Below are 115,343 nucleotides of genomic sequence, written 5' to 3'. Positions count from 1 at the left end.
AGAAAGAAATTGAAAACTTTAAGTCAGAGCCTTTCTGGGAAGTGTTTGCAACCTTTAATATAGAAGGAAAGAAATATGACGGGAAATGGGAGAAGGATAATGAATCCCGCTTAAAAGACCCTGATATGGCGAATAAAATTGCGGCATTTTGCCAAGGGAAACCGGCTGTTGTGAAGGAAATGAAAACGGAGCGTAAAGAGTTTCAGCCGCCGCTTTTATTCAACTTATCATCACTGCAAGCAACGGCAAATAAAGCCTTTAAGTTTTCACCGAAAAAGACGCTTGATATAACGCAAGCACTCTATCAAAAAGGGATTGTTTCTTATCCACGTTCAGATTCTAACTATGTTACTCAAGGAGAAGCAGCGACTTTCCCTGATATTTTACAGAAGTTAAGTCAGTTTGATGAATATAAAGGTTTATTACCGGCTCCGGTTGAATCCATTATGAACAATAAGCGTTATGTAAATGAAAAGAAAGTAACAGATCACTACGCGATTATTCCGACAGAGCAAGTTACAAACCCAAGCAGACTATCAGGTGATGAAAAGAAAATATACGATATGATCGTAAGAAGGCTTATTGCAGCTCATTATGAAGTTGCAATCTTTGACTATACAACGATTGTAACGCTTGTAGATGAACGTGCTGAATTCATTTCAAAAGGAAAACAGCAAATTCAAGAAGGTTGGCGTAAAGTTATTTTCCAAGACGATAAAGATGACGAAACCATTCTTCCAATTGTAGCTGAAGGTGAAGAAGGAAAAGTTGTAAAGGTGAAAGTGAAAGAAGGAAAAACACAGCCACCGAAGCGTTATACAGAAGGACAACTTATTACGTTAATGAAAACAGCCGGTAAGTATTTAGAGAATGAAGAGCTAGAGAAGGTATTGAAGAAAACAGAAGGTTTAGGTACGGAAGCGACCCGCGCGGGTATTATTACGATGCTGAAAGACCGTAAATATATAGATGTAAAGAAAAACCAAGTGTATGCGACTGATAAAGGAAAAGTATTAATTACCGCAATTGGTGACAAAATACTAGCTTCACCGGAAATGACTGCGAAATGGGAACAACGTCTTGCGGAAATTGGTGAAGGTACAGCTTCACCAGCTACATTTATGGAACAGACGAAAAAGCTATCAGCTAAAATTATTGAAGACGCAGTGGAAATGTCTGAGAAGTGGGATTTCACGGGACTACATGTTGAATCGATTGAACGAAAAGGATCGAAATTTACAACGGGTAAAAAGGTTGGTAGCTGTAAAAAATGTGATGGCGATGTAATTGATAAGTCAACGTTTTACGGTTGTTCTAACTATAATACAACGCAATGTGATTTCACCATTTCAAAGAAGATATTAAGTAAAACAATTTCGCAAAAGAATATGACAAAGCTCTTAAAAGGTGAAAAGACTGATTTAATTAAAGGCTTTAAAAAGGGCGAGAAAACGTTTGATGCGAAATTAGAGTGGAAAGATAATAAGATTAATTTTGTATTTGAGAATTAATTTGTTAAAAGAGCATGACATAAAATTGTCATGCTCTTTTGTTTTTCTTTGAAATGAAATTTAACGATAAAAAAAATGCTTTAAATAATAATTTTTTATTGTAAAACGATAAATTTGTATTAAAATCAAAATCATAATAAATGAGTGAGGTGCTTTTGTTAAAAGGTAACAACCTTATTTTTAAAATTAGAGGAGGTATAACTATGAATATTAACAATTTGATTGTTAAACATATGGATAACCCCCATGAGTTGGAGAAGATGTATAGAAAAGATCCGAAAGCTTTTAAAAAAGCATTCTCACAAGCATGGGACCAAAACCCTGATTCTCAAATTCTAGGTGCTTGGTATGAAAGGTTGCATTTCAAGGAGAAAGTAAATAAAGAAAAAACATCTTTGTTTCAAAAAGGTTTCTTATTCATGGGCCTTTTAGCTATTTTGGCCGGCATAAGCACCAGGATTATTTTCCACTTTGTTGAGCAGGAAGCAATTGCTCCAATAAACTTGGCTTTTGGTGTAATTCCCTTTATTGCTGCTTATTTTGTTTACAATAATAAGCCGAAAAAAAGTATTATTTATTCCCTTATAGCGTTATTCCTAGTTTCCGGGGTGTATCTTAATACATTGCCAATAAATTATAAAGACAGTACCATACTTGCTTATTTACATCTTCCTATATTTTTATGGGTCTTAGTAGGGCTTGCATTTACAGGAAATGAATATTCAAAAGGCAGTACAAGATTAGCCTATATTAAATTTAATTTAGAATATTGTCTTCTCTACGGGAGCATGGCAGTGAGCGGAATGATACTAGCAATATTCACCATGCGTTTATTTAGCTTTGTTGACTTAGATATAGGAGAATTCTATTTTAGTAATGTTGTTTTATTTGGAGCAGCGGCTCTCGCTATTGTGGCTGCATACTTAGTATCAATGAATCTTAAGCTTGCTAAAAATATTACACCATACATATCTAAAATCTTTAGTCCGCTTGTCCTGGTCACATTGTTTATTTATCTTATAACGATAATTTTGGTCGGGAAAAACCCGTTCTTGGATCGTAATTTCCTAATGGCATTCAACGGAATACTGCTTGGTGTATTGGCTGTTACTATATTTTCTATCGTTGAGAGTGACTCGGACGAGAAAAAGAACATTTCAGATTATATAAATGTTTCCTTAATTGTTCTGGCGCTTATTATTGACACTGTCGCATTGTCAGCCATCGTATTTAGACTTTCATCTTACGGGACTACACCTAATAGACTAGCTGTTTTAGGTGTAAATATACTGATCTGGGCAAATCTAATTTGGATTATGTTTTCCTATATGCGTTTCTTGCAAAACAAATCAGGACCGACAGCTATTCAAGATGCCATTACGAAGTATTTGCCAATATACGGACTTTGGGCAGCTTTCGTTATATTTACGTTTCCTATCATTTTTAATTAGAAAGGATCTGTTAATGTAACGAAAAGTTAATTCTCTATAACATTTTTAGAGCCCATCGATTTATAATGGGTATTATTATGTTTGTAGTTTCGGTAATTTCATTTGTAATGATAAATAAGAAATAAGTGTTGTATGTAATTTTTCCATAATAAAAAACGTCCCAAAATGGGACGTTTTTTATTATGCGTATTGCCGTTTTTTCTTAATAAGCAACAAAACTTGTGACACACAAGCTAGTACCGGTAACTCAATCAATGGTCCAATAACGAGTGCAAGTGCGATAAGAGGTTCGTCTGGAAAAGCGGTTACAGCGATAGCGAGTGCAACAGGTGAGTTTCTTGCTAACGTTGTTAAGCTTAGACTTACTGTATCTTTGTAAGATAAATGCATCATGCGCCCGATAAATTGTCCTAGTAAAAAATTGATGATGAAGAACAATAGAACAGGAACGAGTAATAATAAAACAACATTCATATTTTGTAGTAAATATTTACCTTGTGATGCAAACATCGCTACTATTGCTAAACTTAAAAATACAATTTGAGCAGAGCTAAAAAACGGAATGAGTTTATTCTCGAGAGGTTCAGCTTTTTTCATTTTATTCATAATGAATTTTGTAGCGTGTGCAAGTATAAATGGTAAGACGATTACGATAACAATACTTTCTACTAAAACAGAAACCGCTACAGTTTTCATGACACCAGCAAATAAAAATAAATAAATGGGAAGGAGCAGTACTTGCAAAATTAAATTTACAGGTAAAATTGCAGTAGAAAGTGCTACATTACCTTTCGCTATTTCAGTAAAGATTAAGTACCAATCTGTACATGGAGTAACCATTAACATTATAAATCCAACCCAAAGTGCTGGATGATCGGAAAGAAATAGTGCCCCTAACCCCCAAGCGAGTAAAGGTGTCCATAAGAAGTTAATAGTAAGACTTGTTCCAGCAAATTTTAAATTGCGAAATCCTTTTTTTATTTCTTTTAATGGGATGCTGAGGAATAATCCATATAGCATGAAAAATAAGAAGGGGACAATAAATTTGTCTGAATACGTATGTATCATATTAAATTGTCCGAGTACGATGCCGCATGTAACAGCAAAAAGAATAATAAAAGTTTGAATCTTTTCTATAGTGCTCATGAATAAATCCTTTCTATATATGAATTTTCCTCTCTAAGTTTATTATACAAGTAATAAAGATGTATTTGGTGTTCAATTGTATCTCGCTTAATATTTTTAAGTCGAGATTTTATTTTTTATTAAAAGTTACTTGACTAAAGTAAGTGACTATATTACAATCACTTACATAAGGTAATTAAATAACAAAAAGTTGCAACGGCGTAACTTAAGGTATCTATTGGAACTTTTTCTTAGAATAAGAATTTTTATGATGATGAATAATGAATATGAAAAGAAAGATTAGGTGAAGAAAATGGGACTATTTAGCTCATTATTTGGTAAAAAAGAAGAAAATAAGAATGTAGAGGGGAATAAAAAAATGTCAAAAGTATTATTTGTAAAAGCAAACGATCGTCCAGCGGAGCAAGCAGTTAGTTCAAAAATGTATGAAACATTTGTAAGTACTTATAAAGAAGCAAATCCAAATACAGAAATTACGGAATTAGATTTATTTGCATTAGATCTTCCTTATTACGGAAATATCGCGATTTCAGGTGGATATAAACGTAGCCAAGGTATGGAGTTAACAGCTGAAGAGGAGAAGGCAGTTGCTACAGTAGATCAATATTTAAATCAGTTTTTAGAAGCTGATAAGGTTGTATTTGCATTCCCATTATGGAACTTTACAGTACCAGCACCATTAATCACATATATTTCATACTTATCTCAAGCTGGAAAAACGTTTAAATATACAGCAAATGGCCCAGAAGGTTTAGTTGGTGGTAAGAAAGTAGTTGTGTTAGGTGCTCGTGGTTCAGATTACTCTTCAGAACAAATGGCTCCTATGGAAATGGCAGTTAATTACGTAACAACTGTACTTGGATTCTGGGGAATTACAAATCCAGAGACAGTTGTAATTGAAGGACACAATCAATATCCAGATCGTTCACAACAAATTGTTGAAGAAGGTCTAGAAAACGTTAAAAAAGTAGCAGCAAAATTTTAATTCATGATAGTAAATGGAAAAACCAACATGGATGACCATGTTGGTTTTTTAGTCTATTTTTCATGTTAAAAAATGTATATTTATAAAATAAAAGAAAAGTTCGAAAATAGTATTGCAAAATATTATATAGCAAACTATAATGAATTCAAGAATAGTTGATACTTAAATTAAATATTCAGAAAATTCAATTAGTTAAAATTGGAAAATGAGATAAGGAAACTTGAATGGGGGTTATATTATGGCGAATAAAGTACCGTTTTCGTTCATAGTAGTTATTGGATTAATGTTATTTGCACTATTTTTTGGAGCGGGAAATTTAATTTTTCCAGCGATGCTTGGTCAATCAGCTGGAGAGAATGTATGGATTGCTAACGCTGGATTTTTAGTAACTGGTGTTGGATTACCATTACTAGGTGTACTAGCATTTGGTTTTTCAGGTAAAGATGATTTGCAGTCATTAGCTAGTCGTGCTCACCCAGTGTTTGGGATTGTGTTTACAACAGTTTTATACTTAGCGATTGGTCCGTTATTTGCAATACCAAGAACAGGAAATGTTTCTTATGAAATTGGTCTTAAGCCGTTTATGCCAGAAGGAGTAGGTTCTACACCTTTAATTCTTTTCACAATTATATTCTTTAGTATCACTTGTTTTTTTTCGCTAAATCCCGCGAAAATTGTCGATATTGTTGGAAAAATCTTAACGCCAATTAAGTTGACTTTCATCGGTATTTTAGTAATCGTTGCTTTTATACATCCGATTGGAGATATGCAAGCACCAGTGGAAGCTTATACATCACATGCATTCTTTAAAGGATTCCAAGAAGGATACTTAACGATGGATACGCTAGCATCATTTGTATTCGGGATTATCATTATCAATGCTATTAAAGAAAAAGGTGCGAAAACGAAAACACAAATTATGGTCGTTTGTGCAAAAGCGACAATTATTGCAGCATCTATTTTAGCAATTATCTATACAGCACTTTCTTATATGGGTGCTTCAAGTGTTGCAAAGCTTGGACATTTAGAGAACGGCGGAGAAGTATTAGCGAAAGTTTCTAACTACTATTTCGGATCATATGGCGGAGTATTATTAGGATTAATGATTACAGTAGCTTGTTTAACAACTAGTGTGGGACTTGTATCAGCATGTTCTTCATTCTTCCATAAGTTATTCCCAAATGTTCCTTACAAAGCAATTGCAATTACGCTATGTGTATTTAGTGCAATTGTTGCAAACGTAGGATTAACACAATTGATCGCAGTTTCTGTTCCAGTATTAACAGCAATTTATCCACTAGCAATCGTATTGATTTTCTTAACATTCTTCCATTCATTATTTAAAGGAAGAGCTGAAGTTTATCAAGTAAGCTTAATCGTAACATTTATCATCAGCTTATTTGATGGATTAAGTGCAGCTGGAGTTAACATTGAAGTAGTAAGCCAAGTGTTCACTAAATTCCTTCCGATGCAGGAAGTAGGATTAGGCTGGATCTTCCCAGCGATTATCGGTGGATTTATCGGATATGGTATTAGCATTTTAAAAGTGAAAAACCAAGTTCAACCAGCAACTAGAGCGGATAAGAAAATAGGTTAAATAAAAAAAGTTATAGACTTGTAATCTGTACCCTTTGTAAAGGACATTTTGAAAAAAGTTAGGCAACATCAAGAAGATGGTTTCTGTATCCAACAGGAGTCATCTTTTTTAAATTCCATTGATATCTATAATGATTATAATACGTCATATATTTCTTAATCTCTTGTTTCAATTCATTAAAGGACACGCAAGGTTTTATATGAGCTTCATCTTTCAGATGACCAAAAAATGATTCTTGTGGGGCGTTATCCCAACAGTTTCCTCTTCTTGACATGGATTGTCCTAGGTTTAGCTTTTTAACTAGCTTTTGATAGGTAGGGCTTGTGTAGTGGGATCCTTGATCTGAATGAATATAAGCACCTTCAGTCAATCGAATCCGCGGATTCCTTTTTAGTTTATGGAGAGTTGTCGTTACGAGCTCTAATGTCATCTGTTCTGAAACATGGTAAGCTAAAATTTCATTAGTTGAGCCGTCTAAAATTGTAGATAAATAGGCCCTTTGATTCTTACCGTAAACTAAATAGGTGATATCTGTAAGAAGTGTTTTCCCTGGGGTATTTTGTTTAAATTCCCGATTTAATTGATTTGGTACTATTCGATGTTCTTTTGTAGCTTTAAGCATTCTTTTATAAGGATTCGCTTTGCGAACCGGACAGATAATCTCGTATTTCTTCATAATTCTACGGATACGCTTTAAATTGTAGACAACTTGAAACTGACCCGCCAATGTCATCTTTATCTGACGAGCCCCTTTGTTTCTATTTCTAAATCGAAGTGCTTTTAATATGGTTTCCTTCAAGATTTCATCTCGATCACTCTTTTGTTTCCGTTGTTCTTGAGATGAAACTGAAAAGTAATTATAGTATCCCGAACGGGATACACCAGCTACTTTACACAAATGACTGACCATATTCCTTAAGTTGTATTTCATGATGACAGAACGAATCAAGATGAATTTCTGACTAGGTGGTAGTGTTATTTCCTTCTCATCCTCCCTTCCATAAGTTTGATTTTTTTTAGCAATTCGTTTTCCGCCTTTAGTAAGTTTCGTTCGGCTTCTAAACGGGCATACTTTTCTTCTAACGTAAGCTCTCTCTCAAGAGTTCTTCCAGCGTTTTCGATACGTGTATCCCTTAAACCCAATACACCATTTTTTCTATAAGCAGCACGCCATCTACTTCCCGATGACATAACTCGTTTCATTCCAATCATATCTATATCAAAACCACATTCTTCAAAAATATTTCGAGGTAGCTTTCCTTTTTCATTTTCCTCAATAAAAATATGCTTAAATTCCTCTGTATAAGTGATACCTTTCTGACTTACAGATTTTACGTATAGGTTATTTGATAGAATTTGAATTTCTCTTTCTGTAAATAGTTTTTTTGTCATTTTCAACATTCTCCGATCCCAATTTTCCTTTTATTATACAAGAAATACCCTATAGAATAGACTTTTTTCAAGTGTCTATTCTATAGGGTACATTTTATTGTTTCTATAGCTTTTTTTGTTACTATTAATAATGAGAAAAAATAAAGTAGTAGGGGAAATAAAATGAAAAAAACAATTGATCATATCGGAATCGCAGTTCGAGATATAGATAGTACGATACGTTTTTATGAAAATGTGTTACTAGGAACTTTAATAGATCGTTACGTAAGTGAAGCTCCTGGTGTGGAAAGTGAAGTAGCCATTCTTGAAGTGGCTGGAGATAGAATTGAATTACTTGCACCGACAAATAATACAACATCTCCAATTGCCCGTTTTATTAAACAAAAAGGTAAAGGTGTTCATCACGTTGCGTATCGTGTCGATGATTTAGATGTGGCTCTAGAAGAGTTAAAAGAACAAGGTATTCGGACATTAGAGCATACACTACGCATTAATAAGCACGGTAGAAGGTTAATTTATCTTAACCCAGCGGATACAGAAGGAACGATTATCGAGTATTGTGATTATCCGGAAGAGAAATAGAAGAGGGATATTTTTTTAAAGGTGTTACGTAATAACGTAATACCTTTTTATTTATGTATTTCACATTTTTTTCACAAATGATTCACGATAACTTTTCTTCTTTGATAACTTACATAAATATATTTTATGATATAATAACAATCGGCTTTAAAAATGTAAGTTGTATCTATAGTGATAGTTACTATTATATTAGAAGTTTAGAGGTGGAAGAGAAATAAGAGTTATACTTTATAGAAGTTTATATTTAATCAGGTTAATATTTCGCCCGAGAATCAAACTTCGGAAGTTAAAGTAATGAAAATAGAGCAATGAGGAAGAAAGAAGTGAAATGAGTGTGAAAGTAATGAGAAGATTAGGGACATGGCTATTACTTGTGTGTGTGCTTATCATATTGATACCGCAAAGTGCATCTGCTCATGCGTACGTTGTGAAATCAAACCCTACTGAAAATGAAACATTGAAGAAAGCACCATCTGTTGTAAAAATCGAATTCGATGAGGACATACAAGTTTCAAGTTTTAATACATTGTACGTGAGAGATACATCAGGTAAAAGGATCGATTTAAAAGATGCTCATATTGATAAAAAAAATAAAAAGCTATTAGAAGCTGGATTAAAAGACAATCTCAAAAATGGTCTTTACTCTATTCAGTGGAAAGTGATTTCAGCTGATGGACATCCAATTCAAGGAGTTATCCCGTTCCGGGTTGGATTAGCGGAAGCGGAAACAGACGATATACAAGTGGAAGAGATGGGCTACGTCCCACAAATCGATATGATTATGGAACGTGGAATTTTATATACAAGTTTCTCACTATTTATAGGAGTGCTATTCTTTAATCTTATTATGTATAAAGGCAATGCAACCTCGGTTCGATCAAGGAGTAAGAACATAATATGGATCTCTTTATTTGGGATATTGATTAGCTTGTTATTCAATCTACCACTGCAAGCGAAAATAAATGCTGATGTTTCATGGCTAGAAGCATTCAATCCTTTACTATTAAAAGAAACATTACAGCTTTCTGTTTTTGGTTATGTATGGATTACTCAAATGGTTCTCATTAGTACGCTTATAATTGTTACGTATTTTGCGGTGAAGCATGAGAAGTTTTCGTCGTTTAAAGTATGGAGTATTCCAATACTATTGTTTATAGGGCTACTTGTTATGAAGGCCTTTAATAGTCACGCATACGGTTTAAAGTTTAAAGACATTGCTGTCGTTATGGATTTTCTACATTTATTAGCAGCTTCATTATGGGTTGGTGGTTTATCATCTATTATTCTTCTTTTATGTAAAGAGGATAATAAGTGGCATATGTATTGGGATATGATTAAGCGTTTTTCACCGTGGGCAACAGGTGCTGTCATTGTGATTTTAATAACAGGCCTTTTTAATAGTACATTTTTTATTCCAACAATCCACTCGTTATTTGATACGAAGTATGGATTGGCTTTATTAGCAAAGATACTATTATTTATTTTCATGGGGATATTGGGAATTATTCATTATGTGAAAGGGAGAATAAGAGCGCAGCAAGGATTAGGAGCTACGGTGAAAGTAGAGTTTGTCATTGGAATTATCATTTTCGTAATCGTAGCTTTTATGACAAACGTACAAACACCACCGATGCCTCCTACTGGACCATTTACAGAGAGTAAGCAATTAGATAATGGATATGAACTTACGCTAAATGTAAGTCCGAATAAGGTAGGACAAAATAAATTCCATATTACACTAAAGGACGAAAAGGGACAGCCTGTTACTGATATGGAACAAATGATATTGACGACTCAATCATTAGATATGAACATGGGAAAAGGTTCATTTAAAGTTTCAGTAGTTTCACCAGGAGAATATGAAGCAGAAGGTATGTATATTAATATGACAGGAAACTGGAATATACATGTTCATGGATTAACAAAATCTCTTGATAGTTTCGATACAGATTTTAAATTTATTGTAGGTGGCAGATAAAATTTTACCAATCATGCTGCTAGCGAGTAGCAGGATAAACAGATGTTATAGATGAAAAGGAGTAAATAGAAAATGAAACGTATAAAAAAATTAGGAACAACAATGATCGCAACAATTATTGCAATGGGAATGTTTTCGTTACCTGTTAGTGCGCACGTCACTGTAAAACCAGCAACTTCTGACGTTGGTTCTTGGGAGACTTATACGATAAAAGTACCAGTTGAAAAAAATGTAGCAACGACAAAAGTTACACTGAAAATACCGTCTGGAGTAGAGTTCCAGCAGTATGAACCAGTGCCAGGATGGAAAGTTGAGGAGCAAAAAGATAATGCCGGAAAAGTTAAAACTGTAGTATGGGAAGCGACAGGAGAAGGAATTTTAACAGGTCAGTTCCAGCGATTTACTTTCGTCGCTAAAAATCCGGATAAAGAGCAAAAAATAGCTTGGGACGCATATCAACAATATAAAGATGGAGAAATTGTTGAATGGACAGGTGATGAAAAAGCTGAAAAACCGCATTCACTTACTACAATTGCAAAAGGTACGTCATTAACAGGAGAACATGGTGAAGTGTCTAGTGTAGAAAAAAATGAAGGTACTAGTAATATGCAATTGATAGCAATTGTCTTATCTATTTTTGCCATAGTATCGTCGGTAAGTGCGTGTGTTTTTGTAGTACGTCGTAAAAAGTAAGACGTAAGAAAGAGCCTACAACAGTAGGCTCTTTCTTCAGGCTGTGGAGAAAGTCTTCTCCACAGCCTGTTTTTGTGTCTGAACCTCTTTTTATGTGTCAACACTGATAAAAAAGAGGAAAAGGAGAGAGTTTTTATGATGGGTGCTTTAAAAAATCATCGTGATGAACGTGTATCTGTTTCTGTAGAAGAGTTGGTTCCACAAGATCATTTCCTTCGTGCGATTGAAGCGACAATTAGTTTTGATTTTATTGAAGAGAAATTACGCCCTTATTACTGTGAAAACAATGGACGTCCGTCAATCCATCCTATCGTTTTATTTAAAATGATGTTTATTGGATATTTTTACGGTATTCGTTCGGAGCGTCAATTGGAAAAAGAGATTAAAACGAATATCGCCTACCGTTGGTTTTTAGGATTTTCTCTATCAGATACTATTCCAGATCATTCTACAATCAGTTGGAATCGCCGTACCCGCTTTATTCATACAAATATTTTCGAAGAAATTTTTGATGAGATCGTGAGGCAAGCGACAGAGCACCGGATGGTGGGAGGACGTGCGCTAATGACAGATTCTACGCACATTAAGGCCAATGCCAATAAAAATAAATTTGTACATAAATATAAAAAAGAAAAAGCAAAGTTTTATATAGATGAGCTAGAAGCTGCGGTAATCGAAGATCGTAAGGTACATGGAAAAAAGAATTAAAACCTAGAGAGGAAAGTGATACCCCTACCAAAAAAACTCGTATAAGTACAACGGATCCAGATAGTGGATTTTTAATGAGAGATGGAAAACCGAACGGTTTTCATTTCTTAGACCATCGTACGACTGATGCGAAGTACAATATTATTACAGATACCTATGTAACGGCTGGAAATATGGCAGATTCCGAGCCATATTTAGCACGCCTCCAAGCTCAAATTGATAAATTCGGGTTCAAAGTAGAAGCTGTAGCTCTTGATGCAGGCTATTTTACGAGCTATATCTGTAAGAAATTATCGGAGAGAAATATATTTATGGTGATGGGGTATCGCCGATTTGGAAAAAGAAATAAAGAAGTACCAAAAAGCCAATTTAAATATGTAGAAGAAATGAATGCATTCGCTTGTCCGATGGGGTGTATTTTAGAGTATGCGACAACGGATCGTGAAGGATATCGTCAATATAAATCGAAGCCAGAAGACTGCGCTGTTTGTCCGCTACGTGAGGTATGTTTTTCAAAGAAACAAAAACAAAAAGTTATCACTCATCATATATGGGAGAAATATAAGGATATCGCTAGAAAAAACAAACTAACAGTTACAGGGAAAAAGTTGTACAAAGTACGCTGTTCAACTATAGAGCGAAGCTTTGCAGACGCCAAAGAACTACATGGCTATCGATATGCTCGATTTCGAGGGCTGAAGTCTGTCCAAATGCAGGCTTATCTCACCGCAGCTTGTCAAAACATGAAAAAAATAGCCCTCCATCTGACCAAAAAAGGTCTGGTGGAGGGCTATTTTTTTGAAACTCTATTATTTTATGTTGTTTTTATTCGCTAAAATCAAAATGATTACAGAGTGTTGGGAACCCCTAAAGGGTTTCCCAACACTCTGAAGAAAGAGCCTACAACAGTAGGCTCTTTCTTACGTTTATTTCAATTCAACTTGCTGCCTTACAGCAAGTGTTTTCGGTTTTATATTTACAAAACAAATACTCACAACAATAAATAATAGTCCGATGAATAAGCTAATGGTAATAGCCTCATGTAAGAAAATTGAACTTACAATAATAGCTATTAGTGGAATGAGGAATGTATAAGCCCCAACTTTACTTGCTTCACCAGCTCCAACAAGTGTGAAGTATGCAAGCCACCCCATTGCAATAACAAAGAATGAAATAAAGAGAAGTACGCTAACAAATGGCATACTCCAAGCGATACTAGACCAGCTTTCAAACTCTGAACCAAATCCAATTAAGCAAAGACCACCAATAATAAGCTGAAGTGTTACCATCCAAATGGCATTAACACGGTGACCAGTCTTCTTAATGAATACTGTGCCAAGTGCCCAGCCAATAGCGCATCCTAACGCGAGAAGGATTCCAATAACAGAAATATGTCCTGTTAAACTGCTTGAGCTAATAACGCCTACACCAATAAATCCGAGAACAAGCCCGAAAATTTTCAAGCCGTACATTGATTCTTCAAGCCATATCCACGAGAAAATACCGAGTAAAACTGGTTGTAGAAATACAATGGCGGAAAATAACCCAGCAGGCATATATTGAAGGCCGACAGTTTGTAATCCGTAAAATATAATGATGTTAAGTAAGGAAGAAATAACGTATAAATGCCACGTTTTTTTTAAATGTAACTCTTTGTATTTCGGTAATGCGAACAGAAGTAAAATGAATCCTCCAATTAAAGTTCGAACGCCTGCAAATAAAACAGGTGGTGTATAATGCAGGGCAAACTTTGATAAAGGCCAATTGATTCCCCACATGAAAACGAGAAAGGTAAGGATGATGGCCGTCTTAGTTCGAGAAAGCTGTGTCACTGAAAGACCTCCTTGTTGTTATTCATTTCACTATGATATGATATCGACTGTAATAAATAAAATGAATCTTTTTTATGAGGAGTATAAGTGATTAGTTATGACCATTACACAACTGCAAGTATTAATAAAAACTGTTGATTTAGGTAGTTTTACGAAGGCTGCCAGGGTGTTAAATATGACGCAGCCAGCTGTTAGTCATGCGATTTCAAGTATTGAGTCAGAGTTAGGAGTTACGATTCTTATACGTGATAAACGAAAAGGGCTACTCGTTACGGATGTAGGAAATAGGATTCTTGTACATATTAGAGAGATTTTGAACGGTGTAGCGAAGATTGAACAAGAAGTTGCGATGGAGAAAGGACACGAAGTTGGGACGATTCGAATTGGGAGTTTTCCGAGCGCTTCTGCACATTTCTTACCCAAAATGATAAACCTTTTTAAGGAAAAGTATCCGAACTTAGAAGTAGTTCTTTGTGAAGGGACGATTAAAGAAGTTGAAGATTGGTTAGTATCGAGGGTTATTGATATAGGGATTGTTATTTTGCCTAATAAAGATATGGAGATTGTTCCATTAACGAAGGGGAAAATGGTTGCTATCTTAAGAGAGGATCATCCTCTCTGTAAGAAGGACGCTCTTACAATTTGTGATTTAGAGAATGAACCGATCATATTATGTAAGGGTGGATACGAACCACCCATTATTGATATGTTTAAACAAGCAAACGTACCACTTCGGGCTGAATATGTAATTTCGACAGTTACTACAGCTTTAAATATGATTCAAGAAGGATTGGGCATTGCAATATTAGCTGAATTATCTTTAACGAATTTACCAAAAAATGTGCAAACGAGAGAATTGGAACCACAAGTATGGAGAGAAATTGCTTTAGCTGTTCCTTCATTAAAGGATTCTTCAATCGCTGTGCAGCTATTTATTGAAGAATTTCAATCGCTATTTGCAGAATAAAAAGAGGTGTCTCATATATCATAATGGGACACTTTTTAATTTACTTATAAAAAATCTATGAAAAGGATTGACTTATTTTTTAGTTGTAACTATAATGATTACATCGAGGTGGTGATTACGATGAAAATTAGTAGCCGCTTTTCCATAGCTGTTCATATTTTATCTATTTTGAAAAACAATCCATCTTCACTTTGTACTTCAGACTATATGGCTGAGAGTGTTAATACAAATCCAGTAGTCATTCGTAAAATCATGTCGTACTTGAAACAAGCTGGCTTTGTTTACGTAAATCGTGGACCCGGTGGCGCGGGATTACTAAAGGATTTATATGAAATCACATTGTTAGATGTGTATCATGCAGTGAACGTAGTCGAAGAAGACAAGCTATTTCATATTCACGAGAAACCGAATCCAGATTGTCCAATTGGTGCGAATATTCAAGCGGTGTTAGAAATTATTTTAATTCAAGCACAATCCGCGATGGAAGAAGTTTTGAGAAATATTACAATGGGGCAGTTGTTTGAAACTTTGCAAGAAAAAATGAATGCTTAAATCATATTTATATTTTTTTGTCATTAATGTAACCGATTTGATTACAGCAATAAAGGTAAGGTGTAAAAGTTATGACTGTAAAAATGAAAGTATACTCAGATTTTATATGTCCGTTTTGTTTTTTAGCAAAAGGTCCATTAGATGAGGTAGCGAAAGAGAAAGATGTAGAGATTGAATGGATGCCATTTGAATTACGTCCAAGTCCATATTCAAAAATAGATCCATGGAATGAACCAGAAAAATTAGGTTCATGGGATGCTTTCATTCTTCCGACAGCGAAGAAGTTAGGAATTGATATGCGCTTGCCACGTGTTTCACCGCATCCATATACACATTTAGCTTTCGAAGGATGTCAATTTGCGAAAGAACGTGGACTAGGTAATGAGTATCATCACCGCGTATTCACAGCATTTTTCCAAGAAGAGCAAAACATTGAAGATATTGATGTGTTAACAAAATTAGCGGTAGAAGTAGGACTTCCTGAGGCGGAATTTAAAGATGCTTTAGTAACTCGTAAATATAAAGAAAAGCATCAAGAAGCAATTCAACACGCATATGATGAAGCGAATATTATGGCTGTTCCAACTGTCATGATTGGAGATGAAGTCATTCAAGGGCTTGCTAGTAAAGAAACACTAGAAAGGGTCATTGATAAAGAAATTGAAAAGGATAAAACAAATTCATTTGAAGGTATGCAATGTAATACCGATGGATATTGCTAATTCGCTTGTTATGAAATAACAAAATAAATTATAAAACAAACATTTGGAGGAATTAAAATGTCAGCAACTACAACAAACTTAAAAGAAGCAATCGTGAACCGCCGTTCAATTCGTAAAGTAGCAAAAAACGATGCAATTACGAAAGAAAGAATTGAAGAAGTGTTAAAAACAGCTTTACACGCACCAACATCTTTCAATATGCAAAGTGGTCGTATGGTTGTATTAATGGATGGAGAGCATGAAAAGTTTTGGGATATCGTTAAAGAAACACTAAGAGCCCGCGTACCAGCAGAAAACTTTGAAGCGACTGTAGAAAGACTAAAAGGCTTCCATGCAGGTGTAGGAACAGTTCTATTCTTTGAAGATCAAGCAACTGTAGAAAAAATGCAAGAAAATGCCCCATTATATAAAGATCAGTTCCCATTCTGGTCTCATCAAGGAAATGCGATGTTACAACATACTGTGTGGATGCTATTATCTTCTGAAGGAATTGGAGCGTCATTACAACATTACAACCCAATCGTAGATGCTGAAGTGAAAGAAACTTGGAACATTCCGGCAGAGTGGAGCTTAGTAGGTCAAATGCCATTTGGTGAACCAAACGAACAACCAGCAGAAAGAACGTTCTTACCTACTGAAGATGTAGTGAAATTTTATTAAGAAATACAATATGTAACGAGAAGGAAGCTGTGCTTAAAAACAGCTTCCTTTTTTGTAGTGGTGTTAATTTATGCGTATTTAGGGAAGAAATATAAGAAATAATACGGTGAGAAGGGAATTAGAAAAATGAATGATGAGAAAAAATATACAGTGGTAGGTACTGATGTTGAGGAAGTAAAGCGTTTAAATAAAAATTCAGGGTTAACCTATAACCAAGTGAAGGAATTGTTAGCGAAGCGAATGGAAAAAAAGCAATGATTTGATTGGAATAATTAATTGTATCATTTAGCATTTTGTCTAGAGAGAGTTAAGAAGATAACTCTCTTTTTTCAATCTGAAAATTTACTAGTGAGCAACTTGTAGATTGGAGAGAACAACATGAAAAAATGGAATAGCATTAAATGCTGTTACAGAGATTAATCCTAATGCGATGGAAGTGGCGCGAAAGTTAGACAAAGAGAGAGCGTTAAATAAGAAATCGAACTTATATAGTATTCCTGTAATCGTAATGGTAGGTTATGACGAAAAAGATACTATGACAGAAAAAACGAAAGATAAAGATAGAATTGATAAAGTAGTTTTTAGAAAAGTATTAGATGAAAAAATCCGACAATAAAAAAGAAAAAAGGATTCTTCCCAATTAGTAAGAAAGATTGTCTATAGGAGTTCATAAAATGTAATATATTCAATTTCCATCCATTGAAGGGGGAGGTTAATTCTTAATGAATGAAGTAAAGAGTTTTTTTCGAAGTAGAGGGTTTCAACGGTTTCTCGTTTTAATAATAGTAGCGCTTGTATTATACGCATTAAAAAGTATGATTAATTTAATATTAATTACGTTTATACTGACGTTTTTAATGGATCGATTTCAACGTTTTATTTCAAGAAAATTGAAAGTAAACCGGAAAATTGTTATTGCATGTTTATATATAATATTGGTTTCCTTTATAGGCACAACGTTATATAAATATTTACCTGTGCTGACGATACAAATTTCACAATTAATTTATCAGTTTAAACTATTTTTTCAAAATCCACCTGATAATGAAATCGTTAAATATGCACTTTCGACAATTAATGGGATGGAAGTATCAAAATATATAGAACAAGGTGTAGATGTCATCTATCAATCAATAGCAAATATAGGGAAGGTAAGTTTACAAATATTATTATCTCTAATTTTAAGCTTATTTTTCTTATTAGAAAAAGAGCGTATTATTACATTTACATCTAAGTTTAAAGATAGTAAGTTAAAAATCTTTTATGAGGAAATTGCATATTTTGGTGAAAGATTTGCAAGATCGTTCGGAAAAGTAATTGAGGCTCAGTTTTTAATTGCCGTTGTAAATTGTATTCTTACTGTCATTGCATTAATCGTTTTAGGATTTCCACAGCTACTTGTATTAGCTGTTATGATTTTCTTACTAGGGTTGATTCCTGTTGCAGGTGTGATTATTTCTTTGTTTCCACTTTGTATCATTGCTTACAACGTAGGCGGAGTTATGTACGTAGTATACATACTCGTATTCATAACAGTAATCCATGCTCTTGAAAGTTATTTTTTAAATCCGAAGTTTATGTCTGCAAAAACAAATTTACCAATATTCTACACATTTATGATTCTTATCTTCTCAGAGCATTTCCTCGGAATATGGGGGCTTATTATCGGGATACCAATCTTTATCTTTTTATTAGATGTACTTGATATAAATAATGAGGATGCGACTAAAAAATAAGAAATGATAGAAAATCACTAAAAAGTCATAGGAGATAATGAAAATAAAAAGCAATCCAAAATAAATTGGATTGCTTTTTATCTTAATTAAAGAACCGGAGCCATTGTTTCTTTCAATACTTGAACAGAGTGGTCGAATTTTAATTCTTCATCTTCACTTAATTCAACCTCTAAAATTTCACGAACACCGCCGCGATTTAAAACAGCAGGTACCCCGATATAAACATCTTTTTGACCGTATTGACCTTCTAAGTAAGCTGATACAGTTAATACACTATTTTCGTCGTTTAAAATTGCTTTTGTAACACGTAGAAGTGACATACCGATACCATAATAAGTTGCGCCTTTACGCTCAATAATATGGTAAGCTGCATCACGGACGTTTATGAAAATTTTGTCTAAATCTTCTTGATTATACGTGTTGTCTTTTTCAAGCAGTGTTTGTAGTTTTTGGATACCAACGGAAACATGGCTCCAAACTGGAAGTTCAGTATCGCCGTGTTCTCCGATAATATAAGCGTGAATGTTGTGTGGACCAATATCGAAGTACTCACCTAACATATAGCGGAAACGAGCAGAATCAAGCGTTGTACCAGAACCGATTACACGTTCTTTCGGTAAACCAGATTCTTTCCAAGTTACATAAGTTAAAATATCTACAGGGTTTGTTGCGATTAAGAAGATGCCATCAAATCCGCTATCCATAATACTGCGAACGATTTGTTTAAAGATTTTGGCGTTTTTCTCAACTAAATCTAAACGTGTTTCGCCTGGCTTTTGTGGTAATCCAGCTGTAATAACTACAAGGTCAGCATCTTTACAATCTTCGTAGCTGCCTTTCCATACTCTAGTTGGAGCTGGGGCGAATGGAACAGCATGACTTAAATCCATTGCTTCCCCTTCAGCTTTTGCTTCATTTACATCGACTAAAACAAATTCTTCAGCTACGGCTTGGTTAATCATGCAGTAAGCATAACTACATCCAACTGCTCCTGTTCCTACTAATACAACACGGTTAATACCTTTTTTCATTTCAAAATTCCTCGCAATTTCATTGGTTTTGTTATGTAAGATAATACGTCTTACTTCTATAGAGTCATATCTAGTTTATTACATTTTATAAAAGATATTCAAGTATTTGAAAATGTATCCGTGCAAATCTGCGAACAAAACATAGGAATTCAGTGAACCGAATATAATTCAGTAAAATCCTTTGTAAAAGGGGAAATGGTATGGGGAACCCATTAACAATGGAAGAAATGCTTCATATTATTCATGCAGGGCTTGTTAAAAAGAATAACCCAAAACGGATTACGATTGCAGGTGCAGGGATTTCTGGATTAGTTGCAGGTTCTTTATTAAAAGAGGCTGGGCACGAAGTAACGATTATAGAAGCAAATAACAGAATAGGTGGCAGAGTGTATACGATTCGGGAACCATTTAGTGTGGGTTTATATTTTAATGCGGGACCGATGAGAATCCCTGACACCCATAAGTTAACCTTAGCGTATATTCATAAATTTAAACTACCTTTAAACCTTTTTATAAATAAAACTTTTGCAGATATCATTTATACGAATAACATTCAAACGAGATTGAATGTGTTTGAAAATGATCCAAGTGTACTTGAATATCCGGTTTTGGATAAAGAAAGAGGAAAAACGGCAGAAGAGCTAATGATTGAGGTATTAGAACCAATACTAAATTATATTAAGAAGGATCCTGATAAAAACTGGCTTATCGTTGAAAAAAAGTATAAAACGTATTCGCTTGGTTCATTTTTAATGGAGTATTATTCAGATGGTGCAATAGATATGATTGGGGTACTTCTTGATATGGAAGCTTATATGGGAATGTCCTTAATTGAAGTATTACGTGAAATGATTTTCTTTACTTCAACAACGAAATATTATGAAATAACTGGTGGAATGGATAAGTTATCGAATGCATTCTTACCACAATTAAGGGAACATATTTTAATGCAGTATAAGGTTGATAAAATTATACAAGAAGATAATAAAGTAATGTTACAAGGAAATCATGAACAAACGTTAGAGCAATTTACAATAACAAGTGATTTTGCTATTATTACAATTCCATTTTCAGCGTTAAGATTTGTAGAAGTTCAGCCATACTATTTATTCTCTTATTTTAAAAAAAGAGCAATTCGTGAATTAAATTATATTGCTGCAACTAAAATTGCAATAGAGTTTAAAAGTAGATTTTGGGAGAAAGCGGGACAGTGTGGAGGTAAATCTATTACTGATTTACCGATACGGTTTACATACTATCCGAGTTATGGCATTCATACTCCAGGACCAGCTATCGTTATAGCAAGTTATACGTGGGCAGATGAGGCGTTAACATGGGATAGTCTCCCGCAAAGAGATCGTATTCGTTACGCATTAAAAAATTTAGCGGAAATATACGGTGACATCGTCTATAGTGAGTTTGTCACTGGAACATCTTTTAGCTGGAGTAAAAATCCGTATTCTTGCGGTGCATTTACAGCTTTCGAACCAGGCCAAGAGCTCGAGTTATTTCCGTATATTACACCACCATCTGGAAAAGTACATTTTGCAGGAGAGCATACGACATTAACACATGGATGGATGCAAGGGGCAATTGAGTCTGGAGTTAGAGTTGCATATGAAGTAAATGAACAGTGAATCTCTTATATTTACAAATGTTCATTCTTTTAATAAAATGATAAATATAAATCGTAATTATTACGCTTTGAATACATTTGAAGTAAAGAAATGGATGGTCGGTTGAATGAATAAAGTGGAGATTCATATATTAGGTGGTTTTTTAGGTAGTGGAAAATCAACATTATTACAAAATTTATTGTTAGCAGAGAAAAAGAAGAATAGAAAAGTTGCAGTATTAATGAATGAAATTGGTGAATACTCGGTAGATACAGATATTATTGGAAAAGAGAATGTTTTAAGAGAACTTCTTAAAGGATGTATTTGTTGTACATTAAAAGAAGAGCTTGAAATACAATTACATTCGTTATACCAACAAGAAAGACCAGATGTAATTTATATAGAAACGACAGGTGTTGCGCATCCAATTGAAGTGTTAGACGCGTGTGTCTCGCCAATTTTAGCTCCTTTTCTGGAAGTGAAATCAATTGTAGTCGTTTTAGATGCAGTAAGGTGGTTAAACCGAAGTATATTAAGTGCAAATGTACAACAGCTATTGCATGAGCAACTTAAATTTGGTAGTCACATTCTTGTTAATAAAGCAGATTTACTAACAGATGAAGATAAGAACACAGTATTTGAAGAAGTAAAGGCAATAAATGATCATGCGAAAATGTATGAGACAAAGTATTGCAATATATCTTTAAAAGATATAGAGGAAGCAGAATTTCCAAATGATGAGGAACATGAGACACTACATGTCAAACAGCATTTACATATACAAACGATGACATATCAATTTACGAAACCGATTGATCAAGACAAATTATATGAATGGCTTTCGAATTTACCAGATAGTATTTATCGAGTGAAAGGTTTTGTGAAATTCCGTGGAGATAAATACCCTCACCTATTCCAATATTCGTTCGGAGTACCAACTTTATTAGAACAAGACTTCGGTTTCCCGACAAACTTAGTAGTAATAGGAGAAGGACTAGATAAGAAACAATTGGCTGAAGGGTTAGAGAAAGTAGAACTTAACTCTAATTAAGGTGAAAAGACTAACTTAAAAAATAAGTTAGTCTTTTTGTATGATCATTACTGAAATGAAACAGTATTTTCAATTGGATTACAGAATATATATTGATTGTATGTCCGTTTCCATTACATAGGAAGGTGATTATATATTTGTGCCGAATGTAGAGGGTACTACAAGAGTTTTCCATTATCTATCGAATTAGTTAGTCATGATTACGGACAGGGGATTTTGGCGTGTTTGATTCTATCAGAAAGTAAAGTATGGGGAGGATCACAATGTCGATGAAAAAACGTAAGTGGCTAAAGACAATGTTTACTGGTTGTGTTTTAGGTTCGTTATTAATAACGGCAGCTTGTTCAGGAAAGAAAACAAGTACAGAGGATGAAAAAACGATTAAGGTAGGAGTTCTTGCTTCTTTAACAGGACCGCTAGAATCGTATGGAAAACAAACAGTGAACGGATTTGAATTAGGGTTAGACTATGCAACTGGTGGAACTGGGAAAGTAGATGGGAAAAAGATTAAGTTTGTTGTAGAAGATACAGAAACGAAAGCTGATGTAGCAGTTAAAAAAGCTACGAAGTTATTAGAAGAAGAGAAAGTTGATTTTTTAGTTGGATCGTCTAGTTCAAGTGATACGTTAGCGGTTTTACCACTGGCCGGGGAATATGAAAAGATTATGGTTGTAGAACCGGCAGTTGCGGATAGTATTACCGGGAAGAACTGGAATAAATATATTTTTAGAACTGGAAGAAGTTCCTCACAAGATGCGATTGCAGGAGCAGCGGCAATTGCGAAAAAAGGTGTAAAGATTGCGACATTTGCCCCAGATAACGCTTTTGGTCGTGAAGGGATTGCTGCATTTAAAGCGGGTGCGAAAAAATTAGGTGCGAGCATTGTGAATGAGCAATACGCGGATACAAATTCAACAGATTTTACAGCGAATATTCAAAATATCATTAGTTCAAAACCAGATTATTTATTTATTGTTTGGGCAGGGGCAAATTCACCTTGGAAACAGTTGAAAGATATGAATGTGGAAGCGCAAGGTATTAAAATTTCTACAGGTGCGCCAGATATACCAGCATTAAAAACAATGGATGCATTAGTAGGTATGCAAGGTTTTTCTGTATATTATCACACACTTCCAAAAAATAAAGTGAATGATTGGCTAGTTGAAGAGCATAAAAAACGTTTTAATGGTGTAGTGCCAGATTTGTTTACAGCGGGAGGAATGTCAGCAGCAATTTCTATTGTAGAAGCCTTAAAGAAAACAAAAGGTGATACAGATGTAGATACCTTGATTAAGAAAATGGAAGGAATGGAATTTGATACACCGAAAGGAAAGATGAAGTTTAGAGAGAAGGACCACCAAGCGATGCAGACGCTGTATTCTATCACATTGAAAAAGCAAGATGGTGTTGATTATCCGGTGCCAGTGTTAGAGCGAGAATTAACGATGAAAGAAACAGAACCACCAGTTCAAAATAAATAGACTGAATTTTCTGTTGTTTTTGTATAAAGAGGGGGGACCCTCTTTATACATATTTCCTTCATACTCACGGCTTTAAAGGGAGGGATTTCGTGACACATTTGCTAGAGACGAAAAATCTTAGTGTATCTTTTGGTGAACATCAAGTTATTAAAGATGTAAATTTAACTGTCCAAAAAGGAAAGCTCATTTCTATTATCGGGCCAAATGGTGCGGGGAAGACAACATTATTTAATTTACTAAGTGGACAGATTTCACCTACAACAGGTGAAGTGTATTTTAAAGGGCAAGATATTACAAAACTATCGATTTCAGATCGAACACGCTTAGGAATCGGTCGCTCTTTTCAGCTTACAAACATATTCCCAGAATTAACGGTACTTGAAAATGTCCGTTTAAGTGTTCAATCATTCGTACAAGATTACTATAGTTTTTTCCCGAGTTCAGCAAAATTAAAGCAACAAGTTGGAGAGGCGAGACGTTTCTTAAAAACAGTATTACTTCACGAGAAAGAGAACGTATTAGCGAAAGATTTGGCACATGGAGAGAAAAGAAAGCTAGAACTTGCGATGTTATTGGCTTTAAAAACGGATGTGTTATTACTTGATGAGCCGACGGCAGGTATTTCGGTTGAGGAGGTCCCTGCTATATTACAAGTGATTGAAAATATTAAGAAACATCCAGAGAGCACAATTGTACTTATCGAACACAAAATGGATATGATACTAGGTTTGTCAGATCATCTTATCGTTTTATTTCATGGAGAGTTATTGGCTGAAGGATTGCCAGAAGAAATTATGAAAGATGAGCGTGTACAAAGTGCTTATTTAGGGGGATTATATAGTGGCACTATTACAAGTGAATAATATAGAAACGTATTTAGATCAGTTTCATATTTTGCAAGGAGTATCTCTTGCTGTTGAGAAAGGGACAATTACTGTACTGTTTGGTAGAAACGGGGCAGGGAAAACAACGACATTACGTTCAGTTATGGGGTTTCACCGCATTGCAGATGGTGAAATTTATTATGATAGTGCAAAAGTAAGTGGATTACCTACACATTTAATTTCAAGGAAAGGAATAGGGTATGTACCAGAAAATCAAGGTATTTTTCATGATTTGACAGTAGAAGAAACATTCGCTCTTGCTAGGGGAAAAGGTGTGGAAGTAGAAGGGAAAATAGAGTGGATGCTGGAACTATTTCCGGATTTAAAGCAGTTTTGGAATAAGAAAAGTGGGCTCTTGAGCGGAGGGCAAAAGCAAATGTTGGCTATTTCAAGAGCGTTTATTAATAGTGATGGATTATTACTTATTGATGAGCCGAGCAAAGGGCTATCCCCGATAATGGTGGAGAAATTAATGGTAGCTATTTTGAAGATGAAAGAGAAAACAACAGTTTTACTTGTTGAGCAAAATTTTATGATGGCTAGTCAAATTGGTGATTATTTTTACATTATGGATAACGGACGAATTGTTCATAACGGTTTTATGAATGAATTAAAAAAGGATAAGGAAATGTGTCATAAATATTTAGGAATCTCTTAACATGAATCCGAGGTGAAAAGGATGGATGTGTTAATCAATTTATTTGTAAATGGGATTTCAACAGGGATGCTCATTTTTTTGTTAGCATCAGGTCTTTCACTTATTTTCGGTCTAATGAGCGTTTTAAACTTTGCACACGGTGGTTTATTTGCATGGGGAGCATTTACAGGTGTTTGGTTATTTAATATGACAGGAAGTTATATATTAGCTTTAGTTGGAGCAGTAGCCATGGGAATGTTCCTAGGATTTATTTTAGAAAGGTTTCTTATTAGACCGGTATATGGAAATCATGTTCGACAGCTGCTCGTTACGCCTGGAGGAATGCTCGTTCTTAGTGAGTGTATTAAAATATTTTGGGGGCCAAACCCTATTAGTGCAAAATTACCGTTATGGTTACAAGGAAGTTTTACATTCGGAGGTATTATATTAATTAAATATCGTCTATTTGTTATTTTGATTGGGATAATTATTTACATCGCACTACTACTATTACTCAAAAAGACGAAGATAGGTCTTATGATCCGTGCAGGTGTAATGGATAAAGAAATGGTTCAAGCGCTTGGTATTAATGTAAAAGCGATATTTTCTTTCGTCTTTTTATTAGGAGCAGGGATGGCAGCTTTGGGAGGATTCTTATTAGCACCGTATTCAGGCGTTATTTTCGCCGAGATGGGCATGCAGTATGCAATTTTAGCTTTTATAGTAGTAATTATCGGTGGATTAGGAAGCGTACAAGGTTCAGCTATTGCTTCTTTAATTGTCGGATTAGCTGGTGCTTTTACAGCGTATTTTATACCAGATTTATCACTTGCAATTAATATGTTAATGTTACTATTTTTCTTAATAGTGAAGCCAACTGGACTTGTTGGTGAAAAGGGGTGAAATGGTGAACAACACATCGGACCGAATTAAAGTATACTTCGGAGTATGTATGCTCATTTGTTTAAGTGTATTTCCGTTCGTAAATGATTCACGGAGCCTGTTAATTTTGTTCACTCAAATCTTCATCTTTGCTATTTTTGCAATGAGTTTTGATGTATTGCTTGGGTATACAGGAATTGTATCGTTCGGTCATTGTATGTTCTTTGGGATAGGAGCATATGGGGTAGCGCTTTTATTTGATCGACAAGGCGTATCAATAACGAACTTTTTAATTGGAATAGTAGCTGCAATTATCGTTTCAGCAATCGTTAGTTATATAATTGGTTTGCTTTCTTTACGATTGAAAAGTCATTTTTATGCAATGTTAACACTTGCTATTTCACAGTTGTTTTTCGTCCTTGCTGAAAAATGGCGTGGGCTCACTCACGGAGGAGATGGTTTTACATTTGGGGTACCAGAAATATTCCGTGATCGTTTTACTTTTTATTATGTATCACTTGTATGTTTATGCTTCATTTTTATTCTATTACGTCTTTTTACAAAGTCTTCTATTGGGAAAGTATTAAAGGCAATTTCACAAAATGAACAACGTGTTGAAGCACTTGGATATAAAGTCCTCCATTATAAAATAATCGCAAGTGTAGTGGCAGGAATAGTAGCTGCAATTAGCGGTGGTTTATTTGTTATTACATTACGCTTTGTCAATACGACTGTATTTTCAATTGAAATGACACTAAATGCACTCTTGATGACAATGATTGGAGGAGTCGGAACATTAATTGGAGCTATTGCTGGATCTGGGATTATTGAATCCCTAAAATATTATTTATCAGAACTAGCGACGGAATATCCGATTTTTGAAAGATGGACGATTATTCTAGGTTTATTGTATATTATCGTGCTACTCGTTTTTCCGAAAGGATTGGTTGGGACGGTTAAGGGACTGAAGAATATGAAACGGAATAAGAAGGAGAAAAGTGCAGAAGTGGAGCAAAATGTGTGAAAAATCAATTGTATAGAATATGAAAATCCCTCTTTTAGATTCATAAAGGAGGGATTTTTTTATTAACCAAATAGTTCATCAGGGATTTGTTTGAAAGAGTTTTGATTTGCAAAAAAATGAACAGCTAATTTCTCAACTGGAACATCTTCAATTGGTACCAATTTATCATTTTTAATCGGCAAAAAGGCTATCCCTTTTCCGTCCTGAATAAACTCTTCCATAAGCGAATAAGAATCTAATTGTTGAAGTTGACGCTGAGATAAATTATTTTCTTTTAGAAATTGTATCGTCTTATTCCTAAAAGGGCACTTTTTGTCATTGCTAACGAAGAAAATTTCTTTTGAATAATCAATGGTACATTTTTCTTTCGCTTTTAATAAGCCTACAGAAATTGAGGTTGTGAACACTTTTTTAAACGATGCGTCAGGATAATCCTCATAAGTTATGACCATATCAACTTTTTGTTGCTGAAGTAATTTTTGCAAATGACTACTACTTTCTACATATATTTGATAATTTCTGAAGTTTTCTTCAATACGCTTACTTAAATAATTTGTCAAAATAGATTGTGACGTCGCTATTATATAAGAAGAACCACTCGTTTTAATTTCATCTTTTACTTCTTCTAATAGAGTTAATATTTTATTCGTGTAATCTAATAAAATGTCACCAGAAGGTAATAAGGAAACGCCTTTGTTATCTCTATGTAGTAAAGGCGTTTCTAATTCTTGTTCTAATTTTTTGATTCGCTCAGTTACGTTCGGTTGAACATAACCTAACTCTTTAGCAGCTTTACTAATAGAACCCTCACTGGCTACAGTTTTGAATATAATAAGATCATTTATTTCCATATATCTCAGCCCCTTATGCACTATCATTATAAATGATACCAAACATAATTTATACCTATTTTACGTTAGCTACTTATCGATTTATCATAATGTATATAAGATTGAAAGCGAGTGATAAACATGATTGGAATGCAATATAAGGTCATTTTGCCAAAGGATTATGACATGGAAATTATTAGGAAAAGGGTAAAGGATAATGGTTATAAAACTGATGGTTTCCAAGCACTAAATTTTAAAGCTTATTTAATTACGGAAACGGAGAAAGACGGGAATTTTTATAACTGCTATGCACCTTTATATATTTGGAATGGTCATGAAGGGATGAATAAATTTATCTTTGAAGGGTATTACGATAACATTTTACAATCTTTTGGATGGCAACAAATACATATAGGTGTTCCATTAGTGGTTAATCTAAGTGATGGATTTAAGAAAAGTAGATATGTTGTTGAATATGCAGGAAGTATTTCTCAAAGTAAAACACTGATTGGGACTCAATTAAGCACTATGAATGAAGATGTACAAAACAACGAAAAGTGTTTAGGGAATGTAATCGTTTATAATCCGGATAAATGGGGGTATAGTAGGTTTAATTTTTATGAGGAGAAGCCTGAAATTGCAGTGAATAAAGGTGTTACAGTATATGAGATTTTACACATTTCACGATGAAATTTTGTTGCATATTAAAAATAAGAAAAGGAATGAAAGTCTATGCCTTTTGTGAAGATTTATTATCCTGAAAACATATTAAATGAAGAAGAGTTGGAAAAAATGGGTGAATGTATCCATCTTTCATTAATTGAACATTTTAACATCCCTGAAAATGATTATTTTCAAATGTTCTTACCTTACCAAGAAAACAAATTTTTATATAATCCATATTATTTGTTGGAAAGAGGAGAAAAGAGAACAGAGAATATGATGTAGAGTAGGAAGCGAGCGCCTTGTCATATTGCTATGATAGGTTTCTCAAAACCCCTCACCGAACCGTACGTACTCCTCTCAGAGTATACGGCTCTCCATCAATTGCTTTGCCATTTGGCTTTGCCTTTCTCAACATCTTTCATTTTTCGGACATGGTGCATTACTAAGTTAGAATCGGTTTTACCACAATGTTCACATTTGTTGGCTGACAACCTATCCATAAGACTAGTTGTTGACATATGAACTCTTGAGGCTAACAAGTTGTCGATGTTATTTTCTTGTGTTTTCATCTTAGTTATATCAACCGTTCTAAATCCTTCCCTGTAGAAAGAATGAGAGTGTTGTTTGCCTTTTTTATCTTTGTAATTGACTATGAATACACCGTTTTTGCAATATTTCCCCTTAATTTTTCCGATTGAGCTTTTATATTTATTGGCGAATGTTTTATACATGCTGTATTCTAGAACGTAACTGAATTTTTGGAGTACCGTTGAATTAACTGCATATTTGTAGTAGTTGTACATCCCTCTGATCTGTAATACATAATTATGTAGTATTTCCAAATCATCTAGGTGTGCCATTTCCGGTCTATGCTTTGGTTTCCAAGTTTCTTTCCCATTCACATACTTCATTTCTAAAACATTCAGGGCAAGTAATTTATTTCGCCATGTTTCATGGGGGATTTCAAGTCTTACTTTTAGATTGTGATGTCTTCTTTTTGCACCTTTCACCGAGTATTTGGTAAATAACTCGTTTCTAGTGATATTGACGTTGTACCCAAGAAATGTTGCTTTCTTGCTAGAGTGGGTGATAAGTGTTTTTTCTTCTGATAAAGTTAATTTTAATTCTTCATTGAGAAATTGAGCTATATCAGATTTAATGGCTTTGGCATCATCTTTACTGCCGATTATCATTACAATAAAGTCATCAGCATATCTAACATATTTTAGTGACTTAAATTTATCCGACATTGGATTGTAGTAGGGACGTTGTCCCCTTTCCTTAACCCATTCGTTGACTTGCTCGATTAATTCCTGAGCTTCATTGTGTTTACCTTGTTCTCTTAGTAAGTCTGCTTTCTTACGCCCTCTTTTTATTTTGAGGTGTAAGTATTGATATCTTTTATCAACTTCTCTGTCTTTTGGTTGACCTTTTCCGAACTTTTCAGCGTATTTTTCCATGTATATATCTAGTTCGTTTAGATATATGTTGGCAAGAAGAGGACTGAGAATCCCTCCTTGTGGTGTTCCACTGAATGTTTTGTGGAATTGCCAATCCTCCATGTACCCAGCTCTTAGGAACTTCCATATTAATCCGATGAGTGTTTCGTCATTGATACGTTTTCTTAGTAGGTTAATTAGGATATGGTGGTCGATATTGTCAAAGAAACCTTGAATATCACCTTCAATAAACCATTTAGTTCCATTACCACTCTTTTTAATTTGTTTCAAAGCTGTATGACAACCCCTATTTTTCCTGAATCCATGTGAGTTCTCAGAGAAGTTTGGTTCATAAATTGCTTCTAAGATATACTTTATTACTAATTGGACAAGTTTATCGTCAAATGTCGGTACCCCAAGAGGACGTTTTTTCTTACTCCCTTTTTTATCAATATATACTCGCTTAACAGGAGTAGGTTTATAGTTACCATTTTTAATGTTGTTGATGATTTTAGATACTCTATTTTTTGAGAAGCCATCAACAGTTTTATTTATGGTTCCTCTGGTCATATTACCTGGATTGGCATATATTTCTTGATAACCTTTATAGTAGAATTCTGGATTATAAAGATTTCTATATAATCTTTTGAACTTATAGTTTTCTTTAATAGTATTCTTCGACAAGGTGTTCAATACATAAACTGGATTTCTCATCAGCATCTCGCTTCCTTCCTGTTTATTATCATCATGAACTAATTGACTACCTTCCTTCGCCATCCTGATTTCACAACCATGACCTAACGTAATTTGTCATACGTTAGTGTGATAGGCTTTCCCTATCTCTGACTACTACGAAGGCTCCGTTACCATATGGAATATTCAAGAGCCACATTTCTTGGTTTTTACCTTGAAATCATCCTCTATAGCCATAAATGGCGCTTCCACTTAGGTAATCCCCATTTAGTACCTTGTAAATAGTTTGTAGTAATGTCGGTTGGGACTTTCAATCTTTACTAATGTACTTTAGTTGGTTCTCTAGTGTGAAACACACCTCTCTCCACAAAAAATAGATGAGCTGAACTAGAGACATATCGTTTCAATGTCTATTTCGATATGGTCGTCGATAAGACCCCTTGATTTATCCTTCACGCAGTTTAGCATTCAACCTTGTTTACCACGGTACACCTAGAAATTCAGTCGCACTCATGACATTAGAGTGACTTATCCCGTTGCAGCCATGCTACACTCCCCGCTCACTTTCGATTACGGATAAGGCTACCGGTGTCGGGTTGTTATCTTGTTTCACTTCACCCGCTGATTTACTAAATCAGAGTTTACAAGGCCCTTATGGGCGCACTTATGTTTCTATTACATGTGGACCGGGAAGAACAGTGCAACAGAAAAAAGATTTGTATCAATCGGTATCCTTAAAAATTACGGAATATTCCGATGTTAAAACTTCGGATATTTTTATTACATTAAATGAGACAGCTGCTGAAAACTGGTCATTTGGTCAAGGAATAGCACAAATGGTGAAAATAAAGGGAGAAAAAAATGAACTTATTGAAGTACATATTAAAAAGAAAATGAGAGAAATGTCACCTGCATTTGCTCATTATAGTGAAAAGATATTATTTGAGGAAGTGTGGCGGGATGCCACTTTAACATTAAGAGAAAGAAGCTTGTGTACTGTGTCAGCACTAATCAGTCTCGGTAATACAGAACAATTACAATTTCATCTGAAGCTAGCTAAACAAAATGGGGTTATGGAGAATGAATTGGTTGCATTAATAACACATATGGCTTTTTACGTTGGTTGGCCAAAAGCTATGGCAGCTTTAAATATAGTAATGAATGAAAGGCAAAGTTAAGAATAATGATAAGTAAGAATTCATGTTTATATGAATTCTTACTTATCATTATTTATGCAATACTCTATCGATATATTTATTACATTTTTTCTTGCTTTTTTATCACTTGCGTAGTAAAGTGATAGTAAGATGAACGCTAGGAAGTGACAAAACATGCGTGATAATACGATAGGATCATTAATATGGTTACGTTTAATACGATTTACGAACCAAAGTAATCAAATGTCAAATGAGTTTTTAAAACGTTTTGATTTAACGACAGCTCAATTTGATGTGCTTTTGCAAATACGTACGTATCAGCCACTAACACAAATGGAGTTAGCTGAAAAGGTAACTGTTACACAAGGTGGTATTTCTCGAATGTTAACTCGTCTTGAGAAAGAAGGATATATTGTACGAAAACAAGATTGGAAAACGAAAACAATTAGTCTTACAGAGCAAGGGGAATCGGCCTTAGAGAAAGCATTGCCAGAGCAACTTGCATTTCAATCTTCGTTTTTTGATGATGTATTAAATGAAGAAGAGCAGAAAATATTATACGAGCTAATGACGAAAGTTCATAAGCATAGTGAAAAAAAAGAATTACCGCAAGAGTAATTTTTTTTACACTATCAATTGACTAATCAAGTGAAGGCGTAGGTAATACGGAGATATACCTGACTTACCAACGTTTTTAGAAAAAAACTAATACTACTTTATTAAAGGGGAGAGTAACTATGGAAAAATACCGTATAGATATAAGAAAAGGAATTGAGTTTGGATTATATTCAATTGGTGATCATGTTTTAAATCCACATAATGGGGAGAAAATTACGCCAGAGAAAAGAATTCACGAACTAATTGAAACAGCTAAGTTAGCAGATGAGGCAGGGCTTGATGTGTTTGCTGTCGGTGAAAGTCATCAAACGCATTTTACAACACAAGCTCATACAGTTATTTTAGGAGCTATTGCACAAGCTACGAAAAATATAAAAATTGCAAGTTCAGCAACGATATTAAGTACATCTGACCCAGTTCGAGTATATGAGGATTTCGCTACAATTGACTTGATTTCTAATGGACGTGCAGAAATTGTGGCTGGTCGTGGATCTCGTATTGGGGGATATAGTTTACTTGGTTATAACGTGAATGATTATGAAGAATTATTCGAAGAGAAGATGGATCTTTTATTAAAAATTAATAACGAGGAACATGTCACATGGAATGGACAGTTCAGAGCACCGCTCGCACATGCATCGGTTATTCCGAGAGCGAAAAATAATAACTTACCAATTTGGCGTGCGGTTGGAGGTCCACCAGCTAGTGCAATTAAAGCAGGACGCGCGGGTGTACCAATGATGATAACAACACTTGGTGGTCCAGCAATTAACTTTAAAGTGTCAGTAGATGCTTACCGCGAGGCGGCTGTACAAAGTGGATTTGATTCAGCTAGTTTACCAGTTGCGACAACGAGTTTATTTTATACGGCAAAAAATTCACAAGATGCACTTAGTGAATATTACCCTCACATTAATGCTGGTATGCTTACACTGCGCGGTGGTGGGTATCCGAAACAGCAATTTACAAATGCAATAGATTACCGTGATGCTTTAATGGTTGGTAGCCCACAACAAATCATTGAGAAAATGCTGTACCAATATGAATTATTTGGCCAACAACGCTTTATGGCACAAATTGATTTTGGCGGTGTACCATTTGATAAAATTGAGAAAAATATTGAATTAATTGCTACTGAAATTTTACCAGCCGTTAGAAAACATACAGCAAAATAAATAAAAAAACTGAGAGTCTAATCGACTTTCAGTTTTTTTTATTTGTTCTGGAAAAATGACAAAAAAATGAACTTTTAGTCGAGGAAGAGGGAAGTTATTTTCTATTTTTGAATAACATTATTTCGAGTTTGAATTTTAAAAATACATTTTTCTCTTGACAAAAAACAAGCGTTTATCGAGGGTAGTTCCGAGGACATTTTTTCGGGTGAAAGTCAAGTGTATGAAGAGAAAAACGATTGTTTTATAGATATAAAAGTAAGAAGTATATTGAAAAAACACATTTTGCTAATGAGAAAAATCTGATTCAAAAAAATGACAAAAGACATATTTCAGACAAAATGATGTCAATAATACGTCAAAAATAACCTGAATTTACTATGCAGGTATATTATACAATTCGATTAACGAATAAAACACTACAGAAATAGTGAAAAGGTAAAAAATAGCATTACAATAGTTTGAAAAACTGAAACTTCATATTTTTCGACAATACATACAAAATGTTTTTGTCTTTTCGTATTTCTTAATAATTGAGTTTGATAAGATTGCTCAATTAACTTTTATTATAAAAACTATGAAGGAAGTGATTTTAGTATGGAAACGCTCGAATTGGCACGAATACAGTTCGCATCAACAACGATTTTCCATTACTTTTTTGTTCCGCTGTCAATTGGTTTAGCTTTTATTATTGCGATCATGCAAACGTTGTATGTGGTAAAAGGGCAAGAAGTATATAAGAAGATGGCAAAGTTTTGGACGCAATTATTCCTTATTAACTTTGCAGTAGGTGTAGTAACAGGTATTTTACAAGAATTTCAGTTTGGTATGAACTGGTCAACGTATTCACGTTTTGTAGGTGATGTATTTGGTCCATCACTTGCGATTGAAGGATTACTGGCATTTTTCATTGAGTCTACATTCCTGGGTTTATGGGTATTCGGTGAGGATAAATTACCGAAGCGAATTCACTTAATGTGTATTTGGCTCCTTTCAATTGGAACGATGTTATCAGCATTCTGGATTTTAACTGCAAGTGCATTTATGCAGTCACCTGTCGGGTATGAAATGGCAGCTGATGGTCGTGCGCAAATGAATGATTTCTTAGCCATTATTCAAAACCCACAACTATGGGTACAATTCCCGCATACAATTACAGCGGCAATTGCAACAGGTGCATTCTTTATTGCTGGTGTAAGTGCATGGAAAATTACAAAAGGACAAGAAACTGTAGTATTTAAAAAATCTTTCCGAATTTCTATCATTGTTGGAACAATTACAACGGCGCTTGTATTATTCTTCGGTCATGCACAAGCGCAACAATTAATTAAGACACATCCAATGAAGATGGCGGCAGCTGAAGCGCTATGGAATACAAGTGAGGATCCAGCACCATTTACAGTATTTTCGAAAATTGATACAGAGAAGAAAGAAAATTCGTTTGAAATTCAAATCCCTTATATGCTAAGTCTATTATCGTATGATAAGTTTAGCGGTCAAGTTGAAGGGATGAATCAAATTCAAAAACAATATGAGGAAAAATATGGACCTGGAGATTATATTCCTCCAGTGCATACAATGTTTTGGAGTTTTAGAGCGATGGTAATGAGTGGAACATTCATGCTTCTTCTAGGAGCTTACGGATGGTTCTTATCAAGAAAAGATCGTTTAGCGGAAAAAACGTGGTATTTAAAATTAATGGTGTATGCAATTTCTCTTCCATTCATCGGTAATACAGTAGGGTGGATTATGACTGAAATGGGTCGTCAACCTTGGGTTGTATTTGGTGTAATGAAAACAGAAGATGCTGTATCACCAAATGTAACATTCGGTGAAGTATTATTCTCACTTATTTCATTCACATCAATGTATTTAATTATGGGTGGAATTTGTGTGTACTTATTTGTTCGTACCATTAAGGGCCACAAGAATAAGAAAACGAAAAAGGATTATCAAAGCCATGATCCATTTGATAAGGAGGAAGAGTATGTTATCTCTTAATGAGTTATGGTTTTTAGTTATTGCAATCTTGTTTGTTGGATTCTTCGTACTGGAAGGTTTCGACTTTGGGGTAGGAATGGTTTCGAGGTTTTTAGGAAAGAATGATTTTGAAAAACGAGTTTACTTAAATACAATAGGACCGTTCTGGCACGCGAATGAAGTATGGCTTGTTTGTGCTGGTGGAGCCATGTTTGCGGCATTTCCGCACTGGTATGCAACTTTATTTAGTGGTTTTTATATTCCATTTGTATTTATGCTTCTTGCTTTAATTTTAAGAGGTGTTTCCTTTAAATTTCGTGCGAAAATAGATAATCATAAATGGAAGAGTGCATGGGATTGGGGGATGTTTATTGGAAGTATGTTACCTCCTATCCTTTGGGGAGTTGCGATTGCAAACTTTATGGTAGGTGTACCTATTGATGAGAGTAAAAATGTTGTAGGTGGATTCTTGCAATTACTTCATCCATTTGCGTTACTTGGAGGAGTAATGTTTCTCCTACTATGTATTGTTCACGGATTACAATTTCTTACGATACGTACAACTGGTAAATTGAGAGAACGTGCACGAATTGCTGCAATAAAAATTGCACCAATTTCATTAATTACACTTCTTGTTTTTGCTGGTGTGGGGTTATGGAAAACCGACATTTTCACTGCTCATGGAACAGAATGGATTATGGTGCCAATCGGAGCTTTTGTAGCACTATTAGTGTCCACTTTATTAAATAAAAGAAGAAGAGATGGTTGGGCTTTCTTTATGACGAGTTTAACAATCATTTTACTAAGTGCGAGTGTATTTATCGGTATGTTCCCACGTGTTATGATTAGCTCTTTAGGAGCAATGAATGATTTGACAATTTACAACGCAGCATCAGGAGCTTATGCATTAAAACTTATGACTTACTTTGCGATTGCTATTTTGCCTTTCGTTATCGGAAGTCAAATATGGAGTTATTATGTATTTAGACAACCTGTTAAGTCAGACAACGATTTGGAGTACTAATGAAAAGAAAAAGAGGACTTCCGTCTTATCCCGGTAGCCGTATTTTATATGTAGCGTTAACGATTATTAGTATTTTAGAAGCTTTTAGTATTATTGCGCAAACAATCTTTTTAGCACGAGCTATTACGTTTTTATTTCATGGAGAGACAGTACAAACAATATTAAGTGAAATTGTTTATTTTGGTATCGCGTTTGCAGCGCGTCACATAGTAGTTCGAACATCACAAATATTAGTGGAACGTTTTGCTGAAAAAACAGGGTCGTTACTAAGAAAACAACTAATAGAGGCATATTTCACATTAGGTCCAAGGTATGTTCAAACTGTTGGAACTGGTCATCTGGTTACCTTATCAATTGAAGGGATTGAGAAATTTAAAACATATATTGAATTAACGATTCCTAAAATGATTAGAAGTAGCATCGTTCCAGGTCTAATTGTACTATACGTTTTTACGCTAGATATTGAGTCTGGAATCATTTTAGTTGTAACGATTCCTATCGTGATCATATTTATGATTCTTCTCGGATTGGCAGCGCAAAAAATGGCAGATAGTCAGTACGAGATATATCGTGTACTTTCGAACCATTTTGTAGATACGTTAAAAGGTTTAGAAACATTAAAGTATTTAGGGAAAAGTGAACAGCACGAAGGAAAGATTGAAAAAGTAAGTAAAAGGTATAGAAAAGCAACGATGCGTACTTTGCGAGTTGCTTTTCTTTCTTCTTTTGCATTAGATTTCTTTACGAGTTTATCAATTGCGTTTGTGGCAGTTGGATTAGGGATACGTTTAATAGATGGAACGATTATACTATTACCAGCCCTTACAATTTTGATTTTAGCTCCGGAATATTTTCTGCCGATTAAACAAGTGGGAGCAAATTATCATGCGACATTAGATGGACAAATTGCGATGGAGCAAATAGAAGAGATTTTGCAACAACAAAAAGGAATACAAAAGAAAGATTTAAATGAAGATATAGTATGGAATGCCTCTAGTAGCTTGAAATTACAAGACATCAAAGTTAATAATACTGAATCTGAAAAGGCTATATTAGAAGGAATTAATTTTACTTGGGAAGGTAACGGTGCTATTGGTGTTATTGGTGAAAGTGGTGCAGGCAAATCGACGTTAATCGACGTATTAGCAGGTTTTTTATCTCCTTCGAGTGGAAAGATGTTAGTAAATGGTGTAGAAGTTGATGGATCTACTCGTGAAGATTGGCAAAAAAATATCGCTTATATTCCGCAGCAACCTTATATTTTTCCGCTTTCATTAAAGGATAACATTCGTTTTTATGAAACAAATGCAACAGATGAAGAAGTTGAAAGAGTTATTAATGAAGTCGGCCTTCGTTCACTCGTTACATCACTTCCAAATGGGATGCACGAAAGAATTGGAGAAGGTGGACGTATGCTAAGTGGCGGACAAGAACAGCGTGTTGCTATGGCGCGTGCGCTTTTAAGTAAAAAACCAATCATTTTATTAGATGAGCCTACGGCACATCTTGATATTGAAACCGAATTTGAAATAAAGCAAGCGATGTTACGTCTATTTAATGGAAAGTTAGTATTTTTAGCAACCCACCGTCTACATTGGATGAAACAAATGGACCATATTCTTATTTTAAATAAAGGGGAAATGAAAGAAAGTGGGACGTATGAAGAACTTTTAGAGAATGAGACATTACATTTTCATAGGGAAGAGAGGGGAGAGAAATGAGTAACTGGGTTAAACCTTATATAAAACAAAATAAAGGTAGAATGACTTTAACTATTTTCCTTGGTCTTCTTGGAGTTAGTTCAGGAGCGATGTTACTTTTTATTTCAGGTTATTTAATCTCAAAATCTGCCCTTAGACCAGAAAATGTAATGGCTGTATATGTTCCTATTGTTGCAACAAGAGCGTTTAGTATAGGGCAAGCTGTATTTCATTATATAGAGCGCTTAGTCGGACATGATGTCGTACTACGTATATTAGAAAAAATGAGAACGAGGCTATATAGAATAGTAGAACCACAGGCGTTATTTTTCCGTTCTCGATTTCAAACGGGTGATATGTTAGGAGTGTTATCCGAAGATATAGAGCATTTGCAAAACCTATATTTACGTACAATATTTCCTAGCATATTAGCGCTAGTTGTTTATAGTATCTTCGTACTTGTTATCGGTGCATTTGATTTTGTTTTTGCACTTATTGTAGGTTGTATGTTAGCTATTATCGTTTTTCTTCTTCCGTTTGTATCATTACTTTTGATGAAGAAACATCATGTTACTTTAAAGCAAGGAAGAAACCGTTTGTATCAACAACTGACAGATGCTGTTTTTGGATTATCTGATTGGCAAGCAAGTGGTCGTAAAGATGAATTTATTAATGAGTATGTAAAACAAAATGATCAGTTGTTAAAAATCGAAAAGAGAGTGAAACGCTGGTATCATATTCGGGACAGTATCATTCAATTAGTAGTAGGTATTGTAGTTATTTCGATGATCATATGGACTGGGAATGAAGCGGCAAGTGAACAAATTGCTCCTACAGTTATCGCAGCTTTCGTATTAATGACTTTATCTGTAACGAACGCGCTTATTCCTATTGCAGATGCCATCGATCGAATACCGTCGTATGTAGAATCTACCCATCGTCTTAATGGCGTAGAAAGTGATAGTGTTTTACATGATGAAACGGATTTGCATGGAGAGAAAGATTATATTGAACCAAAACATGTAGATATTGAACTGAATCACGTATCGTATAGTTATCCAGATAGTAATGAGATTGTATTAAAAGATGTATCATTACAAATAAAAACAGGGAAGAAAATTGCTATTTTAGGGAGAAGTGGGACAGGGAAATCTACTTTACTAAAATTGTTAACAGGGGCGTTAAGCCCAGTAAATGGCCAAGTTGTACTAAATGGTGAACGAGCTCATACGAATCTTTTATCTAAATATATTTCTGTATTAAATCAAAAGCCGCATTTGTTTGATACGACAATTGGAAATAATGTACGAATTGGCAAACCAGAGGCGACGGATGAAGAGATATGGAAAGCTTTAGAGAAAGCACAATTAGCTTCACATGTTACTTCTCTTCCAGACGGATTACAAACAAAAATGCATGAAATGGGAAAGCGGTTTTCTGGTGGGGAAAGACAAAGGGTTGCTTTTGCTAGAACTCTTATGCAAGAAACACCAATTATTGTACTTGATGAACCGACTATCGGTTTAGATCCAAAAACAGAATTGTCTTTAATTGAAACAATGTTTTCTGCAACGGAAGAAAAGACGGTTATTTGGATTACGCACCATCTTGTAGGAATAGAACATGTAGACGAAGTTATATTCCTTGATCGTGGCCAAATTGTCATGCAAGGTAGTCATAAACAACTTCTGAAAGAAAATGAAAAGTATCGTAAACTTTATGAGTTAGATAAAGGAATATAATTTGAATAAGCAATAATTGTAAAAATAGCTACGCCTAATGGTGGAGCTATTTTTTTTGTTAGATTGCAGGTGTATATGATTGTTACGAATTAAAAATGAATTTCATATTATACATATAATGGAGGGGATGTACATGAAGGAACAATATAAAATCATTGTTTTAAGTGATGAATTATCAGGGGATAGGATTCGAAATACGTTAGACAAAAATAAATGTAAAACAATAGTTCATGTTGTGGACGTTTCAGATGTTGTTCGTATAGAAAGTTCTTTTCAATATATAGTCATTTGGAGAGGGGACGCAGAAAAACTTACAAATGACTTGATAAATAGGGGCGTGCAAAGTTCAAAAATTATTAATTTAACAAAATACATGTATGAATGGAAGGATAAATTAATTTCTATCTATCAAATAAATCCGGATCTTATGTCTTTATACATTTCTATGAAAAAAGCAAAGAGTGATCCGACGTATGAATTGTTTGCTACCGGTTTGTCTTATCCGCATTGTGGCATAAGTACGGAGCTTCTCTCAAAAAAGTCAATAAAATTAACACTTCCATCGCAAGATCTATACTATGATTATTTAATAGCGTCACAACTTTTATCAAACAATCATTCATTTCAATATTGTTTAATAGGAATAGCCTATTTCTCGTTTTACTTTGATATGTCGTTATCCTCCGAATCATATAGAATTCACAAAGTATATTATCCATTGTTTCAAGATGGTCATCATACTGTAGTTCACTCTCCTCTACCCACTGATGGATTCTCACATCTAAATACTCCGAAACCACTTCTTTCTATTTTAAATTTGCATTTTGAATATATTTTATTAGATGAACTAAAAGATGAATCATTGATACTGCCTTGGATAAATGCTGAGTGGAATACCACTCCTCTTCACATTCCTTTTGAAGAACACGGGAAAATAAGAGCAGCTTCACATGCTAAATTGTCGTACCCTCATACTTTAGTTGAAAATAAAATGATTTTTAAAAAATATTTAGATTTACTGTTAAAAAATGATATAAAGCCACTAATTGTTGTGTTCCCTGTTACTTCACATTATTTCAATTGTAGTAGTAAAAAATTAAAAGAAGATTTTTATAAAGTTATAAATGATTTTCAAACTCAATATTCTTTTCAAATCATAGATCTATTTGATTCGCCATTATTTTGTGACGATGATTTTTATGATAGTGATCATATGAATAAAAAAGGTGCAAATAAAATGTCCGCATTATTAAATATGTTTATTCAGGAACGAAAAGTATGATAATTTGTTTCATGTTTGCATAAAAGTATATAGGCTCCATACAGTTAAAGTAATGTGATTTTTGTGTCGCGTATATAAATAATATGCGAAGAGGTGAGAGAGTTAAAATGAGAACTCGTATTGAAAGAACTGAAGAGGTGGTAGAGCAACTTCCGTTGGTAAGTGTATTAATTCCTACGTATAATCGTCCTCGTTACTTTGAAAAGGCGCTATGTAGTGTGTTAGAACAAACGTACCCTAATATAGAAATTATAGTTGGAGATGACAGCACGAATGATGAAACAGAAAAAGTGTTACAAAAATACTTATGTGATCATTCAAATATTATTTATATAAAAAATAGATCAACTCTCGGACAATTTGAAAATGCGCTAATGTTATTTAATGAAGCGAACGGTGAATATATAAATTTTTTAATGGATGATGATGTATTTCATGTGAATAAAATTGAAAAAATGATGAAGTATTTTTTCGATGATTTAGATAATGAAATTAAGCTTGTAACATCTCATCGTCAAGTCATTGATGATAAAGGGAAAGAGCTACGACATATTTATTCGACTGTCCGTTTATTTGAAGAGGATACCATTATAGCGGGAACAGAATTAGGAAATAAGGTAATTGTGGATCAAAAAAATTATATTGGAGAACCGACAACAGTTTTATTTCGTAAAAATGATTTACAAGAACCGTTTGGGATTTTTGATAAGAGGCGGTATTTATGTAACGTAGATATAGCTTCATGGTTATCTTTATTAAGTAAAGGAAAAGCTGTATATATAGCAGAGACACTTAGTTACTTTCGATTACATCCAGATCAACAGTTAAATGAATCTAATAAAATGATGGATGGGTTAGAAGATTTTTCACACAGTATTATAGCAGGAGAACAATATGGTTTCTTATCCACTGAAAAAGAGTTAGATAAAGCGATAACTAATTTTCTAGATTATGCAAGAAGGATAGTTCCATCATCAATATTATATACATTAGACTATTACCAAAAAATTAGAGCGAAGAAAATAAACATAGAAAAGAAAAAACAACATATAAATAATAATTCTTCTTTACCGAAAGTAAGTATACTTATTCCTGCATACAATAGACCTTATTACTTGGAATTAGCACTCAACAGCGCTTTGAATCAAACATATGAAAATATTGAAATTATTATTTCTGACGACAGTACAAATAATGAAGTCAATGCTATGATTCAACCGTACTTACGTGAATATGAGTGTATTACATATGTAAAAAATGAAACGCCGTTAGTTGCCGAAAACTTTAATAAGTGTGTAGAACTTGCGAATGGGGACTATATAAACTTTTTATTAGATGATGATTTATTTCATCATGAAAAGATCGAGAGAATGATGAAATACTTTTTGGCGTTAGAAAATATTTCATTTGTGACGTCATATCGTGAACTGATTGATGAGAATGGAGAGATATTACTACCTTCAACATTAAATATGAAAATCGCGAAAGAAACTACACTTTTTGAAGGAAAAGAATTAGGGAATTATATGTTAAAAAACTTGAAAAATGTAGTTGGTGAGCCGACAACTGTTTTGTTTAATCGGAATTTGTTTGACGGGAAGTTTGGATATTTTAAAGGAAAGGCTTATTCTGCTATTAATGACATTGCAACTTGGCTAGATATGATGAGGAAAGGAAAAGTAGTTTATATACATGAACCTCTTAGTTATTTTAGACAGCATAGTGGACAAAATCAAAAACAAATGCATTTTATTTTAATGACAATTGAAGAGTGGATTGAATTAATTATAGATGCATATAATAGTGGGTTTTTAAGCTCCGAAAGTGAGTATAAAGAGAGTTTATCTTATTGTTTAGAAAATGCGGGATTTATAGTTAAGGATGCAGTAAGAAATGGCGAACTAGATCAAATTTATAATGAAAAGATAAAAAAAGGCTTAAACAAGTTAGTTGCTCATATGTTCGAGAAAGAATGTTGTTATTGTCAATATTGCAATCAACAATTTGAAAAATTTTCACCTTGGCCAGCACATTATGATTTTCCGAAATATAAATTTGAAATGTGGAATAAAGATACAGGGATATGTCCAGTTTGTAATTCGATGGATCGTGAAAGATTGTACCGTGCGTACATTGAAACGGAAACGGACTTGTTAAATAGAAACTATACAATGCTTCATATTGCACCTGAAGCAAAGTTAAGAGATTGGTTTAACGAGTATAAAAATATTACGTATGTATGTGGTGACTTAGAACCAAAGGATCCATTAATGAAGGAAATTGATGTTACAAGAATTACATATGATAGTAATACTTTTGATGTAATATTATGTAGCCATGTATTAGAACACGTTCCTGATGATGACAAAGCAATGCGAGAGTTATATAGAGTGTTAAAGCCAAATGGATGGGGAATTATTCAAGTACCAATCGTAATGAATGTAGATTTTATTATAGAGAATGAATTAATTGTAACACCACAATTGAGGAAATTAGCTTTTGGTCAAGAAGATCATGTGAGAATTTACAATCAATCGGGATTTATTCAACGATTAATGAATGCAGGATTTAAGGTAGAATTATATAACATAGCGGAAAAACAAGGAATGAAAAGTGCTAGGAAATTTGGATTATCTGAAACAGATATGCTCTATATTGTCCGAAAATGATAGGAAGGAATAGATATGGAGAATATTCCTTTTTTACGTGCTTCAACTGTACCTGTAAGTGAGTATTTGGACGAATTGAAGGAAATTGATACATCTCACATATATACGAATTATGGACCTATAAATCAACGTTTTGAGGAAACAATTATGTCGTCATTTTTTCAAAACAGGGGAGCTGTTACAACAGTAGCAAACGCAACGTTAGGGTTAATGGCGGCTATTCAACTAAAGAAAAGAAGAAAGGGAAAGTATGCTCTCATGCCTAGCTTTACATTCCCTGCGACTGCCTTAGCCGCTATTTGGTGTGGATTGGAACCTTACTTTATTGATATTTCAATAGATGATTGGTATATGGATAAAACCGTACTTTTGGATAAGATAGAAGAATTAAAAGAAGAGGTTGCGATTGTTGTCCCGTACGCCACTTTTGGATCATGGATGAACTTAGAAGAATATGAAGAATTAGAGAAGAAGGGGATTCCGGTTGTCGTAGATGCGGCGCCGGGATTTGGATTAATGAATGGAGGGATGCATTACGGTCAAGATTTTAGTGGAATGATCGTATATAGCTTTCATGCAACAAAGCCATTCGGAATTGGTGAAGGAGGGCTCATATATAGTAAAAACGAAGAAGATATACAACGTATTAAAAGAATGGGGAATTTCGGATTTGATAAAAATCGTGAATGTACGATGATGGGGTTTAATTGTAAAATGTCTGAATACGCAGCAGCTATTGGGATTGCGACTATAAAAAAGTGGGATCAAAAATTAAAAGAACGTACCCGTATTTCTGAATGGTATAAACAGTTGTTACAAAATACTGGGTTAATGAAAAAAGGGTGGAAAGTCCAAAAGACAGAAGCAGTTATTCACCAATTTATGCCTATCATTTGTCCAGAAGAAGTTCGCAACATACAAGTAATTGAAGAACTGAAAAAACAGAAAATAGAAGCTAGATTATACTTTTCACCATCTTGCCACCAACAAGTTCTTTTTAAAAACTATAAGTCGACAGATTTAACAAAAACGAATAAAATAGCAAAACGAATTGTAAGTTTACCTTTATGGGAAGGGATGACGAAAGAACTAGTAGAGCAAATTGTAATCTGTTTAGAGCAGAAGGTGGTGTCGGTAGATGAATAGTTTTTATAGTCAAGAAGAACTAAAGAAAATTGGATTTTTATCTGTTGGGAAAAATGTATTGGTTAGTAAAAAAGCAAGTATATATAATCCGAGTGCTATATCAGTTGGCAATCATGTAAGAATTGATGATTTTTGCATTTTAAGTGGTAAAATCACAATTGGAAGTTATTCGCACATATCAGCGTATACAGCGTTATATGGAGGGGAAGTTGGGATTGAAATGCATGATTTTGCAAACATCTCAGCTAAAACAATCGTATATGCAGTACTTGATGATTTCAGTGGAAATACATTAATGGGGCCAACCGTCCCGAATCAATATAGGAATGTGAAAGCAGAAAAAGTTATTTTAAAAAAACATGTGATTATTGGTGCTAATTCTATTATTTTTCCAAATGTAATTGTAGGAGAAGGTACGGCAGTCGGCGCGATGAGTATGGTAAAAGAGAGTTTAGATGATTGGTATATTTACGCTGGAGTTCCCGTAAGGAAAGTAAAACCTCGTCAAAAAAAGATGTTAGAGTTAGAAATTGATTTTTTAAAAAGCATTTATTCTTAACAAAAAAGAATGAATGCTTTTTATTTTTATCCCGCTATTTGCCGATAAAGAGTCGACTGGTGAGGGCTAATTAAAGTTTCACTTTATGATAGAGCAGAGTGTATCTTAACTTATTATGTTTTAAATTTTGCTGACCAAGGCAATACTGAGCCATAGTGAATGTAAAGTTGGAGGGCGAGCGTATATGTTTGATGAGGATGGGATTGTTTTAATTATGGAACCAGCTGATGAAAGAAATTTGAGGAGATTTATTTTTTCAGTGCCAAAGTCAGTGTATGAAAAGAAGGGGCTTACATTACACTATGGAACAGCTATAGGACAAGGGTATATGGATATAATTGAAGATATTATAAGCGTGCATATAGAAATAGATGTTGTAACGATAATAGGGCATGTAAGAGGGTAAATAGCTATTTGAAAAAGGCTATAAACAATTTAGCTAGAAGTTATGTATAGAGAAAATTACAGACAATTATAAGGACGAAGGGGGTCTAAAATGAAAATAAAATCAATTGTATTAGTATTCATAGTTTCAATTGGTTTAATGGGATGTTCAATAGTGGAAGAAGGAAAGAACTCCATAGATTATGCTCAAAAGGCGACAGACTATGTAAATGAAATAAGTGCATTTGCAAATGATGCACCAGCATTAGCAGAAAAGGCCGTTAATGATAGCGAGGCTCGAAAAGAATTAGAAACGAAGCTTAGTGAAATTAAACAAGATATACCCGCATTCAATGAATTAACGCCACCTGATGTAGCAAAGGATCTTCATCAACAAATCGTCGGATATAACGAAAAGTTAAATACGTTAATTGATACGGCGAAGACAAAGATAGAAGAAGGCAAAGTGGATGTAGAGCAATTTAAAAACTCTGAGCTTATGCAGACGGTAGATCAAGTTCGAGATTTGAAAGATAAAGTGCAAAATTTAGGTCAATAGTAAAAAGCTCCGTTTGTGATAAACGGAGCTTTTTACTATTGGATACAATAAACGATTACACCAACGATAATAATCATGTTGCCGATGAGTTTACGTTTCGTTATTTTTTCTCCTAGGAAATACCAACCAAAAATTAATATGATGATATAACTTAAGGATTCTAATGCTGATGCTTGTTTTAATGCCATGCCCTTCATGGCGATAACATTTAATCCGGCGTTAATTACAAATAAAGAGTAGCCGATAATAACATAAGGATTCACATATTCTTTTATTCTAGAATCGTATTGTTGCAAAGTAGCTTTTTTTAATAATATTTGTGAGTAATTAGCTAAAATTATCCCGAAAATAAATAATAACATATAACTATTCATCTTTTGTCACCACCACAATCCCGACGATAATAATAGCTGCACCAAGTAAATGATTCCACTGAATAGTATCTCCAAATAGAAATACTGACCAAAGCATTGACCACAGTATAATAATTCCGCGATGTGAATATGCTTTTGAAATTTCGAAATGTTTAATTACTTGTTGCCATAAAATTGCATATCCGAATAAAAGTATAACTAGTCCGAAATAAGCAACAAAAAATGAGATGGAAGCAATGGGGAATTTAGCTGCCCATTTCATGTAAACCATAATGATAGAATATATCAAAAAAGCTACATGTAAAAATACGTAATTTTTAATAGTTGGTTTCATTTATTCACTCTCTTTTGCATATAAATATATATTTATACCTAATTTTTCTAATGATATATATTGGAACGTATTTTGTTTAACCTTTCACATTCCAAATTATATAGTATCATGGCTTTTATTGTAAAACAATAGAAGCTATCTATGAATTCATTTTTTCCAAGGTTCTACAATATGTATCGTTTTATTTGTTGCATCCAACTCTACTTGAACACCGATAGGTATGGTAATCATGGGATGTGTATGACAACAATCGAAGTCAGCTAGAAAAGGAATTCTTTGATTTTGAAGTACTTCTAATAGTATTTCAAAAGGTTTTCGGTTGGTACCACAATCATCAAATTGCTCGTGTTTTCCAAGAATGATACCTGAAATTTTATCGAATACACCGTTAATTTTAAGTAATGAAAAGCTTCTTTCAATAGTAGCTGCATCTTTTGAACTGTCCTCAATAAAGAGAATGTCGCCTTCTTGAATATGTGGCATATAGGGGCTACCCAAAATTCCTTGTATCGTGTTTAAATTCCCGCCAATAATACGCCCAGTAGCTTTTCCATCAATTACTGAAATCCAATCGTTTGGTCGAAGTTCTTTCTCCTTCGTCTTTTCTTCCCAATTAATAAATTCATCTGACCAAAATAATGGTTGTTTTATATGATAAGGAAGAGAATGATCATGTAGTAAAGTTTCAGCAAAATATTTGTATGTGCAATCAACAAAAGGTTCAAATTCGCCAAAGGAAGGGACGAGAGCTGGTCCATAAAATGTAGGGATTCCTGTTTTGGCGTAAATTCCTAGTAATAAAGCAGTTGCATCTGAATACCCAATCATTATTTTAGGGTTCTTTAGAAAAGCATCATAATCAATATAAGGTAATATTGAATTTGAATTCATCCCACCAATTGTTGACATAATACAAGAAACATTAGGATTTCTTATCAAGACATTTAGTTCCTCAGCACGCTCTTGTATACTACCAGAACGATAAAAATCATATCGACCTGTTAATGAACCTTCTAATATATGAAACCCTTTCTGTTGTAAGTAAGATTTTGCTCGTTCAAATCTTTTTGGAGAAGTGTAGGTTACTGGTGAAGAAGGGGAGTAGATCCCAACTGTGTCTCCGTATTTTAATGATTTTGGAAGTAGCATTTGTATGAATCCCTTCTATTAAATAGTTTATCTCGCTATTTGACGGGTAGCCCAATTGGTGGGGCTGATTAAAGTTTCGCTTTATTTACGAGATTTTATTATTGAATATTCTTACGTTTCAATATTGTAAGTTTAACATAAATAAATTAAAATAATCATTGCTGTATATGAATAAATATACCTTTTACCTTGACTATATAAAGGAATTGTTGTTAAGGTTAAATGTAAGTGTATAAAAGGTTTGCTAAAGGAGTTTTGAAATGAATCGGTTAAAATGGGGAAGGATGACAGTCCTATTAGTTATTATTTTAGGGATATGTTGGTTCTTATTCCAAGGAAATCAAAAGAGCATAGCGAATGTAGAGGGACAACCTTTGCAAGTGGCAGAACTACCTAAAGCAGGATTTACTAAAAAAGTAGTCCCGCCAAAGTACATCCCACCAGAAATTAACGCAAAAGCAGCTATGATTATCGATGCGAGTGATGGAGATATTATTTATCAATATAATGAAAATGAAGCTTTTGCACCGGCTAGTATGTCTAAGATGATGACAGCGTATCTCTTACTAGAGAGTATACATAACGGGAAAGTTCGCTGGGAAGATCCAGTAAAAATGAGTGCGAAGGCGGCACAAACAGAAGGAGCGAGAATCCCAGTACAAGTTAATGACACATTAACTGTTAAAGATTTATATCATGCATTAATGATTGAGTCAGCTAATAATTCGGCTGTGGCTTTAGCAGAACATATGGCAAAATCGGAGAAAGATTTCGTTCAGCTTATGGATGCAAAAGCGAAACAGTTAAAAATGTCGGAACATGCTAAATTTGCAAATGCTTCTGGATTACAAGAGCCAGATGGAAGTGAAACAAAAATGACGGCTGGTGATGTAGCACAATTGGCGTATCATCTTATAAAAGATTATCCGGAAATATTAGAAGTGACTCACTTACGCCAAAGTCAGCTAGCATTTAATAATATTAATGTTATAAGCACAAACGACATGTTAAACAAAAATAATAAAAGTTTATATATAGAAGGAATGGACGGACTAAAGACTGGATTTACAGATAGTGCAGGATACTGTTTTACTGGGACTGCAAAGCAAGGTGATAATCGAATTATTACAGTGGTCATGGGGACATCCAGTAAAACAAAACGTTTTACAGAGACAAATAAGTTAATGTCGTATGCATTTGGATTAGTTAATTAAGTAAGTAAAATACGAATCTAGATCGCTACATAAGTAAGACTGTTTGTTGTTACTAATTTTAGATAACAACAAACAGTCTTTTTATTTTAAAAAGGAAAAAGCTTCTAAATATAAGTGTTATTATTTGAGTTTGTTTGTTGCTGTGATATTATAAAGTTATAAGCTTATTAATAATAAGTTTGAGGGGCGTAATATGATATATACATATAAAATAGCCTCAATTGAAAATTGGAGGGAATTATGATGGCAAAAGATTTTTACTCAGCAATTGAAGACAGAAGATCTATTTATGCAATTAGTAAAGAGCAAGTAGTTTCTGATGAGAAAATTCAAGAAGTGATTTATCATGCTGTAAAACATACACCTTCAGCTTTTAATTCTCAAAGTGCTCGCGTTGTTGTTTTATTAGGAGAACAACATGATAAATTATGGGATATTACGAAAGAAACGTTACGAAAAATTGTACCTGAAAATAACTTTGCACCTACTGAAGAAAAAATGAATGCATTTAAAAGTGGTTATGGAACGGTTTTATATTTTGAAGACAGTGAAGTAGTGGAAAGCCTTCAAGCTAACTTTGCATTATATAAAGATAATTTCCCAACTTGGTCTCAGCAATCATCAGGAATGTTACAATTTGCAATTTGGACAGCTTTAGAAATTGAAGGGTTTGGTGCTACGTTACAGCATTACAATCCGCTAATTGATGAAGAAGTGAGAAAAGAGTGGGATGTTCCAGAGAATTGGAAACTTATTGCACAAATGCCATTTGGTAAACCGGTAGTACATGCTGGTGAAAAAGAATTCCAACCGCTAGAGGACCGTGTGAAAATTTATAAATAATTTAAAAAGGTGAACAGGAATATAACCTGTTCACCTTTTTTTATACGTAATAAGGGTTTTTTTGTCCGGCATTTTTCATCTGATTTTTTAATTCGTTTTTACGTGTTTCAATAGCTGATACTTTTTGTAATGTTATCATTGAAACGAATTGAATAAAAGCATAGTATAGCTCTATGTTTTTTTGTATTGGATCATCTATTATATTTCTCACAAATATGCCTCCTCTTTTTATTCCAATAAAACTCCGCATTAATGGGCAGCCCGAGTGGTGAGGGTTAATAATTAGCGGAGGATGTATAAAACCCTTCCTGATTAAAGTTTCATTTTATAAGGGAATGAAACTTTAATTAATTCGCTAAAATTCTTGTTTATTAAGATATGTATATAATACTATAAATATCCTATAAATATCCTATAAATATCCTATAAATATCCTATAAATTCCATTATAAGAAAAAGAGAACAGTTGATATAGTGTGTGTTTTCTTTAAAGGAGAAATGGCTTTTGTGAAATAAATCTTACAATTCGTCAAATTATTTCAAAATTGTAGATAGTATAGAAATTTAGTTTTCTAAAAATATTATACTATTGATAAATAGAGTGATTTTTGTCATGATGAAAGTATACTTCATGTAAGGAGCTTTATAAGGAAATACATACTTGAGTTTGTATTAGGTTAATAGAATTTTTTATAATAGATAGAAAAGGGATATTTTATATTAAAATATTAAATAGAATGTCGAATTTTCATGCGATATATAAGAAATTTGAAAAAACCATTGCAAAAACACTGTGTTTAATGATAAAGTTCACATGAAGTTCACACGGATTTCACTTTGTTCATTTAAAATGAACTCTGTGTGAAAAATAAAACTCTTGCTAAAAAATGGAACTGGATGAATATTTTACTTTGATAATATTGTAAAGTATTAAAGTTTTAGTTTTTTTTAAGAGGATAGTAGGGAAAGGAAGTAAAGACAACTTATGAAAAAAGTAATTGCAGGTTTAGCAGCAGCTTCTGTAGCTGGCGTTGCAGTTCCAGGAATGGATTCTGCTCATGCACAAGTTTCAAATGAAGCGCTAAAAGAAATTAATGGACAAACTCAAACTCAAACGACTGTAACTGAAACAAAAACTGTAGAAACAACTTCTGAATTAAAATACACAGTAACTGCTGATGTATTAAATGTTCGTTCAGGTGCTGGTACAGGACATAACGTTATTTCTAAAGTAAAATCAGGCCAAGTGCTACAAGTAGTTGGACAAGAAAATGGTTGGTTCAAAGTAAACGTAAATGGTCAAACAGGTTATGTAAGTGGTGACTTCGTAACGACTGGTGGCAAAACAGGAACGACTGTTCAACAAGGAACAGGTACTTACACAGTAAACGTTTCTTCACTTAACGTACGTACAGGCCCAAGTACATCTCATACAGTATTAGGTTCTGTAAACAAAGGTAAAACAGTACAAGTTGTAGGTGAAGTACAAGATTGGTTTAAAATCAACTTCAATGGTGGAACTGGATACGTAAGCAAAGACTTCGTAACAAAAGGTGGTTCTGCTGTATCTAACGAAACACAACAACCAACTACAAACAACAATACTACAACAGTTCAAACTGGTGGTTCTTATGTTGTTAACACTGGTGCTTTAAAAGTACGTACAGGCCCAGCTACATACAACGCTGTAATCGGTGGAGTAACAAATGGTAAAGTATTAAACGTTACTGGTGCTGAAAATGGTTGGTACAAAATTAACCATAACGGCCGCACAGGTTACGTAAGTGCAGACTTCGTTAAGTTTGTAAAAGGCGGAGTAAACAACGTTACAAATAACAATAATGTTACAAATAACGTTCAACAACCAGGTAAAGACGTACAAAAACCAACAACAGGTGGAGATACATCTTCAATCGCTGGATTCGCTAGATCTTTAAATGGTTCACCATACAGAACTGCTGGTACAACACCTGCTGGTTTTGACTGCAGTGGATTCATTCACTACGTATTAAATCAAACTGGTCATAAAGGCGCTCGTCAAACAGTTGCTGGATACTGGAGCTCTAAAACAAAAACTAGCAATCCACAACCAGGTGATTTAGTATACTTCCAAAATACTTATAAATCAGGTCCTTCTCACATGGGTGTTTACTTAGGAAACGGTCAGTTCATTAGTGCAGAAACAGATGCAACTGGTGTACGTATTAGTTCTGTAAGTAACTCTTACTGGAGCAAGCACCTATTAGGTTACACAAAAGCATACTAAGAAAAAGTAGTTTTATATACTTTTCGTATAGAGAAAAGGCTTTCCAAGGAAACTTGGGAAGCCTTTTTATAGTTGAATAAATTGGAAGTTTAATAGTTTTTATTTTAACTTTCCATTTAAAAATCGATCATATAAGTCATGGAAATAGTTAGGACGAAATAAGTTCGCTGCATGTCCCGCTAACGGTATTTCCTTATATAGAACGTTAGGCAAAATAGATTTCAAATCAAATAGACAAGATTTATAGAGATGATCATGCTCTCCCATTACCCATAGTATAGGGTGAGGAAGTGATTTTAATTTAGATTTTAAATCGAATTCTAACCGATGTCGTAATGACTGGGCAATTATGGATGAATGTAATTGTAATCCGAAACGGTAGTAAATATTTCTTGAAATGACTGCGAACGGATTTGCTTTTAATATACCGCTTGGAAAAATAGTATTTGCGTATTGAGAGAGCCATTTAGAGTATTCATCTCCTCGCTTCTCCCAAAAATTTTGAAATACATTATATAAACGAGAAGGGTTATTGTAATGTCCTCCAATATGACAAATACTTAATACCTTTTCTGGATGCATTTGTGCAAAAATTGTAGAGATGTAACAGCCGTAACTTAGCGCACAAATATGTGCTTTTTTAATACCTTCTTGTTCATATAAGTTTAATAATTGATCTACGAGGCGCTGTAATGAAAAGTCGATTGCTTCTCCTTTATCATCACCGTGACCTAATAAGTCATAAGTTATAATGTTGTAGGAGGCAGAAAATCGTTTTTGCTCTTTTTTGAAGGCGCGACGATTGCCAACTAATCCATGAATAAAAATAATTGTTTCCTTTTCAGAATGTATATTTGTTTGCAAAAAGGATACTCCTTTCACTAACTGGAGATTTATATCGTGTTTTAAATTATTTATCTATAATTTACATAGAATAATATTAAGTACCAGGTAATAATATCAGATGTTTATATCTGTTGTAAAGATGAGTTTTTATGTATATTTTGTAAAAATAGAAAAAGTGTGTTTACATTCAGTTTACATTTGTATCGTATTCTAATTTTAGAAAGAACAGTTTTGTTTAACATGAGGAGATGAACAGGAATGGAAGTTAGAAATGAAATAAAGAAAAAAGGGAGTTGGAGGCAGTTTTTACGCCTTATTCAAGATACAAATCCTCCGAAAGGAATTTTAGTTTTTGCGTTGTTAATGAGTTTGCTTTCTACGGGAGCGAGTTTATTTATTCCTATGCTGACAAAAGGATTAGTAGATAATTTTTCGCTTTCTTCAATTAGTGCAGGACAAATTGTTGGGTTAATTGCTTTCTTTGTAATGCAAACTATTGCGGCAGGGTTGTCTATATATTTACTAAATTATATTGGGCAGAAGATTGTAGCGGGACTAAGAGAACGTTTGTGGAAAAAGGTACTTATCTTGCCGGTATCTTATTACGATCAAAATAGAACAGGTGATACGATTAGCCGTATGACGAATGATACAGGTGTTGTGAAAACGTTAATTTCTGAGCATTTGTCAAACTTATTAACAGGTGGTATTTCAATTGTTGGATCGTTAATTGTATTATTTGTTTTAGATTGGAAAATGACTGCGTTACTTTTAACGGTTATTCCGTTGTCTGTGTTAATTTTAGTTCCACTTGGACGAAAAATGTATAAGATTTCAAAAGCACTTCAAGATGAAACTGCATCTTTTACAAGTGTGTTAACGCAAGTGTTATCAGAAATTCGTTTAGTGAAATCTTCAAATACAGAAAAGAGAGAATATGAAACGGGTAATACAGGTATACAAAAGTTATTACAATTTGGTTTGAAAGAAGGAAAAGTGCAAGCATTAATTTCGCCAGTTATGTCGTTTGTTTTAATGGCACTACTTGTTATTATCGTAGGGTATGGCGGGATGCGAGTTTCTAGCGGTGCATTAACAACCGGTGAACTTGTAGCGTTTATTTTGTATTTAGTTCAAATTGTAATGCCAATGAGTCAATTATCTATGTTCTTTACACAATTCCAAAAGGCAATTGGTGCAACGGAAAGAATTAGTACGATTTTAGAATATGAAGTAGAAGATCATGAAACTGGTGTGAAAGTGACAAATGCTAAGCAACCGATCGTTCTTGAAAATGTACATTTTGAGTATAACGAAGAAGAGCAAGTTTTGAAAAATATTGATTTCACAATTGAATCTGGAAAAGTGACAGCGATTGTAGGACCAAGTGGTAGTGGGAAAACAACTTTATTCTCATTATTGGAACGTTTTTATGAGCCAACTAGTGGCGCCATTAAATTAGGGGAAGAATCAATTACGAGTTATTCATTACAGTCATGGCGACGTCAAATCGGTTACGTATCACAAGATAGTCCGTTAATTGATGGAACAATTCGTGATAATATTTGTTATGGCGTCGAGGGCGAAGTAACGGATGAAGAAATTGAAAAAGTAGCAGCAATGGCATATGTTGATGCATTTATTCATGACTTACCAAACGGTTATGCAACAGAAGTTGGAGAACGCGGTGTGAAGCTTTCTGGGGGACAAAGACAGCGAATTGCCATTGCCCGAGCGTTACTTCGAAATCCGCAAATTCTTATGCTAGATGAGGCGACTTCAAGCTTAGATAGTAAATCTGAGTCTGTCGTTCAAAAAGCGTTAAATAACTTAATGAAAGGCAGAACAACGTTAGTGATTGCGCATAGACTTTCTACTGTTGTAGATGCAGATAAAATTGTCTTTATTGAAAAAGGGAATCTTACAGGTAGTGGTACGCATGATGAATTATTACAGACGCATGATATGTATCGTGAGTTTGCAACGCAGCAATTGAAAATTAAAGAGGGTGCATTATAAAATGAATCATCAGTGGGATTTTACTCCACTGATGATTCATTTTTAAACAATATATTAGATGCTAAGTAGAAAGGAAATGGTTCCTTTGATACCTAAAATTTTAATAGTAGATGACGATCCACACATTAGAGAACTCGTTTCTGTATTTTTAGAACGAGAAGGTTTTCAAACATATGAGGCAATTGATGGAGTAGATGCACTTCAGAAAATGGATGACGTAAAAGTCGATATGGTTATTCTTGATATCATGATGCCAAATATGGATGGATTTGATGTATGTTTTGAATTAAGAAAATACTATGATATCCCGGTTCTGATGCTAACTGCCAAAGGGGAAACATCACAAAAAGTAAAAGGATTTCACCTTGGGACAGATGATTATCTTGTAAAACCATTTGACCCTATAGAATTAGTAGTGAGAGTAAAGGCATTATTGAAACGTTACCAAATTACAGTTTCCCAATCGATTCAAGTTGGAAATGTATTATTAAATCGTAAAACATTCGAAGTTACATCTGGAGAACAAACGGTTACATTACCGTTAAAAGAATTTGAGCTGCTCTTTACTTTAGGGTCTAAATCGGGAAGAACTTGTTCGAGAGAGCAATTAATTGAAGAAATATGGGGATATGATTTTGAAGGGAATGAACGTACACTAGACGTTCATATTAATCGGTTACGTGAGAAGTTTCAAGAAGAGCAGTCGAAATTTAGTATTAAAACAATAAGAGGATTAGGGTATCGCTTAGAGGTAAGTAAATGAGAAAAAGAAAACGAATGAGTAAGTTGAAGATGCTGAAAGTATTTGGAGCGGTATTAGCGCTCTTTTCTTTTCTTACTATAATTTGGTCTATCGCATTTTATGTAGCAACTAGTATATTGAATGCTTTTGACGTAAACGTATCGCCGTTTGTTGCTTTTCTAATTAGTGATATGGTCGGTTTTGTCTTTATTATTCTTATTTGGACATTGATTGGAATATTAATGAGACCAAAACGAGAGGCGATGATTTGGACTATTATTGAACCGATACAAAAAATTGCAAAAGGAGACTTCTCCGTAAAAATAAGAAATGAAGAAAAGTATGATGGTGAAATTGGCGTGCTCGTAAAAAGTATAAATGATATGACAGATGAACTGAATACGATGGAGAAAATGAGACAAGAGTTTGTATCGAATGTTTCTCATGAAATACAGTCACCGTTAACTTCTATAAAAGGATTTGCTAGAGCACTACAAGACGATAATCTTTCTGAGGAAAAAAGAAAGCATTATCTTACCATTATTGAAACTGAAACAACGAGATTATCTAAACTAAGTCAAAATTTACTAAAGCTAACTCTTTTAGAATCAGAAGAGTATACACCAGAAAGAGTGAGCTATCGATTAGATCAACAATTAAAGCAAATTGTGTTAAATAGTGAACCACTCTGGGCTGAAAAAGAAATTGAGTTAGAACTAGATTTAGAAAAAGTATATGTTATTGCTGACCAAGAAAGTATGAGTCAAGTGTGGATTAATTTAATTCATAATAGTATTAAATTTACTCCAAGCGGTGGTACGATTACTATTCAGTTAAAGGAACATGAGACAGTAGTGGAAGTGCGTATCCGTGATTCAGGAATTGGTATATCAGAAGAACAGAAACAACATATTTTTGAGCGTTTTTATAAAGCGGATTCTTCACGAAATCGTGCCTATGGAGGAAGTGGCTTAGGTTTAGCTATTGTAAAGAAAGTACTTGACCTTCATCAAGGAGAGATAAAAGTGGAGAGTGAGGAAGGAAAAGGTACTGAATTTATTGTGCGTATGCCGAATCATGAAGAGAAATAGTGTTAGAAGGAGAACCTTCTAACACTATTTCTCTTTAAAAATGCATTTACTGTTACTGCAATTATATTGAAAAGCTTTTCCTTCGCTTTTCATACTCATACACTCCCCTATGCTGGATTTGTTTTTATTTTACATGAATAATGGTAAAAAAATGAAACTTATAAATAAAAACTTTCTATAGTTACCTACAAGTAACCTACGCACATGAAAGTGCATCATTGCCTTTTTACATAAACATAGATACAATTTTAATATAATACATAACTGAGATGATTAAGGAGTGTTATACTTGGCAGAATTATTACAAGGTAAAAATGCTTTAATTACAGGAGCAGGTAGAGGGATTGGTCGCGCTGTAGCAATCGCATTAGCGAAAGAAGGCGTAAATGTAGGCTTATTAGCTCGTTCAGAAGAAAACTTAAAAGCTGTAGCAAAAGAAGTAGAAGCAGAAGGTGTAAAAGCTGTTATCGCAACTGCTGATGTTTCTTCATGCGAAGAAGTAACAACTGCGATTGAAACGTTAAAAAATGGTTTAGGATCTATCGATATTTTAATTAATAACGCTGGTATTTCTAAATTCGGTAAGTTTTTAGAACTAGACGTTGCTGATTGGGAAAAAATCATTCAAGTAAACTTAATGGGTGTATACTATGCAACTCGTGCAGCTTTACCGAGCATGATTGAACAACAATCTGGTGATATCATTAACATTTCATCTACAGCAGGACAAAAAGGTGCACCTGTAACAAGTGCATATAGTGCTTCTAAATTTGGTGTCCTTGGCTTAACAGAATCGTTAGCGATGGAAGTTCGCAAACATAACATTCGTGTAACAGCTTTAACTCCAAGTACAGTAGCAACTGATATGGCTGTAGATTTAGGATTAACTGATGGAAACCCTGATAAAGTAATGCAAGCAGAAGATATTGCAGAATTTATCGTAGCGCAGCTGAAATTAAATAAACGTACATTTATTAAATCTGCTGGGCTTTGGTCTACTAATCCATAGGAATTAAATTTAACTTTAAAAGAAGGGATATCTATTCTGTAAGGGGTAGATGTCCCTTCTTTATTTTTTGTATTCGAGACAGAATTTTCGGTATAATTAAAAGTGAATGGTAGAAAGCATTGGGAAATTGAAAGGGATGGCAGTTGTAAAAGAGTGATGTAAGGAGGAAAAAGGGATGAAAAAGAAGTTTCAAAAATTATAACATGTATCGTGTATAACGAGATTAGCTCGTGGACCTCCAATATACATAACACTATATTATATATTAAAAAATTGGAGGATATAAGTAGATGAGAACTGAAAAAGAAATGTTAGACGTAATTATAAATATAGCAAAAGAGGATGAAAGAATTCGAGCAGTTATCATGAATGGATCGCGTGTAAATCCAAATGTGAAAAGAGATTGTTTTCAAGACTATGATATTATGTATGTTGTAAATGATATACAATCTTTTACGTCTAATCATAATTGGGTTCATAGATTTGGAGAAATAATGATAGTACAAATGCCAGAAGAAATGTCGTTAGTTCAACCAGATGAAGATGGGAAGTTTCCATATTTAATGCAGTTCATGGATGGGAATCGGATTGATTTAACGCTAGTTCCAGTTGAGTTAATAAAAAAGTTCGTTGGACAAGATAGTTTAAGTAAACTGCTTCTTGATAAAGATAATTGTATGGAAGGATTCCCGCCAGCAAGCGATAAAGATTACTTAATAAAAAAGCCTACAGAAAAAGAGTTTTTGGATTGCTGTAATGAATTTTGGTGGTGTAGTACGAATGTGGCAAAAGGGCTATGGAGAGAAGAGCTTTCTTATGCAAAAGGAATGCTTGAAGGACCAGTGCGAGATATGTTCATCGTAATGCTAGAATGGCATATTGGTATGAAAACAGACTTTACAGTTAATACAGGGAAGTTTGGAAAGCATTTCGAGCAATATATTGAAGAAGATATGTGGGAGCAATTTAAAAGGACATTTTCTAATGCAGAATATGAAAACATATGGGAGTCATTCTTTGTCATGGGTGATTTATTTAGGGAAGTGGCGAACGAAATCGCTAACACATATGAATATCAATATCCGCAAGATGAGGATGATAAAGTGACGAACTATTTAAAACATGTGAAAGCTTTGCCGAAAGATAGTACATCGATGTATTAATAATATAAAGCAGCAAGACTGTCCTAATTAAGGACAGTCTTATTTTTTGTTTATGAATAACAATTTCTCTAACAAAGTGCAGAGGAATCACATATGAAAAATTAGGGAGGTTTTTTTATCATGTATTATTTTTATTCGCCACAAATGTTTGCTCCATATCAATGGGGACTAGAACGAGATGTTTCGTATGCTTATATGCCATATAACTCATTTTATTATGGAGACTATATAAGTTCATTGCCATACGCATATATCCCTCAAAACTATGAAGTACAAATGAAAGCATATGAGCGTGGATCGTGGACACCATTTTCGTGGGTCGAAAAATATGCGTACGCATTTTCAGGACCGTATAATAAAGCGGAAGTCGCTCTTACATTTGATGATGGACCAGATTTAGAATTCACGCCAAAAATATTAGATAAGTTAAAACAACATAATGTAAAAGCTACTTTTTTCTTACTTGGTGAAAACGCAGAAAAATTTCCGAACGTAGTAAAGCGTATTGCAAATGAAGGGCATGTAATTGGTAATCATACGTATAGTCATCCGAACTTAGCGAAAGTAAATGATGCTGAGTATCGTAATCAAATAATAAAAACGGAAGAAATATTAAATCGTTTAGCTGGTTATGCACCGAAGTTTATACGTCCGCCATACGGTGAAATACTTGAAGAGCAATTGAAGTGGGCAACAGAGCAAAATTTTATGATTGTACAGTGGAGTGTTGATACAGTTGATTGGAAAGGTGTAAGCGCTGATACGATTACAAATAATGTATTAGGGAATTCATTTCCAGGAAGTGTCATCCTTCAGCATTCAACACCAGGTGGGCATTTACAAGGATCTGTAGATGCACTAGACAAAATCATTCCGCAGTTAAAAACGAAAGGGGCACGTTTTGTAACACTTCCAAGTATGTTCCACACATCAAAAGAAAGAAATTGAATGTGTTATAAATTTGAAAAAAGGGTCATGTCGTATAATGAAGGTGTAAGTTAGGAGGGGATATAATTGATGTATGCACTAATAAACATAGGAATGAGTATTTTAATAGGTACTATATTTATACTTGCGGCAATTGTTCTTCAAAAAAATCCACCGACCGATATTAATGCGGCATATGGTTATCGTACGAAACGATCTATGAAAAATAAGGAATTATGGGATGCGGGTAACAGGTATAGTGCAGAAGTGATGAAGCAAAACGGATTCATCATGATGTTAATTGGAAGTGTTATTAGTATACTGTTTAGATATCCACATACAATAATAGCGATTATGGTGGTTATGCTGTTATTAATTATTCTTTTATTTATACAAGTAGAGAATAAATTAAAGATACTTGAACAATAATAAAAAATAGGACTCTACGCAATATTATGCTAAGAGTCCTATTTTATTTATAAACTATTATTTTTTAATAATTCTTTTCCTTTCTCTATAACAAATTCATAGTATGCAAGATCATACGGATAAATATCTTCAAATGTTATTGTAATTGGTTTATTGTTTAAAACAGAACTAGCTGTAAAAGATGAAATTTCACCATTTAATAGTTGTAGAAAAGAAGTTGCATGTACTTTCATCACATCGTCTACTTCTTCACCTGGTGCGAATGGAAGTGGATTGATGACATTGTGAAAATACATATGACAAAATTCACGATCAGTAAGATTTGAAATTTCATAATCTATTTTAAAGATTCCTTTGTATACTAAATCAGTAGTTTGAAAGGAAAGCCCCAATTCTTCTTCGATTTCACGAAGACCACCAATTTGTACATCTTCATCATGCATAATATGTCCAGCTGAAGTAATATCCCATATAAGTGGAGCTTCTTTTTTATTTTTAGAGCGTAATTGGAAATATAAGAATATATCTTTAGCATCTTTTTCTACAAACCAACAATGAAATGTTTCGTGCCAATCACCGTCACGATGCACTTCATCGCATAATTTCTTCCCAAGTGTATTTCTTTCAGAATCAAATATTGTTAACCACTCTGTCATTTTAATTCCCCTTTCTGCAAATTTTATTATACAATATTCGTATTGAATTTTGGGAAAATAAAGAAAAAGGGGCGATTATAAGTGGAGATAGAGCGTATGGAAATAAAATCGATTATTTCAACAGAGGAAGAGTTACGGAAAATATTGGGGAAACCAAGTGAGCGAGCATTGAAAAAAGTTATTTCATCATTAGACCACCATTGTGTAGATTTCCTTTCTAAATCTCCTTTTCTAGTATTATCTACTGCAAATAAGTTGGGGGAGTGTGACGCCTCGCCGAGAGGAGACGCACCTGGATTTGTATACGTACTCAATAATAATAAAATTATCATTCCAGAAAGGCCAGGAAATCGTCGTATAGACTCCATTTTGAATATTATTTCAAATCCACGTGTAGGACTACTCTTTTTTATTCCAGGTCTTGGGGAGACACTTAGAATAAATGGCCGAGCGTATATTACAAACGATGAAGAAATTTTGAAAGAAATGCAGGCGAATGGACGTAATCCGTTGCTTGGAATTGTTGTTGAAATAGAAGAGTGTTACATTCATTGTGCAAAAGCGTTTATTCGTTCGAAGATATGGGATGCAGAATCTTGGTTAAATAAAAAAGAGTTACCTTCAGCAGCAAAAATGTTGTTAGAGCATGCGAAAGTGAATGCTTCAGAAGAAGATGTTGCACGTTCTTTAGAAGAAAGTTATACAAAAAGATTGTATTAAAAATTTTATTGATATAATTTTGTAAGGTGAGTATGTACGGGTTTTAGAATGGGGATTTATCCCGCATTAACGGGCAGTAACACCCCTACCTCAAAATTCAGCGAAAGCAAAGAAGTTAGGTGGGGATCAACTGCCCGTAAAAGCCCGATTGGTGAAGGCTAATAATCAGTGGGGATGAACAAAATCCCCACTGATTATTAGCCTTCACTTTATATATGAACCGTTGATTTATTAACTGGAGAAATGACAAAATAGGTAAATTGAGTGGCAGTTGCATAATGCTATTGTGAAATATAATAAAAAATCATTTTGAAAATAGTTAGTAAAAATAGGCTTGCTTTTTAAAAATTTGATAACTATAATAAGTTAACAAATAGACATGAACGAAAAAGTAATGATAAGGACACGAAATCATTTTTACGGTTTACAGAGAGGGAAGCCAAGGGTGTGAGCTTCCTAACACGAGAAATGATTTTACCACCTTTGAACTTCAATAGTGAACGAGTAATCTAGTAATTATTGGCGGTATCAGCCGTTATCTGAACTTGAGCAATCTAGAAGGAGATACGTCTAGATTGGAACAAGGGTGGAACCACGAAAACACATTCGTCCCTTTCCTAGGGATGAGTGTGTTTTTTATGGTATAAGAGATTGAAAATTTAAAATAATTAAAAAATAGTATTGATTTTGTTTTTTATGCGAGTATAATGAGTTAACAAATAAACATGAACGAAAAAGTAACGATAAGGACACGAAATCATTTTTACGGTTTACAGAGAGGGAAGCCAAGGGTGTGAGCTTCCTAACACGAGAAATGATTTTACCACCTTTGAACTTCAATAGTGAACGAGTAATCTAGTAATTATTGGCGGTATCAGCCGTTATCTGAACTTGAGCAATCTAGGAGGAAATACGTCTAGATTGGAACAAGGGTGGAACCACGAAAACACATTCGTCCCTTTCCTAGGGATGGGTGTGTTTTTTTACTTTGAAAGGAGGTGCGGTAATATGAAACGATTTATAAGTACGGAAATAACCACCACCTGCATGACAAAAAAGCAGAGTAAGGTGATTTATAGATGTAACAATTAAACTTTTAGGAGGAGATTAGAAGATGAATAACGTTATAAATGTTGGGGTATTAGGTTTAGGTACGGTCGGAAGTGGTGTTGTTCATATTTTGAAAGAACATTATAAAAAAATCGCACTTGATACAGGATACGAAGTGAAAGTGAAAACAGTCGTTGTACGTGATTTGGAAAAAGAACGCGATGTTTGTATTGATGGAATTGCAGTAACAAGTCATGCAGATGAAGTTCTAAATGATTCAAATATTGATATTGTAGTAGAGGTAATGGGCGGAATTGAAGAAGCAAAACAGCATATTGTTAAGGCTTTACGAAATAAAAAACATGTCGTAACAGCAAATAAAGATTTAATGGCTGTATATGGTGCAGAGCTTCTTCAACTGGCGAACGATAATGATTGTGATTTATGTTACGAAGCGAGTGTAGCGGGCGGTATTCCAGTGTTAAGAGGACTAACTGATGGGTTAGCATCAGATCAAATTGAAAAAATAATGGGAATTGTAAATGGTACAACAAATTATATGTTAACAAAAATGAGTCAAAATGGATGGTCTTATGAAGAGGCTTTACAGGAAGCACAAAAATTAGGCTTTGCAGAATCGGATCCGACAGCAGATGTAGATGGACTAGATGCGGCGAGAAAAGTAGCAATTCTTGCAAACTTAGGTTTTTCGATGAATGTTTCATTAGATGATGTGCAAGTAAGAGGGATTCGAAAGGTCGAAAAAGAAGATTTACAAATGGCTGAAAAGTTAGGATTTACTATGAAGTTAATTGGTAAAGCTGAAAAACAAGGACCAGCCATTCATTTAAGTGTAGAACCGACGCTTTTACCGAGCCAGCATCCATTATCAAATGTGAATAATGAATTTAATGCGGTGTATGTCCATGGCCAAGCGGTAGGAGAAGTGATGTTTTATGGACCCGGAGCTGGGAAGTTACCGACTGGTTCTGCTGTAGTAAGTGATATTATTTCAATCGTTAAAAATATGAATCAAGTTCCGAAAAATAAAAGTGCGTTAAAAGAACCAGTTCCTTATGAATTACAAGGTGATGAAGAAGTAGTTTCGAAATATTTCTTACGCATTTCATTACAAGATGAGCCTGGGATGTTACAAAAAATAACAGAATGTTTCGTTGATTATTCTGTAAGTTTAAAAGAGGTTATTCAATTACCTTTAAACCGTGAACTGGCAGAAGTCGTTGTTGTGACACATCGAACTTCCAAGTATCAATTTGAACGAGTTTTAGAAGCGATAGAAGCTGTCGCAAGTGAAATAAACAGTTACTACATTATTGAGGAGGAAAAACAATATGTATAAAGGACTATTAAAACAATATGCGTCTTATTTACCGGTGAATGAAAATACACCTGATGTCAGCTTAATGGAAGGAAACACACCACTTATTCCATTATTAAATATATCAAAACAATTAGGGATTCAGCTATATGGTAAGTACGAAGGAGCGAATCCGACAGGTTCTTTTAAAGATCGTGGTATGGTCATGGCAGTTGCTAAGGCGAAAGAAGAAGGTTCAGAAGCAATCATTTGTGCATCAACAGGTAATACATCAGCGTCAGCTGCAGCATATGCGGCACGTCTTGGGATGAAATGCATTATCGTAATACCAGAAGGAAAGATTGCACATGGAAAATTAGCGCAAGCGGTCGCTTATGGAGCTGAAATTATTTCAATAGAAGGGAATTTCGATGATGCGCTTAAGGCTGTAAGAAATATTGCTGCAGAAGAGCCGATTACGTTAGTAAACTCAGTAAATCCTTATCGAATTGAAGGGCAAAAAACAGCAGCGTTTGAAATTTGTGACCAATTGCAAAATGCACCAGATGTTCTAGCTATCCCTGTTGGGAATGCAGGGAATATTACAGCGTATTGGAAAGGCTTCTGTGAATATGAGAAAGAAAAAGGTTATAAAAAGCCAAGAATTCATGGCTTTGAAGCGGAAGGAGCAGCTGCAATTGTAAAAGGGCATGTAATTGAAGAGCCTGAAACAATTGCAACAGCGATTCGCATCGGTAACCCAGCAAGTTGGTCGTATGCAGTAGAGGCTGCCGAGCAGTCTCGTGGTGAAATAGATATGGTATCAGATGAAGAAATTTTACATGCGTATAGGTTATTAGCAAAAACTGAAGGAGTTTTCGCTGAACCAGGATCAAATGCTTCATTAGCCGGCGTAATTAAACATGTTCAATCTGGGAAAATCAAAAAGGGAGAAACAGTTGTTGCGGTATTAACTGGAAATGGTTTGAAGGATCCTGATATCGCTATTTCTTCAAATCAACTAGACATCGCAAGTGTGTCAAATGATATAGAACAAATTAAAGATCATATTAAAGGGGTGATTATGTCGTGATACCATTTAGCGTTCGTGTCCCTGCTAGTACGGCGAATGTTGGTCCTGGATTTGATTCAGTTGGAATAGCTTTGTCATTGTATTTAGGTGTGGTGGTTAAAGAAAAAGCTGATAAATGGCAAGTAATCCATTCCTTTGAAGAATCAATTCCGACAGACGATAAAAATTTAATCGTTAGCACGGCATGTAAAGTATGTCCTTCTATATCACCCCATATAATAGAAGTTACTAGTAATATCCCATTAACGAGAGGGCTAGGAAGTAGTGCATCAGCGATTGTAGCTGGGATAGAGCTTGCGAATCAACTAGGCAATTTGAACTTAACTGCTGATCAAAAAGTTCAAATTGCTACAAATTTTGAAGGACATCCTGATAATGTTGCTGCTTCTATATTAGGTGGAACTGTAATTGGAGCACTTGATGGAAAGGATGTTTCCGTCGTAAGAATTGAGAGCAAGGAATTGGGGGTAATTTCTCTCATTCCGAATGCAGAATTAAATACAGATGAAAGTCGATCTGTATTACCAAAGATGTTTCCGTTTCATGAGGCAGTTAAAGCTAGTGCGATAAGTAACGTATTAGTAGCTGCATTATGTCAAAAGCGGTGGGAAGTTGTAGGTGAAATGATGGAGAGAGACCATTTTCACGAACCATATCGTTTAGAACTCGTACCATTATTACCATCTATTCGTAAATGCGCAAAAGAATTTGGTGCGTACGGCACAGCACTTAGTGGTGCGGGGCCATCTATTTTTATATTAACGCCATATGAGAAGCGTCAAGAAATCGCTGAGCAATTAGCGAGAGTATTTACAGATATGAAAGTATGTGAGCTTGAAATCGACCATAAAGGTATTATTGTAAATAAGGAAGAGCATATTGGATCGTAAAGAAAGCTGGCATGGCTAGCTTTCTTTACGTTGCAAACCTATTTTAAATTAGGTTTTTTCGGAAAAATATAAAACAAATGTTGATTTTGAATAATGTAAGTAAAGAGTGCATTCATTTTGGAGGTGATTAAATGAATAAAGAGTCACCAGAAGAAAAAAGAGAGCGTATGAGACAAAGTGAATTAAAAAGTAATCCTACGGGTTCTTTACGTGACGGACTCAATAGAGCGGAAACGGGTAGTCCAGTTGATATAGCAGGCGGTATGAATCGGAAAGGTACAGGAATAATCATTTTAGTACTACTTTTAGGATATATTGTATACACTTATTTTTTCAGTTGAAGAATGCTTGTTAAAATTTTGATTTGTTTAGTTTCATAATTGTTGAGAAAAAATGTAGTTACTGTATTACATATTTTCTAAGCGAATTATAGTTGTTCATATCAACTTTTAATACTCCAAACAGAGCTAGCAAAATGCTAGCTCTATTATTTTTTGCCACATTCCTGTAACAAAGCATCTGTATATTCATTGGTGGAGGTGCAGAGGATGAAAAAAATGATAGCGATATGTCTTCTTACAACTATGTCGTCTTCGACTTTAGTCGGTTGTGACGTAAAAGGTAGTAATGCTGTACAAGAGTCTAAAATAAAGAAAGCGACGTATAAAGATTTTACTTATGATGTAAATCCAGAAACATTCACATTAACTGTAGAACATGAGGGGGCAAAGGAACAGGCATCACAACCCCTACCGAAAATGAAGGTATCGAATGTAAAAAAAGAAAAGGATCGTACATCGTGGGAATATCCAGATCAAAAAGTAAAAATAAAATTAGAAAAGAAAAAAGACCACTTAAACATTGAAGTGGAATCGACTGGTGCAGAAAGCTTTACATGGCCGAAAGTAGAAGCTGAAAATTATACACTTCCGTTATGGGAGGGTAAGCAAATTCCGAGCAATGATGAGAATTGGAAGAAGTTTTTAAAGGATGATGCATATTCATTTGCTGAATCATTTTCTATGAAGTTTTTCGCATTAAATGGTTCGAGATATTCAATTGTATATATTGCAACGAATATGTTTAATAATGAATTGAAATTTCATTCGGATCCGAAAATAGGATTTGATTTTACACATGAATTTCCGAGCATAAATAAAAATAAAACATATGGATTTCAATTATATGTGACAAATAATGATGCGGTAAGCATTGCTAAACTGTATAAGGATGATATTGTTCGAAAAGGTGAATTTAAAACATTACAAGAAAAGGCTAGAAAAAATAAAGAAATCGAAAAGTTATATGGAGCGGCGCATTTTTATTTTTGGAATCAAAATGGTTTATTAGAAAATAATATAAATTGGCCAAAACTAAGGGAGCAAATAAATAGCCCGCTGTTTAGTCATATAAAAGAACTTATTCAAAAGAATAGTTCCGAGCCTGGGGAACTGAATGTATTGGATCAAGTAAGTAAACAAGATTTCATTGATAAGTATCAAAAAAATGTTATTTTACGTTATATAAACGAAGTATTATCGATGAAGGAATTTTATAAAGAGGATATTTTTCAAAACGTTAATCAGGAAGCTAGTGTGCTATTAAAGAAAGGTGTAGGTCACTTAACGAATACAGAATTGTATAGCTTAAATAAGCATTTATTAAAGTCGCTACTTGGTGATGCGGTTGAAGAGGTAAGTAAATGGGGTAATGCAGATGGAACGGATATATTAAAGGAAATGAAAGAGGCAGGAATAGAAAAAGCGTGGATTGGTCTGCCGAACTGGGAACAAGGATTTATGCAACCTAATTTCGTGACAAAAGCTAAGGAAATGGGGTATTTAGTTGGTCCGTATGATTCGTATCATTCCATTCACGAAAAAAGTGATAAAAATTGGAACACAGCATCCTTTAATGACCCGTCATTATACGAAGAGGCTACTGTAACGAAGAAAAACGGAGAAAAGGTGCAAGGCTTTTTAGGAAGAGGTCGCAAGTTAAATCCGACTTTATCGCTGCCTAGTGTAAAGGAACGCATGAATGATATATTACAAAATGGTCCTAAATATAATTCATGGTTTATTGATTGTGATGCGACAGGTGAAATTTACGATGACTATTCAGCGAAACATATAACGACACAAGAGCAAGATTTAAAAGCACGTTTAAAACGAATGGACTACATTGCGCAAGAAAAGGGTATGGTCGTTGGTTCTGAAGGCGGAAATGATTTTGCTAGTAGTACGATTGCATTTGCACACGGAATTGAAACACCTGTTATTAAATGGGACGATGAAGATATGCGGAAAAATAAAACAAGTCCGTATTATGTCGGTGGATATTGGTCACCAAATCAAAATGTGCCTGAAAAATATGCAAAACAAGTACCATTGAAAGAAGAATATAAACAAGTATATTTAAACCCAGTATATTCGGTACCATTATATAAATTAGTATACAATGATTCCGTTATTACAACGCATCATTGGGAATGGGGAAGTTTAAAGGTAAAAGATGAAGTTGGAAATCGAATGCTGTCTGAATTATTGTATAATGTTCCTCCGTTGTACCATTTAGATGAAGTAGAGTGGAATAAGCATAAAAAAGAAATTACAGAGCATCTAAAAGTTTGGAATGAAGTTCATGAAAAAGCAGTAAAAGAAGAGATGACGAATTTTGCGTATTTGTCAGAAGATAAGCTAGTACAATCTGTTTCTTATGGAAAAGATATTAAAATCATTGTGAACTTCTCAAATGAAGACATGGAAGTAGAAAAAACGAAAATAAAAGCAAAGTCGGCTTACATTGATAATCAGGGGAAGAAAAGTGTGTATACGCCGTTTGAGAAATAATAAAGTTAAATATACTGTATTCATAGAGATTTTATAATTAGCTGGATTCTTTATTCATATCGTTTGTTAGGAAAAAGACATTCTAATTTAAAATGAAAGAGTTAATAAATTTGTAAATCCGTATGTTGCGAAGTGCTAAATTTTTGAAATTGGTAAATAGTGACTTGCCAAAAATAAGTACGAGAGTATAATGTGAAATGGAATACGTATTGGGTTTAAGTAGTAACCTTACAAAATTGTAAGGTTAGTGAAAGGAAATTCAATATGAAGATAAATAGACTTACATTATACTTGGTAAAGAGAAAGAGAGGCGAATGGGTATGAGCTCTGAATTAGAACAAAATACGAGAAGTAATAAAAAGCGTTCTAAAAGAAAGTCAATGAAATGGTTCATATTAATTCCATTTTTCCTACTTATTTTTGGAGGAGTAGGATATGGTTCGTTTATATATAATAAAGCAAAAGCTGTTGTAAATGATGCGTATGCAAAAATTGATAAGTCATCAAAGCGTGATAAAGAAGTTGAACCTTTAAAGGATAATATTTCAATATTAATCATGGGTGTAGATGGAAGTGAAATGAGAAAAAGCCAATATGGCGAAGCAGTTCGAACAGATGCACTTTTATTAGCAACAATTAATAAAGATGATAAGTCTGTTAAGCTAGTAAGTATTCCACGTGATTCACGTGTTTACATTCCAACTAGAAAAAAACTAGATAAAATTACTCATGCTCACGTATTTGGTGGCGTAGAAAGCACACGTGATACGGTGGAAAGATTTTTAAATGTCCCTGTTGATTATTATGTGAAGTTTAACTTTGAATCATTCGTACAAATTGTCGATTCAATTGGTGGTATTGATATTGATGTACCAGTTACTTTCACTGAACAAGATAGTAAAGACCAAGCTGGTATGATCCATTTAGAAAAAGGTTACCAACATTTAAATGGAGAACAAGCACTTGCACTTGCAAGAACGCGTAAAATTGATAGTGACGCAATGCGTGGACAGAGACAGCAACTTGTAATAGAAGCAATTGCTAAAAAAGCGATGTCTGTTCAATCAATTAGCAAAATGGGCTCTTTACTGGATGCGGTTGATAAAAACATGAAAACGAACTTAACATTTGACGATATGCTTGCTATTACAAAAAATATGGCAGGATCTAATTTGGAAATGGAAAAAATGCAAATAGAAGGTACAGATAAACGTATCGGTGGTATTTATTATTACATTCCAAATGAAAAAAATGTAAAAGACATTTCCAAAAAATTAAATGATCATTTAGGTGTAACGCCAAAATCAGTCCGAAACGAATAATAAAAAAAGATTGGCTTTTGCCAATCTTTTTTTCAGGCTGTGGAGAAAGTCTTCTCCACAGCCTGTTTTTGTGTCTGAACCTCTTTTTATGTGTCAACACTGATAAAAAGAGGTAAAGGAGAGATTTTTTATGATGGGTGCTTTAAAAAATCATCGTGATAAACGTGTATCTGTTTCTGTAGAAGAGTTGGTTCCACAAGATCATTTCCTTCGTGCGATCGAAGCGACAATTAGTTTTGATTTTATTGAAGAGAAGTTACGCCCTTATTACTGTGAAAACAATGGACGTCCGTCAATCCATCCTATCGTTTTATTTAAAATGATGTTTATTGGATATTTTTACGGTATTCGTTCGGAGCGTCAATTGGAAAAAGAGATTAAAACGAATATCGCCTACCGTTGGTTTTTAGGGTTTTCTCTATCAGATACTATTCCAGATCATTCTACAATCAGTTGGAATCGTCGTACTCGCTTTATTCATACAAATATTTTCGAAGAAATTTTTGATGAGATCGTGAGGCAAGCGACAGAGCACCGGATGGTGGGAGGACGTGCGCTGATGACAGATTCTACGCACATTAAGGCCAATGCTAATAAAAATAAGTTTGTACATAAATATAAAAAAGAAAAGGCAAAGTTTTATATAGATGAACTAGAAGCTGCGGTAATTGAAGATCGTGAGGTACACGAAAAAAAGAATTAAAACCCAGAAAGGAAAGTGATACTCCCACTAAAAAAACTCGTATAAGTACTACGGATCCAGATAGTGGATTTTTAATGAGAGATGGAAAACCGAACGGTTTTCATTTCTTAGACCATCGTACGACTGATGCGAAGTACAATATTATTACAGATACTTATGTAACGGCTGGAAATATGGCAGATTCCGAGCCATATTTAGCGCGTCTACAAGCTCAAATTGATAAATTCGGATTTAAAGTGGAAGCTGTAGCTCTTGATGCAGGCTATTTTACAGGGTATATCTGTAAGAAATTATCGGAGAGAAATATATTTATGGTGATGGGGTATCGCCGATTTGGAAAACGAAATAAAGAAGTACCAAAAAGCCAATTTAAATATGTAGAAGAAATGAATGCATTTGCTTGTCCGGTGGGGTGTATTTTAGAGTATGCGACAACGGATCGTGAAGGATATCGTCACTATAAATCCAACCCAGAAGACTGCGCTGTTTGTCCGCTACGTGAGGTATGTTTTTCAAAGAAACAAAAACAAAAAGTTATCACTCATCATATATGGGAGAAATATAAGGATATCGCTAGAAAAAACAAACTAACAGTTACAGGGAAAAAGTTGTACAAAGTACGCTGTTCAACTATAGAGCGAAGCTTTGCGGACGCCAAAGAACTACATGGCTATCGATATGCTCGATTTCGGGGGCTGAAGTCTGTCCAAATGCAGGCTTATCTCACCGCAACTTGTCAAAACATGAAAAAAATAGCCCTCCATCTGACCAAAAAAGGTCTGGTGGAGGGCTATTTTTTTGAAACTCTATTATTTTATGTTGTTTTTATTCGCTAAAATCAAAATGATTCCAGAGTGTGGGGAACCCTAAAGGGTTTCCCAACACTCTGAAAAAAAGATTGGCTTTTGCCAATCTTTTTTTATGGGAATGTATTTGTAACTTTTCTGTAACGATTTTTTAGTTTAGAAAAATTATACTCATATGTATGAGTATAATGGATAGGTAAAAAAGTAAAAGGACATATTCAAAATTTGTGGTAAGGAAAGATATCATATGCAGAAATGGTTAAGCATGATGGGAATTATCTTTATATTGACTGGATGTAAAATGTCTGAGGCTCCAACAAGTCTAATGGAAGCTCCTACAAATGAAAAATGGATTAATGAATTAAAGGAACAAATTGATAAAGATTTACCTGTTAATTATCGCTTACTTACTCCAATGTCTAACAAAGATAAACAGATGATTTGGTCAATGAATTTTAAACAAGATAATAAGAAAGAAGCCATCTTATTTTATAAATTGCCGAATGAAGATCATAGCGTATATTTAGCCGTATATGAAGAAATCGGAAATGGCTGGAGAATAAAGTCCACACATAAATTTGATGGTGGAGATGTAGATATCGTTGAAGTCGGTGATTTTACAGGGAACGGGAAGAGAGAGTTGTTAATCGGAATCTCTGTAAATCGTGAATCGTTAGAACATGTTATGTATGTTTTTTCGGAAGAAAATGAAGATATGAAGGAAATATATAATCGAAGTTATACGAAGTTATTCATAGAGGATCTAAATGAAAATGGACTGAAAGATATAAGCCTTGTTACATTTGAAAAAGATGAGAAGCTGACAGTTGAGTTCATGGAACAATTTAAGACTTTATCTGAAGTGTCATACGATCCATTTATAAATAGTATTCAAAGAATACAAATGGGTCGTATATCTAAATCACTAAAGGCGGTGGTAATTGATGCAGGAGTTGGCGCTCATTCAGGTATAACTTATGTAGCAAAATTTGATCAGGATCATTATGAAGTATTACCTATAGATGGGAAAGAAGATTTATTTAATGAATATGTTGTAGAAAGTAAAGATGTTAATGAAGACGGCATTATTGAATTTGTTCGTACTGTACGTCCAAAAGGTTGGGAAGATAAATCACATGGTGATAGTCCGCTTTTTGAACGTTACATACAGTGGAGTGAATCTGGAATTAAACCAATTGAAGAACGATATATAGATATAGAAAAAGGGTATTATGTGAAAATTCCTAAAGAGTTAATAGGGAAAATTACAATACCAGATCAGCAAAAAGAATCAAATTCTCAAAAGTTTTTGGATACAAGAACAAATGAAATATGGCTTGAAGTTCATATTTTTAAGCGGAAAGAATGGTTCAATATAAAAGGCTACAGCGCAGCAATTAAAACAGCTTCTCACGTATATGCAGTACCGAAGCAATCGAAATTTGAAAAAGTGAAAGCATATATAAAACCGCTAGCGGATTATCAACAAGAGTAGGAGGTGGGAATTATGTCAAAAATTTTAGTTTTAGAAGATGAATTAACAATCCGTAGCTTTATTGTTTTAAATTTAAAACGTGCTGGATTTTATGTAATAGAAGCTACTACTGGAGAAGAAGCGTTACAGATTTTGAGTGAACAAACTGTTGATATAGCACTGCTGGATGTAATGTTACCGGGGATTGATGGTTTAGAAGTTTGTAAGGCTATCAGGAAAGAAAATAAAAAAATGGGTATTATTATGTTAACCGCACGTGTACAAGATGAAGATAAGGTGCAAGGACTAGGACTAGGAATAGGTGCAGATGATTATATTGCAAAACCGTTTAGTCCAGTAGTATTAACTGCACGTATACAGTCTTTATTAAGAAGAATAGAAGTACATGAAGAAAAAACGAATATTGTTACGTCAGGTCCATTTTCGTTAAATATTATAGAAGAAAGATTGTATAAAGATGGACAATTAGTCGATTTAACACCTACAGAGTATATGATATTACAGTATTTAATGAATCAGGCTTCAAAGCCAGTTTCGCGTGATGAAATTTTAAATATGATTTGGGGAACTAATTACGTAGGTGAAACGAAAGTAGTAGATGTAAATATGAGACGGTTACGTCAAAAAATAGAATGTAATCCATCAGAACCTGAATTTATTCTTACGGTGTGGGGAAAAGGATATGTGTGGAAGGAAAGTATAAGATGAAACGGAAAGTGACTCTATATTTTATGACGGTCATTACACTTATGCTTGTATTATTTGAAGTTGTATTTTCAGTCTCAATTTATCGATACTATTATAATGGTATTGTGCAATATATAGAGTCTCATGCGAAAACGAGTACACGTTTTTTTTCAGAATACAATTCACTATACTTTATTCGATTACAAGAATATAGTGGTGACATAATTAGTAGCTTTCAATTAGAAGGAACAGAATTACAGTTAATTGATCGTCACGGCTCGGTTATACAATCTTCAAGTGGTGAAAAGGTAGAAGGTAAAGTGAATATTCCACAATCATTATTAGAAGGTGAAATGTATAATCAAGTTACTACGAAAGGTAATAAAAAACAACTAGAGGTGCTAAGCCCACTTATACATCAAGGACAAACTATTGGTGTTTTAAAATACACGACTGTTTTAACAAATGTAAATAAAAAGATTATTGAAATTATTACGTTTACTATTTCTGTAGGTATTGTTATTTCGGGAGTTGCCTTCTTAATTAGTAGACGTTTGGCAAATTCATTTGTTGAGCCAATTGAATCCATTATTCAAGCCTCTTCACAAATTGCAGAAGGCACATTAAAGCAAAAAATTAAAGAAGATTATCCTGGAGAATTAGGTGACTTGGCACATAGTTTAAATTATATGGCCTATAAAATAGATAAGGCTGAGCAGATGAAAAATGAATTCATTGCTTCTATTTCGCACGAAATACGAACGCCTTTAACAGGAATTAAAGGTTGGAGTGAGACGTTAAAAACAGTAGATCATTTAACAGAAGAAGAAATAAAGCAAGGTATGGGCATTATTTCAGGTGAGACAGATAGGTTAATTCATTTAGTAGAAGAATTGCTAGATTTTTCAAGATTACAATCAAATCATTTTAATTTATATAAACAAAAGGTGCAATTGTACGATATACTAGAGGAGACGATTTGGCAATTAACTCCTAAATCGGAAGAGAAGGAAATTCAATTTATTACTACTATAGACCGAATTGAATTGATGGGAGATCGAAATAGGCTAAAGCAAGTTTTCTTGAATATTGTTCAAAATGCAATTAAGTATTCACATGAAAAAAGCACAATACACATTGAAGCGACTAAAATAGAAGGACAAGCAGTGATTAAGGTAAGAGACGAAGGTATTGGAATTGCTAAAGAACATTTACCATATATTGAGCAATCATTTTACCAAATTAATAATCATGCTGCAGGTGCAGGTATTGGTTTAGCTATCGTTAAAAAAATGGTAGAGCTTCATGGCGGTGCGCTTAGTGTTACAAGCAAAGAAGGAATAGGAACAACAATTTTGATAAAACTCCCATTATAATACAAATAAAATCTATTTATATGGTGAAATAAAAATAAATAGATGTATAATTATATTGGGCGATTTATATATAAGATTAATAGGGAGAGGAATTCGATAGAATGGAAAAAGCTTTAAAAATTAAACAAATAGTAGTCGTTTTAATAGCGATTGCCGCAGTAGCTATTGGGTATTACATGTTTCAATCAATTACTTCACCAGCAAAAGCTGTTGCGAAACAAGAAAATGTAGTGCAGCTTGCAAGTGAACAGCCGAAAGTTGAAATGAATAAAACGGCACCAAGTCGTTTTAATGGAAAAGAAAGAAAAGTTGCTTATCTTACATTTGACGATGGGCCAGGGAAATATACGGCTGAATTATTAAATACGCTAAAACAACATGATGCGAAGGCGACGTTCTTTTTAATTGGAGCGAATGTAAAAGAATTTCCTGATTTAGTGAAACGTGAAAATGCTGAGGGTCATTATGTAGGCATGCATAGTATGACACATAATTTCGCAAAGTTATATAAAAATGGCGAGTATGTAAATGAGATGAAAGAAGATCAAGGTTTAATCGCTAATATTATTGGGAAATCACCTAAATTAACACGTCCTCCATATGGTTCGATGCCTGGATTAAATGAAGGTCTTCGAAATAAAGTGGTAGAAGGCGGATTTAAAGTATGGGATTGGACAATTGATTCATTAGATTGGAAATACAATAAAATGCCAGTTGATGCAGCTGCAGCACAAATTGCTCAAAATGTATTAACAAACGCAACAAAACCACAAGAAGTAATTTTAATGCATGATATTCACCCGCAATCAGTTGCTGCTGTGCCAGCAATTTTAAAAGGGCTAAAAGAAAAAGGTTATGAGTTCGAAGCTTATCATGAAGAAAGTCACTTCCCAGTGAACTTCTGGCATGATAACCGTATGTAATGGAGGAATGAACGTTGAAGTATGGAAAAGTAGCAGTAGTTGGAGCATTATCAGTAGGACTTTTAACAGGTTGTTTCGGTGAAAAGCCAGAAGAAAATCTATATACAGCTTTTGAAACAGCAGCAACACAAGAAAAATCTTTAGTGGATGAAGCAAAAAAATTAGAGCAGTTAGAGAAACAAGGGCAAGAATTATATGCTCAAATTTTGCAAGAAGGTAAAGATCATAATGAAGCAGTTGTGAAGAAAATAGAGCAAGCTACTGCAAATGTAGATGATCGTGAAAAAGTATTGAAAAGTGAGAAAGAAATGCTAGAAAAAGCACAGAAGGAAACGAAATCTGTTCAAAGTAATATAGAGAAGATTGAAGATAAGAAGTTACAAAAACAAGCAAAAGCAGTAGAAGAGTCGTATAAGAATCGTTATGATGCATTCCAAAAGATGAATGAAAATTACACGAAAGTGTTAGCGACTGAAAAAGAACTGTATGAAAAATTAAAAGTAAAAGAAACGAAATTAAAAGAAATCGGTGAAAAAGTTAAAACTGTTAATGAATTAAATGTGGAAGCACAAAAGTCGAAAGAGCAGTTTAACAAATTTACAAAAGAGTATAATGACAGTAAATTAGCATTCTACAAAGATGCAGAAATTAAGATTAAAGATCAGAAATAAAGAAGAATCTAAAGTGTAATAAAAAGCCGGAGAAACATCGTTATAAATGTTTTTTCGGTTTTTTACGTTAAATGAATAGAAAAGACTGGAATTGATATCATAAAAGAGTTATAGTGAGTTATTCTAAGGGAAACATTGTAAAGTAAGGAGAATGGGAATATGTCATATGAATTTTTACTCAAATTAGGTTTAGCACTCTTTTTAGGATTATTCATCGGGATAGATAGGCAGCTAAAGAATAAACCACTGGGTGTGAAAACAAGTATGGTTATTTCTGTAGCAAGTTGTTTAATTACGATGGTTTCAATTGAATCTGTGCATGTATATTCTGTTCCAGGACATACAAATATGGATCCGATGCGACTGGCCGCTCAAATTGTTAGTGGAATTGGTTTTCTTGGCGCAGGTGTCATTTTACGAAGAAGTAATGACGTTATTTCTGGATTAACAACAGCTTCTATGGTGTGGGCTGCTTCAGCTTTAGGGATCGCAATTGGTGCAGGATTTTATTTACAAGCGACAGTTGCTATGGTTTTAATTATTTTAGCGATTAATGTACTTCCGCAACTTGTGAAAATTGCAGGACCGTATTCATTAAGACAAAAGGATTTATCTATAAAAATTACTGTTAAAGAGCATCATGAGTTAGATGGTATATTTAAGCAAATTAAAAATTTAGGCATGCATGTGAAACGCGTGAAAATTAAAGATATAGATAGTGGAGCATTTCAGCAACTGGAGATGGTTATTTTAGCTCCAGAAGATTTATATACAACAGAGTTATATAGTTCCCTGAAAGAGATTGATCGAGTAGTTTCAGTTGAAGTGGAAAGTAGATAATTGTGATAAAAAAGAGTGAAGTGAATTCACTCTTTTTTATTTGGATTTTTAAGGAATGAAATTGATATAATGATGAGTAATAAGGGGGGAGAAATGATGGGAATACATATTAGAAGAGCAATAAAGGATGATATACCAGGTATAGCAAAGGTGCATGTTGATAGTTGGAAGACAGCGTATAAAGGGATATTTGCTGACGAAATTCTAGATAATATAGCATATGAGAAACGAGAAAAACAATGGGAAGATATTTTTCAAAAAGAAGGTAATCATCAATTTAGATTTGTAGCAGAGAATTTAAATGGAGAAATAGTTGGATTCATCGATGGGGGAGTAGAAAGAACTGGTACATATAATTGTGATGGAGAATTATATGCAATCTACCTTTTACAACAGTATCAAGGAATGAAAATAGGACAAAAGTTATTTCAAGCTTTATTATCGGATTGTATAAACAATGATATGCAATCACTTTTAGTTTGGGTTGTTACGAATAATCCTTCTAAAAAGTTTTATGAAAAATTTACCCCTGAAAAAATTGATACGAAATTTTTAGAGAGAGTAAGGGTAGAAGAAACAGCGTATTGTTGGAGAGATTTAAATTTGTTACAAAAACAAACAGCTATATAGAATTATACATATAATATTATTATGTAAACATATTATAGGGAAAGGTATACCTCATTTGGTGTACCTTTTTATTAATCCATCAAAAAATGGATTAATAAAAAATAGTAGGTAATTAGTTTGAAAGCAAGAAATTTTCTAGTGTACTTTTAACTAGATTAAAGAAAAGAAAGAAAAAAATAAAAATTTAATTTGATAAAAAAATTCTGAAATATACTCTTGAATTGAATATCATTATCAATTAGAATCATAATTGATAACGATATTCAATTATCAATTATAATATGAAATTCCGATAGCGTTAATATAAAGAGGAGGAACTAACAGTAAGTGAAAACATAAGTAAACGTGGATATGCGTAATGAAAAATATAAGCTCGATGACTGCATGGAGAGAAATGTTTCAACCATCACCATCGCACACAAAGATAGGGTTTTCCGTTTTGATTATGATTGGTTTGATGGATTTCTTCATAAGTTGGGAGTCAAAGTTATCATTGTTACTAATGAAAGGTTGTCTCCACAAGAAGAGTTTGCTTAGTATTTGATATCTGTTATTCACATATTTAGTTGTAGGATATACAGATTGAGGAAATACAAAAAGAGAATGTCGGAGGATGAAGATCTATGAAAAAAGCATATCTAATAGAGATTAAGCCGACAAATGAACAAATAACCAAGATCCATCAAACGATTGGAGTGTGCAGGTATGTTTACAATCTATATCTTTCAAAAAACAAAGAGATATATGAATCCGAGGGGAAATTTCTTAGTGGCTATGAATTTTCTAAATGGCTAAACAACATTCATACAAAAGAATGTGACCAGTGGATAAAAGAAATATCAAGTAAAGCTGTAAAACAAGCGATTATGAACGGAGATAAAGCTTTTAAGCGATTTTTTAAAGGTTTATCTAAGTTTCCACGCTACAAGAAAAAGAAAAATGAAGATGTAAAATGTTATTTCCCTAAAAACAACAAAACAGATTGGATAGTTGAAAGACATAGAGTAAAAATCCCTACGATTGGATGGATGAGATTAAAAGAGTATGGATATATTTCAAAAGATGCGGTTGTAAAAAGCGGAACGATAGCTAAAAGAGCAGGAAAATATTTTGTATCTGTGCTTTGTGAATTGGAAGAAACAAAAGCGAAGCCAACACTCCATTCAACGGGTGTAGGCATTGATTTAGGCGTGAAAGATTTCGCTGTACGTAGCGATGGGAAAATTCACAAAAATATAAACAAAACAGGAAAAGTAAAAAAGATAGAAAAGCGGTTAAAACGTGAACAACGCTCTTTATCACGTAAATTTGAAAATCTAAAAAAGAGAGGTGAACACTCTGTTACTAATAAAAGAGCGAATATAGATAAAAACATTCTTAGGGTGCAAAAACTACATGCCAAGTTAGCAAACATTCGATTAGCGTATGTAAAGTCTGTTGTAAATGGTGTGGTGAAAACCAAGCCAACGTTTATTACAGTAGAAGATTTGAATGTGAAAGGTATGATGAAGAATAAACATCTATCTAAAGCAGTTGCTAAGCAGTACTTTTATACATTTAAAACATGGTTATTGACGAAGTGTGAGGAATATGGAATTGAACTGCGTCAAGTAGACAGGTTCTATTCATCTTCAAAGCTATGTTCATGTTGTGGTCAAAAGAAAGTAGACTTAAAGCTATCCGACCGAGTATATGAATGTGACTGTGGAAATGTAATGGATAGAGATTTGAACGCGTCAATCAACCTTTTACAAGCAAAAGAATATATAATACTAACGTAAATAGATTGTATATATGTACGGTGGGCTACATCGGAATTTACGCCTGTGGAGTGTTACAGCAAACTGTAGTAGCGAGTGATTGGCGAGACAGGACACGTAGAAGCAGGAATACTCTAAGAATGTACATTTATCTATATTTTTAGTAGCAGGACCAACATGCAGCATGCGAAACAAATCGCAGAACATGCAACATTACAAAGCTTTTTAAACTGTTATTTAAGAGAAACAGGGAGTGGAGAATGGATTACAGAGGATGAAAGAATGAAAAGTATCTTCAGTAATACGTTGAATAGAGATACAGTCCCCACATATTTATGTTGTCGGCTATCGGCACAGAACGTTACTTTGTATGGAGAAGTTATATATAAATCATCAACAGATCGCCATTTGTTTGGAGAACAATTTTATTATCAAATTGGAGATAGTAATTCCGTTATTACAGCAGATTACGTTACAGTTATTACGTTTTTAATAAAAGAGATGTCGATCAACTACGGAGAAGGAACGAATCCTGCGGAACTTATGCTTCGAGTTATCCGTAGTTGTCAAAATATTGAGTAATTTACAAAAGAGAGAATAGAAGATACATCCGCATTATACGGTTTCCATACAACTTTTATAGAAGCGGAGCAGTCTTTATTATTTGGGCATTTAACTCATCCTACACCAAAGAGTAGACAGGGGATATTGGATTGGAAAAGTGCAATGTATTCTCCAGAATTAAAAGGGGAATGTCAGCTTCATTATTTTCGGGCACATAAAAGTATAGTAAATGAAAAATCATTATTATCAGATTCTACAACAACGATTATAAAAGAAGAATTAAGTAATGATGAGATGGTTAGTAAGGAATTTATAGCGAAGTACTGTAAGGAAGATCAATATGCATTAATTCCAATTCATCCGCTTCAGGCAGAATGGCTCTTGCATCAAGCTTACGTACAAGATTGGATAATTCAAGAATTGCTTGAGTATATTGGTCCTGTAGGTAAGTATTATATGGCAACATCATCACTAAGGACGCTATATCATCCCAATTCGAAGTATATGCTTAAGTTTTCATTTCCGGTGAAAGTAACGAATTCAATGCGTATTAATAAACTGAAAGAACTTGAGAGTGGTCTTGAAGGGAAGGAAATGTTAAATACGGCTATTGGTGAAGTACGAGAAAGATTTCCAGGATTTGATTTTATTTGTGATCCAGCCTTTATTACATTAAATTATGGAACACAAGAATCTGGATTTGAAGTGATTATTCGTGAGAATCCTTTTTATAGTGAACATGCAAACGACGCAACATTAATTGCTGGGCTAGTTCAAGACGCTATACCTGGGGAGCGTACGCGGTTATCGAATATTATTCATCGCCTAGCAGATTTAGAAAGTAAAAGCTGTGAAGAAGTAAGCTTAGAGTGGTTTAGACGATATATGAATATTTCTTTAAAGCCAATGGTATGGATGTATTTACAGTATGGTGTTGCATTAGAAGCTCATCAGCAAAATAGCGTTGTTCAGCTAAAAGATGGTTATCCGGTCAAATATTATTTCCGTGATAATCAAGGATTTTATTTCTGTAATTCAATGAAAGAGATGCTTAATAATGAATTAGCTGGTATTGGAGAACGTACTGGAAATTTATATGACGACTATATTGTGGATGAGAGATTTCGTTACTACTTAATTTTCAATCATATGTTTGGCCTCATTAATGGTTTTGGCACAGCAGGATTAATTAAGGAGGAAATTCTTCTCTCGGAATTAAGGTCTGTACTTGAATCATTCCTTCCATATAACCGGGAACCTTCTACATTTTTAAGAGAATTATTGGACGAAGATAAGTTAGCGTGTAAAGCAAATTTACTAACGAGATTTTTCGATGTCGATGAGTTAAGTAATCCATTGGAGCAAGCTATTTATGTGCAAGTACATAATCCACTCGTTAGAGAAGTGGCTGTTCGTTCATAAATAACGTTAAAATTTCACGTAATACAAATAATGGTATTTTGTCATAAGGTGGAGGGTTTTATGAGAGTGGACATGTATCATACGAAAGTATTGAAGGCGCTCGAATCAGAAGATTACATTTCAGTACGAAGAAGAGTGCTACGTCAATTAGTAGAATCGTTAATTTATGAGGGGATTATTACACCGGTTCGCATAGAAAAAGAAGAACAACTTCTTTTTCTAATACAAGGACTTGATGAAGAAGGCAAAAGTGTCACGTACAAATGCTATGGCAGGGAACGGATGACATTTGGACGTATTTCGTTAGACTCATTAATAGTAAGAGTTCAAGATGAACAGCAAGAAATACAATCTGTCTCGCAATTTCTAGAAGAAGTTTTTCGGGTTACTAGTGTAGAACAAGCTAAATTAGATTCTTTTATACACGAATTAGAACAAACAATATTTAAAGACACGATTGCACAATATGAAAGAAATAATAAGAGAGAATATACTCAAAAATCTTACGATGAGTTCGAAAGCCATTTAATAGACGGCCATCCATATCATCCTAGTTATAAAGCACGTGTTGGATTTCAATATCGTGACAATTTTCAATATGGTTATGAATTTATGCAGCCAATAAAACTCATATGGATTGCAGCGCATAAGAATTATGCGACTGTAGGTTATGAGAATGAAGTGATGTATAACAACCTTTTAAAAGAGGAGATTGGCGATCGTAAATTAGAAGAGTTTATGGAACGAATTCGTAATAAGGGATGTAATCCAAAACAGTACGTGTTTATACCTGTTCACCCATGGCAGTGGGTGAATTTCATCATTTCAAATTATGCGGATCATATACAGGGGAAATTTATTATTTATTTAGGAACATCTGAGGACGATTATTGCGCGCAACAGTCAATGAGAACATTAAGAAATATTACGAGTCCAAAGAAACCGTACGTTAAATTATCGATGAATTTACTCAACACTTCAACACTTCGTACGCTGAAACCATACTCTGTTGTGAGTGCACCAGCAATATCAAATTGGTTAAATGATGTTGTAAGTAATGACGCCTATTTAATGGATGAAGCACGTTTAATCTTGTTAAATGAGTTTTCCAGTGTAACGTATGACACGAATAAAAAAGCTATATATGGTTCATTAGGATGTATTTGGCGCGAAAGCATTCATAAGTATTTAGATGCACAAGAAGATGCAATTCCTTTTAATGGTTTATACGCTAAAGAGAAAAATGGTACACCAATTATTGATGCGTGGTTGAATAAATATGGAATGAAGGATTGGCTACAATTACTTATTCAAAAAGCGATAATACCAGTTATACATCTTGTTGTAGAGCATGGCATCGCACTGGAATCACATGGACAAAATATGATTCTAGTCCATAAAGAAGGGGTGCCTGTTCGTATTGCGTTAAAGGATTTTCATGAAGGGCTTGAGTTTTATCGTCCATATTTGAAAACGGTTGACAAATGTCCCGACTTTACTAAAATGCATAAAACATATGCGAATGGAAAAATGAATGATTTCTTTGAAATGGATCGCATTGAATGTTTGCAAGAGATGGTGTTAGATGCACTATTCCTGTTTAATTTAGGAGAATTAGCATTCGTACTTGCGGATGAATATGGATTGAAAGAAGAACATTTTTGGATGATGGTTGTTGAAGAAATTGAAAATCATTTAAGAATATATCCACATTTGAAAGGTAGATTTGAAAATATTCAATTATATAAACCTACATTCTATGCTGAACAATTAACGAAACGTCGATTATATATGGATCTGGAATCGCTTGTTCATGAAGTTCCAAATCCATTGTATAGAGTAAGACAACTTATGAAACAAAAATCAGCTGTTACAGGGGGAAATTATGCTAATCGTTAATAAACAAGAGTATAGCAAAAGTGATTTTGAATCGAGATTACAAGTTTATGAGGAAATGGAACAATTTAAAGAAGCAGAAGGAAATAGATTTGCACTTTGTCTGAAAGATCCATTCGATATTATTACGATTGTGTTTTTCTTAAAAGAAAAGAAATCATCAGTATTACTTATACATGAAGATACACCAAAAGAAACAGCTATTGAAATGGCAAAGCGTGCAAATTGTGTAGGAATTTTATATGGAGAATATGGCGATTTTACAAAATTAGAAGTAGGGAACTTTTTACTAGAAGAGCCTTCTTTATTGCAATATAGTTCTGGAACTACAGGGGAACCGAAACTAATTCGTAGAGCATGGACGGAAGTTGATACGGAAATTACCGCTTATAATGAAGCTTTAAACTGTGAAGTAGATGAAGTGCCAATCGTTATCGCTCCTGTTTCACATTCATACGGACTAATATGTGGTACTTTATCAGCAATTAAGAGGGGGAGCCAGCCTGTAATCATTACGAATAAAAATCCTAAATTCGCATTAAATATAGTTCGCAATACAGAGAAACATATTATATATGCAGTACCACTTATGTTACACATTATGGGGAGTTTTCCATTAGGAACGTTCCAGTTTCATAAAATTATGACATCAGGATCGCCCTTGCCAGAAGCACTATTTTATAAACTAAAAGAAATGACAACATATATGATGCAGCAATACGGTTGTTCTGAAGCAGGTTGTATTAGTATATGTCATGATATGAAGAGCCATTTAGATTTAGGAAACCCTCTACCTCATGCGAGTATAAGCATAGGTTCAGATGAAAATGCACCGGAAGAAATCGTCGTGAAAATGAATGATAAGGAAATCTTCACGAAAGATTTAGGGTATAAATCTGAGCGTGGCATTCATTTTATGGGGCGTATGGACGATGTAATTAATGTTTCGGGATTAAAAGTCTTTCCTATAGAGGTAGAAGAAACGATGCTTCGATTGGAAGGTGTTCAAGAGGCAATTGTATATCGAGGGAAACATCCTGTCATGGGCGAAATAGTTAAAGCGAAAGTGATCTCTCATGTTGATCCAGTACAAATAAGAGAATGGTGTATTCAGCACTTACCTTCTTATAAAGTTCCCCATGAAATTGAAAGTGTAAATGAAATTCCTAAAAATAAAACTGGAAAAGTAAGTAGAAAGTTACTAGAGATGGGAGAGGTTACAACATGAGACGGGAAGCGTTAAAGAATGCCGTGTTAAAAATTATGATAGAAAAAATGGAACTGAAAAATGTAACGCATTTAGAAGAAACGATGCGCTTAAATCAAGATTTATATATAGATTCGGTAATGATGTTACAGCTTATTGTATACATAGAAATGGATATAAAGCTATGCGTTCCAGAGGATGAGGTAGATCCAAAGGCATTTCTTACTGTAGGATCTTTGCTTGATTTTATGGAGGAGTTACAAGAAGTAAATGTGAATAACTAACCTTTAGGAAAGTGGATGAGAGTATGACTTCAATAAAAGTGCACTGTTTAGTGAGTTGTTTTTGTGAAATTATAAAAAGGCGTAGCGACATTGATTTTCGTCCATTTTATTTTGGACTATGGGATGGAGATTTTGATATAACAGAAGGCGGAATTATTTCATATCACTCTGAAAACATTAACCATGATCATTATTTACTTTGGTTTGAAAAATTGTACGGTATTAAAGTAAACGAATGGTATGATCATGCAAAAGATAAAGATAGCAATGTAGAAACGTTTTTAGAATTAGTAGAAAACAAGCCGGAAAATCGTTATGTCATTGTAATGGTTGATATGTCTCTATTACCAGAGAGGGAAAATAAATTTCATCAAAAACCGTTTCCACATTATTTAATGATATCAAAAACAGAGAAAGAAGAAGAGTGGTTCATGCTAGATCCTGATTTTCGTTGGGAAGGAAATATGGAAAGAGAAAAAGTACTTCACTCTATTCAAGATAACCCATTTGGTGGAGGTTATTTCATTGATATAGAAGGAATTGGGGAGCCAACGCAAGAAACAGTAGCTAGTTATTTCACAGAAACATTCAAAAAGAACGACAATGAACTGACTATGGAACTGAAAAATTTAATTGTAAAAATGGCAAATGAGGAAGAAGGATATGCGCTTTCTGGTCTTGTAGCAGCAGTAAAACAAATACCAGTACTTGCAATTCGTAAATATAGTTATGAGCATGCCTTTGCATACTTCCGTGAAACGTTGCAATATTCGGAGCAAGAATTTGATTATTGGTGTGATCGGGTAGAGGATATTGTACAAGGATTTACAAATGTACAGTATCGTGCAATTAAAATGGCAATGACGAATAATAAAGGTATGCTAGTATCGATTATTGAAAAACTGGATGAAATGAATGCAATTGAACTGCAAATTAAGAAGGAATTAGAGAGACAGTTTCTATCATGGAAAGGTATGAAAACAAATCAGTCTGTCGCAACTTTTTAATAAGCTAACTGAATTTAAGATAGGGGAGTTTAATGCTATGAAATATTCGCTATGTACCATTTCATTTCGTCATCAATTAATTTCATTTACTGATATTGTTCAATTTGCATATGAAAACGGTTTTGAAGGAATTGAATTGTGGGGGACTCATGCACAAAATTTGTATATACAAGAACGCGAAACGACAGAACGAGAATTGACTTTTCTAAAGGATAAAAACTTAGAAATTACGATGATAAGTGATTACTTAGATATATCATTATCAGCAGATTTTGAAAAAACGATAGAGAAAAGTGAACAACTTGTAGTACTAGCTAATTGGTTTAATACGAATAAAATTCGCACGTTTGCTGGGCAAAAAGGGAGCAAGGACTTCTCGGAACAAGAGAGAAAAGAGTATGTAAAGCGAATACGTAAGATTTGTGATGTGTTTGCTCAGCACAATATGTATGTGCTGTTAGAAACACATCCCAATACACTAACAGACACATTGCCTTCTACTATAGAACTATTAGAAGAAGTAAATCATCCGAATTTAAAAATAAATCTTGATTTTCTCCATATATGGGAGTCTGGCGCAGATCCAATAGACAGTTTCCATCGATTAAAGCCGTGGACACTACATTACCATTTTAAGAATATATCTTCAGCGGATTATTTGCATGTGTTTGAACCTAATAATGTATATGCTGCAGCAGGAAGTCGTATTGGTATGGTTCCGTTATTTGAAGGTATTGTAAATTATGATGAGATTATTCAGGAAGTGAGAGGTACGGATCTTTTTGCTTCCTTAGAATGGTTTGGACATAATGCAAAAGAGATATTAAAAGAAGAAATGAAAGTATTAATAAATAGAAAATTAGAAGTAGTAACTTCGTAATGTGAAATGATGTGAGAGTCTCGTTTTAGAGGCTCTTTTTTTATGGTAAAAAATAACCAAAAATTTCCATGTATTTTAATTTGAATTTAACACAATTTATATATAAATAAGGAGGTGATTGGTAATGGCTAGAAATCGTAATTCTAATCAATTAGCATCACATGGAGCACAAGCAGCTTTAGATCAAATGAAATATGAAATTGCACAAGAGTTTGGTGTACAACTTGGCGCTGATACTTCTTCACGTGCAAACGGTTCTGTAGGCGGTGAAATTACAAAACGCCTTGTAGCGATGGCAGAACAACAACTTGGTGGCGGATATACTCGCTAATTGTAGAAGGTTATAGGAGAAAGGAAGGATTCTTCCTTTCTTTTTTTTCAATTAATTGGTATGGATATATTGTGAACTGGATTCAAAGAATAGGAATAATACTATAATTTCCCCAATTTCTTTTGTTGTGAATGGGAAGTAGTAAAGATGTAATAGCCCTGGTGGAATGAAAAGTTACGTTCCAGCGGGGCTATTATATGGTAAGAAATATATGATGAAAGGTTTCGAAGCCAACATGTTAAAAAAAGAAAACTGTTGTTTAATTGCGCTTGCATCAGTTCCACTTGTTATGACATTAGGGAATTCAATGCTCATCCCAATTCTGCCGACTATTGAAAAGAAATTACATATTTCATCGTTTCAAGTATCCATGATTATTACAATTTACTCTATCGTAGCCATTCTACTTATACCGATTGCTGGTTATTTATCAGATAGATGGGGACGAAAGATGGTAATGGTTCCGAGTTTGCTGATTGCAGCTATAGGAGGAGCGATAACTGGTTGGGTATCTTGGAAAGTTGATAATCCCTACAATTGGATATTGATTGGTAGAGCGATTCAAGGTATTGGTGCTGCTGGTGCAATGCCAGTTGTTATACCGTGTGTTGGTGATTTATACAAAGACGAAAAACAAGTTAGTACAGGTTTAGGAATCATAGAAACATCCAATACATTTGGGAAAGTGCTGAGCCCTATTTTAGGGTCTGCTCTTGCTGCCGTTGTATGGTTCTTACCATTTTGGGCGATTCCAATTTTATGCGTAGTATCAATTGTTTTATTACTTGTTCTAGTAAAGGCAAAGAAACAAGAAGGAGAAGTACCACCACTTAAAGAGTTTATAAAATCTATTCTGTCTACGTTTCGAGAAAAAGGAAGATGGTTAATTGCCATTTTTGCATTAGGTGCAATTATTATGCTTATTTTATTCGGAATTCTCTTTTATTTGTCGACTATACTGGAATCAAAGTATGACATTCATGGTATATGGAAAGGGTGTGTGCTTGCTATCCCGTTACTTGTACTGTCACTTAGTTCATATATGGCCGGTAAAAAAATTGGAGATAATCAAAATGTTATGAAGAAGTGTATCTATATTGGGTTTTTAATGGCAGCTGCATCAGTCATCATTCCTTTATTTATAAAAGGGATTTATTTACTACTTCTTTGTCTCGTTATTATGGGGATAGGGATTGGTATGGCACTCCCATGTTTAGATGCCCTCATTACACAAGGAATTGAAAAGGAGCAAAGGGGAACAGTTACGTCATTTTACAGTTCAATGCGATTTATCGGTGTAGCAGCTGGACCACCTTTATATTCTTTTTTCATGAAAGGGGCGGACCATGAAGTGTTTTATTTGACTAGTATTTTCGCTGCCATTGGTGCTGTCATAGCAATCATTTGGATTAAACCAGCAAAGGATGCAAAGGCGGTAAAACAGAAACCGGAACCTACTTCATAATTTGTAAGAGAATTGCATGATGTTTTGAGTAACATGCAATTCTCTTTCGTTCATTAAGAATAAATAACTTGTTTTAACATATAAAGTGCGACACCCCATATGATGAGACCAGAAAATTTATTTAATAATAAAATTGTCTTTCCGGTTGAGTCTAGTCTTTTTAGAAATTTCCCCGCTAAAGCTAAGCTTATAAACCAAATCCAAGAAACGATAATAGTTGCAAGTGTGAAAGCCCATTTTTCACTTCCTATGTATTGAATAGAATTTGTTCCAATTACACCGATTGTGTCTAAAATAGCATGTGGATTTAATAACGAAACTGATGCTGCGAAAAGGATTTGCTTTTTTAAGGGCATACTTTTTTCTTGTGTTACATCGTTGGAAGGGCTACTTCTCCAAATAACAAAGCCCATGTATAGGAGAAAGAAAAATCCAATTATATATAATGAGTTAGTTAGCCAAGAAAAAGTAAGGAGTACAAGGGAGACACCTTGCACTGCAATCAATATGAGTAACGTATCACATATAGAGGCAGTTAATACTACAGGGGCTGCCCTCCAAATGTTTGGTTGGCTCGCACCTTGGTTAAAGACAAAAACATTTTGTACACCTAATGGAATGATAAGTCCAAATGCAAGAATGATACCATGAATAATTGCTTCACTCATCATATTACCTCCTATTTTAATTCATTATGATAGTGTATATTGTATAGAAGAAATGAAAATTTGTATCCATCCATATGGTTGGGGAGGTTACCAACCAAAAAGAATATAAGGTGATATGATGGAAAGATTCGTTTGGAAACCGGATATGTCTCTAGCGACGCCGCTGTATAAACAAATAGAAACGTATATAAAAGAAAGGATCGTTAATGGAGAATGGACCGTTGGAACGAAATTACCTTCACAAAGAGATTTGGCCCATACATTTGGTGTGAATCGAAGCACAATTGTAATGGCTTTCGATGAACTAGTTGCGAAGGGATATATTGAAGGGAATGGCAGGAAAGGAACAATTGTTGTAAATAATAATGAGAATGTTTCAACTTACGCACCCCCGCCTAATTGGCAGTCTTATGTAGAAACAGGACTTCATTATCCGAATCTCCCAGCTATTCAAGAGATTAATCAAGCTGAATTTTACCCACATGTAATTCGGTTAGGAACAGGTGAGCTCGCGCCGAGTCTCTTACCTGAGAAAAAGATGAAAGAAATTATGAATAACCTTTTAAAGTCAAATGTGACGCTTGGGTATGAAGAGCCGAAAGGAAATCTTTATTTAAGGGAAAAGATTTCCGAATACTTAAAGGAGCATGGCGTATATGTATCTCCTGACTCTATATTAATTGTTTCAGGAGCAATTCAAGCGCTGCAACTTATTTCTATGGGGCTTCTTTCGAAAGGGGCATCAATCTTATTAGAGAAACCATCCTATTTATATTCGCTTAATGTTTTTCAATCAGCAGGAGTACGTTTAATTGGAATCCCAATGGATGAAAGCGGGTTACATACATCATATATTAAGAAATATAAGAAGCAATTTAATGCCTCTATTTTATATACAATCCCGTCTTTTCATAATCCAACGAACTTTAGTATGAATGCGAAGAAACGAATAGAAGTGATGGAAATATGTAATGAAATTGGATTACCTATTATAGAGGACGCAGTGTATCAAGACTTATGGTTTGATGCACCTAGTTCGAAACCTTTAAAGGCCTATGATAAAAATGGAATCGTACTACATATTGGAAGCATGTCCAAAGTAATTAGTCCAGGTTTAAGAATTGGATGGATTGTTGGACCCGAGCCAGTAATTCAAAGATTGTCAGACATAAAGATGCAAACAGATTATGGTTCAAGCACTATATCCCAGCAAATTGCAGCAGAGTGGTTTACAAATGGTCTATATGATGAGCATTTGCGATTTGTAAGAAGTGAATTGAAAAAACGAAGAGATTTTATGTTACTAATGTTAGATAAATATCTTCGTGAAATAGCAACTTGGCATGAACCAACAGGCGGGTTTTATATATGGGTACATATAAAAGTACCCATTTCATATCGCAGTTTATTTGATAAAGCTCTGCAAGAAAAGGTTTTATTAAACCCAGGTACTTTATATGATAGAAGTGCAAATCAATTTTTGCGCCTATCGTATTCATACGCAACGTTAGAAGAAATTGAAATAGGTATAAAAAAACTTGCACAACTAATGAAAAAGTAAGAGGAGAAAGTAATGAAACAATATGTAATTTGCCAAATGATCAATGGAGGAAAATATTTAGCTGCTTATGCGGAGACGAAGCAAGAGGCGATTGAAAAAGCAGAACTGTTAGGATTAAGAACGGGAAATCGTTACATAGTTATAACTGCAGAAGAAGCCGAAGGCTTAACGTATCCTTAAACAATGTATGAGATTATATAGGAAGTAAATAAGTCTAGTAATATAAGAATTTACTAGGCTTATTTACTATTAAGTTGTTAAACGTTCTCGTATTTATACGCAAAGTAATAATATTATGAGTCAAGTTGACGAAAAAATCGATTTGTCTTTCGGTCTTGATTTCCTTTTCTATACTCATCAATATATTGCCTAAAGTTCCAAGCTTGTAAAAATTTATTAGCAGAGTTATAACCAGAATTGTAAAGCCAGTCTTTTTCTTCCTTCGTCAGTTCAAAATTAGTACTTGTAATCGTTCCTGTTGGAATTGTAATTGTTCTTGCTTTTGATTCCTTATCTAAATGACGTAAATCATGAGCTTGCATCATTGTTTTAAATAGTCCTTTGAACATAGAAATAGGCTCGTTATAGTGAGCAGGGTCAGCTTGAATCTCATCTTTTACAAAATGAAATCCGAAAGTCGGCCAGCGAGGAGCGGTAGGTGAATCGAAGATCCAAATTGGATAATTACTTAGAATTCCTCCGTCAACCATATAACAAGGCTGCTTCCATTTTGGAGTTCTCCATTTTACGGGTTCAAAGAAGAAGGGGATTGTACTACTCATTCTTACCGCTTTAGCGATAGAGAAGCGATAATTTAAAAATCCATAGTTTGGTAAGTCGTCAGGAAAGACAACCATTTTACCATTACTAATATCAGAAGCGATGATTTTGAGTTTGTTTAGATCCGGTAAATCAGTAAATAAATGAACACCTTTTTTTCGAAGTAATTCTTCAATCCATTCTTCTATAAATACATTAGAGTATATACCTAGAGTAGTCCATGCACTTAGTCCTTTTCCGATAAAGGGGATTTTGTCAATAAAGGTTTTCTTCGTAAATTTATTATAATCGATATCAGTTATAATGGTTTTTAGCTCTGAACAAGAATATCCTGCAGCTAAAAGTGCCGCGATAATTGCACCAGCTGATGTTCCAGCTACACGTTCCCATTCATAACCTTTTTCGGCTAACGCGCAAATTGCCCCAACATGCGCAATACCGCGCACACCGCCTCCTTCAAAAACACCATCAATCTTCATTAAACATACTTCCTTTCAAATAAAAGATTTGGAAATGGCAAAAAAGCACGTATTGTACGTGCTTTTTTACAATGGTTTTTAAGTTTACTAGCAGCCTACAAAGCCGCCCCAACAGCTAGCTCCGATGATGATTAGAAGGATGAATAAAACGATTAATAAAGCGAAACCTCCGTAACCACAACCACCACAGCTACCGCCGTAACCGCCGCAACTATATCCGTAACCCATGTGGAATTCCTCCTTATATTAAAAATAAAAATGAACGAGGGGAAAATGTACTGGAAGAACTAAAGAACTATCGTGTTTGTAGGAACAATGTATAGTATGCTTTTTTAAACTTGTTCGCGTACGAAGGATAAGCCCGTTTTTTGGAGGCTTGTTGATTTTGTAAAGAATGAAGTATAATCTTTGTACTATGATATAAATAAGTATGTAAATGTAAGGAGAATTTATGAATAAAAAAATTGAAGTATTAATTGATAAATATGAACTAACACACTTGAAAGAGGAACTTATTAATACTGTATTTCCTTGTATAAAAGTTGTGCCAAAGCAGCAGGAAACTGTTGCGATAGGTAGTTCGAAAATGGGAGGAGTTCCTGATTTACCAGCTTTATTTGAATATCCAAAGCATAAAGGAAATCCACTACAATTTATCGCGCAATTTAACTTAAGTGATTTACAAAACGTTGGTATGGATCACAATCTTCCTAAGACGGGGATGCTGTATTTCTTTTGCATTGAAAATTATTTTGAAGAAAATGTGAAGCTAACAGAGGCTGGGGGTGTACTTTATTATGATGTTCCTGTAGAGCAATTACGAAGAGGAAATGAAGTACAAGCGAAATATAACCAGTGTGCAATTACTTTTGAACTGACATACAAATTACCAGAACTTTTCATTGAAGATGAGGCTGATTCAGATCGTTTCTTGCAATTAATTGAAGAGCTAATTCCGGATAACTACGATAACCATCAAATGTTTGGTGAGCCATTCTCTGTACAAGAAGAAGTGTTATATGAGACGGGAGAATATATGGGAGTAGACCCGCAGCAAATGACTCTTTTATTCCAAATTGATTCAGATCATAAAAATTGTAATATGGTTTGGGGAGAACTAGGGATGCTATATTTCTGTATTAGTAATGAAGATTTGAAAAATCAACGTTTTGAAAATACATGCTGCGTATTACAAACATGCTAATGAAAAAAGGTTGTTCTTTTAAAAAGAACAACCTTTTTATGTGAATTAGTTAATATGCATAATCTCATATGACCTATACGAAAAAGTATTGTATACTCTGAAACTATACGATACTTTTTCGTATAGTTATAGAATATAAGGAGTGACAAGATGGGAAAGACAAGTAAGTATGTGACAGCTGCCGCACTTTGTTCAACTATAGTAATGGGAGGCTTACAAGCGTCATCTGTATCTTATGCAGCTACAAATCCGACTACAGTGACAGCACAATCAGATGTAAAGTTATTAGATGATTTCAGAAAAGAATTAAAAAAACAGATTGATAATCGAGAAGAGAATATTACAATCACATATAAAACAAAAGATAGAAATGCTAGAAATATTATGGATCAATTGTATGGTGAGTTTAATAAAATTGTAGATGCTGATGAGTATGTAAAATATAATGTAGCGTCTACTAGATATTCTATTAAAGGAATGCCAGGGGACTATACGTTTACACTGCAAGTAAAATACCGTGAATCAAAAGAACAAACTCAATATGTAAAAGCTCAGGCGAAATCAATTGTTGGATCAATTGTAAAACTAGGGATGGATGAGCATGAGAAAGTAAAAGCTATTCACGATTACGTTGTTAAGCATGTGTCTTATGATACGTCTTATCAAGCGTATACAGCATATGAAGCATTAGCGAATCGTTCTGCCGTTTGCCAAGGATATACATTATTAACGTATGAGTTGTTAAAAGAGGCAGGTATTCAAAATCATATTGTAACAGGCACAGGAAATGGACAAGCTCACGCGTGGAATTTAGTGAACATTGAAAACAAATGGTATCACCTAGATACTACATTTGATGATCCAGTACCAGATAAAGCAGGGCGTGTAACTTACTCATATTTTAATATGTCTGACGAACAGTTAAGTAAAGATCATGAATGGGATCGTAGCAAATATCCAGCGGCAACTACAAGTTATTTTGGTGAATTAACAAATAAAATAAAAGCTGGTAGCTCAAAAACTGTCGTATATGAGCAGATGTTAAAAGAAACAAATTTACAATACTTATCTGCAGAATACGGAGCAGAAAATTATAATGAATTTAAGAAAAAGTTGCAGCAACAGTTTGCAGCCAAGCCAGAAAAAGTAGAAGTGCGATATAAGCAGTCCATGGATGGAACGATGCAAGATATAAAGAAAGTATTAAATGAAATAAATTGGCCAAAAGGTGCAAAGCGTGTGTCTTATCAAGTAGCGCCTTACAGTGCATTGGCGGGTTATTCATTAGCGACAATTACATTTACGTATTAAGCAATGGGAAAAAGCATCTGTAAAAGGTGCTTTTTTTATTAATTGATTGCTTTTGAATATTAAGAATTGTGTGATAGAATAAATGGATAAGGATGTGAATGTGGAATGAACTTGTTCGAAAGTAATATTTTTACATTGATATATACTTGTTTAGTAATCGGACTTATCGTTTTGTTTTTCATATCATTTACTTTGTTTATTAGAAGAGTATTACAAAGCAGTGCTGCAAAGAAACACCACGTAATTAATATGAACCAGAAGCTAGATCGAATCATTGAATTGCTTGAAAAAGATAAGAAATAGCGATAGAAGAGGTATGAAAAGGGGAAAGAGAATGGCCAATTATATAAAAGAATTACGTGAAAAAGTAGGACATGATTATGTTTTCTTAAACTTTGCCGGTGGTTGTGTATTTAATAAAGAAGAAGAAGTATTACTGCAAAAAAGAGGAGACTTTAACGCTTGGGGATTTCCAGGTGGTGCAATGGAGATAGGAGAATCAGCTGCGGAAACTGCAATCCGAGAAATCAAAGAAGAAACCGGGTATGATGTAGAAATAAATGAGCTTATTGGAGTGTATACAAAATATTTTCAATCATATCCAAATGGAGACAAGGCTCAGTCAATTGTGATGTTCTTTTCATTCTCAATAGTTGGAGGTGACAAAAAAGTAGATGGTGATGAAACGCTGGATTTGAAGTTTTTCCCGTTAGACGACATGCCACCGTTATTTTGTAAACAACATGAAGATTGCCTGCAAGATTTATTGGAGAAAAGAGTAGGGGTATATCGTTAACATATAAAAAAGAAGCTAAATGAAGATTAGCTTCTTTTTTATGTTTAATTTATTTCCACCAATCATCAAACATTGACGCTGGTACTTGTCTTTTATGCTCACTCACTGTGTAACGTTTTTCAATTTTCTCTGCAACGTCAGCTGGAACTGCTTTACCTTCTAAATAATCATCTAATTGATCATAAGTAATACCTAACTCTGTTTCATCAGCTTGACCTGGTTTTTCATCTAATAAATCAGCTGTTGGCATTTTTAAGTAAAGTCGCTCGTCTGCACCTAACTCTTGTAATAATGCACGTCCTTGGCGCTTCGTTAATCCCGTTAATGGTAATAAATCTGCACCACCATCTCCGAATTTTGTAAAGAACCCTGTTACAGCTTCTGCAGCGTGATCTGTTCCGATAACAAGTAGCCCTTTTTGTCCACCAATTGCATATTGAGTAACCATACGGATACGTGCTTTCACGTTACCTTTATTGAAATCTGTTAATGATTCACCCAATAAGTTTTCATATTGATTTGAAAAAGCATCAACAGTTGAAGCAATATCAAATGCAACAGATTGATCTGCTTGAATGAATTGTAATGCTAATTGTGCATCATCTTCATCTTTTTGTACTTTATAAGGAAGACGCACGGCGATAAACGTTGCATTACCACCTTCGTTACGAATTTCTTCAACTGCAAGTTGTGCTAAGCGTCCTGCTAATGTAGAGTCTTGTCCGCCGCTAATACCAAGTACAAATCCTTTTGCACCTGTTTTTTTTACATAATCCTTTAAGAAATCAACTCGTTTACGAATTTCAACTTTTGGATCAATTACAGGCTGAACATGTAATGCTTTCATAATCTGTTCTTGTAATGTCATTATGTTTCCTCCTATTCATATTAAAGCGGTAATTAAGTTTATATGTATAATGGTACATACTTCTATCCTTTATTATTTCGCAAAATTAACGAATATACAATAGGATGTGTGTATGAATATGAATATGAATGTAGTCATTATAAATAAAGTACTACGTATAAGCAATTTTTTTAAACCTTTCAAAAATGTAAGGTTTTTGTCATTTGAATCGATGGAAGGTATTTCCGCACTTTACTAATATAAAAACATAGATAGTAGAAGGGCGGAGAAGTAATATGAACATTAGAGAACTAGCATATCGGAATGTAACCCGAAATAGACGGACATACTCAGCCTATTTTTTGAGTAGTGCATTTGCAATTATGGCCTTTTTTGTGTATTCATTTTTTGCGTTTCATCCGGCATTAAGTGCAGGAGAATTAGGTCAGTACGTATTCGTAAGTATGTCTTTTGCACAGTCTATTATTTACTTATTTACATTCTTCTTTATTTTATATTCGATGGGAATGTTTTTAAAAACGAGAAAGCGTGAACTAGGGATTTTAATGATGTTAGGTATGACGAAATATCAATTAAAGCGTCTAATCTTTTTTGAAAATATTATGATTGGAATAGGGGCAATTATTTTTGGTATTCTTTCAGGTATGTTATTTTCAGGGGTATTACTATTTGTCGCTCCGATGATATTGAAACTAGATATCTCCTTATCCTATTACATACCGATGAAAGCAATTGTTGTAACGAGTATTATGTTTTTTATTTTATTTATGATCATATCATTGTTTAGTGCAGGAATGATTCGTAAAAATAAGATTATGAAGTTGTTTAGAGGATCGGCAGAGGCGAAACCTGAACCGAAAGCATCAATCATTTCTTCCATATTAGCAGTAGTATTGCTTAGTGCTGGCTATGTAGGAGCTCTTCTATCACATGGAGCAATGGTATTTATTATGATGATTCCTGTTACAACGGTAGTTATTATTGGGACGTATTTGTTGTACAAGCAGCTGAGTGTCTTTATTATTCGATTATGTAAAAAAAGTAAACGTTTTTATTGGACACAGACTAATATTATTACGTTATCAGATTTAGCGTATCGCATGAGAGATAACGCAAGAATGTTCTTTATTGTAACCATTATTTCTACTGTAGCATTTTCCGCAATAGGGACATTAGTTGGCTTCGCATCCATGACGAAAGGGATAATGGAGAGACCGATTTCGTTTCATTACCATTCTAAGCAAGGGAATAGTAACGAATCACAGCATATACAAATGATTGACAAAGGATTAAAGAAACATAGTATAGCAGCTTCAAAAACTAATATTTCGACAAAGAAAACGGAGGAACAGTCGTTAAGAAGCGCCATTTTTATAAAAGAATCAGACTATAAGAAATATGCAAAGTTAACAGGAGAACCATTTAATACTGTAGCAAATAAAGAAGTTGTATTTTTGTCAGCTAATATACCAGGGCCAACGATGAAAGAAAGAAAAGAAATTACTTTACCTAATATGAATGAAAATTTAAAAGTGAAAAAAGTTACTTCATCTTCATTGGGGAAAATATTAAGAGGAAATGTTTATGTAATCTCTAATAATCAATATGATTCATTACAAGATGGGTTTATAGAGACAAAAGATTATATGTATAAAACTGAAAGAACGAAAGATGAGATTGAAATTGGTAAAGAGCTTACGCATCAAATTAAACCGTATCAAGAATATTCAACGTTTAGTGCGGAAGAGTACGAGCAAAACCAAAGTTTACAAATTGCAGGACCGATTTTATTTGTAGGTTTCTTTATTGGTATAGTATTTTTCGTTTGCGCAGGAAGTTTCCTTTACTTCCGTTTATTCTCCGATTTGGAGGATGATGTTCGTTTGTTCGAAATGATTCGTAAAGTTGGATTGACAAGTAGGGAATTATCGAAGGTAGTTACAATTCGATTGGCGCTTTTATTCTTCGTTCCAATTGGTGTTGCAACATTACATGGAGCAGTAGCCTTAACGGCGTTAGGGCAAATGTTTGAGTACTCATTGTTTAAAGAAAATACAGTTGTATTAAGTATTTTCATAGTTATTCAAGTTGTATACTTCTTACTTATAAGATCCCGTTATGTAAAACAATTGAAAGAGAGATTACGTATGCATTAAATGTGTTTTTTTAACTCGAGTACAAAATTTTCTAAAAAGAGGCAAGTATTGTCAAAAAGTGATAAAATGGAAAAAGCGAGGTGAAAAAATTAATAGAGAGTAAGGGGGGAGAAATATGAAAGCAACAGGAGTTATTCGAAAAGTAGACGAATTAGGACGAATTGTTATCCCTAAAGAATTACGCGATGTATTGGGAATACAAATCAAATCACCGCTTGAAATTTTTGTAGAAGCAGATAAAATCATTTTACAAAAATATCAACCTTACAATGCTTGCCAAATCACAGGTGATGTTTCAGGGCAGAATATTACATTAGCAAATGGAAATATTACAGTTGGCATAGAGGGAGCGGAATATTTAGTAAAAGAAATAGAAAAGTTTTTAAACAAGAGTGAGGTTTAGTCTTAATTTATATTATTTTTCAAATACATATCATTCTTTTAAAAGACTGTAAGAGGACCATTAATTGGTCCTCTTATTTTGGTTATTAGTTGAACGACTCGGGTTGTTACTTCCTACAAATCATAGGGAAAATAAAGAAGTATTATAGAGGTAGTAAATGATGTTGAGAAATATTTGAAAAGAAGGAAAACAAAAAGAATAAAACGAATGTTACATTTACACGTATTCAAAAGTGGTCTGAAATGAAAATAATACATTTTCAGGAGGGATTACGATGAGTAGTACAGTGAATAAACAAAAAGGTATACAATTGATTCCGTTTACCGTAAATAAGGTGGTAGAACAAGTAAATGAAATTCCACCAGGTGTACAACTGATTCACGCTCCGCAAGTATGGGAAAAGAGTGTGAAGGGGCAAGATGTAGTCGTTGCCGTATTAGATACAGGGTGTGATACTAATCATATAGATTTAAAAGATCGTATTATCGGCGGAAGAAATTTCACAAAAGATTATGAAGCTGATCCAAATGTGTATCTTGATAATAACGGACATGGTACTCATGTTGCGGGAACGATTGCCGCGACTGAAAATGGTGTCGGTGTATTAGGAGTTGCACCACTTGCTAAAATGTTAGTATTAAAAGTTTTAGCGGGAGATGGTTCTGGAAGTTATGAGCAAATTATTGAGGCAATTCATTATGCTGTAAATTGGAGAGGGCCGAATCAAGAGAAAGTGAGAATTATTTCAATGTCACTTGGTGGTCCGCAAGATGTTCCAGAATTACATGAAGCAATTCAAAATGCGGTAAAGCAGGATGTTCTCGTTGTATGTGCTGCTGGAAATAATGGAGATTGCGATGATGAAACAGAGGAACTAGACTTTCCGGGTGCGTACTCCGAGGTAATTGAAGTTGGTGCCGTTAATTTAGAGCGGAAGATTGCATGTTTTAGTAATTCAAATCAAGAAATTGATCTAGTAGCGCCAGGTGATGAAATATTATCTACGTATCCAGAAGGAAAATATGCTGTGCTAAGTGGAACTTCCATGGCGACGCCGCATGTTGCTGGAGCGCTCGCCTTGCTCATTAAACAGTGTGAGAAAGAATACGGTCGAAAGTTATCGGAGCCGGAAATATATGCACAACTCATTAAAAGAACTGTACCTTTAGGGTACGAACGTACATCTGAAGGGAATGGATTAATAGATTTATTAAAAGAATAGCCATATTAAAAAAACATCTCATATGAATATGAGATGTTTTTTTAATATGGCTCTGTCGCATGTAATACAACTTGTAATAAACCTGGGAATCTAGCATTTAAATCTTCTTCACGAATTGAAATGAAACGTTGTGTTCCTTCAAGGCGCGTGTACATAACACCTGACTCACGTAAAACTTTGAAATGGTGAGATAAAGTTGATTTTGCAACAGGGATGTTTAAAGCACCACAAGATTGTTCATTTTTCTCTAGTAACATATTTACAATTTGTAAACGAATTTGATCGCTAAGTGCATATAAGACAGAAGAAAATTGAATTTCTTCTCGATTTGGATGATAGAGTGTACGCATATTTCACCTACTTGTATAAGTTAAGATATTTGCACTATAACATATAAAGTGGTATATTTCTATTGTTCGAATATATTCGAACAATAGAAATATAGGGGGAGAAAAAATGAAGTATATAAAATTGCAAAAGGCAGGATTAAATATTTCAAAGTTGGGTTTAGGTACAAATGCAGTAGGGGGACATAATTTATATGCTGATGTGAATGAAGAAGAAGGAAAGCGATTAGTAGAAGAAGCTATTCAGCAAGGGATTACATTTTTTGATACAGCAGATTCATATGGTTTCGGTAGATCGGAGGAATTAGTAGGAGAAGTATTAAAGGGAAAACGTCATGAGTTTATACTTGCTACAAAAGGTGGAATTCAACCGTTGTTAAATGGAGAAACTTATATTAACAATGAACCAAGTTATTTAAGGAATGCTGTGGAAAATAGCTTAAGAAGATTACAGACTGAATATATTGATTTATATTATTTACACTTTACAAATCCTGAAACAAGTTACATAGATTCAATCGGAGAGCTTACTCATTTAAAAGAAGAAGGGAAAATTCGTTCAATTGGAATATCGAACGTAAACATAGAACAATTAAAAGAGGCGAATCAACATGGTCATATAGATGTTGTACAATCTCCATACAATATGTTAGAACGTACAGCTGAGGAAGAACTGTTGCCGTATTGTATAGAAGCGGGTATTTCATTTATTCCATATGGGCCTCTTGCTTTTGGAATATTAGGCGGAAAATATACAGAAGATTTTAAATTAAATGAAGTCGATTGGCGTCAAAATGTAAATCTATTTGAAGAAAATACATATAAGAGTAATTTTAAGAAAGTGAATAAGTTAAAAGGGCTAGCTAAAGAAAATGATATTGAAGTGTCTCATTTAGCGTTAGCATGGTTATTAAATAAAGAAGGGATTGATACTGTTATACCTGGTGGAAAGCGGGCAGAGCAGGTAAGAGAAAGTGTGAAAGCGGTAGATGTTGCATTGAATGAAAGAGTCATGAAAGAAATCCAATCTATTTTAGAAGATTAGTTAAACAGAGGGAGAGTACCCTCTGTTTATATAAGGAGAAGGTCTAAATGAACAGAGTACTAGCTGTATTTTTTATGATAATGTTTATGATCGGTACAGATACTTTCTTAATTTCACCACTGTTGCCGACATTGCAACAGGTGTATCATGTTTCAACTGAGTTGTCAGGATGGATGGTGAGTTCGTATGCTTTAGGGTATGCTGGATTTGCGCTTGTGGCTGGTCCTATATCAGATGGATTAAACAGAAAAAAAGTAATGGTACTAGGTATGAGTTTTTTTGCAATAAGTACGTTTTTTTGTGGAATTGCACCGAGTTTTTTATGGATGCTAACATTTAGATTTTTAGCAGGTGTAAGTGCAGCTTTTGTATCTCCACAAGTGTGGGCATCTATTCCGCTTCTTATAGAGAAGAAGCAAATTGTGAAAGCAATTGGTGTTGCAACAGCAGGGTTATCAATCTCTCAAATTTTAGGGCTGCCACTGGGAGCTTATTTAGCAACGATACATTATACAATTCCATTCTATTTCATTGGTATATTATCAGCACTACTTGTCATTCTTATTTATGTTGTATTACCAGAAATACAGTCGGTTCATATAGGTGGAAATAAAAAAGCGATTTTACAGCGTTATAAACAATTACTTACAGATTCAAAGGTTTCACTTTCTTATTTTGCATACTTTGTTTTTCAAACCGGAAATTTTGCTGCATTTTCATTTTTTGGTGTATGGCTTTCCATTCAATTTGGCTTACAAGTTCATGAAGTAGGTACAGCTATGCTCGTATTAGGATTAGGAAATTTAATTGGTAATATTTTTGGTCCTAGAATCGTAAATAAAATTGGTTATAACCTTTCTTTCTATGGTGGAATTATATTTACAGCAGTGCTATATGTATTACTTCCTCATGTAAAGAACATTGTATTGGTGGAGTTATTGTTCTTTGCTTTATTTTTTGTGACAGGAATTTTGTTTGTATTAATGATGAGGCACTTACAAAACATGTCTAGTGTAGCAAGAGGAACAGGAGCGGCGCTTGCAAATGCTTCTATGTACATTGGTCAAATGATTGGTGCGGCAATAGCTGGAATGTTATTTGCAATATCTCACAATTTTATACTTATAGGTAGTTTTACTGCGTTACTATATATAGGAGCTTTATTTTTGTTTAGAAAAAGTGAAAAAATTACTGAAAATAGTGAAACAGGAATTGCATCATAAAGCTTGTATAAATATTTCGCAAATCAGAATTAATAAGAGTGTGAATACATGAATGTGCTTTTAATTAAAGTGGTTACTAAAAGTATAGAGATAGTAGAAGAAATGTATTGTAACAAAGTTATGAGGAATCAAAAAATAAAAATCCCTATAAAGATAGGGATTTATATATCGGCATATAGTTCCTTGGAAAAGGATATACTTAGTTTAGCATATCGGACTACTTATATTTGTGAAATAGATGTGAAAGTAATGTGAAAAATGCCGAAGGAAAAAACTATTTAAATAGAGGGCAATTTAGATGGGGATATGGATTTTACATAAATGTTGTGTTATATTTCTACTTATCTGTTAATAATTACATATTTTAATTTTATTGGGGATAAAAGGGAGAGGTTTAAATGCAATGGTATTTGAAAGCTCTAAAGAATTATGGGAATTTTAGTGGTAGAGCTACGCGAAAAGAGTACTGGATTTTTAGTTTATCCAATATCGTAATTTTTTGGCTACTGTTATTTTTATCATCATTTTCAGAGGTGTTAGTTGCTATTATTGCGTTGCTATTTATGTTAGTAATGATTATACCAAGTTTTTCGGTTGGTGCACGACGATTACATGATATTGGGAAAACGGGATGGTGGCAACTATTAAATTTTGTACCGTTTGGTAGCATTGTTTTACTTGTATTTTTTATCATTGAAAGTGAAGAAAATGACAATCAATACGGACCAAATCCGCATTCAGATTTAAAAGAAGCGATTTAATAAACTTATTTAGTTTGTAGCATTACTAGTTCAATTATTTTATCTATTATTAAAATGGTTTGCGTGGGCTAATATTATTAGGTTGATCTTTAGGTCTAGATGACTTTTGAAACTGTAAAAATGGAAAGATAAAGGCAGAGAGAATATAGCATGGAAAGAAAAAAATTCTAAATAAAAAGCACTGTTTTAGCTAATGTAGCTAAAACAGTGCTTTTCTCTTTGATTGAACAGTTGCAGCATTTTCATCATGTATACCTGCATCTTTAATAATTCGTTGTTTTGCTTTATTTAATAGATGGTTTACTGCTTCGCCAAAATAGTTAGCTTCGCTTTTTGTGCGGGCTTCTCGTAAACATTTATAGTTTTCTAGCAGTTCCTCTTTTTCGGAGTTTGTTAAGAAATCTTCTATTTTCTTTTTTGTCATACGAAACACCCTTTCTCCTGACAAACGACGCAATAGAAAATATTTATTTCTCATTATAACAATAATTTTAAAAGAAAGTATACACTAACGTCGCAATAATTTGTCAATTTCTTGAATCTTCTCATCAGCTTTCCCAATTTGCGTATTTTTAGCCTGTTCGCCACCAAGAGCTTGATGTAGTAAAAAAGTTTGACCGGAAATAGCAGTTACAATGGATACTTTTATAATTTCTTTTATTGCGGTGACATCGAATAAAACGAGCCCAAGAAGTGCGGCTAGGCTACCAGTAAAAATATCAGTTAAAAATCCAAAATGAAAAAATGTTTTCAAACGGCGTGGAAGCAATAACTTACCTTGGTTATTGATTAGATGGGAAACGAAGCCGGTAATGCCACCAACGAGAACAGCGGTTAGCCATTGATACATTTCCATCGAATCCACTCCTTTTAGTGAATAAGATTCGATTATTTCATATTGATTCCTTTTAATATTTCATATAAGCATATTGAGAAAGTTTGTTTGGGTATATTTTGTATTCAAATTAATTATAACAGAAAATTTAGATAGATTTCAGTCTATTATATGAATCATTTTTACAATAATATGAATGCAGAAAGGGGTGCGTGATATGAATATAGATTATCGAATAAGAAGTGTAGATGGTTATACAAAAAAATAGGGGAATTAGTAAGCCTGCTTGAGCATACGAGAGCTGTAACATTAGGCGAAGTAAAAAATTTATCAGTTGAGCAATTAGATTTAATTATGCAAAGCAGCGGAAATTCAATTGGCGCCTTATTAAAGCATATAGCAGCTATTGAAAAAGTTCATCAGCTTATTTCATTTCAAGATCGTGACTTTACAAAAGAAGAATTAGAAATATGGGAAGATGCACTGTATTTAGGGGAAGCGGGTAGAGCAATCCGTGGTCATGAAATAAAGTATTATGTACAACTTCTACAAAGTGTTCGAGAAGAATCTCTGAAGTATTTAAGTGAACAAGGTGATGAGTGGCTCATGTCAGAAAGAAAGTGGCCTAACGGTGTAGCATATAACCAGCACTATCTATGGTTTCATGTGCTAGAAGATGAAATTAGTCATCGAGGACAAATTAGAATGCTCAAAAACAAGTTATTTGAAAATTACGTAAAATAATGTAGCTTTTTATAGGAGAATTCCATATAATGAGAATAATTAAAATAAGAACGGGGTGATGTATTATGGCGAAAATAACTTATATGAATAATCAACCAAATACAAAGGTGGATGGAAAGGGCGATATTATATAAGGTAATTCGCAATCCTTCCACTTAGTACAAACTAGGGAGGATATTTATTTGAATCAAAATATTTTAGAATCTTTCGGCTGGGATTCATTTTTTGAAGAACAAGTTACAGAGAAAAATTATGAAGTAGGTCGTATTTTACTTGAGCATAAGCATATATATCGCATTATTTGTAATGATGGTGAATATATGGCAGAACTGTCTGGGAAGTTTCGGCATGAAGCGATTACGAAAGGCGATTATCCAGCAGTTGGTGATTGGGTGTATATAAAGAAAATAGAAGATGAAAAGAAAGCGATTATTCATCGTATTTTCCAGCGAAGAAGCTCTTTCTCAAGACAAGAGGCTGGAACAAGAACAGAAGAACAGATTATAGCAGCAAATGTAGATTATTTATTTTTAGTGAATGCACTTAATCATGATTTTAATGTTAGAAGGATGGAACGTTATTTATTATTAGCGTATGAAAGCGGCGCTATGCCAGTTATTGTTTTAACAAAGAGTAGTATATGTAATGATGTGGAAGAGAAAATTGTAGAAACGGAAGCTATAGCAATTGGTGTTCCTATTTTCGTTGTTGATAGTTTAGAGCATACAGGTATAGATTCGTTGAAACAATTCGTTTCTTCAGGGAAAACAATTGCTTTAGTTGGATCATCAGGGGTAGGAAAGTCAACTTTGTTAAATGCTCTAATAGGAATTGATGTAGCAAAAACGGGAGATATACGTGAAGAGGATAGTAGGGGGAGGCATACGACAACGCATCGAGAATTATTCCAATTGCCTAGTGGCGCTCTCGTGATTGATACGCCTGGCATGAGGGAATTGCAACTTTGGGAAGGCAGCGAAGCGATTCAAACAGCATTCTCTGATATTGAAGAACTTGCGACAACATGTCGTTTCCGTGATTGTAAGCATGAGAATGAACCAGGATGCGCGGTGTATAGTGCAATTGAAAACGGACTTATTACGATAGATCGTTTGAAAAGCTATAAAAAATTACAAAGAGAACTGGCGTATTTTATGAGGAAACAAGATGCAATCCTTGCCAGAGCAGAGCGTGATAAATGGAAGAAAATTTCTAAACAACATAAAAAAATGTAAAAACCAAAGGGGCCCCTTTGGTTTTTTCTATTTGTAAATTTTATAATAATATTATTCATATATATAGACAAAGGGAAATTAATTGTTTAAACTTTACAAAGTATTCACCATAATAGGTTATGAAAATAATAATTAAGGAATGGGAAATATTTATAATTAACTCAATTTAACTTTTAAATTTGAAAATTAGGAGGTTCATAATGGGTAAACTATTAAATTTGTTTCGTGATATGAAAGTAGCAAAAAAGCTATTAATTTCATTCTTTGTAATTTTAATTGCAGCCGTTTCTATAATCGGGGGCATGTCTTATCAAACTGCTAAAAAGAATTTTGAATCACAAATTACGAGTAGTGCTAACGATAATATAAAAATATTAGATAATTTAATCAATCAAATGATTGAAGCAAAATTTAACGATGTGAATAACTTTGCACGAGTAATTCAAGGGAATATGTATCAAGGGGATAATCAGGATGAGCTAAGAAAGACATTATCTCAGTATATCAATTTAAATATAGATGTTGAACAAGTGTATGTTGCCGGTAATGATAAGAAATTTGTACAGGAACCAAATATACAAATGGCAGCAGATTATGATCCAACAACACGACCTTGGTATAAAGATGCAGTGGCAAAACAAGGTGGTATTGTTGTTAGCGAGCCATATAAGGCAAAAGGAAATGGACATATTGTCGTAACGATTGCAAAACAAACAGAAGATAAAAATGGGGTTGTTGCGCTAGATTTAAGTTTAGACAATTTATTAAAAACAACAAAGTTAATCAATATTGGTAAAAAAGGATATGCCTTCATTTTAGATGGAAAGCAAAAAATCATTGCTCATCCACAAGAAAAATCAGGGGATAAAGCAGCTGATTCTTGGGCAAAGAAAATTTATGAAGATAATCATGGTGCTTTTACATATTCTTATGGTGGTAGTGAAAAGAATATGGTATTTGCTACAAACGTAAAAACAGGTTGGAAAATTGGTGGGACGATGTACGCAACTGAAGTAATTGAAGCTGCTCAACCTGTATTTTATAATATGTTAATTGTTATGCTTATTTCGTTAGTAGTAGGTGGAGTACTTATTTATTTTGTGACACTTTCAATTACGAAGCCTTTAAAGAGACTAGTTATCACTTCTAAAGAAATAAGTGAAGGGGATTTAACGCAAACAATTGAAATTCATTCTAATGATGAAATTGGTCAACTTGCGAAAGGTTTTAACGAGATGACAAATTCATTACGGACGTTAATTGGAAGGATTAACACTTCGGCAGGACATGTTGCAGCAGCATCAGAAGAACTAACTGCAAGTGTAAGACAAGCGAGTGAAGCAACTGAGCAAATTACAACAGCAATGGATGAAATATCAAGTGGGGCAACGACGCAAACAACAAGTGTAGAAAATGGTGCTATGTTACTGTTTGATGTAACGGAAGGAATTCAGCATGTAGCAAATAGTTCATCATCTATTAATATCGCTTCTGCTCATACTCGTGAAAAAGCAGAAGATGGTGGGAAACTAGTAGGAAGAACAGTAAACCAGATGCAGTCTATTGCAGAATCGGTTTCACAATCAGATGCTGTTATACAGTTATTAAATAATAAATCAAAACAAATTGGTGATATATTGGAAGTAATTCAAAACATTGCAGATCAAACAAATCTTCTAGCTTTAAATGCGGCAATTGAAGCGGCAAGAGCTGGTGAACATGGAAGAGGTTTTGCAATTGTTGCAGATGAAGTACGTAAATTGGCAGAGCAGTCTAGCATATCTTCCAGTGAAATTAGTAAATTAATAGGCGAAATACAAGACGATATGGGTAAGACAGTCAAATCAATGAATCATGTAAATGAAGAAGTTCAATCTGGACTTGTTATTGCAAATGAAACGAAGCAAAATTTTGCTGAAATTTTACAATCTACAAATGAAATAGCTAATCAAATTAAGACGATGGTTGAAACGGCTAATGGAATGTCAAAAGGGGCAAATGAAGTATCTATTTCAGTAGGACAAATTGCAATGACAGCACAAAATAATGCGACAAGCACACAAAATGTTGCGGCTTCAGCTGAAGAACAGCTAGCTTCGATGGAGGAAATTGGATCAGCGGCGGGTACGCTATCTCAAATGGCTGAAGAATTGCAAGTATTAATTGAGAGATTTAAAGTTTAATAGAGAACAGACTCCCCCTAGTAGCATTATGACACTAGAGGGTAGTCTGTTTTATTATGTAAAATCAAATGGAGATGTAAACTTCCTTTATGACGTTTAAAATGGTATTTTGCATAATATTTGTCGAAAAATAGAGGTGTTTGTTAGCTTTGTGTATAATTATTAACCTATAGAATACAAATAAAAGGAGAGTATTATGGGAGTGTATTGGGGGACAAAAAGACATTCTTGGCTTAGTTACGTCTCATTTTGGCTAAGTATTTCATTTTTTATTGTTTTTCTAATTGAAGTGTTTATATTAAAAACACTTTCGAATAGCTCGGTGCAAATTGTTAAATATTTTTATTTTATACTTGTACCAGTAAATATTTTTCTTAGTTTAAAGTTACTATTTAAGAAGAATGAAAAGAAAGCGTTACCTATTTTTAGTTTCATTGTCTCATTATTATTTGCAATTTTAATAATCGTATTAGTTTTAGCAGCTATAGGGAAGTTCTTTTAAGGGGAGTGGTATAAGTCACTCTCCTTTTTTATTTGTGGTAGTCTTACTATATGTAAAAGTGTGAATGCTGTGAGCTAATAAAAGCGGAGAGTAGACAATATTTGCATGGATTAAAGTCTGTCGTTATTTGAACTTGTAAGAGTGTATGGAGTAATGAGGTAATATACATAATAATGGAGATAGAATTAGTTATTTTATAAGTGTGTATGAAGCAAATGAATACGGTAAGAACGGTGATATATGGTACAATAGCTATGGATAGTGATAGAGATAAAGGGTATATAAAATACTCATCGTTTTTTAGTAAGAGAGGGGTTATCTTATGCTATACGAGGATTTGGAGACATTATTTCAAACAGCTCCGAAAGAAGATAGAGGCGGATGGAAATATATAATCCAAGAACAAAATGATACATTTAAAATTGGTGATGAAATACTGAAAAATCAAATGAGTGTCGAATTGTATTTTAATGAATACGATGAGGTGAAAATCACTTTATATAAAGATGGAATTCCCATTACGACTATGCAAAAAATTACGATTTCAAAAGTTGAATTAGACGAAGATGAAGAAGGTATTCAATTTGTTTTAGAACGCATGCCTAGTCGAATGATTCGGTTGCAGTTAAAGCCGTATTTAGCATTAGAAATGGGACCGTACTGGGAAGTATGTGATGATTGTGAATGAACATAAAAAAGCATCCAATAACATGGATGCTTTTTTATGTTTTTTGAAGTTGTTTAAACGCAATGATTGGAAGTATAACAATACTTACCCATCCGATGATAGGATATAGAATGTGAAGTAAGTCACTGTAACCGATGTAACTAAAACAATAACTAATTAGTAAAATGAAGAAAATAATATTGTGATTTTTCCACCCAGTAATAGATTGCATCTGTTTTGTCATTCCGAACACATTACCAACTAAAGTTGTGAAAACTTCACCGAAAATAATGAGAACGAAGAAGAAGTGAAAAGTTGCATTAAATCTTCTTATGACTTCAGCCATTGGGATGTTATATTGATAAAATTGATCGACTGATAAGATTGCTAAATGGCTGCATAATAAAATTAAAGAAAGTCCAGCACCACCTAAAATCCCACCCCAAAAAATGGCTTTTCGATCCTTTACTTCACTGGCTAATGGGACGAGAACACTTTGGGCGAGAGAAAGGTTTAAGGCGACATATGTAATAGGGCTAGTAATCCATTTCATATTCCAGCTCTCTGCAGGAATAGTGTTATTAATAGGAGGTGTACCGTGAAAAAAGGTTGTAATAGCAAGTCCGATAATAAAAATCATCATAATAGGTACGACAAGTGTATTTACTTCAAAAACACCTTGTAACCCGCGGCTACTTATAATGAGACAAGCGATAACTGTAATGAGAATACCGAGTTGTCTTGGTAAGCGAAGTTGCTCTTCAAATACTGCACCAGCCCCTGATAACATAACGCTCGTTACGCCGAATAAAACGAGTAATAATAATGTGTTTACAACATTCCCAAATACATCCCCAAATAAATATTTGTTAAATTCTTGCGCTGAAAATGCCCCGATTTGTGATGAAAGTAACATCATCTTTGTGCCAAGCCAAATAAAAAAAAATCCACTTACACATATGCCAATTGTCCCGTATAATCCATTCACTGTGAAAAATTCAACAATTTCTCGTCCAGTAGCAAATCCAGCTCCAACGACAGTTCCGATATAAGTAGCAGCTACTTTCTTTGCTACTTGCCATTGTTGATTGTCCATGTTATCCCTCTTTCTACTATGATGAGCTTGATGTACTATTATGCATATGTATGAGCTTGGACAATTAGACGTATGAAGTGGTTGAAAAAATACATGAATTAAATGATATTAGGGAAGCATTAAAGGTGTTAAAACTTTGTTACATATAAGCCAATTGTTCGAAAGGAAAGGGAATGTATGGTAAAATGTAATTAAGTTATTAAAAGATAAACATTACAAAATGATAAGAGGAGTGATTGTATGAGTACGAAAACAAATGTTGTTGAAGTATTAAACAAGCAGGTAGCAAACTGGAATGTGTTATATGTTAAATTACATAATTATCACTGGTATGTGACAGGGCCACACTTCTTTACATTACATGAGAAATTTGAAGAGTTTTATAATGAGGCTGGAACGTATATTGATGAGTTAGCAGAACGTATTTTAGCTTTAGAAGGTAAACCATTAGCGACAATGAAAGAATATCTCGCAACATCTAGTGTCAGTGAAGGGACAAGCAAAGAATCTGCAGAAGAAATGGTGCAAACATTAGTGAATGATTATTCTGCACTTATTCAAGAATTAAAAGAAGGTATGGAAGTTGCGGGTGAAGCTGGCGATGAAACATCAGCTGACATGCTGTTAGCAATTCATACAACATTAGAACAGCATGTATGGATGCTAAGTGCATTCTTAAAATAACGATAAATATATAGAAACCCATTGAAAAATTATTTCAATGGGTTTTTTTATGATTTTTCAGTTTTCTTTTATGCTATAATATAGTAAAAAGGAGGCGATGCGATGTTTCGCTTTTTCAGAACTGGAAAAGAAGAGCGGGAAATTACGAAAGATGAATTAGAACAAGCGATGGCTCAGTTTTTAGAAACGAATGCTAATATCGTTTATACAGTATTAGTAAATGATGATTATACAGTAAATTATGATTTGTTAAAACCATATTTACCTGCATTTCCAACAAATGTTTTTCTCATAACGAAGGAAACGCTTGAGGTATTTGAACATACAGCAGAAAATTTAAACCTAGTGAAAGAAATTGATGTCGTACAAAAAGCAGTAGATCAATACGTAACAGAAAAAGAAATGTTCCCAATTGTTGAAGGTAGCGAAGATCGCCTCATATGTGGAATGAAATTAGGACCTTACTTAAATCGTAGCTTAAAAAGAGACTTATATATTTCAGAAAAACATTATTTAGTTTCAAGTAAACCAGATAGAAAAAAACAAAAGAGTGGGTAGACGTAATGAAAACAACAATACATATATTGTTGTCTTTTTTTGTTTGTTAAAATATTGATTTTTCAGTCTATTCTTATTTATACTAAATGTATTGGACAGGGAAGAGCAACTATTAAGCATCATTTTGAGAATAAGGTATTGTTAGCGTGGGTTATACAAAGTGGTATAAAGATTCGCAAAATAAATATTATAAAAAGTTGCGGGGGAATTGGTACATGAAAAATAGTATGACTTACATTCAATTATTAAATGAAACGTTACGTTGTTATGCAAATAAAGGAAGTTTTGAAGCGTACAATTATATAATGGAAAACGCTACAGGTGTAATAGGGAATGAGGCGCAAATATATAATTTTAAGTATGCACTCGCAAGTGCATCGGGACTTGAAAAAGAAGCATTACATTTAATGAGAGAGGCCATTATAGAAAAGGGATTCTGGTATGGAAATGAGTATTTAATTTCCGATGAAGATTTAAAATCACTACATAAATTTGAAGAATTTCATACAATGGTGCAATTATGTAAAGAAAGAGAAGAATTAGCACATAAAAAGGAAAGACCAGATGTGAAATATATATACAGTAAGAAAGAGGGAAATCTACTACTTACATTGCATGGTAACCAAGAAAATATACAAATAGTAGAACCATATTGGAAATCTGTTTTGATACAAGATTATATGTTAGCTTTACCACAGTCTTCACAAATTGAGTTTTCAGATGGATTTGTTTGGGAGGACATAGAGAGAGGGAAAGAGGAATTAAAAGAGCATTACAATAAGTTTATAGAAAATCATACAGTAGAAAGTGTAATCATTGGTGGTTTTTCTGCAGGGGCGAGAGTAGCTTTATATACGATTTTACAACAAGATATAAATGTAGATGGTTTTGTTTTTATGGCACCATGGCTTCCCGAGATTGAAGAATGGGATGAGTTGCTAAGAGTGCTGAAGGATAAACATATAAAAGGATATATAGTATGCGGGAATCAAGATGAAGATTGTTTCGAATCCACGCAGCAATTTGTACAACTATTAAGAGAGAAAAATATAGAACATAAGTATAAAGTTGTGCCTGACTTAGATCATGATTATCCTATTAACTTTGAAGAGCTATTAAAAGAAACTATTGAATATATAGGAAATGAAAACAATAAGTAGTAAGAAAAAGAGATGCATCACATGTGATGCATCTCTTTTTAGAATTATAAATTAAAAGCATTTGCTAGTAAGCGATAAGAATTTAATTTATGTTCAAATTGATGAGTAATCGTGACAATCATAAATTCGTCAGTATTGTATGCTTTGCTTAAGTTTATTATTTTTTCTTTTACAGAAGACGGATCACCAACAATCATACGTTGACGATTTTCTTTTATACGGAATAAATCATAAGCGCTGTATGAATAATTTTGAGCAGTTTCAATAGAAGGTGTACCAGTAGTTCGTTTTCCTTGCTCTAATAATAAGATTGATAGATCTAAACTAGAAGCAATTTTTTCCGCTTCTTCATTTGTTTCTCCGCATATAACAAAGATGGCAACGATTGAATTAGGCTTATCTCCTAAAAATGAAGGCTCATATTGTTCTTGGTAAGCCCTCATAACTTCAGGGCCTCCGAAGCCGTTAATAAATTGTGCAAATGCGAAAGAAGCTCCGTTGTTTGCAGCAATTTTAGCGCTCTCTCCGCTAGAACCGAGCATCCACATTTCAGGAGACGTTGGGATAACTGGAGTGGCTTTTAAGTTTGCATAGTGATGGTTTTCTGGTACTTGATCATGTAAGTACATTGCAACGTCTGCAATTTGTTCTGGATATTGATCAAGTGAGACCATTTTCCCTTCTTGAAGTGCGCGAGTTGCTATTGGCATACCACCAGGTGCTCTACCAACACCGAGATCGATGCGGTTCGGATACAATGCTTCTAGAACACGGAAATTCTCAGCAACTTTATATGGGCTATAATGCGGTAACATAACACCACCTGAACCGACTCTAATACGGTCCGTTTTTGCGGCAATATG

At 34.0% G+C, this 115,343-nt stretch carries 109 protein-coding genes, 5 pseudogenes and 2 other annotated features (2 of these 116 only partly in view); of the genes and pseudogenes, 93 read left to right on the top strand and 21 right to left on the bottom strand.

Annotation, left to right across the window (positions count from 1 at the left end; translation table 11 throughout):
- Nucleotides 1–1,511, top strand: partial view of a DNA topoisomerase III gene (topB, locus tag QCI79_RS03365; RefSeq protein ID WP_000766771.1) — the 3' portion only. 634 nt of this gene lie to the left of the window's left edge; the window shows 1,511 of its 2,145 coding nt (coding positions 635–2,145); its start codon lies off the left edge, out of view; its stop codon occupies nt 1,509–1,511.
- Nucleotides 1,512–1,714: 203 nt separating this feature from the next.
- On the top strand, nt 1,715–2,962 hold the full coding sequence (locus QCI79_RS03360) for a DUF4153 domain-containing protein (RefSeq protein ID WP_001024709.1): 1,248 nt from the start codon (nt 1,715–1,717) through the stop codon (nt 2,960–2,962).
- Between the two features lie 180 nt (nt 2,963–3,142).
- On the opposite strand, the gene QCI79_RS03355 is transcribed toward QCI79_RS03360, so the two are convergent.
- Nucleotides 3,143–4,108: an arsenic resistance protein gene (locus QCI79_RS03355; protein ID WP_000103805.1), complete on the bottom strand. Its 966-nt coding sequence runs from the start codon at nt 4,106–4,108 to the stop codon at nt 3,143–3,145.
- 292 nt (nt 4,109–4,400) lie between these two features.
- Here QCI79_RS03355 and QCI79_RS03350 point away from each other — a divergent pair, with 292 nt between their 5' ends.
- Both QCI79_RS03350 and brnQ read left to right on the top strand, forming a co-directional pair.
- Nucleotides 4,401–5,093 carry an FMN-dependent NADH-azoreductase gene (locus QCI79_RS03350; protein WP_000522502.1) on the top strand — a complete coding sequence of 231 codons (693 nt, stop codon included), beginning with the start codon at nt 4,401–4,403 and terminating at the stop codon, nt 5,091–5,093.
- Nucleotides 5,094–5,331: 238 nt separating this feature from the next.
- On the top strand, nt 5,332–6,690 hold the full coding sequence (brnQ, locus tag QCI79_RS03345) for a branched-chain amino acid transport system II carrier protein (protein WP_001284783.1): 1,359 nt from the start codon (nt 5,332–5,334) through the stop codon (nt 6,688–6,690).
- 58 nt (nt 6,691–6,748) lie between these two features.
- Here brnQ and QCI79_RS03340 read toward each other — a convergent pair.
- A protein-coding gene (locus tag QCI79_RS03340; protein ID WP_087942833.1) for an IS3 family transposase occupies nt 6,749–8,091 on the bottom strand; the annotation gives its coding sequence in 2 pieces (ribosomal slippage) (nt 6,749–7,710 and nt 7,710–8,091; 1,344 coding nt in all).
- Between the two features lie 153 nt (nt 8,092–8,244).
- Here QCI79_RS03340 and QCI79_RS03335 point away from each other — a divergent pair.
- The 4 genes from QCI79_RS03335 (at nt 8,245) to QCI79_RS03320 (ending at nt 12,879) form a co-directional block, all read left to right on the top strand.
- Nucleotides 8,245–8,664, top strand: coding sequence for a VOC family protein (locus QCI79_RS03335; protein WP_000750846.1), 420 nt, complete (start codon nt 8,245–8,247; stop codon nt 8,662–8,664).
- Nucleotides 8,665–8,992: 328 nt separating this feature from the next.
- The gene (locus QCI79_RS03330; RefSeq protein WP_000114333.1) at nt 8,993–10,642 is read left to right on the top strand and encodes a copper resistance CopC/CopD family protein; all 1,650 of its coding nucleotides are present in this window, start codon (nt 8,993–8,995) and stop codon (nt 10,640–10,642) included.
- 72 nt (nt 10,643–10,714) lie between these two features.
- Nucleotides 10,715–11,335 (top strand): YcnI family copper-binding membrane protein, encoded by a 621-nt coding sequence (locus tag QCI79_RS03325; protein WP_000821399.1) that lies wholly within the window; start codon nt 10,715–10,717, stop codon nt 11,333–11,335.
- A gap of 135 nt (nt 11,336–11,470) precedes the next feature.
- Nucleotides 11,471–12,879 (top strand): IS1182 family transposase gene (locus QCI79_RS03320; protein WP_097914644.1). Its coding sequence is split into 2 segments (ribosomal slippage): nt 11,471–12,032 and nt 12,032–12,879, totalling 1,410 coding nucleotides; the frame shifts between segments, so codons are not numbered across the junction.
- A gap of 90 nt (nt 12,880–12,969) precedes the next feature.
- Here the strand turns inward: QCI79_RS03320 and QCI79_RS03315 are convergent.
- Nucleotides 12,970–13,875 (bottom strand): DMT family transporter, encoded by a 906-nt coding sequence (locus QCI79_RS03315; RefSeq protein ID WP_000192820.1) that lies wholly within the window; start codon nt 13,873–13,875, stop codon nt 12,970–12,972.
- A gap of 97 nt (nt 13,876–13,972) precedes the next feature.
- On the opposite strand from QCI79_RS03315, the gene QCI79_RS03310 reads away from it, so the two are divergent.
- From QCI79_RS03310 to QCI79_RS03280, 7 genes and pseudogenes are all read left to right on the top strand, one after another.
- A complete protein-coding gene (locus tag QCI79_RS03310) occupies nt 13,973–14,842 on the top strand; it encodes a LysR family transcriptional regulator (protein ID WP_000156749.1) in 870 nt (289 codons plus the stop codon).
- Nucleotides 14,843–14,962: 120 nt separating this feature from the next.
- A complete protein-coding gene (locus QCI79_RS03305; protein WP_000704082.1) occupies nt 14,963–15,394 on the top strand; it encodes an Rrf2 family transcriptional regulator in 432 nt (143 codons plus the stop codon).
- A gap of 71 nt (nt 15,395–15,465) precedes the next feature.
- The gene (locus QCI79_RS03300; protein ID WP_000216673.1) at nt 15,466–16,116 is read left to right on the top strand and encodes a DsbA family oxidoreductase; all 651 of its coding nucleotides are present in this window, start codon (nt 15,466–15,468) and stop codon (nt 16,114–16,116) included.
- Nucleotides 16,117–16,173: 57 nt separating this feature from the next.
- On the top strand, nt 16,174–16,776 hold the full coding sequence (locus tag QCI79_RS03295; RefSeq protein ID WP_001277012.1) for a nitroreductase family protein: 603 nt from the start codon (nt 16,174–16,176) through the stop codon (nt 16,774–16,776).
- Between the two features lie 126 nt (nt 16,777–16,902).
- Nucleotides 16,903–17,034 (top strand): hypothetical protein, encoded by a 132-nt coding sequence (locus QCI79_RS03290; protein WP_000997343.1) that lies wholly within the window; start codon nt 16,903–16,905, stop codon nt 17,032–17,034.
- Between the two features lie 124 nt (nt 17,035–17,158).
- Nucleotides 17,159–17,284, top strand: a pseudogene (locus tag QCI79_RS03285) (amidase family protein); the annotation flags it as partial.
- 214 nt (nt 17,285–17,498) lie between these two features.
- Nucleotides 17,499–18,512, top strand: coding sequence for an AI-2E family transporter (locus QCI79_RS03280; RefSeq protein ID WP_001006597.1), 1,014 nt, complete (start codon nt 17,499–17,501; stop codon nt 18,510–18,512).
- 86 nt (nt 18,513–18,598) lie between these two features.
- On the opposite strand, the gene QCI79_RS03275 is transcribed toward QCI79_RS03280, so the two are convergent.
- Nucleotides 18,599–19,543 carry an L-lactate dehydrogenase gene (locus QCI79_RS03275; protein ID WP_000715321.1) on the bottom strand — a complete coding sequence of 315 codons (945 nt, stop codon included), beginning with the start codon at nt 19,541–19,543 and terminating at the stop codon, nt 18,599–18,601.
- Between the two features lie 200 nt (nt 19,544–19,743).
- Between QCI79_RS03275 and QCI79_RS03270 the strand changes: the two genes are divergently transcribed.
- The 7 genes from QCI79_RS03270 (at nt 19,744) to QCI79_RS03240 (ending at nt 27,118) form a co-directional block, all read left to right on the top strand.
- Entirely contained in the window at nt 19,744–21,180 is a 1,437-nt protein-coding gene (locus QCI79_RS03270) for a flavin monoamine oxidase family protein (RefSeq protein WP_000528025.1), read from the top strand.
- A 106-nt stretch (nt 21,181–21,286) separates the two neighbouring features.
- Nucleotides 21,287–22,210, top strand: a complete 924-nt coding sequence (locus tag QCI79_RS03265) for a CobW family GTP-binding protein (RefSeq protein WP_001044941.1) — start codon at nt 21,287–21,289, stop codon at nt 22,208–22,210.
- A 263-nt stretch (nt 22,211–22,473) separates the two neighbouring features.
- Nucleotides 22,474–23,691: a substrate-binding domain-containing protein gene (locus tag QCI79_RS03260; RefSeq protein ID WP_000062005.1), complete on the top strand. Its 1,218-nt coding sequence runs from the start codon at nt 22,474–22,476 to the stop codon at nt 23,689–23,691.
- Nucleotides 23,692–23,780: 89 nt separating this feature from the next.
- Nucleotides 23,781–24,554, top strand: coding sequence for an ABC transporter ATP-binding protein (locus QCI79_RS03255; RefSeq protein WP_000149338.1), 774 nt, complete (start codon nt 23,781–23,783; stop codon nt 24,552–24,554).
- A complete protein-coding gene (locus QCI79_RS03250; RefSeq protein ID WP_001196697.1) occupies nt 24,532–25,233 on the top strand; it encodes an ABC transporter ATP-binding protein in 702 nt (233 codons plus the stop codon). Before QCI79_RS03255 ends, QCI79_RS03250 begins: the two co-directional genes overlap by 23 nt.
- A gap of 21 nt (nt 25,234–25,254) precedes the next feature.
- Nucleotides 25,255–26,115 (top strand): branched-chain amino acid ABC transporter permease, encoded by an 861-nt coding sequence (locus QCI79_RS03245; RefSeq protein WP_021727995.1) that lies wholly within the window; start codon nt 25,255–25,257, stop codon nt 26,113–26,115.
- A 49-nt stretch (nt 26,116–26,164) separates the two neighbouring features.
- Nucleotides 26,165–27,118: a branched-chain amino acid ABC transporter permease gene (locus QCI79_RS03240; protein ID WP_002102967.1), complete on the top strand. Its 954-nt coding sequence runs from the start codon at nt 26,165–26,167 to the stop codon at nt 27,116–27,118.
- Between the two features lie 62 nt (nt 27,119–27,180).
- On the opposite strand, the gene QCI79_RS03235 is transcribed toward QCI79_RS03240, so the two are convergent.
- A complete protein-coding gene (locus QCI79_RS03235) occupies nt 27,181–27,969 on the bottom strand; it encodes a LysR family transcriptional regulator (RefSeq protein ID WP_000405000.1) in 789 nt (262 codons plus the stop codon).
- A 120-nt stretch (nt 27,970–28,089) separates the two neighbouring features.
- Between QCI79_RS03235 and QCI79_RS03230 the strand changes: the two genes are divergently transcribed.
- Both QCI79_RS03230 and QCI79_RS03225 read left to right on the top strand, forming a co-directional pair.
- Entirely contained in the window at nt 28,090–28,638 is a 549-nt protein-coding gene (locus QCI79_RS03230; protein ID WP_000579915.1) for a DUF4865 family protein, read from the top strand.
- 42 nt (nt 28,639–28,680) lie between these two features.
- Nucleotides 28,681–28,893 (top strand): annotated as a pseudogene (locus QCI79_RS03225) (tautomerase family protein); the annotation flags it as partial.
- A 98-nt stretch (nt 28,894–28,991) separates the two neighbouring features.
- Here the strand turns inward: QCI79_RS03225 and QCI79_RS03220 are convergent.
- Nucleotides 28,992–30,830, bottom strand: coding sequence for a reverse transcriptase/maturase family protein (locus tag QCI79_RS03220; RefSeq protein WP_353842239.1), 1,839 nt, complete (start codon nt 30,828–30,830; stop codon nt 28,992–28,994).
- A 578-nt stretch (nt 30,831–31,408) separates the two neighbouring features.
- Here QCI79_RS03220 and QCI79_RS03215 point away from each other — a divergent pair.
- The 14 genes and pseudogenes from QCI79_RS03215 to QCI79_RS03150 form a co-directional block, all read left to right on the top strand.
- Nucleotides 31,409–31,612: pseudogene (locus QCI79_RS03215) on the top strand (tautomerase family protein); the annotation flags it as partial.
- Nucleotides 31,613–31,639: 27 nt separating this feature from the next.
- Nucleotides 31,640–31,924, top strand: a complete 285-nt coding sequence (locus QCI79_RS03210; RefSeq protein WP_223272771.1) for a carboxymuconolactone decarboxylase family protein — start codon at nt 31,640–31,642, stop codon at nt 31,922–31,924.
- Between the two features lie 153 nt (nt 31,925–32,077).
- On the top strand, nt 32,078–32,521 hold the full coding sequence (locus tag QCI79_RS03205) for a MarR family winged helix-turn-helix transcriptional regulator (protein ID WP_001205528.1): 444 nt from the start codon (nt 32,078–32,080) through the stop codon (nt 32,519–32,521).
- A gap of 119 nt (nt 32,522–32,640) precedes the next feature.
- A complete protein-coding gene (locus QCI79_RS03200) occupies nt 32,641–33,696 on the top strand; it encodes an LLM class flavin-dependent oxidoreductase (RefSeq protein WP_000417540.1) in 1,056 nt (351 codons plus the stop codon).
- Between the two features lie 594 nt (nt 33,697–34,290).
- Nucleotides 34,291–35,694, top strand: a complete 1,404-nt coding sequence (gene cydA, locus QCI79_RS03195; RefSeq protein ID WP_000448869.1) for a cytochrome ubiquinol oxidase subunit I — start codon at nt 34,291–34,293, stop codon at nt 35,692–35,694.
- A complete protein-coding gene (gene cydB, locus QCI79_RS03190) occupies nt 35,681–36,697 on the top strand; it encodes a cytochrome d ubiquinol oxidase subunit II (RefSeq protein WP_000950086.1) in 1,017 nt (338 codons plus the stop codon). Before cydA ends, cydB begins: the two co-directional genes overlap by 14 nt.
- Nucleotides 36,697–38,418 (top strand): thiol reductant ABC exporter subunit CydD, encoded by a 1,722-nt coding sequence (cydD, locus tag QCI79_RS03185; RefSeq protein ID WP_000824021.1) that lies wholly within the window; start codon nt 36,697–36,699, stop codon nt 38,416–38,418. Before cydB ends, cydD begins: the two co-directional genes overlap by 1 nt.
- Entirely contained in the window at nt 38,415–40,139 is a 1,725-nt protein-coding gene (cydC, locus tag QCI79_RS03180; RefSeq protein ID WP_000073649.1) for a thiol reductant ABC exporter subunit CydC, read from the top strand. Before cydD ends, cydC begins: the two co-directional genes overlap by 4 nt.
- A gap of 133 nt (nt 40,140–40,272) precedes the next feature.
- A complete protein-coding gene (locus tag QCI79_RS03175; protein WP_000664253.1) occupies nt 40,273–41,421 on the top strand; it encodes a hypothetical protein in 1,149 nt (382 codons plus the stop codon).
- Between the two features lie 107 nt (nt 41,422–41,528).
- A complete protein-coding gene (locus tag QCI79_RS03170; protein ID WP_016109774.1) occupies nt 41,529–44,090 on the top strand; it encodes a glycosyltransferase in 2,562 nt (853 codons plus the stop codon).
- A 15-nt stretch (nt 44,091–44,105) separates the two neighbouring features.
- Nucleotides 44,106–45,236 (top strand): DegT/DnrJ/EryC1/StrS aminotransferase family protein, encoded by a 1,131-nt coding sequence (locus QCI79_RS03165; protein WP_000427968.1) that lies wholly within the window; start codon nt 44,106–44,108, stop codon nt 45,234–45,236.
- Nucleotides 45,229–45,795 (top strand): acyltransferase, encoded by a 567-nt coding sequence (locus QCI79_RS03160; RefSeq protein WP_001084184.1) that lies wholly within the window; start codon nt 45,229–45,231, stop codon nt 45,793–45,795. Before QCI79_RS03165 ends, QCI79_RS03160 begins: the two co-directional genes overlap by 8 nt.
- Nucleotides 45,796–45,979: 184 nt before the next feature.
- Nucleotides 45,980–46,201, top strand: a complete 222-nt coding sequence (locus tag QCI79_RS03155; protein WP_000459099.1) for a hypothetical protein — start codon at nt 45,980–45,982, stop codon at nt 46,199–46,201.
- Nucleotides 46,202–46,291: 90 nt separating this feature from the next.
- On the top strand, nt 46,292–46,738 hold the full coding sequence (locus QCI79_RS03150; RefSeq protein ID WP_000695229.1) for a DUF6376 family protein: 447 nt from the start codon (nt 46,292–46,294) through the stop codon (nt 46,736–46,738).
- 35 nt (nt 46,739–46,773) lie between these two features.
- On the opposite strand, the gene QCI79_RS03145 is transcribed toward QCI79_RS03150, so the two are convergent.
- The 3 genes from QCI79_RS03145 to QCI79_RS03135 form a co-directional block, all read right to left on the bottom strand.
- The gene (locus QCI79_RS03145; protein WP_001089868.1) at nt 46,774–47,112 is read right to left on the bottom strand and encodes an EamA family transporter; all 339 of its coding nucleotides are present in this window, start codon (nt 47,110–47,112) and stop codon (nt 46,774–46,776) included.
- Nucleotides 47,105–47,446 (bottom strand): EamA family transporter, encoded by a 342-nt coding sequence (locus tag QCI79_RS03140; protein WP_000805125.1) that lies wholly within the window; start codon nt 47,444–47,446, stop codon nt 47,105–47,107. The genes QCI79_RS03145 and QCI79_RS03140 overlap by 8 nt, the downstream gene beginning before the upstream one ends.
- Before the next feature lie 147 nt (nt 47,447–47,593).
- A complete protein-coding gene (locus tag QCI79_RS03135; RefSeq protein WP_000926335.1) occupies nt 47,594–48,595 on the bottom strand; it encodes a S66 family peptidase in 1,002 nt (333 codons plus the stop codon).
- Nucleotides 48,596–48,855: 260 nt separating this feature from the next.
- Here QCI79_RS03135 and QCI79_RS03130 point away from each other — a divergent pair, with 260 nt between their 5' ends.
- Together QCI79_RS03130 and QCI79_RS03125 are read left to right on the top strand one after the other, a co-directional pair.
- Entirely contained in the window at nt 48,856–49,809 is a 954-nt protein-coding gene (locus QCI79_RS03130; protein WP_001080874.1) for a D-alanyl-D-alanine carboxypeptidase family protein, read from the top strand.
- 240 nt (nt 49,810–50,049) lie between these two features.
- The gene (locus QCI79_RS03125) at nt 50,050–50,652 is read left to right on the top strand and encodes a nitroreductase family protein (RefSeq protein WP_001987122.1); all 603 of its coding nucleotides are present in this window, start codon (nt 50,050–50,052) and stop codon (nt 50,650–50,652) included.
- A gap of 40 nt (nt 50,653–50,692) precedes the next feature.
- On the opposite strand, the gene QCI79_RS03120 is transcribed toward QCI79_RS03125, so the two are convergent.
- A complete protein-coding gene (locus tag QCI79_RS03120) occupies nt 50,693–50,863 on the bottom strand; it encodes a hypothetical protein (protein WP_001244279.1) in 171 nt (56 codons plus the stop codon).
- 774 nt (nt 50,864–51,637) lie between these two features.
- Between QCI79_RS03120 and entFM the strand changes: the two genes are divergently transcribed.
- Nucleotides 51,638–52,918 (top strand): enterotoxin EntFM, encoded by a 1,281-nt coding sequence (gene entFM / locus QCI79_RS03115; protein ID WP_000755525.1) that lies wholly within the window; start codon nt 51,638–51,640, stop codon nt 52,916–52,918.
- A 99-nt stretch (nt 52,919–53,017) separates the two neighbouring features.
- Here the strand turns inward: entFM and QCI79_RS03110 are convergent, their stop codons facing one another.
- Nucleotides 53,018–53,782 carry an alpha/beta fold hydrolase gene (locus QCI79_RS03110; RefSeq protein ID WP_001194306.1) on the bottom strand — a complete coding sequence of 255 codons (765 nt, stop codon included), beginning with the start codon at nt 53,780–53,782 and terminating at the stop codon, nt 53,018–53,020.
- A gap of 240 nt (nt 53,783–54,022) precedes the next feature.
- On the opposite strand from QCI79_RS03110, the gene QCI79_RS03105 reads away from it, so the two are divergent.
- From QCI79_RS03105 to QCI79_RS03075, 7 genes are all read left to right on the top strand, one after another.
- Nucleotides 54,023–55,783 (top strand): ABC transporter ATP-binding protein, encoded by a 1,761-nt coding sequence (locus QCI79_RS03105; RefSeq protein WP_000453861.1) that lies wholly within the window; start codon nt 54,023–54,025, stop codon nt 55,781–55,783.
- An 85-nt stretch (nt 55,784–55,868) separates the two neighbouring features.
- Entirely contained in the window at nt 55,869–56,546 is a 678-nt protein-coding gene (gene hitR / locus QCI79_RS03100; RefSeq protein ID WP_000612414.1) for an envelope stress response regulator transcription factor HitR, read from the top strand.
- Complete coding sequence (hitS, locus tag QCI79_RS03095; RefSeq protein ID WP_001231621.1) at nt 56,543–57,616, top strand: envelope stress sensor histidine kinase HitS; 1,074 nt, start codon at nt 56,543–56,545, stop codon at nt 57,614–57,616. The genes hitR and hitS overlap by 4 nt, the downstream gene beginning before the upstream one ends.
- A 289-nt stretch (nt 57,617–57,905) precedes the next feature.
- On the top strand, nt 57,906–58,625 hold the full coding sequence (locus QCI79_RS03090) for a 3-ketoacyl-ACP reductase (protein ID WP_000818979.1): 720 nt from the start codon (nt 57,906–57,908) through the stop codon (nt 58,623–58,625).
- A 290-nt stretch (nt 58,626–58,915) separates the two neighbouring features.
- On the top strand, nt 58,916–59,788 hold the full coding sequence (locus QCI79_RS03085) for an aminoglycoside 6-adenylyltransferase (protein ID WP_001258538.1): 873 nt from the start codon (nt 58,916–58,918) through the stop codon (nt 59,786–59,788).
- A 120-nt stretch (nt 59,789–59,908) separates the two neighbouring features.
- On the top strand, nt 59,909–60,736 hold the full coding sequence (locus QCI79_RS03080) for a peptidoglycan-N-acetylglucosamine deacetylase (protein WP_000291223.1): 828 nt from the start codon (nt 59,909–59,911) through the stop codon (nt 60,734–60,736).
- 69 nt (nt 60,737–60,805) lie between these two features.
- Nucleotides 60,806–61,144 (top strand): SdpI family protein, encoded by a 339-nt coding sequence (locus tag QCI79_RS03075; protein ID WP_000271092.1) that lies wholly within the window; start codon nt 60,806–60,808, stop codon nt 61,142–61,144.
- A 47-nt stretch (nt 61,145–61,191) separates the two neighbouring features.
- On the opposite strand, the gene QCI79_RS03070 is transcribed toward QCI79_RS03075, so the two are convergent.
- Entirely contained in the window at nt 61,192–61,800 is a 609-nt protein-coding gene (locus QCI79_RS03070; protein ID WP_021727778.1) for an NUDIX hydrolase, read from the bottom strand.
- Between the two features lie 81 nt (nt 61,801–61,881).
- Between QCI79_RS03070 and QCI79_RS03065 the strand changes: the two genes are divergently transcribed.
- From QCI79_RS03065 to bcbE, 24 genes and pseudogenes are all read left to right on the top strand, one after another.
- On the top strand, nt 61,882–62,520 hold the full coding sequence (locus QCI79_RS03065; RefSeq protein ID WP_021729489.1) for a pyridoxamine 5'-phosphate oxidase family protein: 639 nt from the start codon (nt 61,882–61,884) through the stop codon (nt 62,518–62,520).
- A 385-nt stretch (nt 62,521–62,905) separates the two neighbouring features.
- Nucleotides 62,906–63,137: a binding site (T-box leader), on the top strand.
- Nucleotides 63,138–63,251: 114 nt separating this feature from the next.
- Nucleotides 63,252–63,483 (top strand) — a binding site (T-box leader).
- Nucleotides 63,484–63,634: 151 nt separating this feature from the next.
- Complete coding sequence (locus QCI79_RS03060; RefSeq protein WP_021727478.1) at nt 63,635–64,930, top strand: homoserine dehydrogenase; 1,296 nt, start codon at nt 63,635–63,637, stop codon at nt 64,928–64,930.
- Entirely contained in the window at nt 64,923–65,981 is a 1,059-nt protein-coding gene (gene thrC / locus QCI79_RS03055; protein ID WP_000276439.1) for a threonine synthase, read from the top strand. Before QCI79_RS03060 ends, thrC begins: the two co-directional genes overlap by 8 nt.
- Nucleotides 65,978–66,871 carry a homoserine kinase gene (gene thrB, locus QCI79_RS03050; RefSeq protein ID WP_000612105.1) on the top strand — a complete coding sequence of 298 codons (894 nt, stop codon included), beginning with the start codon at nt 65,978–65,980 and terminating at the stop codon, nt 66,869–66,871. Before thrC ends, thrB begins: the two co-directional genes overlap by 4 nt.
- Nucleotides 66,872–67,002: 131 nt before the next feature.
- On the top strand, nt 67,003–67,212 hold the full coding sequence (locus QCI79_RS03045) for a DUF6366 family protein (RefSeq protein WP_001031481.1): 210 nt from the start codon (nt 67,003–67,005) through the stop codon (nt 67,210–67,212).
- A gap of 207 nt (nt 67,213–67,419) precedes the next feature.
- A complete protein-coding gene (locus QCI79_RS03040) occupies nt 67,420–69,723 on the top strand; it encodes a glycoside hydrolase (protein ID WP_021727479.1) in 2,304 nt (767 codons plus the stop codon).
- 320 nt (nt 69,724–70,043) lie between these two features.
- The gene (locus QCI79_RS03035) at nt 70,044–71,045 is read left to right on the top strand and encodes an LCP family protein (protein WP_002100920.1); all 1,002 of its coding nucleotides are present in this window, start codon (nt 70,044–70,046) and stop codon (nt 71,043–71,045) included.
- Between the two features lie 130 nt (nt 71,046–71,175).
- Nucleotides 71,176–72,584 (top strand): IS1182 family transposase gene (locus tag QCI79_RS03030; protein ID WP_209291804.1). Its coding sequence is split into 2 segments (ribosomal slippage): nt 71,176–71,734 and nt 71,734–72,584, totalling 1,410 coding nucleotides; the frame shifts between segments, so codons are not numbered across the junction.
- A gap of 217 nt (nt 72,585–72,801) precedes the next feature.
- Complete coding sequence (locus QCI79_RS03025; RefSeq protein ID WP_001174860.1) at nt 72,802–74,049, top strand: hypothetical protein; 1,248 nt, start codon at nt 72,802–72,804, stop codon at nt 74,047–74,049.
- A 12-nt stretch (nt 74,050–74,061) separates the two neighbouring features.
- Nucleotides 74,062–74,757 carry a response regulator transcription factor gene (locus QCI79_RS03020; RefSeq protein WP_021728405.1) on the top strand — a complete coding sequence of 232 codons (696 nt, stop codon included), beginning with the start codon at nt 74,062–74,064 and terminating at the stop codon, nt 74,755–74,757.
- Entirely contained in the window at nt 74,754–76,112 is a 1,359-nt protein-coding gene (locus QCI79_RS03015) for a sensor histidine kinase (protein WP_000824531.1), read from the top strand. Before QCI79_RS03020 ends, QCI79_RS03015 begins: the two co-directional genes overlap by 4 nt.
- Nucleotides 76,113–76,213: 101 nt before the next feature.
- A complete protein-coding gene (locus QCI79_RS03010) occupies nt 76,214–77,035 on the top strand; it encodes a peptidoglycan-N-acetylglucosamine deacetylase (protein WP_000409482.1) in 822 nt (273 codons plus the stop codon).
- A 14-nt stretch (nt 77,036–77,049) separates the two neighbouring features.
- Nucleotides 77,050–77,706 (top strand): YkyA family protein, encoded by a 657-nt coding sequence (locus QCI79_RS03005; protein WP_000873565.1) that lies wholly within the window; start codon nt 77,050–77,052, stop codon nt 77,704–77,706.
- Nucleotides 77,707–77,865: 159 nt separating this feature from the next.
- Complete coding sequence (locus tag QCI79_RS03000; protein WP_000119510.1) at nt 77,866–78,546, top strand: MgtC/SapB family protein; 681 nt, start codon at nt 77,866–77,868, stop codon at nt 78,544–78,546.
- 93 nt (nt 78,547–78,639) lie between these two features.
- On the top strand, nt 78,640–79,176 hold the full coding sequence (locus tag QCI79_RS02995; RefSeq protein ID WP_002100922.1) for a GNAT family N-acetyltransferase: 537 nt from the start codon (nt 78,640–78,642) through the stop codon (nt 79,174–79,176).
- A 623-nt stretch (nt 79,177–79,799) separates the two neighbouring features.
- Entirely contained in the window at nt 79,800–80,957 is a 1,158-nt protein-coding gene (locus QCI79_RS02990) for an RNA-guided endonuclease InsQ/TnpB family protein (RefSeq protein ID WP_000710470.1), read from the top strand.
- 156 nt (nt 80,958–81,113) lie between these two features.
- Nucleotides 81,114–82,922 (top strand): annotated as a pseudogene (locus QCI79_RS02985) (IucA/IucC family protein).
- 60 nt (nt 82,923–82,982) lie between these two features.
- A complete protein-coding gene (locus tag QCI79_RS02980) occupies nt 82,983–84,821 on the top strand; it encodes an IucA/IucC family protein (protein WP_023901485.1) in 1,839 nt (612 codons plus the stop codon).
- Nucleotides 84,808–86,046, top strand: a complete 1,239-nt coding sequence (locus QCI79_RS02975; protein ID WP_021728402.1) for an AMP-binding protein — start codon at nt 84,808–84,810, stop codon at nt 86,044–86,046. The genes QCI79_RS02980 and QCI79_RS02975 overlap by 14 nt, the downstream gene beginning before the upstream one ends.
- Nucleotides 86,043–86,309, top strand: coding sequence for a petrobactin biosynthesis protein AsbD (asbD, locus tag QCI79_RS02970; protein ID WP_001250558.1), 267 nt, complete (start codon nt 86,043–86,045; stop codon nt 86,307–86,309). The genes QCI79_RS02975 and asbD overlap by 4 nt, the downstream gene beginning before the upstream one ends.
- A 23-nt stretch (nt 86,310–86,332) precedes the next feature.
- The gene (locus QCI79_RS02965) at nt 86,333–87,316 is read left to right on the top strand and encodes a DUF6005 family protein (protein ID WP_000200704.1); all 984 of its coding nucleotides are present in this window, start codon (nt 86,333–86,335) and stop codon (nt 87,314–87,316) included.
- 37 nt (nt 87,317–87,353) lie between these two features.
- Entirely contained in the window at nt 87,354–88,196 is an 843-nt protein-coding gene (locus QCI79_RS02960; protein WP_000877670.1) for a sugar phosphate isomerase/epimerase family protein, read from the top strand.
- Between the two features lie 124 nt (nt 88,197–88,320).
- Complete coding sequence (locus QCI79_RS02955; RefSeq protein WP_000113545.1) at nt 88,321–88,527, top strand: alpha/beta-type small acid-soluble spore protein; 207 nt, start codon at nt 88,321–88,323, stop codon at nt 88,525–88,527.
- A gap of 235 nt (nt 88,528–88,762) precedes the next feature.
- Nucleotides 88,763–89,992, top strand: a complete 1,230-nt coding sequence (gene bcbE, locus QCI79_RS02950) for a bacillibactin exporter BcbE (RefSeq protein WP_033667350.1) — start codon at nt 88,763–88,765, stop codon at nt 89,990–89,992.
- A gap of 53 nt (nt 89,993–90,045) precedes the next feature.
- On the opposite strand, the gene QCI79_RS02945 is transcribed toward bcbE, so the two are convergent.
- Nucleotides 90,046–90,660, bottom strand: coding sequence for a LysE/ArgO family amino acid transporter (locus QCI79_RS02945; protein WP_001287305.1), 615 nt, complete (start codon nt 90,658–90,660; stop codon nt 90,046–90,048).
- Nucleotides 90,661–90,778: 118 nt separating this feature from the next.
- Between QCI79_RS02945 and QCI79_RS02940 the strand changes: the two genes are divergently transcribed.
- Nucleotides 90,779–92,221: an aminotransferase-like domain-containing protein gene (locus tag QCI79_RS02940; protein ID WP_000439399.1), complete on the top strand. Its 1,443-nt coding sequence runs from the start codon at nt 90,779–90,781 to the stop codon at nt 92,219–92,221.
- Between the two features lie 12 nt (nt 92,222–92,233).
- A complete protein-coding gene (locus QCI79_RS02935) occupies nt 92,234–92,401 on the top strand; it encodes a DUF3933 family protein (RefSeq protein ID WP_000816391.1) in 168 nt (55 codons plus the stop codon).
- Nucleotides 92,402–92,514: 113 nt separating this feature from the next.
- Here the strand turns inward: QCI79_RS02935 and QCI79_RS02930 are convergent, their stop codons facing one another.
- Both QCI79_RS02930 and QCI79_RS02925 read right to left on the bottom strand, forming a co-directional pair.
- The gene (locus QCI79_RS02930) at nt 92,515–93,480 is read right to left on the bottom strand and encodes a patatin-like phospholipase family protein (protein WP_000686789.1); all 966 of its coding nucleotides are present in this window, start codon (nt 93,478–93,480) and stop codon (nt 92,515–92,517) included.
- Nucleotides 93,481–93,567: 87 nt separating this feature from the next.
- Nucleotides 93,568–93,708, bottom strand: coding sequence for a YjcZ family sporulation protein (locus QCI79_RS02925; RefSeq protein WP_000540423.1), 141 nt, complete (start codon nt 93,706–93,708; stop codon nt 93,568–93,570).
- A 223-nt stretch (nt 93,709–93,931) separates the two neighbouring features.
- Between QCI79_RS02925 and QCI79_RS02920 the strand changes: the two genes are divergently transcribed.
- From QCI79_RS02920 to QCI79_RS02905, 4 genes are all read left to right on the top strand, one after another.
- Entirely contained in the window at nt 93,932–94,684 is a 753-nt protein-coding gene (locus tag QCI79_RS02920) for a YwqG family protein (protein WP_021728401.1), read from the top strand.
- A 150-nt stretch (nt 94,685–94,834) separates the two neighbouring features.
- Entirely contained in the window at nt 94,835–95,995 is a 1,161-nt protein-coding gene (locus QCI79_RS02915) for a transglutaminase domain-containing protein (protein ID WP_000520856.1), read from the top strand.
- A gap of 105 nt (nt 95,996–96,100) precedes the next feature.
- Nucleotides 96,101–96,298 (top strand): DUF4083 domain-containing protein, encoded by a 198-nt coding sequence (locus tag QCI79_RS02910; RefSeq protein WP_001048102.1) that lies wholly within the window; start codon nt 96,101–96,103, stop codon nt 96,296–96,298.
- Between the two features lie 31 nt (nt 96,299–96,329).
- The gene (locus tag QCI79_RS02905; RefSeq protein WP_021728400.1) at nt 96,330–96,791 is read left to right on the top strand and encodes an NUDIX hydrolase; all 462 of its coding nucleotides are present in this window, start codon (nt 96,330–96,332) and stop codon (nt 96,789–96,791) included.
- Between the two features lie 49 nt (nt 96,792–96,840).
- Here QCI79_RS02905 and nadE read toward each other — a convergent pair whose 3' ends face one another.
- A complete protein-coding gene (gene nadE / locus QCI79_RS02900; RefSeq protein ID WP_000174901.1) occupies nt 96,841–97,659 on the bottom strand; it encodes an ammonia-dependent NAD(+) synthetase in 819 nt (272 codons plus the stop codon).
- Between the two features lie 275 nt (nt 97,660–97,934).
- Between nadE and QCI79_RS02895 the strand changes: the two genes are divergently transcribed.
- The 3 genes from QCI79_RS02895 (at nt 97,935) to QCI79_RS02885 (ending at nt 101,440) form a co-directional block, all read left to right on the top strand.
- Nucleotides 97,935–99,815, top strand: a complete 1,881-nt coding sequence (locus tag QCI79_RS02895) for an FtsX-like permease family protein (RefSeq protein WP_001026002.1) — start codon at nt 97,935–97,937, stop codon at nt 99,813–99,815.
- Between the two features lie 115 nt (nt 99,816–99,930).
- Nucleotides 99,931–100,218 carry an AbrB/MazE/SpoVT family DNA-binding domain-containing protein gene (locus QCI79_RS02890; protein WP_000648325.1) on the top strand — a complete coding sequence of 96 codons (288 nt, stop codon included), beginning with the start codon at nt 99,931–99,933 and terminating at the stop codon, nt 100,216–100,218.
- A gap of 274 nt (nt 100,219–100,492) precedes the next feature.
- On the top strand, nt 100,493–101,440 hold the full coding sequence (locus tag QCI79_RS02885; RefSeq protein ID WP_000099756.1) for a serine protease: 948 nt from the start codon (nt 100,493–100,495) through the stop codon (nt 101,438–101,440).
- Nucleotides 101,441–101,481: 41 nt separating this feature from the next.
- Here QCI79_RS02885 and QCI79_RS02880 read toward each other — a convergent pair whose 3' ends face one another.
- Entirely contained in the window at nt 101,482–101,790 is a 309-nt protein-coding gene (locus tag QCI79_RS02880; protein ID WP_001259906.1) for an ArsR/SmtB family transcription factor, read from the bottom strand.
- A 106-nt stretch (nt 101,791–101,896) separates the two neighbouring features.
- On the opposite strand from QCI79_RS02880, the gene QCI79_RS02875 reads away from it, so the two are divergent.
- The 4 genes from QCI79_RS02875 to QCI79_RS02860 all read left to right on the top strand — a co-directional run bounded on the left by QCI79_RS02875 (nt 101,897) and on the right by QCI79_RS02860 (nt 104,816).
- Nucleotides 101,897–102,832 (top strand): aldo/keto reductase, encoded by a 936-nt coding sequence (locus tag QCI79_RS02875; protein WP_000874082.1) that lies wholly within the window; start codon nt 101,897–101,899, stop codon nt 102,830–102,832.
- 47 nt (nt 102,833–102,879) lie between these two features.
- Nucleotides 102,880–104,055, top strand: coding sequence for an MFS transporter (locus tag QCI79_RS02870; protein ID WP_001082497.1), 1,176 nt, complete (start codon nt 102,880–102,882; stop codon nt 104,053–104,055).
- A 48-nt stretch (nt 104,056–104,103) separates the two neighbouring features.
- Nucleotides 104,104–104,310 carry a hypothetical protein gene (locus QCI79_RS02865; protein WP_001101741.1) on the top strand — a complete coding sequence of 69 codons (207 nt, stop codon included), beginning with the start codon at nt 104,104–104,106 and terminating at the stop codon, nt 104,308–104,310.
- Between the two features lie 143 nt (nt 104,311–104,453).
- Nucleotides 104,454–104,816: a DUF805 domain-containing protein gene (locus tag QCI79_RS02860; RefSeq protein ID WP_001198794.1), complete on the top strand. Its 363-nt coding sequence runs from the start codon at nt 104,454–104,456 to the stop codon at nt 104,814–104,816.
- A gap of 199 nt (nt 104,817–105,015) precedes the next feature.
- On the opposite strand, the gene QCI79_RS02855 is transcribed toward QCI79_RS02860, so the two are convergent.
- Both QCI79_RS02855 and QCI79_RS02850 read right to left on the bottom strand, forming a co-directional pair.
- Entirely contained in the window at nt 105,016–105,240 is a 225-nt protein-coding gene (locus QCI79_RS02855) for a hypothetical protein (protein ID WP_000162602.1), read from the bottom strand.
- A gap of 84 nt (nt 105,241–105,324) precedes the next feature.
- Nucleotides 105,325–105,672 carry a DUF4257 domain-containing protein gene (locus tag QCI79_RS02850; RefSeq protein ID WP_000426317.1) on the bottom strand — a complete coding sequence of 116 codons (348 nt, stop codon included), beginning with the start codon at nt 105,670–105,672 and terminating at the stop codon, nt 105,325–105,327.
- Between the two features lie 196 nt (nt 105,673–105,868).
- Here QCI79_RS02850 and QCI79_RS02845 point away from each other — a divergent pair.
- The 5 genes and pseudogenes from QCI79_RS02845 to QCI79_RS02825 all read left to right on the top strand — a co-directional run bounded on the left by QCI79_RS02845 (nt 105,869) and on the right by QCI79_RS02825 (nt 111,003).
- Nucleotides 105,869–106,395: pseudogene (locus tag QCI79_RS02845) on the top strand (DinB family protein).
- Nucleotides 106,396–106,577: 182 nt separating this feature from the next.
- Nucleotides 106,578–107,630 carry a ribosome small subunit-dependent GTPase A gene (gene rsgA, locus QCI79_RS02840; RefSeq protein ID WP_001073075.1) on the top strand — a complete coding sequence of 351 codons (1,053 nt, stop codon included), beginning with the start codon at nt 106,578–106,580 and terminating at the stop codon, nt 107,628–107,630.
- A 200-nt stretch (nt 107,631–107,830) separates the two neighbouring features.
- On the top strand, nt 107,831–109,813 hold the full coding sequence (locus QCI79_RS02835; RefSeq protein WP_000517294.1) for a methyl-accepting chemotaxis protein: 1,983 nt from the start codon (nt 107,831–107,833) through the stop codon (nt 109,811–109,813).
- A 196-nt stretch (nt 109,814–110,009) separates the two neighbouring features.
- Entirely contained in the window at nt 110,010–110,315 is a 306-nt protein-coding gene (locus QCI79_RS02830; protein WP_000539571.1) for a hypothetical protein, read from the top strand.
- 322 nt (nt 110,316–110,637) lie between these two features.
- Nucleotides 110,638–111,003 (top strand): DUF3979 family protein, encoded by a 366-nt coding sequence (locus QCI79_RS02825; RefSeq protein WP_000965059.1) that lies wholly within the window; start codon nt 110,638–110,640, stop codon nt 111,001–111,003.
- Between the two features lie 34 nt (nt 111,004–111,037).
- Here QCI79_RS02825 and QCI79_RS02820 read toward each other — a convergent pair whose 3' ends face one another.
- Nucleotides 111,038–112,078 (bottom strand): YkvI family membrane protein, encoded by a 1,041-nt coding sequence (locus QCI79_RS02820; RefSeq protein WP_000370203.1) that lies wholly within the window; start codon nt 112,076–112,078, stop codon nt 111,038–111,040.
- Nucleotides 112,079–112,318: 240 nt separating this feature from the next.
- On the opposite strand from QCI79_RS02820, the gene QCI79_RS02815 reads away from it, so the two are divergent.
- The 3 genes from QCI79_RS02815 (at nt 112,319) to QCI79_RS02805 (ending at nt 114,480) form a co-directional block, all read left to right on the top strand.
- On the top strand, nt 112,319–112,762 hold the full coding sequence (locus QCI79_RS02815; protein ID WP_000105199.1) for a Dps family protein: 444 nt from the start codon (nt 112,319–112,321) through the stop codon (nt 112,760–112,762).
- Between the two features lie 102 nt (nt 112,763–112,864).
- Nucleotides 112,865–113,320, top strand: coding sequence for a DUF3939 domain-containing protein (locus QCI79_RS02810; RefSeq protein WP_000488206.1), 456 nt, complete (start codon nt 112,865–112,867; stop codon nt 113,318–113,320).
- 215 nt (nt 113,321–113,535) lie between these two features.
- Nucleotides 113,536–114,480 carry an alpha/beta hydrolase gene (locus QCI79_RS02805; protein ID WP_000798320.1) on the top strand — a complete coding sequence of 315 codons (945 nt, stop codon included), beginning with the start codon at nt 113,536–113,538 and terminating at the stop codon, nt 114,478–114,480.
- A 44-nt stretch (nt 114,481–114,524) separates the two neighbouring features.
- Here the strand turns inward: QCI79_RS02805 and QCI79_RS02800 are convergent, their stop codons facing one another.
- Nucleotides 114,525–115,343: the 3' portion of an LLM class flavin-dependent oxidoreductase gene (locus tag QCI79_RS02800; RefSeq protein ID WP_000594042.1), read on the bottom strand. 183 nt of this gene lie beyond the right edge of the window; the window shows 819 of its 1,002 coding nt (coding positions 184–1,002); its start codon lies beyond the right edge, outside the window; the stop codon is at nt 114,525–114,527.

The sequence above is a fragment of the Bacillus cereus group sp. MG1 genome (assembly GCF_040460035.1).
Classification (GTDB): Bacteria; Bacillota; Bacilli; order Bacillales; family Bacillaceae_G; genus Bacillus_A; species Bacillus_A cereus.
This window is presented reverse-complemented; position numbering and strand designations above follow the sequence as displayed.

Coding starts and splice junctions, on each gene's coding strand:
- QCI79_RS03360 (WP_001024709.1), top strand. CDS start 1,715: ATGAATATTAACAATTTGATTGTTAAACATATGGATAACCCCCATGAG.
- QCI79_RS03355 (WP_000103805.1), bottom strand. CDS start 4,108: ATGAGCACTATAGAAAAGATTCAAACTTTTATTATTCTTTTTGCTGTT.
- QCI79_RS03350 (WP_000522502.1), top strand. CDS start 4,401: ATGGGACTATTTAGCTCATTATTTGGTAAAAAAGAAGAAAATAAGAAT.
- brnQ (WP_001284783.1), top strand. CDS start 5,332: ATGGCGAATAAAGTACCGTTTTCGTTCATAGTAGTTATTGGATTAATG.
- QCI79_RS03335 (WP_000750846.1), top strand. CDS start 8,245: ATGAAAAAAACAATTGATCATATCGGAATCGCAGTTCGAGATATAGAT.
- QCI79_RS03330 (WP_000114333.1), top strand. CDS start 8,993: ATGAGTGTGAAAGTAATGAGAAGATTAGGGACATGGCTATTACTTGTG.
- QCI79_RS03325 (WP_000821399.1), top strand. CDS start 10,715: ATGAAACGTATAAAAAAATTAGGAACAACAATGATCGCAACAATTATT.
- QCI79_RS03310 (WP_000156749.1), top strand. CDS start 13,973: ATGACCATTACACAACTGCAAGTATTAATAAAAACTGTTGATTTAGGT.
- QCI79_RS03305 (WP_000704082.1), top strand. CDS start 14,963: ATGAAAATTAGTAGCCGCTTTTCCATAGCTGTTCATATTTTATCTATT.
- QCI79_RS03300 (WP_000216673.1), top strand. CDS start 15,466: ATGACTGTAAAAATGAAAGTATACTCAGATTTTATATGTCCGTTTTGT.
- QCI79_RS03295 (WP_001277012.1), top strand. CDS start 16,174: ATGTCAGCAACTACAACAAACTTAAAAGAAGCAATCGTGAACCGCCGT.
- QCI79_RS03290 (WP_000997343.1), top strand. CDS start 16,903: ATGAATGATGAGAAAAAATATACAGTGGTAGGTACTGATGTTGAGGAA.
- QCI79_RS03280 (WP_001006597.1), top strand. CDS start 17,499: ATGAATGAAGTAAAGAGTTTTTTTCGAAGTAGAGGGTTTCAACGGTTT.
- QCI79_RS03275 (WP_000715321.1), bottom strand. CDS start 19,543: ATGAAAAAAGGTATTAACCGTGTTGTATTAGTAGGAACAGGAGCAGTT.
- QCI79_RS03270 (WP_000528025.1), top strand. CDS start 19,744: ATGGGGAACCCATTAACAATGGAAGAAATGCTTCATATTATTCATGCA.
- QCI79_RS03265 (WP_001044941.1), top strand. CDS start 21,287: ATGAATAAAGTGGAGATTCATATATTAGGTGGTTTTTTAGGTAGTGGA.
- QCI79_RS03260 (WP_000062005.1), top strand. CDS start 22,474: ATGTCGATGAAAAAACGTAAGTGGCTAAAGACAATGTTTACTGGTTGT.
- QCI79_RS03245 (WP_021727995.1), top strand. CDS start 25,255: ATGGATGTGTTAATCAATTTATTTGTAAATGGGATTTCAACAGGGATG.
- QCI79_RS03240 (WP_002102967.1), top strand. CDS start 26,165: ATGCTCATTTGTTTAAGTGTATTTCCGTTCGTAAATGATTCACGGAGC.
- QCI79_RS03235 (WP_000405000.1), bottom strand. CDS start 27,969: ATGGAAATAAATGATCTTATTATATTCAAAACTGTAGCCAGTGAGGGT.
- QCI79_RS03230 (WP_000579915.1), top strand. CDS start 28,090: ATGATTGGAATGCAATATAAGGTCATTTTGCCAAAGGATTATGACATG.
- QCI79_RS03220 (WP_353842239.1), bottom strand. CDS start 30,830: ATGGCGAAGGAAGGTAGTCAATTAGTTCATGATGATAATAAACAGGAA.
- QCI79_RS03210 (WP_223272771.1), top strand. CDS start 31,640: ATGAGAGAAATGTCACCTGCATTTGCTCATTATAGTGAAAAGATATTA.
- QCI79_RS03205 (WP_001205528.1), top strand. CDS start 32,078: ATGCGTGATAATACGATAGGATCATTAATATGGTTACGTTTAATACGA.
- QCI79_RS03200 (WP_000417540.1), top strand. CDS start 32,641: ATGGAAAAATACCGTATAGATATAAGAAAAGGAATTGAGTTTGGATTA.
- cydA (WP_000448869.1), top strand. CDS start 34,291: ATGGAAACGCTCGAATTGGCACGAATACAGTTCGCATCAACAACGATT.
- cydB (WP_000950086.1), top strand. CDS start 35,681: ATGTTATCTCTTAATGAGTTATGGTTTTTAGTTATTGCAATCTTGTTT.
- cydD (WP_000824021.1), top strand. CDS start 36,697: ATGAAAAGAAAAAGAGGACTTCCGTCTTATCCCGGTAGCCGTATTTTA.
- cydC (WP_000073649.1), top strand. CDS start 38,415: ATGAGTAACTGGGTTAAACCTTATATAAAACAAAATAAAGGTAGAATG.
- QCI79_RS03175 (WP_000664253.1), top strand. CDS start 40,273: ATGAAGGAACAATATAAAATCATTGTTTTAAGTGATGAATTATCAGGG.
- QCI79_RS03170 (WP_016109774.1), top strand. CDS start 41,529: ATGAGAACTCGTATTGAAAGAACTGAAGAGGTGGTAGAGCAACTTCCG.
- QCI79_RS03165 (WP_000427968.1), top strand. CDS start 44,106: ATGGAGAATATTCCTTTTTTACGTGCTTCAACTGTACCTGTAAGTGAG.
- QCI79_RS03160 (WP_001084184.1), top strand. CDS start 45,229: ATGAATAGTTTTTATAGTCAAGAAGAACTAAAGAAAATTGGATTTTTA.
- QCI79_RS03155 (WP_000459099.1), top strand. CDS start 45,980: ATGTTTGATGAGGATGGGATTGTTTTAATTATGGAACCAGCTGATGAA.
- QCI79_RS03150 (WP_000695229.1), top strand. CDS start 46,292: ATGAAAATAAAATCAATTGTATTAGTATTCATAGTTTCAATTGGTTTA.
- QCI79_RS03145 (WP_001089868.1), bottom strand. CDS start 47,112: ATGAATAGTTATATGTTATTATTTATTTTCGGGATAATTTTAGCTAAT.
- QCI79_RS03140 (WP_000805125.1), bottom strand. CDS start 47,446: ATGAAACCAACTATTAAAAATTACGTATTTTTACATGTAGCTTTTTTG.
- QCI79_RS03135 (WP_000926335.1), bottom strand. CDS start 48,595: ATGCTACTTCCAAAATCATTAAAATACGGAGACACAGTTGGGATCTAC.
- QCI79_RS03130 (WP_001080874.1), top strand. CDS start 48,856: ATGAATCGGTTAAAATGGGGAAGGATGACAGTCCTATTAGTTATTATT.
- QCI79_RS03125 (WP_001987122.1), top strand. CDS start 50,050: ATGATGGCAAAAGATTTTTACTCAGCAATTGAAGACAGAAGATCTATT.
- entFM (WP_000755525.1), top strand. CDS start 51,638: ATGAAAAAAGTAATTGCAGGTTTAGCAGCAGCTTCTGTAGCTGGCGTT.
- QCI79_RS03105 (WP_000453861.1), top strand. CDS start 54,023: ATGGAAGTTAGAAATGAAATAAAGAAAAAAGGGAGTTGGAGGCAGTTT.
- hitS (WP_001231621.1), top strand. CDS start 56,543: ATGAGAAAAAGAAAACGAATGAGTAAGTTGAAGATGCTGAAAGTATTT.
- QCI79_RS03085 (WP_001258538.1), top strand. CDS start 58,916: ATGAGAACTGAAAAAGAAATGTTAGACGTAATTATAAATATAGCAAAA.
- QCI79_RS03080 (WP_000291223.1), top strand. CDS start 59,909: ATGTATTATTTTTATTCGCCACAAATGTTTGCTCCATATCAATGGGGA.
- QCI79_RS03075 (WP_000271092.1), top strand. CDS start 60,806: ATGTATGCACTAATAAACATAGGAATGAGTATTTTAATAGGTACTATA.
- QCI79_RS03070 (WP_021727778.1), bottom strand. CDS start 61,800: ATGACAGAGTGGTTAACAATATTTGATTCTGAAAGAAATACACTTGGG.
- QCI79_RS03060 (WP_021727478.1), top strand. CDS start 63,635: ATGAATAACGTTATAAATGTTGGGGTATTAGGTTTAGGTACGGTCGGA.
- thrC (WP_000276439.1), top strand. CDS start 64,923: ATGTATAAAGGACTATTAAAACAATATGCGTCTTATTTACCGGTGAAT.
- QCI79_RS03045 (WP_001031481.1), top strand. CDS start 67,003: ATGAATAAAGAGTCACCAGAAGAAAAAAGAGAGCGTATGAGACAAAGT.
- QCI79_RS03040 (WP_021727479.1), top strand. CDS start 67,420: ATGAAAAAAATGATAGCGATATGTCTTCTTACAACTATGTCGTCTTCG.
- QCI79_RS03035 (WP_002100920.1), top strand. CDS start 70,044: ATGAGCTCTGAATTAGAACAAAATACGAGAAGTAATAAAAAGCGTTCT.
- QCI79_RS03025 (WP_001174860.1), top strand. CDS start 72,802: ATGCAGAAATGGTTAAGCATGATGGGAATTATCTTTATATTGACTGGA.
- QCI79_RS03020 (WP_021728405.1), top strand. CDS start 74,062: ATGTCAAAAATTTTAGTTTTAGAAGATGAATTAACAATCCGTAGCTTT.
- QCI79_RS03015 (WP_000824531.1), top strand. CDS start 74,754: ATGAAACGGAAAGTGACTCTATATTTTATGACGGTCATTACACTTATG.
- QCI79_RS03010 (WP_000409482.1), top strand. CDS start 76,214: ATGGAAAAAGCTTTAAAAATTAAACAAATAGTAGTCGTTTTAATAGCG.
- QCI79_RS03000 (WP_000119510.1), top strand. CDS start 77,866: ATGTCATATGAATTTTTACTCAAATTAGGTTTAGCACTCTTTTTAGGA.
- QCI79_RS02995 (WP_002100922.1), top strand. CDS start 78,640: ATGATGGGAATACATATTAGAAGAGCAATAAAGGATGATATACCAGGT.
- QCI79_RS02990 (WP_000710470.1), top strand. CDS start 79,800: ATGAAAAAAGCATATCTAATAGAGATTAAGCCGACAAATGAACAAATA.
- QCI79_RS02980 (WP_023901485.1), top strand. CDS start 82,983: ATGAGAGTGGACATGTATCATACGAAAGTATTGAAGGCGCTCGAATCA.
- QCI79_RS02975 (WP_021728402.1), top strand. CDS start 84,808: ATGCTAATCGTTAATAAACAAGAGTATAGCAAAAGTGATTTTGAATCG.
- asbD (WP_001250558.1), top strand. CDS start 86,043: ATGAGACGGGAAGCGTTAAAGAATGCCGTGTTAAAAATTATGATAGAA.
- QCI79_RS02965 (WP_000200704.1), top strand. CDS start 86,333: ATGACTTCAATAAAAGTGCACTGTTTAGTGAGTTGTTTTTGTGAAATT.
- QCI79_RS02960 (WP_000877670.1), top strand. CDS start 87,354: ATGAAATATTCGCTATGTACCATTTCATTTCGTCATCAATTAATTTCA.
- QCI79_RS02955 (WP_000113545.1), top strand. CDS start 88,321: ATGGCTAGAAATCGTAATTCTAATCAATTAGCATCACATGGAGCACAA.
- bcbE (WP_033667350.1), top strand. CDS start 88,763: ATGTTAAAAAAAGAAAACTGTTGTTTAATTGCGCTTGCATCAGTTCCA.
- QCI79_RS02945 (WP_001287305.1), bottom strand. CDS start 90,660: ATGAGTGAAGCAATTATTCATGGTATCATTCTTGCATTTGGACTTATC.
- QCI79_RS02940 (WP_000439399.1), top strand. CDS start 90,779: ATGGAAAGATTCGTTTGGAAACCGGATATGTCTCTAGCGACGCCGCTG.
- QCI79_RS02935 (WP_000816391.1), top strand. CDS start 92,234: ATGAAACAATATGTAATTTGCCAAATGATCAATGGAGGAAAATATTTA.
- QCI79_RS02930 (WP_000686789.1), bottom strand. CDS start 93,480: ATGAAGATTGATGGTGTTTTTGAAGGAGGCGGTGTGCGCGGTATTGCG.
- QCI79_RS02925 (WP_000540423.1), bottom strand. CDS start 93,708: ATGGGTTACGGATATAGTTGCGGCGGTTACGGCGGTAGCTGTGGTGGT.
- QCI79_RS02920 (WP_021728401.1), top strand. CDS start 93,932: ATGAATAAAAAAATTGAAGTATTAATTGATAAATATGAACTAACACAC.
- QCI79_RS02915 (WP_000520856.1), top strand. CDS start 94,835: ATGGGAAAGACAAGTAAGTATGTGACAGCTGCCGCACTTTGTTCAACT.
- QCI79_RS02910 (WP_001048102.1), top strand. CDS start 96,101: ATGAACTTGTTCGAAAGTAATATTTTTACATTGATATATACTTGTTTA.
- QCI79_RS02905 (WP_021728400.1), top strand. CDS start 96,330: ATGGCCAATTATATAAAAGAATTACGTGAAAAAGTAGGACATGATTAT.
- nadE (WP_000174901.1), bottom strand. CDS start 97,659: ATGACATTACAAGAACAGATTATGAAAGCATTACATGTTCAGCCTGTA.
- QCI79_RS02895 (WP_001026002.1), top strand. CDS start 97,935: ATGAACATTAGAGAACTAGCATATCGGAATGTAACCCGAAATAGACGG.
- QCI79_RS02890 (WP_000648325.1), top strand. CDS start 99,931: ATGAAAGCAACAGGAGTTATTCGAAAAGTAGACGAATTAGGACGAATT.
- QCI79_RS02885 (WP_000099756.1), top strand. CDS start 100,493: ATGAGTAGTACAGTGAATAAACAAAAAGGTATACAATTGATTCCGTTT.
- QCI79_RS02880 (WP_001259906.1), bottom strand. CDS start 101,790: ATGCGTACACTCTATCATCCAAATCGAGAAGAAATTCAATTTTCTTCT.
- QCI79_RS02875 (WP_000874082.1), top strand. CDS start 101,897: ATGAAGTATATAAAATTGCAAAAGGCAGGATTAAATATTTCAAAGTTG.
- QCI79_RS02870 (WP_001082497.1), top strand. CDS start 102,880: ATGAACAGAGTACTAGCTGTATTTTTTATGATAATGTTTATGATCGGT.
- QCI79_RS02865 (WP_001101741.1), top strand. CDS start 104,104: ATGAATGTGCTTTTAATTAAAGTGGTTACTAAAAGTATAGAGATAGTA.
- QCI79_RS02860 (WP_001198794.1), top strand. CDS start 104,454: ATGCAATGGTATTTGAAAGCTCTAAAGAATTATGGGAATTTTAGTGGT.
- QCI79_RS02855 (WP_000162602.1), bottom strand. CDS start 105,240: ATGACAAAAAAGAAAATAGAAGATTTCTTAACAAACTCCGAAAAAGAG.
- QCI79_RS02850 (WP_000426317.1), bottom strand. CDS start 105,672: ATGGAAATGTATCAATGGCTAACCGCTGTTCTCGTTGGTGGCATTACC.
- QCI79_RS02835 (WP_000517294.1), top strand. CDS start 107,831: ATGGGTAAACTATTAAATTTGTTTCGTGATATGAAAGTAGCAAAAAAG.
- QCI79_RS02830 (WP_000539571.1), top strand. CDS start 110,010: ATGGGAGTGTATTGGGGGACAAAAAGACATTCTTGGCTTAGTTACGTC.
- QCI79_RS02825 (WP_000965059.1), top strand. CDS start 110,638: ATGCTATACGAGGATTTGGAGACATTATTTCAAACAGCTCCGAAAGAA.
- QCI79_RS02820 (WP_000370203.1), bottom strand. CDS start 112,078: ATGGACAATCAACAATGGCAAGTAGCAAAGAAAGTAGCTGCTACTTAT.
- QCI79_RS02815 (WP_000105199.1), top strand. CDS start 112,319: ATGAGTACGAAAACAAATGTTGTTGAAGTATTAAACAAGCAGGTAGCA.
- QCI79_RS02810 (WP_000488206.1), top strand. CDS start 112,865: ATGTTTCGCTTTTTCAGAACTGGAAAAGAAGAGCGGGAAATTACGAAA.
- QCI79_RS02805 (WP_000798320.1), top strand. CDS start 113,536: ATGAAAAATAGTATGACTTACATTCAATTATTAAATGAAACGTTACGT.